The 84,749-nt window shown below is 65.4% G+C and carries 70 protein-coding genes, 1 tRNA gene and 2 pseudogenes; 44 read left to right on the forward strand and 29 right to left on the reverse strand.

The genetic code is table 11. The annotated features are described in order from the left end of the window. Nucleotides 1–1,675, reverse strand: a 1,675-nt coding sequence (locus VVR41_RS06680) for a hypothetical protein (protein WP_368524110.1), incomplete at its 3' end; no start/stop codon positions are given. 1 nt (nucleotide 1,676) lies between these two features. Continuing rightward, nucleotides 1,677–2,315, reverse strand: a complete 639-nt coding sequence (locus tag VVR41_RS06685) for an ABC transporter ATP-binding protein (protein ID WP_368524111.1) — start codon at nucleotides 2,313–2,315, stop codon at nucleotides 1,677–1,679. 215 nt (nucleotides 2,316–2,530) lie between these two features. Here VVR41_RS06685 and VVR41_RS06690 point away from each other — a divergent pair. Then, nucleotides 2,531–3,411, forward strand: a pseudogene (locus tag VVR41_RS06690) (IS481 family transposase). A gap of 138 nt (nucleotides 3,412–3,549) precedes the next feature. On the opposite strand, the pseudogene VVR41_RS06695 reads toward VVR41_RS06690, so the two are convergent. Further along, nucleotides 3,550–5,373: pseudogene (locus VVR41_RS06695) on the reverse strand (beta-ketoacyl synthase N-terminal-like domain-containing protein); the annotation flags it as partial. A 6-nt stretch (nucleotides 5,374–5,379) separates the two neighbouring features. After that, on the reverse strand, nucleotides 5,380–7,839 hold the full coding sequence (locus VVR41_RS06700; RefSeq protein ID WP_368524112.1) for a DUF262 domain-containing protein: 2,460 nt from the start codon (nucleotides 7,837–7,839) through the stop codon (nucleotides 5,380–5,382). Nucleotides 7,840–7,918: 79 nt separating this feature from the next. Between VVR41_RS06700 and VVR41_RS06705 the strand changes: the two genes are divergently transcribed. The 4 genes from VVR41_RS06705 (at nucleotide 7,919) to VVR41_RS06720 (ending at nucleotide 10,864) form a co-directional block, all read left to right on the forward strand. Beyond that, the gene (locus VVR41_RS06705) at nucleotides 7,919–8,284 is read left to right on the forward strand and encodes a hypothetical protein (protein WP_368524113.1); all 366 of its coding nucleotides are present in this window, start codon (nucleotides 7,919–7,921) and stop codon (nucleotides 8,282–8,284) included. Nucleotides 8,285–8,538: 254 nt separating this feature from the next. Further along, entirely contained in the window at nucleotides 8,539–8,748 is a 210-nt protein-coding gene (locus VVR41_RS06710; protein ID WP_321103695.1) for a type II toxin-antitoxin system Y4mF family antitoxin, read from the forward strand. Continuing rightward, on the forward strand, nucleotides 8,745–9,908 hold the full coding sequence (locus VVR41_RS06715) for a type II toxin-antitoxin system HipA family toxin (RefSeq protein ID WP_368524114.1): 1,164 nt from the start codon (nucleotides 8,745–8,747) through the stop codon (nucleotides 9,906–9,908). Before VVR41_RS06710 ends, VVR41_RS06715 begins: the two co-directional genes overlap by 4 nt. 122 nt (nucleotides 9,909–10,030) lie before the next feature. Continuing rightward, complete coding sequence (locus VVR41_RS06720) at nucleotides 10,031–10,864, forward strand: hypothetical protein (RefSeq protein WP_368524115.1); 834 nt, start codon at nucleotides 10,031–10,033, stop codon at nucleotides 10,862–10,864. A 317-nt stretch (nucleotides 10,865–11,181) separates the two neighbouring features. On the opposite strand, the gene VVR41_RS06725 is transcribed toward VVR41_RS06720, so the two are convergent. The 3 genes from VVR41_RS06725 to VVR41_RS06735 form a co-directional block, all read right to left on the reverse strand. Continuing rightward, nucleotides 11,182–11,487, reverse strand: a complete 306-nt coding sequence (locus VVR41_RS06725; RefSeq protein WP_368524116.1) for a hypothetical protein — start codon at nucleotides 11,485–11,487, stop codon at nucleotides 11,182–11,184. A gap of 398 nt (nucleotides 11,488–11,885) precedes the next feature. Beyond that, nucleotides 11,886–20,858: a fatty acid synthase subunit beta domain-containing protein gene (locus VVR41_RS06730; RefSeq protein ID WP_368524117.1), complete on the reverse strand. Its 8,973-nt coding sequence runs from the start codon at nucleotides 20,856–20,858 to the stop codon at nucleotides 11,886–11,888. A 45-nt stretch (nucleotides 20,859–20,903) separates the two neighbouring features. After that, entirely contained in the window at nucleotides 20,904–22,529 is a 1,626-nt protein-coding gene (locus VVR41_RS06735; protein ID WP_368524118.1) for an acyl-CoA carboxylase subunit beta, read from the reverse strand. A gap of 151 nt (nucleotides 22,530–22,680) precedes the next feature. Between VVR41_RS06735 and VVR41_RS06740 the strand changes: the two genes are divergently transcribed. From VVR41_RS06740 to VVR41_RS06765, 6 genes are all read left to right on the forward strand, one after another. Then, on the forward strand, nucleotides 22,681–23,055 hold the full coding sequence (locus tag VVR41_RS06740; RefSeq protein WP_368524119.1) for a holo-ACP synthase: 375 nt from the start codon (nucleotides 22,681–22,683) through the stop codon (nucleotides 23,053–23,055). A 170-nt stretch (nucleotides 23,056–23,225) separates the two neighbouring features. Then, nucleotides 23,226–23,957 carry a biotin--[acetyl-CoA-carboxylase] ligase gene (locus tag VVR41_RS06745; RefSeq protein ID WP_368524120.1) on the forward strand — a complete coding sequence of 244 codons (732 nt, stop codon included), beginning with the start codon at nucleotides 23,226–23,228 and terminating at the stop codon, nucleotides 23,955–23,957. 11 nt (nucleotides 23,958–23,968) lie between these two features. After that, the gene (locus VVR41_RS06750) at nucleotides 23,969–24,406 is read left to right on the forward strand and encodes a PH domain-containing protein (protein WP_321101958.1); all 438 of its coding nucleotides are present in this window, start codon (nucleotides 23,969–23,971) and stop codon (nucleotides 24,404–24,406) included. Between the two features lie 5 nt (nucleotides 24,407–24,411). Then, entirely contained in the window at nucleotides 24,412–25,584 is a 1,173-nt protein-coding gene (locus tag VVR41_RS06755; RefSeq protein ID WP_409338287.1) for a 5-(carboxyamino)imidazole ribonucleotide synthase, read from the forward strand. A gap of 2 nt (nucleotides 25,585–25,586) precedes the next feature. Continuing rightward, the gene (gene purE / locus VVR41_RS06760; RefSeq protein WP_321101962.1) at nucleotides 25,587–26,087 is read left to right on the forward strand and encodes a 5-(carboxyamino)imidazole ribonucleotide mutase; all 501 of its coding nucleotides are present in this window, start codon (nucleotides 25,587–25,589) and stop codon (nucleotides 26,085–26,087) included. After that, nucleotides 26,080–26,580: a YdcF family protein gene (locus VVR41_RS06765; RefSeq protein ID WP_368524122.1), complete on the forward strand. Its 501-nt coding sequence runs from the start codon at nucleotides 26,080–26,082 to the stop codon at nucleotides 26,578–26,580. Before purE ends, VVR41_RS06765 begins: the two co-directional genes overlap by 8 nt. 61 nt (nucleotides 26,581–26,641) lie before the next feature. Here the strand turns inward: VVR41_RS06765 and VVR41_RS06770 are convergent, their stop codons facing one another. The 7 genes from VVR41_RS06770 to VVR41_RS06800 all read right to left on the reverse strand — a co-directional run bounded on the left by VVR41_RS06770 (nucleotide 26,642) and on the right by VVR41_RS06800 (nucleotide 32,933). Then, nucleotides 26,642–26,872 (reverse strand): hypothetical protein, encoded by a 231-nt coding sequence (locus tag VVR41_RS06770; RefSeq protein ID WP_409338288.1) that lies wholly within the window; start codon nucleotides 26,870–26,872, stop codon nucleotides 26,642–26,644. Between the two features lie 5 nt (nucleotides 26,873–26,877). Then, nucleotides 26,878–27,273 carry a rhodanese-like domain-containing protein gene (locus tag VVR41_RS06775; RefSeq protein ID WP_321104002.1) on the reverse strand — a complete coding sequence of 132 codons (396 nt, stop codon included), beginning with the start codon at nucleotides 27,271–27,273 and terminating at the stop codon, nucleotides 26,878–26,880. Then, on the reverse strand, nucleotides 27,273–28,094 hold the full coding sequence (locus VVR41_RS06780) for a carbohydrate ABC transporter permease (RefSeq protein ID WP_368524123.1): 822 nt from the start codon (nucleotides 28,092–28,094) through the stop codon (nucleotides 27,273–27,275). Before VVR41_RS06780 ends, VVR41_RS06775 begins: the two co-directional genes overlap by 1 nt. Then, the gene (locus VVR41_RS06785; protein WP_368524124.1) at nucleotides 28,091–29,104 is read right to left on the reverse strand and encodes a carbohydrate ABC transporter permease; all 1,014 of its coding nucleotides are present in this window, start codon (nucleotides 29,102–29,104) and stop codon (nucleotides 28,091–28,093) included. The genes VVR41_RS06780 and VVR41_RS06785 overlap by 4 nt, the downstream gene beginning before the upstream one ends. Before the next feature lie 125 nt (nucleotides 29,105–29,229). Continuing rightward, nucleotides 29,230–30,519 carry an ABC transporter substrate-binding protein gene (locus VVR41_RS06790; RefSeq protein WP_368524125.1) on the reverse strand — a complete coding sequence of 430 codons (1,290 nt, stop codon included), beginning with the start codon at nucleotides 30,517–30,519 and terminating at the stop codon, nucleotides 29,230–29,232. Nucleotides 30,520–30,668: 149 nt separating this feature from the next. Next, the gene (locus VVR41_RS06795) at nucleotides 30,669–31,334 is read right to left on the reverse strand and encodes a TIGR03089 family protein (protein WP_368524126.1); all 666 of its coding nucleotides are present in this window, start codon (nucleotides 31,332–31,334) and stop codon (nucleotides 30,669–30,671) included. A gap of 42 nt (nucleotides 31,335–31,376) precedes the next feature. Next, nucleotides 31,377–32,933, reverse strand: coding sequence for an LCP family protein (locus VVR41_RS06800; RefSeq protein ID WP_368524127.1), 1,557 nt, complete (start codon nucleotides 32,931–32,933; stop codon nucleotides 31,377–31,379). 168 nt (nucleotides 32,934–33,101) lie between these two features. Between VVR41_RS06800 and VVR41_RS06805 the strand changes: the two genes are divergently transcribed. The 3 genes from VVR41_RS06805 to VVR41_RS06815 all read left to right on the forward strand — a co-directional run bounded on the left by VVR41_RS06805 (nucleotide 33,102) and on the right by VVR41_RS06815 (nucleotide 35,779). Next, entirely contained in the window at nucleotides 33,102–34,007 is a 906-nt protein-coding gene (locus VVR41_RS06805; RefSeq protein WP_368524159.1) for a glycosyltransferase family 2 protein, read from the forward strand. 65 nt (nucleotides 34,008–34,072) lie between these two features. Next, nucleotides 34,073–35,152 (forward strand): sugar phosphate nucleotidyltransferase, encoded by a 1,080-nt coding sequence (locus VVR41_RS06810; RefSeq protein ID WP_368524128.1) that lies wholly within the window; start codon nucleotides 34,073–34,075, stop codon nucleotides 35,150–35,152. Nucleotides 35,153–35,530: 378 nt separating this feature from the next. Then, on the forward strand, nucleotides 35,531–35,779 hold the full coding sequence (locus tag VVR41_RS06815) for a WhiB family transcriptional regulator (RefSeq protein ID WP_196820192.1): 249 nt from the start codon (nucleotides 35,531–35,533) through the stop codon (nucleotides 35,777–35,779). A 7-nt stretch (nucleotides 35,780–35,786) separates the two neighbouring features. Here the strand turns inward: VVR41_RS06815 and VVR41_RS06820 are convergent, their stop codons facing one another. Beyond that, the gene (locus VVR41_RS06820; RefSeq protein ID WP_321103819.1) at nucleotides 35,787–36,263 is read right to left on the reverse strand and encodes a metallopeptidase family protein; all 477 of its coding nucleotides are present in this window, start codon (nucleotides 36,261–36,263) and stop codon (nucleotides 35,787–35,789) included. Nucleotides 36,264–36,358: 95 nt separating this feature from the next. Here VVR41_RS06820 and VVR41_RS06825 point away from each other — a divergent pair, with 95 nt between their 5' ends. The 4 genes from VVR41_RS06825 to manA are packed head-to-tail and all read left to right on the forward strand — an operon-like array spanning nucleotide 36,359 to nucleotide 40,563. After that, nucleotides 36,359–36,865 carry a DUF3499 domain-containing protein gene (locus VVR41_RS06825; RefSeq protein WP_368524129.1) on the forward strand — a complete coding sequence of 169 codons (507 nt, stop codon included), beginning with the start codon at nucleotides 36,359–36,361 and terminating at the stop codon, nucleotides 36,863–36,865. A 10-nt stretch (nucleotides 36,866–36,875) separates the two neighbouring features. Next, the gene (locus VVR41_RS06830) at nucleotides 36,876–38,252 is read left to right on the forward strand and encodes a phosphomannomutase/phosphoglucomutase (RefSeq protein ID WP_368524130.1); all 1,377 of its coding nucleotides are present in this window, start codon (nucleotides 36,876–36,878) and stop codon (nucleotides 38,250–38,252) included. Nucleotides 38,253–38,287: 35 nt separating this feature from the next. Continuing rightward, nucleotides 38,288–39,325, forward strand: a complete 1,038-nt coding sequence (locus VVR41_RS06835; protein WP_368524131.1) for a hypothetical protein — start codon at nucleotides 38,288–38,290, stop codon at nucleotides 39,323–39,325. A 53-nt stretch (nucleotides 39,326–39,378) separates the two neighbouring features. After that, nucleotides 39,379–40,563, forward strand: coding sequence for a mannose-6-phosphate isomerase, class I (gene manA / locus VVR41_RS06840; RefSeq protein WP_368524160.1), 1,185 nt, complete (start codon nucleotides 39,379–39,381; stop codon nucleotides 40,561–40,563). A 56-nt stretch (nucleotides 40,564–40,619) separates the two neighbouring features. Here the strand turns inward: manA and VVR41_RS06845 are convergent, their stop codons facing one another. Next, entirely contained in the window at nucleotides 40,620–41,345 is a 726-nt protein-coding gene (locus VVR41_RS06845; protein WP_368524132.1) for a hypothetical protein, read from the reverse strand. 272 nt (nucleotides 41,346–41,617) lie between these two features. On the opposite strand from VVR41_RS06845, the gene VVR41_RS06850 reads away from it, so the two are divergent. From VVR41_RS06850 to secA, 8 genes are all read left to right on the forward strand, one after another. After that, the gene (locus VVR41_RS06850) at nucleotides 41,618–41,968 is read left to right on the forward strand and encodes a hypothetical protein (RefSeq protein ID WP_321103814.1); all 351 of its coding nucleotides are present in this window, start codon (nucleotides 41,618–41,620) and stop codon (nucleotides 41,966–41,968) included. A gap of 9 nt (nucleotides 41,969–41,977) precedes the next feature. After that, complete coding sequence (locus tag VVR41_RS06855; RefSeq protein ID WP_321103813.1) at nucleotides 41,978–42,580, forward strand: dTMP kinase; 603 nt, start codon at nucleotides 41,978–41,980, stop codon at nucleotides 42,578–42,580. Nucleotides 42,581–42,612: 32 nt separating this feature from the next. After that, nucleotides 42,613–43,296 carry an MtrAB system response regulator MtrA gene (gene mtrA / locus VVR41_RS06860; RefSeq protein WP_321103812.1) on the forward strand — a complete coding sequence of 228 codons (684 nt, stop codon included), beginning with the start codon at nucleotides 42,613–42,615 and terminating at the stop codon, nucleotides 43,294–43,296. Nucleotides 43,297–43,327: 31 nt separating this feature from the next. Next, nucleotides 43,328–44,935, forward strand: coding sequence for an MtrAB system histidine kinase MtrB (gene mtrB / locus VVR41_RS06865; RefSeq protein WP_368524133.1), 1,608 nt, complete (start codon nucleotides 43,328–43,330; stop codon nucleotides 44,933–44,935). Then, nucleotides 44,922–46,649, forward strand: a complete 1,728-nt coding sequence (locus tag VVR41_RS06870; protein WP_368524134.1) for an LpqB family beta-propeller domain-containing protein — start codon at nucleotides 44,922–44,924, stop codon at nucleotides 46,647–46,649. The genes mtrB and VVR41_RS06870 overlap by 14 nt, the downstream gene beginning before the upstream one ends. Before the next feature lie 219 nt (nucleotides 46,650–46,868). Then, on the forward strand, nucleotides 46,869–47,300 hold the full coding sequence (locus VVR41_RS06875) for a ComF family protein (protein ID WP_368524135.1): 432 nt from the start codon (nucleotides 46,869–46,871) through the stop codon (nucleotides 47,298–47,300). Nucleotides 47,301–47,404: 104 nt separating this feature from the next. Continuing rightward, a complete protein-coding gene (hpf, locus tag VVR41_RS06880) occupies nucleotides 47,405–48,097 on the forward strand; it encodes a ribosome hibernation-promoting factor, HPF/YfiA family (protein WP_368524136.1) in 693 nt (230 codons plus the stop codon). Nucleotides 48,098–48,216: 119 nt separating this feature from the next. Then, nucleotides 48,217–50,781: a preprotein translocase subunit SecA gene (secA, locus tag VVR41_RS06885; protein WP_368524137.1), complete on the forward strand. Its 2,565-nt coding sequence runs from the start codon at nucleotides 48,217–48,219 to the stop codon at nucleotides 50,779–50,781. Nucleotides 50,782–50,793: 12 nt separating this feature from the next. Here secA and VVR41_RS06890 read toward each other — a convergent pair whose 3' ends face one another. Then, the gene (locus VVR41_RS06890; protein WP_368524138.1) at nucleotides 50,794–51,159 is read right to left on the reverse strand and encodes a hypothetical protein; all 366 of its coding nucleotides are present in this window, start codon (nucleotides 51,157–51,159) and stop codon (nucleotides 50,794–50,796) included. A gap of 22 nt (nucleotides 51,160–51,181) precedes the next feature. Between VVR41_RS06890 and VVR41_RS06895 the strand changes: the two genes are divergently transcribed. Then, on the forward strand, nucleotides 51,182–51,757 hold the full coding sequence (locus tag VVR41_RS06895) for an HAD-IA family hydrolase (RefSeq protein ID WP_368524139.1): 576 nt from the start codon (nucleotides 51,182–51,184) through the stop codon (nucleotides 51,755–51,757). After that, on the forward strand, nucleotides 51,757–52,254 hold the full coding sequence (locus VVR41_RS06900; protein WP_321103870.1) for a DUF6912 family protein: 498 nt from the start codon (nucleotides 51,757–51,759) through the stop codon (nucleotides 52,252–52,254). The genes VVR41_RS06895 and VVR41_RS06900 overlap by 1 nt, the downstream gene beginning before the upstream one ends. Here VVR41_RS06900 and rsgA read toward each other — a convergent pair. Next, a complete protein-coding gene (gene rsgA / locus VVR41_RS06905; RefSeq protein WP_321103869.1) occupies nucleotides 52,228–53,256 on the reverse strand; it encodes a ribosome small subunit-dependent GTPase A in 1,029 nt (342 codons plus the stop codon). The two genes, VVR41_RS06900 and rsgA, sit on opposite strands and share 27 nt — an antisense overlap. Next, nucleotides 53,256–54,530, reverse strand: a complete 1,275-nt coding sequence (gene aroA, locus VVR41_RS06910; RefSeq protein WP_368524140.1) for a 3-phosphoshikimate 1-carboxyvinyltransferase — start codon at nucleotides 54,528–54,530, stop codon at nucleotides 53,256–53,258. Before aroA ends, rsgA begins: the two co-directional genes overlap by 1 nt. A 21-nt stretch (nucleotides 54,531–54,551) precedes the next feature. On the opposite strand from aroA, the gene VVR41_RS06915 reads away from it, so the two are divergent. After that, on the forward strand, nucleotides 54,552–55,223 hold the full coding sequence (locus VVR41_RS06915; RefSeq protein ID WP_368524141.1) for an SOS response-associated peptidase: 672 nt from the start codon (nucleotides 54,552–54,554) through the stop codon (nucleotides 55,221–55,223). Here the strand turns inward: VVR41_RS06915 and VVR41_RS06920 are convergent. Then, nucleotides 55,210–55,677 (reverse strand): aminoacyl-tRNA deacylase, encoded by a 468-nt coding sequence (locus VVR41_RS06920; RefSeq protein WP_321103866.1) that lies wholly within the window; start codon nucleotides 55,675–55,677, stop codon nucleotides 55,210–55,212. The genes VVR41_RS06915 and VVR41_RS06920 overlap by 14 nt on opposite strands. A gap of 190 nt (nucleotides 55,678–55,867) precedes the next feature. Between VVR41_RS06920 and VVR41_RS06925 the strand changes: the two genes are divergently transcribed. Beyond that, nucleotides 55,868–56,455: a sigma-70 family RNA polymerase sigma factor gene (locus VVR41_RS06925; protein WP_368524142.1), complete on the forward strand. Its 588-nt coding sequence runs from the start codon at nucleotides 55,868–55,870 to the stop codon at nucleotides 56,453–56,455. After that, a complete protein-coding gene (gene rsrA / locus VVR41_RS06930) occupies nucleotides 56,455–56,730 on the forward strand; it encodes a mycothiol system anti-sigma-R factor (RefSeq protein WP_368524143.1) in 276 nt (91 codons plus the stop codon). The genes VVR41_RS06925 and rsrA overlap by 1 nt, the downstream gene beginning before the upstream one ends. A gap of 67 nt (nucleotides 56,731–56,797) precedes the next feature. Here rsrA and VVR41_RS10740 read toward each other — a convergent pair whose 3' ends face one another. Together VVR41_RS10740 and VVR41_RS06935 are read right to left on the reverse strand one after the other, a co-directional pair. Continuing rightward, on the reverse strand, nucleotides 56,798–56,872 hold the full coding sequence (locus VVR41_RS10740) for a 50S ribosomal protein bL37 (RefSeq protein ID WP_095066802.1): 75 nt from the start codon (nucleotides 56,870–56,872) through the stop codon (nucleotides 56,798–56,800). A 121-nt stretch (nucleotides 56,873–56,993) separates the two neighbouring features. Next, on the reverse strand, nucleotides 56,994–57,257 hold the full coding sequence (locus VVR41_RS06935; RefSeq protein WP_321103863.1) for a WhiB family transcriptional regulator: 264 nt from the start codon (nucleotides 57,255–57,257) through the stop codon (nucleotides 56,994–56,996). A gap of 471 nt (nucleotides 57,258–57,728) precedes the next feature. On the opposite strand from VVR41_RS06935, the gene VVR41_RS06940 reads away from it, so the two are divergent. Then, entirely contained in the window at nucleotides 57,729–58,253 is a 525-nt protein-coding gene (locus tag VVR41_RS06940) for a hypothetical protein (RefSeq protein ID WP_368524144.1), read from the forward strand. Between the two features lie 5 nt (nucleotides 58,254–58,258). Here the strand turns inward: VVR41_RS06940 and VVR41_RS06945 are convergent, their stop codons facing one another. Together VVR41_RS06945 and VVR41_RS06950 are read right to left on the reverse strand one after the other, a co-directional pair. Continuing rightward, nucleotides 58,259–59,464, reverse strand: a complete 1,206-nt coding sequence (locus tag VVR41_RS06945; RefSeq protein WP_368524145.1) for a hypothetical protein — start codon at nucleotides 59,462–59,464, stop codon at nucleotides 58,259–58,261. Then, nucleotides 59,461–60,786, reverse strand: a complete 1,326-nt coding sequence (locus tag VVR41_RS06950) for a DEAD/DEAH box helicase (RefSeq protein ID WP_368524146.1) — start codon at nucleotides 60,784–60,786, stop codon at nucleotides 59,461–59,463. The genes VVR41_RS06945 and VVR41_RS06950 overlap by 4 nt, the downstream gene beginning before the upstream one ends. Before the next feature lie 148 nt (nucleotides 60,787–60,934). Between VVR41_RS06950 and VVR41_RS06955 the strand changes: the two genes are divergently transcribed. The 7 genes from VVR41_RS06955 to VVR41_RS06985 are packed head-to-tail and all read left to right on the forward strand — an operon-like array spanning nucleotide 60,935 to nucleotide 72,444. Next, complete coding sequence (locus VVR41_RS06955) at nucleotides 60,935–61,159, forward strand: DUF3107 domain-containing protein (protein ID WP_321103859.1); 225 nt, start codon at nucleotides 60,935–60,937, stop codon at nucleotides 61,157–61,159. Between the two features lie 21 nt (nucleotides 61,160–61,180). After that, entirely contained in the window at nucleotides 61,181–62,125 is a 945-nt protein-coding gene (locus tag VVR41_RS06960; protein ID WP_321103858.1) for a DUF3152 domain-containing protein, read from the forward strand. Between the two features lie 10 nt (nucleotides 62,126–62,135). Then, nucleotides 62,136–62,852 carry a hypothetical protein gene (locus VVR41_RS06965; RefSeq protein WP_368524147.1) on the forward strand — a complete coding sequence of 239 codons (717 nt, stop codon included), beginning with the start codon at nucleotides 62,136–62,138 and terminating at the stop codon, nucleotides 62,850–62,852. Nucleotides 62,853–62,870: 18 nt separating this feature from the next. Further along, nucleotides 62,871–65,942, forward strand: a complete 3,072-nt coding sequence (locus tag VVR41_RS06970) for a PD-(D/E)XK nuclease family protein (protein WP_368524148.1) — start codon at nucleotides 62,871–62,873, stop codon at nucleotides 65,940–65,942. Next, nucleotides 65,935–69,258, forward strand: a complete 3,324-nt coding sequence (locus VVR41_RS06975; protein ID WP_368524149.1) for an ATP-dependent helicase — start codon at nucleotides 65,935–65,937, stop codon at nucleotides 69,256–69,258. The genes VVR41_RS06970 and VVR41_RS06975 overlap by 8 nt, the downstream gene beginning before the upstream one ends. Before the next feature lie 46 nt (nucleotides 69,259–69,304). Continuing rightward, on the forward strand, nucleotides 69,305–70,390 hold the full coding sequence (locus tag VVR41_RS06980) for a potassium channel family protein (protein ID WP_321103873.1): 1,086 nt from the start codon (nucleotides 69,305–69,307) through the stop codon (nucleotides 70,388–70,390). Between the two features lie 5 nt (nucleotides 70,391–70,395). After that, complete coding sequence (locus tag VVR41_RS06985) at nucleotides 70,396–72,444, forward strand: ATP-dependent DNA helicase UvrD2 (RefSeq protein WP_368524150.1); 2,049 nt, start codon at nucleotides 70,396–70,398, stop codon at nucleotides 72,442–72,444. A 14-nt stretch (nucleotides 72,445–72,458) separates the two neighbouring features. Here VVR41_RS06985 and VVR41_RS06990 read toward each other — a convergent pair whose 3' ends face one another. Next, a complete protein-coding gene (locus tag VVR41_RS06990; protein ID WP_368524151.1) occupies nucleotides 72,459–73,277 on the reverse strand; it encodes a hypothetical protein in 819 nt (272 codons plus the stop codon). A 67-nt stretch (nucleotides 73,278–73,344) separates the two neighbouring features. Here VVR41_RS06990 and VVR41_RS06995 point away from each other — a divergent pair, with 67 nt between their 5' ends. Then, the gene (locus VVR41_RS06995; protein WP_368524152.1) at nucleotides 73,345–73,854 is read left to right on the forward strand and encodes a SprT-like domain-containing protein; all 510 of its coding nucleotides are present in this window, start codon (nucleotides 73,345–73,347) and stop codon (nucleotides 73,852–73,854) included. Between the two features lie 29 nt (nucleotides 73,855–73,883). Here VVR41_RS06995 and VVR41_RS07000 read toward each other — a convergent pair whose 3' ends face one another. Continuing rightward, complete coding sequence (locus VVR41_RS07000; protein ID WP_368524153.1) at nucleotides 73,884–75,329, reverse strand: zinc-dependent metalloprotease; 1,446 nt, start codon at nucleotides 75,327–75,329, stop codon at nucleotides 73,884–73,886. Nucleotides 75,330–75,462: 133 nt separating this feature from the next. On the opposite strand from VVR41_RS07000, the gene VVR41_RS07005 reads away from it, so the two are divergent. Next, the gene (locus tag VVR41_RS07005; RefSeq protein ID WP_368524154.1) at nucleotides 75,463–76,548 is read left to right on the forward strand and encodes a PDZ domain-containing protein; all 1,086 of its coding nucleotides are present in this window, start codon (nucleotides 75,463–75,465) and stop codon (nucleotides 76,546–76,548) included. On the opposite strand, the gene VVR41_RS07010 is transcribed toward VVR41_RS07005, so the two are convergent. Beyond that, nucleotides 76,517–77,185: a hypothetical protein gene (locus VVR41_RS07010; RefSeq protein ID WP_368524155.1), complete on the reverse strand. Its 669-nt coding sequence runs from the start codon at nucleotides 77,183–77,185 to the stop codon at nucleotides 76,517–76,519. The genes VVR41_RS07005 and VVR41_RS07010 overlap by 32 nt on opposite strands. A 39-nt stretch (nucleotides 77,186–77,224) precedes the next feature. After that, nucleotides 77,225–77,761 (reverse strand): PPA1309 family protein, encoded by a 537-nt coding sequence (locus tag VVR41_RS07015; RefSeq protein ID WP_368524156.1) that lies wholly within the window; start codon nucleotides 77,759–77,761, stop codon nucleotides 77,225–77,227. A gap of 152 nt (nucleotides 77,762–77,913) precedes the next feature. Here VVR41_RS07015 and VVR41_RS07020 point away from each other — a divergent pair, with 152 nt between their 5' ends. The 3 genes from VVR41_RS07020 to VVR41_RS07030 all read left to right on the forward strand — a co-directional run bounded on the left by VVR41_RS07020 (nucleotide 77,914) and on the right by VVR41_RS07030 (nucleotide 84,168). Then, nucleotides 77,914–80,784 carry a UPF0182 family protein gene (locus VVR41_RS07020; RefSeq protein ID WP_409338290.1) on the forward strand — a complete coding sequence of 957 codons (2,871 nt, stop codon included), beginning with the start codon at nucleotides 77,914–77,916 and terminating at the stop codon, nucleotides 80,782–80,784. A gap of 122 nt (nucleotides 80,785–80,906) precedes the next feature. Next, nucleotides 80,907–80,980 (forward strand) — tRNA-Met (locus tag VVR41_RS07025). A gap of 341 nt (nucleotides 80,981–81,321) precedes the next feature. Next, entirely contained in the window at nucleotides 81,322–84,168 is a 2,847-nt protein-coding gene (locus tag VVR41_RS07030) for a Rib/alpha-like domain-containing protein (protein ID WP_368524158.1), read from the forward strand. 188 nt (nucleotides 84,169–84,356) lie between these two features. Here VVR41_RS07030 and VVR41_RS07035 read toward each other — a convergent pair. Then, nucleotides 84,357–84,749 (reverse strand): terminase gpP N-terminus-related DNA-binding protein (locus VVR41_RS07035; protein ID WP_409338289.1); only part of this gene is annotated, 393 nt, incomplete at its 5' end.

Below are 84,749 nucleotides of genomic sequence, written 5' to 3' on the forward strand. Positions count from 1 at the left end.
CTAGGAACACAACCCCGAACAGGATCCACAGCCCCAGCGGCATGAACGGTGTCCACGCTCCAACTCTGCCCGTGGTGACGATGTGGGCAACGGTGGTCAGCCATAAGGCTGCCGTCACAGCAGCGAGAGTGGCCGTCAGGTAAGGAAACAGTACTGCCCAAAAAGCGGTGGCTTGGATACCCGATCGCGACTTGCCCAGCAGGTGAAGCGGGGAGAAGAAGCGCTGCAGGCTCGAGCGTTTGCCGATCGTGGCGACGACGAGGATGACGCAGATTGCCAACAACGTATAGGCGGCCAGGGGGATGAAACCGGCGGTGCCGTCACCACTGGGGCCGTAGAACAGTTGTGTATCCTTCCCGGATCCTTCCGCCCACTTTTTCGCCGGCATCACCGAGTAACCTTCGGGGGCCTGTGCGGAGGAGTCGGTGACAACGAGAGCCCAGTCAGGATCAACCGGGGGATTCTCCGACACCGCGGCAGAAAGCTGCATGTAGTCGAGGTGGAAGGGGTCTTCCTTGGCCGGGGCCTCGGCCTCGGAGAGGAACTCGTCGATAGCCAGAAGATTTGACCCGGTGATCGTGTAATCGTTGGCGACCTCGCGCGAGGCGGACTCGGAACCCGAATAAGTGATATCCGAGGGCTGCCAGTAGACAACCCCGTGGCAGGAGTCTCCGATCTGGGCGCACACCTTCTCCGCGTCCCCCGGAGCCAAAAGGCGAGCATCACTGGTGACGATGACGGGAGCTTCACTGACGTTTTGGGTCGTGTAATAGGCCCCGGCCTCCAGCGAGGAAATGGCCCAGCTGAACCCGGCGAGGGGGATGGCCACCAATGCAGCCGCCAACCCTGCCCTAGACAGTGTGCCCGTGGCAGCAATGGAGCGAATCCCTACCGCGGGAGCGGTCCATCCGACGGTGTGACTGAGCACCGAGGAGATGGCGCGAGATAAAAATCGACTCAACGGCCCTGCCATGACCGCAGCGAGAACCGGGGTTGTCAGCACCATGAGCGCCACCGCCATGCTCGACCCGCCCGCGGCAATCAGCCACACGCCGCAGATGATGTTGAGTGCCGCGACGACGGTACCGGCAATTCTCCCGGCTTTCTTCACTGCCGCGTTGCTTGCGCCTGCGGTGCTGGTCTGACCCACAACTCGGTCGACGCGGATCGTACCGACCCCGGTCAAGTAGATAAGGCCGAGGACGATAAGTGCCGTACCCAGCACAGGTAGGGGCGCCCCCCACACATCGGGCAGTTCTTTTCCCATGCCCAGGAACAGCAGGTTCAAGAAGGGTTGGAGGATGACACGCCCCAGCACCACCGCCGACACACTGGCCACACCCGCCAAGGCCAGCGCCTGCAGAAGGAGATGACGCTGGAAAAATCCGTTCGAAACGCCTAGGTTCTTCAGCGCTAGCACCGTGGTCCGGTGATCACTGATGAAGTTCTGGTGCGCCAGACGCACCCCGATGATGGTGGGAAAGATCGCGATCAAACTGACATTGACCATGCCTTGTTTGAGATCGGAACTGCCGCCAGAGGAAAACGCGACGTACAGGATGGTTCCGACAAGCGTTCCGACTATGACGGCGGTTACCACCAGACCGCCGATGTAGGGGCGCACAGTGGTCTTGAGCTCTCTGCGGTACGCGGCCGTGGGGTTGAGGGACTGCATGTCACATCCCCATTTCCAGCAGTGTGTGTGATGTGCCGCCGAACAGCTCCCGGTGGGAGCAATACACGACGATCGCGCCACTGTCAGCCGCGTTGCGCATAAGCGATTCAACGACGGCGATGTTGTTCTCATCGAGGGCGCTGACCGGCTCATCCATCAACAACACGTCCGGCTGGGAGGATAATGCCTGGGCAATCGCCACACGCTGACGCTGCCCTCCCGAGAGCTCACCCGGGTACACACCGGCATAATCCGCCATGCCCACATCCCCCAGCAGATCCACCTGCTGCTGCGAGTTAAGGCCGCGGCCGGCGACATTAACAGCCAGGGCCAGGTTCTCCTGACATGTCAGACTTTCAAGTAGCGTCGGTGCTTGGGGCGCGTAACCAACATGCTGAGCTCGCCAGTGTGAAGTCTTGTTACCCGACCAACGGTCAGCCCGTTGACCATCAATGACAATCTCGCCCGACTGAGGGGTGCGCAGACCCGCTAAAAGGTCCAGCACCGTCGATTTGCCGCTCCCCGACGGGCCACGGACAACGTATATCCCGGGCGTATTCAGGGTCAGGGAGACAGAATCGAGAATCAGGGGAGCGTACCTGGTGTATCTAAATGAAAGGTCTTTCCAGGTGATTTCCATCTAAGCATCCTCTAGCTTTCCGTGTTTCCAACATCTATTGGGCCTCTGGGCTACACATATCAAAGTCACCACGGCAAAAAGGCAGTTAAATCGATACCTAGATGTACTGACCGGAGTCGTTGGTCGAGTTTGTGTGAACCGGTGATATGACGAAGACCTCTGAAGTGGAATAGGAAGTGTCCTAATCCATCCGATCCACACAAGAAGTCTTCTCAATGGTTCACTCTAACGCAGCGTTGACTCCACGCCACCGTTTTAAAGTTGGCCAACTCGTCGTCGACGATGGAGTGCCCATCGCCGAGGTCACCGCCCGCTTCCAGTGCTCATGGCCGACAATCAAACGCTGGGCTGAGCGCTACCGACGCGGCGAGGCAATGCAGGATCGCTGCTGACGGCCGCACACAAGCCCGAACAAGACTGCACCTGAAGTGGTCAAACGAATCGTGTCGCTGCGCATGCGCAAACGCATCGGACCACTGCAGCTAGCTGCGCTGTGCGATGTGGAATCGTCGACGGCGTACTAGGTGCTCAAACGATGCCGCCTTCACCGACTGTCCTACACCGACCGTGGAAGTGGCGAGGTCACACGCCGCTATGAGCATGAGCACCCCGGGGATCTCATCCACATTGATGTGACGAAGTTTGGCCACATTCCCGACGGTGGTGGATGGCGTTATGTCGGTCGGCAACAAGGCCAACGCAACCGGGCTGCCACCAGGGCACACCACGCAGCCGCCACCGGGGTGCTGCACCGCGCTGCAGAATGGTTCGCGCGCAGAAACATCGACATCACGCGGGTCATCAGCGACAACGGATCATGCTACCGAGCGAAGTTGTGGCAGCAGACCTGCGCCGAACTTGGGATAAGGCCGTTATGGACATGGCCGTACAGGCCGCAGACTAACGGCAAGATCGAACGCTTCCACCGAACACTCACCGATGGGTGGGCCTGTGCCCAGTGCTACCAATCGGAGTCTAAACGTCGAAGGGCACGTGCTGGCTGGATCCACGACTACGATCACCACAGACCCACACTGCATGCGGAGGCCACCCACCAATTGCCCGGTTAACTAACCTCCCCGAGCAGTACAGCTAGCTGGGTTTCCGAGCAGCGAACTAAGAGCTAAGAAAAGAAGGCTAAGAATCCACCGGAATCCTCAGGAACCGGCGATTCTTAGCCTTCTGTTCTTAACCTATGCGGTTCGAGCACCGGGGCCACTGAGCCCCAGCGCACTTAGCCGCGCGGGTACACGCCGTCCTCTCCGAGGCGAGCCTCCGGGTTGAGCAGCAGGGCGATCTCACCGTCGTGCGTGTTGCCCTCGGCGAAGCGGCGGTTCTCCACCTGCTCGAACAGCTCGCGGCGGCCGGTCATGCCGGCCTCGAGCCAGCCGGCACCCCTGCGCAGGCGAGCGGTGGCGCGGGAGCGCCATTCCTCGACAGATGCGCCGGACGCAGCCAGCGCTGCCTCGAACACACCCGGGTGGGCCAGGACGACGATCGCGCCGACGTGGCCGAAGCCCAGGGAGGTCAGCACAGCGGCCTTCACGTTGCCTGCACCCAGTGCGAGCGGGGAGCGCAGCCAGACGAGGTTGCGTGCCTTCGCGCCCACGGCCGGGTCGACGCAGTCGAGTGCGGCATTGGCGGGCAGGGAGCCGGTGCGCAGGACGTCGATAAGCCCGCCGACCTGGAACAAAGCGGCACCTGCCTTGGCGTGACCGGTGAGCGCCTTCTGGGAGATGACGTACATCGGGGCACGCTCGTCGCGGCCGATGGCCGGCCACAGGATGGAGTGCAGCTCGGACTCGTTCGGGTCGTTGGCGTTGGTGGAGGTGTCGTGCTTGGACACAACCGTGACGTCGTCAGGCGTCAGGCCCAGCGATGCTAGCGAGCGGGCCAGGCGCGACTTCTCGCCGCCGCGCGCTGCACCGAGCACACCCAGGCCCGGGGCCGGGATGGAGGTGTGCGCACCGTCGCCGAAGGAGGAGGCGAAGGCCACGACTGCGAGCACCGGGAGGCCGAGCTTGGCGGCCACCGAGGCGCGGGCCACGAGCACGGTTCCGCCACCCTCTGCCTCGAGGAAGCCGCCGCGTCGGCGGTCGTTTGCACGGGAGATGAAGCGATCGGAAATGCCCTTGGCGCGCATCGTCTCAGTGTCAGCGGTCGCGTTCATCTGGCCGAAGCCCTCGAGGGACTCAACCTGAACGTCGTCGATACCACCGGCGACAACGAAGTCTGCCTTGCCCACGGCGATCTTGTCCACGGCCTCCTCGATGGAGACGGCTGCGGTGGCGCAGGCGCCGACCGGGTGGATCATGGAGCCGTAGCCGCCAACGAGAGACTGCATGACGTGTGCTGCGACGACGTTCGGCAGGGCCTCCTGCAGGATGTCGGACTGGCGGTCCTCATCGAGCAGGCGCGAGACGAACACCTTGTGCAGGGACTCCATGCCTCCGATACCGGTGCCCTGGGTGGAGGCGACGTCGACCGGGTGGACTGCCTGCATCAGCTCTGCCGGGGTGAAGCCGGCGGAGACGAAGGCGTCGACGGCGGTAACCAGGTTCCACACGGCGATGCGGTCCATGTTGTCGACCATCTGTGCCGGGATGCCCCACTTGGAGGGGTCGAAGTTGTCCGGCATCTGGCCCGCGACGGTGCGCGACAGCGTTGCCTTGCGCGGTACGCGTGCGGTTGCGCCGGCGAGGCGGGTGACGGTCCACTCGCCGTCGACAAGCTCCACGCGGGTCTTCGCCGGGTCGGCGGCCTCCATGTCGCGGGCGACTGCTTCGTTTTCCACGGTGAAGGAGACGTCGCGGTCGAGGAAGACCTCGGCCAGGTCGATGGAACCGCGGTCGGTGAGGAAGTACTTGTCGCTGAGCTCACGCACTCCGGCGCGGGCGACAACCTCATCGCGGAAGCGGTCGTAGATGTCGGCCTCGTCGACGCTTGCGCCGTCGGCGTCGTACCAACCCGGGTTCGGGTCCTCGTTCCAGGTGACCAGGCCGGTCATCCACGCGAGTTCCAGAACGCCGGCGGCGGTCAGCTCGACGGTGCCATCGCGTGGGGGCTAGCTGTCCTGTTCCGCATCGCCGAGCCTGCGCAGTAGCGGCCCAATCTCGCCGCCGGTGATGCGGCGGTGCAGGTAACCCCCACCCATCATCTGTGCTTCAAGGTGGAACACCTTTAGACACGCGAGAATCTCGGTTGCGTTGAGACTGGCAACAGGATGAGAAGCGAGGAACTCCTCTAGGCTCTGCTCTCCGAGGACGACCTGGTGGTTGGTGGGCAGGTGAGGGGCGAGCGCGGTGGTGAGTTGCTCTCTGAGCTCGGCCGTCTCAGCAGGGTCGAGCCCACTACCTTCTACCTCGTCGATGAGGGGAAGAAGCGCGACAATGTCGAGGTAAGGGTTGGGGGAAGCATCGGTGTCGGCGCCGTTTTCGGAGGCAGCGTCGTCGCGCTGACGCAAAGGAGCTGATGGGTTTCTGACGAATAGGACGATGTCGTCCGGGTTGAATTCAATTGCTTCGCACACGCGCCGGATAAGTGCCACCTTTTGCGGGGTAGAGCTGTTCACTCGAGCCCCTAGTGCTGGGTCAATCTCACGGATCCTCGCGTTGCCCGGCATGGTGCTCCTGTCGCCGTCTACGGCAAGCATTGCTTCGTCTTTCGCGGCGGTAAGCACGCCGTCGCGGTCGGCTTCCAACAATGCACGGAGGACGACCGATAAAACGTCAGTCCACGTCTGCACGGGTGTCTTTGCTCCGCCGATCTCGACGGCAGAGACTTCAACCCCAGCGAAATCGGTGTCCTCACCAAGTGGTTCCGATTGAAGCACCTCCCGGACTGGTGTGAAATCAGTCTGCGGCAACGGCCATAGCTCGAGGGCTCGGGAATCGAGCTCATTGGCGCGGGACGTGAGCTGGTCGAGCCCCCAGGACGTCTGTGCTTTGACGTAGTTGTTAATCACATACGGGGACTCGGAAAAGCCGCCAGGCATCTCCTTCTTGATCGCGAAGGATGAGTTCGAGTACTGCGAGTTGTATCCGGTTACGGTCAGGTTAGCGATTCTGTTTACCCACGTCCGGTGGATTTCGTCCGCCTCCGGTCCGAGATCATCCCTCCATGCGTTGCTCAACGTTTGGGGCATGATGTGCTCGATGGTGAGCTCCCCGCTTTCGATATAGGCCGCAATATCTGCGACGTCCTTCGAGTGCCCGCGCTCAAGCACGTGGAAGAGATACTGCCGGTAGGTCGATTTCATGTGGTAGGCGTCACGGGTACGAAAGGCCTGAACAAATTCCTCATCTGCCGGGAAACGGCCGCTGTGCCCTCGGCTAAGCAGCATGTAAGCGAGGATGTCGCTGTACGGTTCGTCGTTGCGGCGTTGCTTGCGCAGCTCCGAGTAGGCGGTGGCGAAGGTCTTGTTCAAAGAGTTAGATGCTACTGAGGCGATCACGCGGCGGAAAACATACGTTTCGATGATGGCAAGCATGGACGCGAAGTCCTCCTCTGAGATGATGCCCGCCTTCAAGTCGCGGTAGGTCAGCCAGAGGAATGGTTTGACGACATCACCGATCACGCGGTTGGACGTCTTGAGGCGCCGGTCCACCGCAGAATATCCCGTGGCGCAGTGCGCAAGTGCCTTGGCGTAAGTGGAGAACTGGTGTAGCTCTTCGACGATCTCGGAGGGGGTCTTCGGCGATTTCGCCACAAACACCTTGAACGCCTCGAAAACCTCGGACTCTTTCGGAGTTTTAGAGGTCTGTGCGGTCAGGAACCAGCGGATGAATGAGTCAGTGCGGAACTCAACGTTTTTCTCCATAGCGTTCCAGAACTTCTCGTAAACGAGTTCCTGCTCGCGGTGGGGAAGGCCCATGAGCACCAGGTTGCGGATCTTATCGGATTCTTTGAGCGCGAGACCGGTCGAGTTAAGCGTTTCAAAGATGCGCTGTGGGTCGTCCTTCGGTTCGAGGTCAAGGTGCATCACTTCGAGACGAGAAATTCCCTGGTTCCACAGCTGGTCTGCGTCGAGGACGGTCTCGCGGAGTCGTTCGCGGAAGTAGGAGTAGTTCGCCGTGAGGTTGGATCCTTCGTTGAAGTAGGCGGGGTCGCCGAAGAGCCGGGAGTAGGAGTCCTGGTCGTCCTTGATGGGTTTGAGCTTGAACTTCTGCTCGCCTGAATCGCTAACGAGTAGATAGTTGTTCATGAGCTTTTGCGTCAGCCCCGGCGTCGGTTCTTCCACTTCACCGTCGCGGACCGCGTGGACAAGGGCAAGGATGAGAACGCTCACCGTGGTCAGGCGCTGCTGGCCATCAATGACAACCCACGTAAAGGAATCCTCCGGGTTGCCCACCACTGAACCGAAGAAGTGACTCTCGCGATTGGTGCGCGCGACCTCTTCGATATCGTCGAAAAGTCGCGCGCACTGCTTCTTGGTCCAGTCATAATTGCGCTGGTAGACGGGGATGACCAGCTTCTTGTCCATCCCGTCAAATGGCACATGAATCCTCTTGACCTCGCCCCTCACGGCAGCCTCCTTTTGCAGCGGTATGTAGCTCAATGCGAATGTAGCGGACGTGCCGCAATCTAGGGGTAGCGTGGGGAACATGACTTTCCTGCGCAAAACTTCGTGCCTCGTCCTCGCTGTCCTCGTGGTCGGAAGCGTGTGGGCTCCCCAGGGCCGGGCTGAGGTGCCGATGTCCGGGATCGGGAACTACTCGCTCGAGGCGATCCAGCTCTACCCGTACGGTATCGCGGTCCCATTCGATACCCCTGGCTCTCCGTACCGGGAAATGAAGGAGTGCGCCAACGCGACGCGCGATCGGCTTATCAACTCCGCGCACGGCAGTGGCCTTGCCAGTCCCGGAATGTTCCAGGTGATCATGTCGGTCGCCCCAGCTAGCTGCGTTTTGTTCAACCCGGGGCTCAACGCGGCGCTTGATGCGCAGATGCGCGAGGTTGCAGGGCGGTAGCGGGTTCGCGGGGGCGTAAGCCGACGCTGGACTGCGGGGGTTGAGTGCCGGCCTGTTGGGTTGGAACCCTCATTGGGCAGGCACGTTCGTGCCGGAATGCTTATTCGAGCGAGCCCCATTTGGACCAAATGTAGAAATTCGGCACGTTCGTGCCGGAAGTGGGTAGAATCTGAGGGGCGAGAGTGCGCTAGTGACAAGAACGGCACGTTCGTGCCGGTTTGAAAGAGTCCAGTGTTAGGCAGGTGGGAGTGTTGATGGATCTTGCCACCGCTGTGCGTACGCGGCGCCGCGAATTGAAACTGACCCAGGAAGAACTTGCGGACCTTGCGCAGGTAGCGGAGCGCACGGTTCGAGCGATCGAGGCAGGCAAACAAACAGTTCAGCTTGACAAAGCATTGCAGGTGTTGAGGGCGGTCGGTCTGGAATTTGCGGTGCAGGTTCACGTTCCCGAGGCACTTCGATGACGAGGAAGACGACCGCATACGTGTGGGCGGGTGATGCCCTTGCTGCGACGATTGTGCGTGATAGGGCAGGGACCAAGTTCCAGTACTTGCCCGAATACGTGCAATCGAGTCTCCCCGCCATCGCCACTACGCTTCCTAAGAGCAGCCGAGCCATCGAACTCGCGCCGGGCCAGATCCCTCCATTCTTCGCCGGGCTTTTGCCAGAAGGGCGCCGGCTCAGCGCCCTAAGACGGTCGGTGAAAACTTCCGCGGATGATGATCTCGGTCTGTTGCTGGCGGTAGGCGGAAATACTGTCGGAAACGTTTCGGTATTACCCGAGGGGAAGCGGCCGAAGGCCCTTCAAGGGAGCGTTAACCTTGCCGGCAGCACCGTCGATTTCTCCCGCATTCTGATGGACGCTGGGGTCGGGGATCCTCACTCCCTAGCGGGAGTCCAAGACAAAGCATCTGCTCGCACCATTGCTATGCCGATCGGGGGAGAGGCGATTGTGAAGCTTTCTCCGCCTGAGTATCCCGGACTAGTGGAGAACGAATTCACTTGCCTACAGGCATATCGCACGATGCCGATGGCCAAGCAGAAGGTCGTCGATGCGTCGATCCTGCACGACATGAACGGGCTCCCCGGCTTGGTCGTTGAACGATTCGACGGAACCTTTCCGGAAAAGTACCAGGTAGAGGATGCGGCGCAACTATTGGGAATCTATCCTGCTGACAAATACAACGTTAGTTATGAAGAACTCTGCCACCGAATCCTTGCAGTGACTGCCGCTCCCATGCTTGCTGCCCGTGATCTAATGCTTCAGCTCGCCTTCGCATGGTTGAGCGGAAACGGCGACCTTCACGCCAAGAACATTTCCGTGATCAACAGGGGCATGGGATACGAGCTTTCGCCGGTCTATGACGTTCCCAGCACTGTTCCTTACGGGGATTATTCGTTAGCCCTTGAAGTTGGCGGAAGAAAAGACGGACTGAGCCGAAAGCGTTTCGCTGCTCTATGCCTCGACGTGGGATTGACCGATAAACTAGCCAGCAAGATCGCCGCGCAGGCACTCGCGGCCACCGACGGACTCGCACGCTCTCTGATCGACGCTGCATCATTCGATCCGCGCCGAGCTCGAGATCTCACCAGACATCTTCGCAGTAGGCGTCAGCACTGGTAACTCTTCTCGCAGTGCCGCGGTGTGTTCGAACGCCGCGCCGACCGTGTCGGGCCAGGATGTAACAATTCGTGCGTTACAAGCAGACGGGTGGACCCGGCACTGATTCGACACGGAGGAACACATTGCCAGTCACATACAACTTCGAGGACGCGGTCGCACCTCTGGAGATTATCGGGGGCATCGCGGCGTTCGACCCGACAACGCTCACCATCGCAGCAGAAGCCTTAGGCGAGTACGGTTACGACCTCTACGGGCAGCGCGGTTTGGCAGTGCCGCGTTCCGCGGTTTTGGAACGACTTGCTGAAGTAGAGGCAGAACCCGGCTTCGCACGAGCTGTGATCGACACCGGGCACCTCCGGTGGGATCCCAGTCTGAACACCGATGCCTCGGAGATTGACGATTACGATGGCCGCCCCATTGAAGCAGTAGCGCTAGGGGAGATGCCCGTCGCCCGCATCGACGACGTGGTGCTTACAACCGTGCCCATGGTTGTGGGCAAAGCCGACGGTGCCTCTATCGAGGTGTGGTTTGCTGAGCTTCCCGACGAGCTCGAACAGGCTGATGGGTTCGAGCTCTTCCACTTGGCCACCCGTCTGCAGGAGGCGTGGCCCGAAGCGGACACGCAGCTGACCTATGTGACTGTGCCGCGGCAGAAGCTGGAATACCGTTCTGAGATCTCTTCGGCGTTGACCTGCACCAACTCCGAACTGAAAATCACCCAGAAGTTCAAGGCTGAGCTGGACGAATCAGGTGCTCGTGTTATTGCTGAAACCGTAATTACAACCGGAGCGCCCGTGGATCTCCCGCCTTACTACGACTTTGGTTCGCGCGGTCCCGTCATCTTCTGGTTTTCGGAGGATGACGGTGGGCTCCCGTTCAGCATCATCTACACGTTGGCTGAGGCGTGGGAAGCGTTCGGAGAGAGCGACGAACTCGAGATCCTAGAGTTGGTCTAGGCAGCGCGTCAGCGCTTACGGCCGGCTCCTTGGAAGTCATCGAACCGAAAGGCTCACTAGTGGTGAACGCCCGCGATAGGTCGGGCCCACGAGGAATAGCGGTACCGCGGATCCTAGCCCTTATAGGCGGCCAGGTACCGGATCTTCGGTGTAATTTCGACGCGTCCCTTGCCCTCGCTGTCACGTTTCATGATCAACTTGGCGGCCGCTATTTGCCCACGTGTCGGAGGGACGTCGGTTTTGGGGACATACACGTCGCGGGTTTGTGGTTGTCTCACGGAGCCCTCCTGTCACTGGTCGTAGTTGTAAGTCACTTCCTAGATGACTGCATCAATGAGATGGTTCTCATTTTTGACCAAGAACGGTAGATCATCAAGAGCATCGAGGATCGCAACCCCTATGGGGACTTTGGCGGGATCCCCCGATGCGCACATTTCAGTGGCCCAGCGAAGCTCGGAGTGCCATTCTTTCAGCAGGTCTTGTTGGCGATTACTGTGCATGGTGCGCGAGACGCCTGTCCAAGCCACGCAAGCTGCACCAACCGGGGCCAGAAACGCGGTTCCTGCCGCGAGCACCGAAACTCTCTGTGTCGGTGAGTCGACGATGAGAGCAACGAAGTACACGACAGCAAGTGTGCCCAAAAAGCAGGCAGCAATATACTCCCACGACGGCTTATTCAACGGCCCCCTTACCCCGCGTTTGACATGCATAGTAGGGGGAGATGGGTTTCTGCGCAGGGGATATTTTCCTTCCGCCTAAGAACAGAAAACTAAGAATCCGCCGAAATCCTGATTCAGCGTCGATTCTTAGCCTTCCGTTCTTAACCTGAGCGCAGAGGCCCCAGCCGCAACCCGTGAACAGGCAACCGCCCTGCAGCAATAACCCCGCGTGCCCCCACAAGCCCTTCCGCCTAAGAAAAGAAGGCTAAGAATCCACCGGAATCCTCAGGAACCGGCGATTCTTAGCCTTCTTTTCTTAACCTATGCGGTTCGAGCACCGGGGCCACTGAGCCCCAGCGCACTTAGCCGCGCGGGTACACGCCGTCCTCTCCGAGGCGAGCCTCCGGGTTGAGCAGCAGGGCGATCTCACCGTCGTGCGTGTTGCCCTCGGCGAAGCGGCGGTTCTCCACCTGCTCGAACAGCTCGCGGCGACCGGTCATACCGGCCTCGAGCCAGCCGGCACCCCTGCGCAGGCGAGCGGTGGCGCGGGAGCGCCATTCCTCGACAGATGCGCCGGACGCAGCCAGCGCTGCCTCGAACACACCCGGGTGGGCCAGGACGACGATCGCGCCGACGTGGCCGAAGCCCAGGGAGGTCAGCACAGCGGCCTTCACGTTGCCTGCACCCAGTGCGAGCGGGGAGCGCAGCCAGACGAGGTTGCGTGCCTTCGCGCCCACGGCCGGGTCGACGCAGTCGAGTGCGGCATTGGCGGGCAGGGAGCCGGTGCGCAGGACGTCGATAAGCCCGCCGACCTGGAACAAAGCGGCACCTGCCTTGGCGTGACCGGTGAGCGCCTTCTGGGAGATGACGTACATCGGGGCACGCTCGTCGCGGCCGATGGCCGGCCACAGGATGGAGTGCAGCTCGGACTCGTTCGGGTCGTTGGCGTTGGTGGAGGTGTCGTGCTTGGACACAACCGTGACGTCGTCAGGCGTCAGGCCCAGCGATGCTAGCGAGCGGGCCAGGCGCGACTTCTCGCCGCCGCGCGCTGCACCGAGCACACCCAGGCCCGGGGCCGGGATGGAGGTGTGCGCACCGTCGCCGAAGGAGGAGGCGAAGGCCACGACTGCGAGCACCGGGAGGCCGAGCTTGGCGGCCACCGAGGCGCGGGCCACGAGCACGGTTCCGCCACCCTCTGCCTCGAGGAAGCCGCCGCGTCGGCGGTCGTTTGCACGGGAGATGAAGCGATCGGAAATGCCCTTGGCGCGCATCGTCTCAGTGTCAGCGGTCGCGTTCATCTGGCCGAAGCCCTCGAGGGACTCAACCTGAACGTCGTCGATACCACCGGCGACAACGAAGTCTGCCTTGCCCACGGCGATCTTGTCCACGGCCTCCTCGATGGAGACGGCTGCGGTGGCGCAGGCGCCGACCGGGTGGATCATGGAGCCGTAGCCGCCAACGAGAGACTGCATGACGTGTGCTGCGACGACGTTCGGCAGGGCCTCCTGCAGGATGTCGGACTGGCGGTCCTCATCGAGCAGGCGCGAGACGAACACCTTGTGCAGGGACTCCATGCCTCCGATACCGGTGCCCTGGGTGGAGGCGACGTCGACCGGGTGGACTGCCTGCATCAGCTCTGCCGGGGTGAAGCCGGCGGAGACGAAGGCGTCGACGGCGGTAACCAGGTTCCACACGGCGATGCGGTCCATGTTGTCGACCATCTGTGCCGGGATGCCCCACTTGGAGGGGTCGAAGTTGTCCGGCATCTGGCCCGCGACGGTGCGCGACAGCGTTGCCTTGCGCGGTACGCGTGCGGTTGCGCCGGCGAGGCGGGTGACGGTCCACTCGCCGTCGACAAGCTCCACGCGGGTCTTCGCCGGGTCGGCGGCCTCCATGTCGCGGGCGACTGCTTCGTTTTCCACGGTGAAGGAGACGTCGCGGTCGAGGAAGACCTCGGCCAGGTCGATGGAACCGCGGTCGGTGAGGAAGTACTTGTCGCTGAGCTCACGCACTCCGGCGCGGGCGACAACCTCATCGCGGAAGCGGTCGTAGATGTCGGCCTCGTCGACGCTTGCGCCGTCGGCGTCGTACCAACCCGGGTTCGGGTCCTCGTTCCAGGTGACCAGGCCGGTCATCCACGCGAGTTCCAGAACGCCGGCGGCGGTCAGCTCGACGGTGCCATCGCGCTGGATACCGTACTCAGCCTCGCGGCGGGTGCGGCCGGAGCCCCAGGAGGAAACCTCGCCCAGGCCGACGACGACGATCATGTCGTCGAGGTCGCAGGTAACGTTGCCAACTGTGGCGCCTATCGGCTGGGCGGGGTTCGCCACGTTCGGCAGTGCCTTGATCGCGCCGTCGATGGCTGCTGCGTCAGCGGCCGGTGCGGAGATTTCGGCGTTGCGCGCCAGCTCCGCGATGGACACACCAGCGGAGTCGAGGCCGCCGGTCAGGTCCAGGTCGAGCGGGGCCTCGGCGGCCTTCGCACGGGACTCGGCAGATGCCAGGCCCATGAGCTCGGTGGAGATCTCCTCCGGGCTCCACACGTGGATGCCGGCCTCCTTCGCCGCCGGGATGAGCACGTCGTTGCCACCCATCAGGGCGGTTCCGGCGACCCAACCGATGCGGGCCTGGGCGAGGGTGACACCCTCCGGCCAACCGGTCTCGGCGGACCACTTGTTCATGATCGCGTCCATGGCTGCCTTGACCTCGCCGTAAGCACCGTCGCCACCGAAGGTGCCGCGGTTCGGCGAACCCGGCAGGACCACGTGGGTGCGGGTGGACGGGAAGTCGTCGGACGCCTGTGCCAGCTTGGACAGTCCAGCGATGGTGCGCTCGACGGACCACAACAGGAGGCGGGCCTGGGTCTCGGCGTTGCCGCCGACCTCGGCGAGGGAGCCGGACACGCCCGGGGCTGCGAACGGGAAGGCCAGCGTCGGGGTGAGTGCGGGCTTGGTCACGCGGACCTCGCTGCCCACGGTCTCGCGCTGCTCGTTGCCGATCCAGTCGATGACCGCGTCGATGTCGCGGTAGCTCGACAGGTTCGCCGGGATGAGCCACAGCTGAGCGCCAGCTGCCGCGTGGTCGCGGTAGAGGGTGCGTGCGAATTCCTTGCGCGCCTGGCTGACGCGGGAGGCGGTCATGACAACGGTCGCGCCGCCGGCGAGCAGGCGCTCGACCAGGGCCGTCGCGATCGAGCCGGGGGCAGCACCGGTAACGAGGGCGACGTCGTTGGCGTACTGGAGCTCCGGCGTCTCAAGCGCGACGCGGGCGATCTCCGCCAGCGGGCCGGAGAAGCCGTTGTCTGCGTACCACTGCGCCTGCTCGGCGACAGTTGCGCCGGTGCCGGCGAAGCGGGCGACGTCGATGTCGGCGATGCCGCGGGCCACGCGGGCGAGGTCCTCGCGGGCCTGTGCCCAGCGGTCGTCGAAAAGCACGGCCTGGCGTGCGTCGAAGACCGGGGTGACCTGCTGGACCCAGCCGGAGCCGAGCTCGGCCTCGATGGTGTCGATGATCGTGGTGTCGGGTGCCTCGATCTCCACGCGCTCGTCCTCGACGCCAAGCTTGGCCAGAAGGGTGCGGGCGGTGCTGACGAGGGTGTCGGTCACCTCGGACTTGTACGCGTCGAGCGCGGCCGAGTCGACGACTCCACCGCCGGCGCCGGCGCTTGCCGACGCCTGGCTGACACTCTGCCCGTGGCGGGCGGCGACGGCCTGAACGGCGGCGTCGACAAGCGCGGTGGCGTCTGCCTTGCTGGCGACAGCCGGCAGGGTAGCGAGGCTGCCGCCACGCACGGACTCTTCGCCGCGGGAGCCGAGCAGAATCTCAGCTTCGACGTGTGGGGTCCAGGTTGCGGGCAGGCCCCAGGTGCCGGTGACCTGCTCCTCGACGAACGCCGGCTTCAGGCCAGCGGCGCCGAGCAGCTGGCGCAGACGCGCCGTGACGGACTCGCCGAGCACCGGGCCGAAAGCCGAGTAGCCCGGAGCAGCCTGGTTCACGCGCTCGCGCAGGGTGGCCACGTCGGCCTCTGCGGCACCGTCAATGGCGGGCACGCCGAGCTCGGCAGACATGTCCATGAGCAGCTGGTTGCGGCGCGAGGACACGCCACCGGTGAGCTCCTCGATGTTGTCGCTGTCGTTGATCTGCTCGAGGCGGATCTTGTTCTGGAAAGCGAACAGCACCATGATTGCGTCCGCAGCGGCGAACGGCAGGTCCGTGACCGGGGATCCGCCAGTGGCGGCCGGAGCGGCCGGGGCGGGTGCCTCAGCAGCAGCCGGGGCCGGAGCAGCAGCGGCCGGGGCAGCCGGGGCGGCTTCGGTCTCAGCAGCGGGGGTCTCCGGCTCATCGACGATCTCCGGCTCCGGAGCGGAGACGGTGTCTGCGAGCATGACGCGGTCCTGGTTGGCCTCGACGTTGAAGACCGGGACGTGGCGGCCAACGACATCCATCTCGCGCTTGGCCAGGTTGGTCAGCGTCGGGGAGGAAGCCAGGCCGACCTCGATGATCTGGTCGACGCGCTCGAGCAGGAGGTCCTGGGTCTCGATCCAGCGCACCGGGGAGGCGAACTGCCATGCCAGCAGCTCGATGATCAGGGTGCGGGCCAGGGTGTTGCGGTCGGTGTTGTCCACCGTCACGCCGGCGAGGCGCTCGGATGGCACCTCGGCGGTGACAGCGTCAATGAAGTCCTGGGTCAGCTCGAAGGGGCGGGCCACAAGGTTCGGGACGTAACGGTCAACGAGGATGTCCACGTCGATGGTGGCGGGCAGCAGCTCGTCGAGCTTCTCAGCGAAGGCGGGAACGCCGTCGCGCAGCACGCGGGAGTGGAACGGCACGTCGATGCCCGGCACGGTTACGTAGGCGCGCTCGCGCACGGAGTTGGCGGCCTTCTCCAGGGCGGCAAGGCCCTTCTTGGTGCCGGCCACGGAGTACTGCTGTCCGGAGATGTTGTAGTTAACAATCTCCAGGAATTCACCGGTCTGCTCGGCGATCGCGGCGACGTAGTCCTGAACCTCGTCCGGGCCGATGCCGATCATGTTCGGGCGCAGCGCGCCCATGCCGTACTCGGAGTTTCCGTCGGCGTCACGCGGTACGAGGGAGCCCATCGCGGAACCGCGGGAGTAGACGATGTCGATGACAGCTTCGAGGTCGAAGATGTTCGCCAGCGATGCCAGGGCGGTGTACTCGCCGAGGGAGTGGCCGGCGTACATTGCACCCTCACCCAAAGCGTCGGCAACGCGCAGGCGCTCGGTCTGTGCGTAGGCCACGACGGCCAGGGCGACCTGGGTGAACTGGGTCAGGTGGAGGACACCACCCGGGTGCTTGAACTCGGTGCCGCGAACGGTGACCGAGGTCGGGTTCTCATCCACGATGCGCTGGATAGAGAAGCCGAGCTCCGAGCGGGTGTAACGGTCGGCGCGGCGCCAGATCTCGCGGGCCGCGGGGCACGCGTCGCGGTCGCCCTTGCCCATGCCGACGGCCTGGACGCCCTGGCCCGGGTAGACGTAGGCGGTACGCGGCTGCGCCATGAGCGCCTGGCCGCGGGAAACGACCTCGCCGTCGATGCGGCAGGTTACCTCGAACGCGGGGCGGATGCCGACGCGGCCGACGCGCTCGACGGTGATCTCCACGGTGTCATCAAGCTGCACCATGCCAAACATGGAGTAGGTCCAACCGGTGACCTTGCCGTGGCGGCCGGCGAGGTGCTGCGCGGTGGCGGACAGCCACATGCCGTGCACCAGCGGGGCCTGCAGGCCGACGAGGCCGGAGGCGTTGTACGAGGAGTGGATCGGGTTGTAGTCACCAGAGACCAGCGCGAACGGGGTCATGTCGTGCGGTGCGGTGACGGTGGCGCGGTCGACGAAGGAGCGCGGGGTGGCCTCGACGGCGTCGGAAAGCGGGCCGCCGCCGTAAGCGGGGGCGATCGACGGCGGGGTGGTCGTGGTCGCGCGGCCGCGGATAGCAAAGCGGTGCATCTGAGTGGCCACCAGCTCGCCGCCGGAGGTCAGCTCGAGCTCGACGGTGACGATGCGGCCGGAGACGGACTCCTCGATGGCGGAGCAGCGCGAGGTGACGTCGATGGTGCGGCCGTCCGCAAGCTCACGCAGCGGGACGCGCAGGTCGATGACGTGGTCGAGGTGCACGGCGTTGAGCAGGCCCTCGATGACGGGGAAGCCGTCGGGCAGCATGCCGGAGCCCAGGGCGGTGTAAATCGCCGGCCAGCAGGGGCCGACCAGAGCATCCGGGGTGCCGGCGACGACGTCGGAGCCCAGGGCAGCACCGGTCACGGCGGTGTGGGCCGCGAGTAGGGAAGCCAGGAAGGTAAACGAGGACTTCGCCACACCAAACGGGGCGTCTGCGGACTGGGAGCCCTCGATGATGCGCGGCATCTCGGTGATCTTGTCACCGGTCTCGGAGGTCGAACCCACACCAGCCAGGCCGGCGAGCAGGTCGTAGACGGCCTTGGGCAGGCGCTCGTCGGAGACAACCGGGGAACCACCGGTGGCAACGCCGCTCGGCAGGTCGATCGGGATCATCACGTCGCGCACGTAGAACGGGCGCTGGTCTTCCGGCAGGTCGTCCCAGTAGGAGTCGGTGTTGATGCGGATCGACCACTCGCCGTCGGTCTCGACGATGTCGAAGGCCTCCGGGGACATGGCGTAGGCCGGGTTCTCCATGAGGTGGCCGTGCCAGACCAGGGTCGGGGCGGCACGCAGGTACTCCTCGACGCTCGTTGCATCGCTCAGGCGGGAGAAGAGGTCCTCGGGGGTCGCGCCGGCGTCGATAAGCGACTGCGTAGCGGCGGCTTCGAAGCGGGCGAGCAGGTCAGCAACCGGCTCGTTCTTCTTCGTGATGCCGGCGACCGCGACGGGGCCGGGGATGATGCGGACCTGGTCGGCGGTGTAGCGCTCGTCCTGCGCCTGCCAGAGGGTGTCCTTGCCGTACCAGACCTTCAGGTCGCCGTCGATAGCCGGAACCCACGGCATGGGCTTCGGGTAGGCGTAGTGCAGGCCGATCCACCACGCGGCGTCGCGCGGGGAGACCTTGATCTCGCGTGCCTCAGGGTAGGCGTTGAGCAGCGTTGCGAGCGCGTCGCGCGGGTCGATCTGCTCGCCCTCGGGGAAGAGGGTGGGGATCTCGCCGTGGTCGGCTGCGTTCAAGCGGCCCTCAACACGGTGCAGCACGGAGAGGAAACGCGCGTCCCAGGAGGAGTCAATGAACGGGTAGGCCAGCTCGACGAAGCGCTCGACCCACTCGGCGTAGGTCATCTCTTCGATCTCGCCGAAGAACGGCTTGGAGGTGTGCGACAGTGCCTCGATGATCTCGTCGCGGCGCTCGGAGTACTCCTCAATCGACATGCTGGTGATCAGGCGCGAAGCGCGAGCGTACGAGTTGTCGAGGTCGTGGATGTCGGCCAGGAGGTGGCTTTGCGAGGACGCCACGCCGTTGCGGCCAGTACCGCGGGCGACCCAACCGCCGTTGTCCTCCGGCGACAGGCCGGCGGTGTTGACCAGCAGGTCCTTGACGGAATCGGTGGCCTTGGCCTCCTTGGTCGCCATGGCGACGGTGCCGATGAAGACGGCGTCGACCGGCATCAGCGGCAGGTCCCAGCGGGTAGCCCAGTCACCGTTGATCAGCTCAGCAGCGCGCTCCGGGGAGTACACGCCACCGCCGACAGTAAGGATGGCGTTGTCGTACTCGCGCACCTCGGCGTAGGTGTCCACGAGCAGGTCATCCAGGTCAACCCAGGAGTGGTGGCCGCCGGCGTGGCCGTCCTCGATCATGAGGATGACCGGCACGTCCGGGTTCGCGGCCGCAATCTTGAGCGCGTCGCGGACCTGCTTGGCGGTACCGGGCTTGAAAGCGATGTAGGGGAAACCGTCGGCGCGCAGCTGCGCGAGCAGCTCGGTGGCCTCGTCGACCTCCGGGATACCGGCGGAGATGCACACACCGTTGAAGGGTGCACCGGCCGCGCGGGCCTTGGGCACCATGCGGGTCTGGCCGAACTGAAGGTTCCACAGGAAGCGGTCGAAGAACATGGTGTTGAACTGGGCGGTACGGCCCGGCTCAAGGTGCTTGACCAGGGTGTCCTTGTGAGAGGTGAAGACCTCCTCGGAGTACATGCCGCCGCCGGCGAGCTCCGTCCAGTAACCGGCGTTCGCTGCTGCGGCGACGATCTCACCGTCGGCCGAGGTCGGCGTCATGCCGCCGAGGATGATCGGGGACAGGCCGGTCAGGGTGGAGAAACGGGTCTGCGTGTAGGTCTTGCCGTTCGGCAGGCGCACCAAGCGCGGGGCGTAACGAGAGTAGTCGGCTGCCGCGGGCAGCTCCTTGCCCGGCACGGCCAGGTCGTCGCGCTTCTTTGCGGAGTCGATGGTGATGACCGGCACGCCGGAACCAGCGGTGATCTTGGTGGTGATGGCAGTCAAAGACGCGTCGAGGCTGAGGATGTGGCTCGTGCCGGCGTTCAGCAGTTCGCGAACCGTGGACGGCCACTCGTGGGTCTCAGCGAGGATCTCGTGGGCGAGCTCGCGCGCGGTGACATCACCGAGGTTGATGCCACACTGCTCGGCCCACTGTGCAGCGAGCTCAACGCTCTCGGCGTTGGTGGCGCTGTGGAACGGGTAGGCAACCTCGAGCACGTCGAAAAGGGGAACGAGCTCAGAGCCGCCGAACTCGGCGGCCTCAAGGCGCGAGTTGTACGCGGCAGCTGCGGCCTCGATGCGCTCGCGTGCGGCCTTAAGCTGTGCCGGCTCGCCGGAGAGCACCACGTGGCGCGGGCCGTTGACCACGGAGACGAGGTCGCCCGCGAACTCCTCCACCTGCGCGCGGTGCAGGCCACGCACGCTGAGCATGCGGGACGCGGAATCGGTTGCGCCGTAGGCGGTAGACGCGGCGGCGCCGAGGATCAGGGCGAAGGCCAGAGCGTGCTCCGGGTTCTTCACGGCAGCAACACCCAGGGTGCCCTGGGAGTGGCCGGCCAGGCGCACGGAGTCAGACGCCAGATCGAGGCCAAGGTCCTTGAGCTGCTGGGTGGCCGCGATCTGGGCCAGCACGATGCCGGGGACGCTCACCGCGGGGAATGCGTCGATCTCGGATGAGGTCGTGGCCTGGTCCGGGTCGATGATGGTGCGCAGGCGCTCGTTGACACCCGGCACGGCGGAGGCAAGCGGGCGGGCGACGGGACCGACCTGGCGGCGGGCGGCGTCGAGAAGCTCATTCAGGCGCGCGTAAATGAGCGGGGAGGAGGCGGCGTCGGCAAGCGCGAGCTGCCAGTTGGTGCCCTGGCCCTGGAAGATCACAGCGGGGTTCGTCAGGGACTGAAGGGGGGTGAGAGTCATGAAAGTCTTTCTATTGTTCGGGTGTTCGCGAGCGGACAGATCCGGTTACAGGGGAATGTTGCCGTGCTTACGCGCCGGGCGAGCGACGGTCTTGTCGCGGTAAAGGCGCAGGTTGGCAGCAATGGCGGTGCGGGTCTCCGAAGGGAGGATAACCGCGTCGATCAAGCCGCGCTCGGCGGCGAGATAGGGGTTGAGGATGGCATCTTCGTATTCGCGCTCGTAGCTCGCGATCAGTTCGCTCAAGGCCGCGTCGTCGAAGCCCTTGTCCTTGGCGGCCTTGATGTCCTTGCGGTTGATAAAACCGACCGCGCCAGCGGCGCCCATCACGGCGATCTGGGCAGTCGGCCACGCCAGGTTCACGTCCGCGCCGAGGCCCTTGGAACCCATGACGCAGTACGCTCCGCCGTAGGCCTTGCGCATTGTCACGGTGATCTTCGGAACGGTGGCCTCGGCGTAGGCGTAGAGCAGCTTCGCGCCGCGACGCAGGATTCCGCCGTGCTCCTGGCTTGCGCCCGGCAGGAAGCCGGGGACGTCGACAAGCAGGACCAAGGGGATGTTGAACGCATCGATGGTGCGCACGAAGCGGGCGGCCTTCTCAGAGGCGTCGATGTCGAGGCAGCCGGCGAACACGTTGGGTTGGTTCGCCAGAATTGCGACGACGTGGCCGTCGATGCGGGTCAGCGCGGTGACGACGTTCTCGGCGCGCTGCTGCATGACCTCGAAGAACTCGCCGTCGTCTCCGATTGCCGCGATGACCTCGCGGACGTCGTAAGGCCGGTTGGGCGAGTCCGGGATGATCTCGTCGAGCTCGAGGTCAGTGGCGTTGATCTCGGTATCGGGCTCGGCGTCCTCTGACTGCGGGCGGGTGCGCGAGTTGTCCGGAAGGAACCCGACAAGGTCGGTGACCCAGTCGAGGGCGTCCTCGTCGCTGGTGGCCACGTAGTGGCAGTTACCCGCCGTGGTCATGTGGGTCCACGCACCGCCGAGCTCCTCCTGCGTGATCTGCTCGCCGGTGACGGTGGAGATCACGTCAGGGCCGGTGACGAACATCTTGGAGGTCGAGTCGACCATGACGACGAAGTCGGTCAGGGCAGGCGAGTAGGCGTTGCCGCCGGCGCAGGCGCCCATGATCACGGAGATCTGCGGGACCACGCCGGAGGCCTCGACGTTCTTGCGGAACGTCTGGGCGATCCAGTCGAGCGAAACAGCGCCGTCCTGGATACGCGCGCCCGCACCTTCGTACAGTCCGATCAGCGGGCGGCCCGTGGTGATGGCGAGCTGCTGGATCTTGACCATCTTTTCGCCGTAGACCTCACCCAACGCGCCGCCGAAGACGGTGCCGTCCTGGGAAAAGACGCAGACCTCGCGGCCGTCGATCGTTCCCCAGCCGGTCACAATGCCGTCGGTGACGGGGCGACGGGAGTACATCCCGAAGTCGTGGGTGCGGTGGCGGACAAGCTGGTCGGTCTCGACGAAGGAGCCTTCGTCGAGGAGGTAGTCGAGCCGTTCACGGGCGGTGAGGCGGCCGGCTTCGCGGACCTTGTCGTGGGCGGCGGGGCCCATCGGTGCCTGGGCCTCAGCACGTCGCCGCTTCAGCGCGGCGATTTTGTCGGCAGTGGACTGTGGACCGTCCAGTGCGTCCAAATCTGGGATGTGGGAGGAAACAGTCATGCGGGCAGTTTAGGGCCCGAAACTGCTCGTTTGGGAGTGCAAACTACCATTAAGTTACGAAAGGGTAGGTTACGGGTAGGTAGGTTATTGCGTTACCGTGCTGTTATGCTCTGAATGTGATTTTGGCCACAAAGATAAGGCGGGTCGCCCCATGAATGTCGGAACTGACATAGTCCACATCCCATCTTTCGCCGACCAGCTATCGACGCCCGGTTCCCACTTCACCGCCGTCTTCACCGATCGGGAGTTGCGCGCTTGCGCCGGAAAGCCTGACCGGGCGGCTTCTTTGGCGGGCCGCTGGGCCGCGAAAGAGGCCTACATTAAGGCCTGGTCCCAGTCGCTGTACGGCACCGCACCCCTTATCGCTCCGGACACCGTCAACTTCGCAGATATAGAGGTCGTCTCCGACGCTTTCGGGAGAGTAGCCATCGCGCTGCGCGGTGAGGTTGCCCGCCTCGGTCCGCCGGCGGTGTCGCTGTCGCTGTCGCACGACGGGGACTACGCGGTGGCGGTCTGCATCGTGTGAGGGGCTGCTCGCGTGAGAATGCGGGTTTCTACTGGAAAGCTACTTGAAACGCAGCGTTTCCAGTAGGGGGCGTTAGCGCAGGTCAGCCTAGAAACCTACTGGAAAGCTACTTGAAACTGGTAGCCCCCGGCACGGCCCGCCAGGCGTCGAAAAGCAATATGCTCGAGTGCATGACTGTGCGAGACATTCAGAGCATCCATAATGAAGTCGCTGACGTGTGGCGCGATGTGCGCTGGGTTGAGTCGGTTGGCTCCACCAACGCCGAGCTGCTCGCCAACGGCGAGCCGGGCGACGTCCTGATCGCCGACGAGCAGACCGCCGGCCGCGGGCGCATGGGGCGTACGTGGGTCACGCCGAAGGGGGCCCAGTTCGCCTTCAGCGTCATGGTCTTGGCTGATGACACCAACCGCATCGGACTGATTCCGCTGGCCACGGGCCTCGCAATCGCCGACGTCATCCCCGAGGCCACCCTGAAGTGGCCCAACGACATCCTGATCCGCGGCAAAAAGGTGGCGGGTGTGCTCTCCGAGGCTGACTTTGCCGGTGAGACCCCGCGCGTGGTCATCGGCACGGGCATCAACGTGGCGTTTCGTGAGGAAGACCTGCCCGTCGAAAACGCGACCTCTCTCAACCTCGAGGGCATCGACGTCGAGTGGGACCGCTTTGCTGCGGATATTCTCAACGCCCTGGGCGCGCGACTGCAGCAGTGGCACGATGATGACCCCCGACTGATCGAGGACTACCGCGCAGCGTGCTCCACCATCGGGCAGAGTGTGCGTCTCGAGCGCTCCGGAAACGACGTGCACGGCACCGTCGAGCGCGTGACCGACACCGGCGAAATCGTCATCGACGGCACCGCCTACTCCGCCGGCGACGTGACGCACCTGCGCCCAGCCAACTAAGCTGACCCGCCATGAAGCTGAGCGAAGGCGAGGTGGTCCTCGCCGATACTTGTGGGCCACTGACCGGGCTCATCTTTCCGTTGCTTGAGCTCATCGTGGTCACCGGGTTGTGCTGGATGGCCATCGGCTGGATGGACGTCAACGGCATCGACGCGATTTTCCGCAACGCCGTCGTGGGCCTGTGGGCGCTGCTGGCCCTGCTGAGGTTCGTCATGCCCGTGGCCCGCTCGCGCCGCCGGCGCTTCACCGTGACCAACCGGCGCGTCATCGCCCGCGGCGGAGCAGGTCGGGCTGATTCGATTCCGCTGCAGCAGATCCATTCCGCCCGCACGGCGCGGGGTGGGGTGTCGCTGGCCGTCTACGGTTTCGAACGACCTCTTCACTACGCCGACGTGGGCAAAGCGAAGAAGGTCCAGCGCGTCCTCAACGCCCAGCTCGCCCGGTACTAAGGTTGATGGGCGTGAACAACCAACACGCACTGCCCACAGTTGTCATCGTCGGCGACGGCCAGTTGGCCCGCATGATGCACACCGAAGCCATTGAACTTGGCCTGACCACCCGCGTCCTCGCCGGCACGAGTGAAGCCTCCGCGCCGCAGGTGTTCCGCAACATCGAGCTTGGCGACTACACCAGCGCCGCCGACCTGGAAAAGGCGGTGCGTGGCGCCGACGCCGTTACCTTCGACCACGAGCATGTGCCCAACGAGCACGCCCAGGCGCTCATTGATTCCGGCGTGACCGTCGAGCCGCGCCCCGCGGCGTTGATTTACGCCCAGGACAAGCTTGAGCAGCGCACCAAACTCAGCGCCATCGGTGCCCCCGTCCCGGAGTTCGCACCGATCGCGTCGGCAGAGGACGCCCGCGCCTTCTGGGACCGCGTCGACGGCGCGGTGTGCCTGAAGGCGACCCGCGGTGGCTACGACGGACACGGTGTGTGGTTCCCAGACTCCGTCGAGGAGTTCGCCTCGCTCACCGACGACCTGTTGGCCAAGGGCACCCCGCTCTACGCCGAGCGCAAGGTCGCGTTCCAACGCGAGCTCTCCGCCATGGTGGCGCGCAACCGCTCCGGTGAGGTCCGCGCCTGGCCGGTGGTCGAGTCCATCCAGTCCGACGGCGTGTGCCGTGTTGCGATCTCGCCCGCACCCGGGCTTACCGACGCCCAATCGCAGCAGTACCGTGACCTCGCCGTGCGCATCGCCGAGGAGCTCGACGTCACCGGCGTCCTTGCTGTGGAGCTGTTCGAGACCGCCGACGGCGTTGTGGTCAACGAGCTGGCCATGCGCCCGCACAACACCGGCCACTGGACGCAGCAGGGCAGCGTGACCAACCAGTTCGAGCAGCACCTGCGCGCCGTCCTAGACTGGCCGCTCGGCGCGACGGACCTGCTCGCCCCAGCCACCGTCATGGTCAACACCCTCGGCGGGGAGACGGATCCGGAGATGCCGATGCGCGAGCGCGTCGCCGCGGTCATGCGCCGCTACCCGGAGGCCAAGATCCACCTCTACGGCAAGGACTGGCGTCCGGGGCGCAAGATGGGCCACGTCAACGTCACCGGCGACACCGCCGAGGCCGCGCGCGCCGTCGCCGAGGACGCGGCCCACTTCATCGTCAACGCAGAATGGAAGTAGATATGCAGCCGATTGTTGGCCTGATCATGGGCTCCGACTCCGACTGGGACACCGTCGCCCCGGCGGCTGAGGTCCTCGCCGAGTTCGGCCTGCCCTTCGAAGTAGGCGTCGTCTCCGCTCACCGCACCCCGGAGAAGATGCTGGCGTACGCCACCTCCGCCCACGAGCGCGGCCTGAAAGTCATCATCGCCTGTGCCGGCGGTGCCGCGCACCTGCCCGGTATGGTCGCCGCCGCGACGCCACTGCCGGTGATCGGTATCCCGCGCGCCCTGAAAGACCTCGACGGGCTCGACTCGCTGCTGTCCATCGTGCAGATGCCCGGTGGGGTGCCGGTGGCCACGGTCTCCATTGGCGGGGCGAAGAATGCCGGCCTGCTCGCCGCGCGCATCATCGGCTCCTCCGACACGGAAGTTCTGCAGAAGATGGCCGACTACCAGGCCGATATGGCGGCCGAGGTGGAGCGCAAGGACGAAGCCCTGCGCACCCGGTTGATGGGTGAGTAAGCAACCCATCCTCGTGCTCGGTGCCCGCGTCATCGACGGGCACCCGTCGCCCATGCTCGAGGCTCGCTTATCGACGGCACTCCACCTCTGGCACCTCAACACCACCCGCCCCCTCGTGGTCAGCGGGCGTGACGAGGCCGGCGCCATGGCCGCGTGGCTAGTCGGCCACGGCGTGCCGCGCGACTTAATCGTTGTGGAGCCCCACGCGAGCTCCACCAACGAGAACCTGGAGATGACCCGAGCTCTGTTCCCGGAGGCCGCGTACCTCACGGTGGTGACTAATGCTTTTCACGCCGCGCGCACCCGGGTGTGGGCGTGGCATCTTGGCATCCCGGTGCAGGTTGTCGGGGCGCCGACCCCGCCGCGGTCCCGACTGCGCAACTACGCGCGCGAGCTGGCGGCGCTGCCGCATTCGGTGGCGCGGGTGGCGTGGCGCCGGATTGTGCGGCGGATGCGGGGCGGCCAGCCCTTCGGGCTAAGAACACAAGACTAAGAACAGAAGGCTAAGAATCCACGAAAACCGGCCGAAAAGCCGGTTTCTTAGCCTTGCGGTCTTAACCTGAAGCGCGGGAAGCGCGGGAGGCTCCGGAACCACCAGCCCGCCACTGCCGCCACCGCCGCACCAGGTGCCAGGTAGCCAGCACCAGTGCCCCGGCGAGCAACCCCGGCCAAATCAGTGGCTCCGGCCGCGCTAGATTGATCAGGGCCTGGACCACGGCCAGCGCGGCGAAGAAACCGACGAAGCCGATCAGGGTCTGCCACATGAGGTCTTTGCGCGTGTCCACGGCGTCTACTCCCGCACGTCCGCGACGTAGTCGGCCGGCGCGACCGGCAGGCCCTCGGCGACCCAGGCTTCGAAGCCGCCGTCGACGTCGGCTACGTCGGTCAGCCCCATTTGCTGGAGGAGGTCGGTCGCTACTGCGGAGGAGAAGCCGTGCCGGCAAATGAGCACATACGGTGTGTCCCAGCTGGTGGCCTCTGGGATGCGCCAGGCGAAGGTGGGGTCGAGCCGCCAGGGCAGCACGGTTAGGTCGATGACGATGGCGCCGGGGATGTCGCCGCCGTGGGCGCGATGGGCGGCGGTGCGGACGTCGATAAGCATGGCCGAGGACTCGTACGCCTCGCGCGGGGTGAGGCGGCGGATCCGGGAGCAGGCCGCGTCGAGCAGCGCCATGGAGCCGCGCATCAGCCCTTCACACCGCCGGCAGTCAGGCCGGAGACGATGCGGCGCTGGAAGACGAGGACCATGATGATCAGCGGCACGGTGACCAGGGAGCCTGCGGCCATGATCGCGGCGTAGGGGTATTCGAAGGCGCTGGGCCCGGAAAAGCGCGCGATGGCGACGGTGACTGGCTCCGTCGCGGTGGTGGACAGCTGGCGCGCGAGCATGAACTCGTTCCACGTGGTGATGAACGCCAGGATCGCGGTGGTGAAAATCGCCGGGGCGGCCAGCGGCAGAAGGACGAGGCGGAAGGCCTGGCCCCGGGAGGCGCCGTCGACGCGCGCGGCCTCCTCGAGGTCCCACGGCAGTTGCTGGAAAAACGAGATGAGCGTGTAGATCGTCAGCGGCAGGGCGAACGAGATGTTGGGGATGACCATGGCGCGGTAGGTGCCGATCCAGCCGAGGTCGCCGAAGAGCTGGAACAGGGGAGTGACCAGCGCGATGCCTGGGAACATTGAGGCGGCGAGGATGATGCCGGTGATGAGGCCCTTGCCGGGGAAGTCCAGGCGCGCGATCGCGTAGGCGGTGAACACGCCCACGATCACGGCCAGGGCGGTGGTGGACAACGAGATAATCAGCGAGTTGCCGATGGCGCCGAGGAAGTCGTTGCCCTTGTCCGTGGCCAGCGCGTCGCGGAAGTTCTCCAGCGTGACGTGCGTGGGCCAGGGGGTGGTGTCGAAGGTGTGCGCCTTGTTGCGCAGCGCGGTGATGAGCATCCAGTAGAACGGCGCCGGGCCCCAGAACATGATGAAGATGACGCCTAGGTAGTGCGTGAGTTTTCTCATCGTGCCGCCTCCTTAGCCGAAGCCTTCGCTTGTCGACGCCCCACCAGCCACCTCTTTCTCTCCCGCTTAGTCCTACCGACGTCGGCGCCGAGGAAGCGGATCATGATGAACGCCACGGCGAAGATGAGCAGGAAGATCAGGGTGGACAGGGCGGATGCGGAGTTGAAGTTGCCCTGGCGCATGTCCTCGACCACGAGCTGGGAGATCGTGGCGGTCGGGGAGTTCGAAGAGCCGGAGATCATGATGACCGGCAGGTCGTACATGCGCAGCGCGTCGAGGGTGCGGAACAGCACGGCGACCATGAGCGCCGGGCGCACCAGCGGCAGCGTGATGCGGGTGAACTGTTGCCAGCGCGCGGCGCCGTCGACGCGCGCGGCCTCGTAGACCTCTTTCGGGATCATCTGCAGGCCGGCGAGGATGAGCAGCGCCATAAACGGAGCGGTCTTCCACACATCGGCGATGATGACAGCGGTTCGTGCCGCCCACGGGTCCGTTGTCCACGCGATGTCCGTGCCGAGCAGGGAGTTGACGATGCCCGCCGGGGCGAACATGAACTGCCACAGCTTCGCGGTCACCGCCGTGGGGATGGCCCACGGGATGAGCACGGCGGCGCGGATGAAGCCGCGCCCGCGCGACTCGGTGTTCATGATCAGCGCCATGATCATGCCCAGGATGGTCTCGAGCAGGACTGTGACAACCGTGAAGAACAAGGTGATACGCACGGCCGGCCAGAAGTCGGTGGCGAGCACCCCCGGTGGGCATTGACCCACCACCCCGGAAGGAGACATGCAGCGGTTGGTGACCCAGTACAGGTAGTTCTCTAGCCCGGCGAACCCGCCGTCGGTGAAGACGCCCGTTTGTGGGTCGAGGCGCCGGTTGCCCTGGAACGACAGCCAGATGGCGCGGATGATCGGGTAACCGATCACCGTGGCCAGGACGATGAGCGCTGGCGCGACGAGGCCGGCGGCCTTGCCGGTGTCGCGCGGGGCGCGGGGAGAGGCGTCTGTCATGTGGTTCTCACTGTGTCGAAGCGGGCGTGGGTACACGTCATTGTTAGCAGAGACGGACCCGCCGAAAGGGCAAAGCGCCCGCCCCGGGGTGGGGTGCGGGCGCTACAGGTGTACCGCTGCCTGTTTTAGGAAGCCTGCTGGATGGCGGCAGCCATGTCGCGGGTGGCGTCGTCGACGCTCTTGCCAGCTGTCAGTGCCGCGTAGGCGTTGTCCTGGATCGCCTTAGAGATGGCGGGGTAGAACGGCGACACCGGGCGCGGCTTCGCGTTCTCCAGGGAGACCTTCAGAGCCGGCAGGTAGGGGTGCTCGGCGATGAGGGCCTCGTCGTCGTAGATGGAGGCGAGCACCGGCGGGAAGGACTGGTCAGCGAACGCGCGCTGGTTCTCCTCGGAGATGATGAACTCGATGAAATCCTTCGCGGTCTGCTTGTTCTCGGAGTTGACGTTGATGCCGTTGTTGTAGCCGCCCAGGGTGGAGGCGCCAATGCCATCCTTGCCCACGAGGGGCTGGACCTCAAAGTTGATGCCGGCCTCTTCGGCGTTGGCGAACATGTACGGCCAGTTGATGGCCATCGCGGTTGTGCCTTCGGTGAAAGCGAGGTTGGTCTCTTCCTCGGTGGCGGCGGTGGAGGAGCTGGCGATGGTGCCGTCAGCGTAGGCGTCGACAAGCGCCTGCAGGCCGTCCTTGGCCTCGGCGGTCTCGACGGTCGGGCGGCCCTCGGCGTCGATGACCTCGCCGCCCCAGCCGTTGATGAAGCCGAGGGTGTTGACGGTCAGGCCCTCGTACTGCTTGAGCTGGGTGGTCAGGCAGTCGGTCTCGATGGCCTCGCAGGCAGAGGTGATGTCAGCAAACGTGTCCGGCTTGTTGGGAACCATGTCGGTGTTGCGGAACAGTAGCTGGCCGTTGGTGTTCTGCGGCAGGGCGTAGAGGGTTCCGCCGTAGGTGGCGGACTCGACCGTGGCCGGCAAGAGGCCAGAGGTGTCAACGGCGTAGTCGCCCTCGAGCGGCTCGAGCCACTGGTTCGCGGCGAAGTCGGCGGTCCAGACCACATCGAGTGCCATGACGTCGTAGTCGGAGTTACCGGCCTGGAGGGACTGCACCAGGGTGTCGCGCTGGTCGTCGGCCTCGCCCGCGAGCTCGGAGAGGGTGACAATCTCGTCCGGGTGTGCTGCGTTCCACTTCTCAATAATCGGGGTCAGCTTGTCGGTGTCGTTGCGGCCCATGGCGAAGGTGATGGGGCCGCGGCCCGCGCCGTCGGCGGTGCGGGTCTCAGTTGCGGTAGCGGTGTCCGTCGCGGTGGAGGTTGCCGTCGTGTTGTCAGTGCCGGACTCGGTAGAGCAGGCGACGAGGGAGACGGAGGTGAGAGCGGCGGCGCAGATCGCGATGCCGGACTTGCGGGAAGCCGTGAGTTTCATTAAAAACACCTTTCAATTTGTTCGGTGCCTTCAATGTAGTTACTCGTCCCATCGTCGCGGTGCACCTTGCCTAATTTACCCTCCATCGGGGGTGGAATGTCGAAATAGCAAAAACCACCGCGCTGACAAAAGTGGACGGGCGCACACGGTTAATCCGTTGTTAAGGAGTGTGTAACGTTCTCGGTTTCCGCGATGTCGTCCAAACGCTCAACAGACGCCAGGCCTGTCACCAGCACCACGGAGCCGTCCGCCGCGAGCGGGCCGAGGACGCGGTACTCGAAGTCCTCACTCGTCTCCCACGCCGCAATGCTGTAGCGGGCGGGCTCGAGATCTGGCCGGGCCCATGTGCTCAGCGCCGGGCTGGCACCTGCATAGTCGTCGCCGTAGAAGCGCACGGTTGGCCCGAAATCGATAGCACCGAGCGGCAGTGTCCCACCCGATTCGACCACACCGCGCCCGAACGGATCATCCGAGACGACCACGACGTCTGGGACGCTCACCCACTTCGCCGCGCCTTCGACCGTGGTGAACACGACGTCGGGCTCGCTCGCGGTGTCCACCCCGAAAACGGGGGTGCGCCCGGAGTTGTAGGCGCCGAGGGCGATGACGGCGGCCTGCCAGGACGGGGGGACGTCGATAAGCACGAGCGCATCGGCGTCGAGCTCGAACTCGGCGTCGAACATGTTGGCCACCTTGCTCGCCCAGTTATCGAGGGTGAGGGCGGAGAAATCCATGCGGGTGCCCGCTGCCTCGTCGTAGACGGTCAGGCGCGGGCTCGACGGGTTGGTGGCCAGCAAAGGGGAGAGCATGCTCATGCCCGCCCATCTTAGGCAGCGGGTGCGCGGTGAGGCGGTTAGCTAGTTGACGCAGCGCGGGCCCGAGCCGCCCGCGTCGATGGGCGGTCCAACCTGGGTGGCGCCGAAGTCCTCGCCCGGGGTGCCCACGACGGCGCTTGCCTCTGGCTCGTCGGAGACCCTGTCGGCGCCCGGGCCGGTGTAGTCGTCGGCGACGACGACGATCAGGCTCGTGGAGTCCAACCCCTCGTTGGAGGTGATGGGCAACCCGCCCAACTTCGTAGCCAGATCCCGCGCCGCTGGGTCCTGGGGGTTGAGTGCGACGACCTGCGAGTAGCTGTAGATGCCGGGGGCGGCGTTGGAGACCTCCGCGACGTTTCCCCCGAGATCCCCGAGGACATTGCCCACGGCAAGCGCCAGACCTGCACTGGTGCCGGCGTTGAGCATGTAGATCTCGGAGCCGCTGAGCAGGGAATCCACCGGTGCCTCAGCAGAACCCGGCATCGTGTCCTCCGGTGCGGGCGCGACAGCGTCTTCCATGAAACGCTGCACCTGCGCCACGTCGACGGTGACGATGGACTCGCCGTAGTCACCCACGCCGTTGACGGAGGTGACCGGGATGGTGGTGAAGGTGACGTTTCCCCCGGCCAGGCCCGACATCTGCTGTGCGAAACCGACGATGTCCCAGCCCTGGTCGAGAGTGACCGAGCGGCCCGCCGCATTAGCTAGGTCGCGCAGCTTGGCCGGGTTGGTCAGCGTGCCAGCAGACAGGGTCTTTTGCACCAGGGAGGCCATATACGCCTGCTGGCGCACGATGCGGTCGAGGTCGCCGCGGGGCAGGTCGTGGCGCTGGCGCACGAACGACAGGGCCTGCGCGCCGTCGAGGGTCTGCTCACCCGCGGGGAAGCGTGCGCCGGAAAGGGGCTCGTCCACAGGCTCGTTGAGGCAGACGTCGACGCCGCCGACGGCGTCGGTAAGCAAGGCGAAGCCGAGCAGGCCCACCTGCGCAAAGTGGTCGACCTCCACGCCGGTCAAATCTGCGATGGCCTGGATGAGGCCCTCCTGCCCGGCGCGCGCGACCTGCTGTTCCATGCTCGGGCCTGCGGCCATCCCGCGCTCGACGAGCTCCTGGCGTTTCTCCCCGGCGTAGGTCGCGTACACGCCGTTGATCTTCATGTTGCCGTACTGGTCGTCGTGGATATAGGTGTCGCGCGGGATCGACACCGCGGTGGCGCGGGAGCCGTCCGCAGGAACACGGATAACCATGAGGGTGTCGGTGTTGATCTCCCCATCGGACACGCCCGCGTTGAGGCGCGCGAGCTCCGCCTCGCTCAGCGGGTTGCCCTGCGCATCGGTGCGGGAGTCGGATCCGACGAGCAGGATATCCACGGCGCCGTCCCGGGTGGCTTCCCGCTTTGTCCTGTCAATGCTCAGCTCAGAGGCGGAGAGGTTGCCGCCGAGCGAACCCACCGAAAAGTAGCCGATGCCGGAGATAGCAAGGATCGTCGCAGACGACATCGCGAGGATGCCCTTGACTACAGGGTGGCCCGATTGGCGCACGTCCCGGGTGCGCACGGGAGCCGGCTCGATGTGGCGGGCTCTCCTGTAGGTGTTGGTCACGCGAGGGATTATACGGCTCCACCCGCCGTCACTCGAGCCACGTGCCGCCGGGGGTTTCGCGCGCGGGTTCTGTCGCCGTCGATGGTTAGACTGACGTGCCATAAAGTTTCGGCACCTCAGTAATACGTCAGTAACACTTCAACCACCTCGGGAGAGACAGTGACAGCGATGGACAACAGTGCGACGGACTCGGCATCTCAGCCGCGCCCGCTGGCGGTCGTCACGGTGACGTACTCGCCCGGCGACCACTTGCGTGCGCTCGTTGAGTCGCTCGAGGGCGCAACAGAAGGCTCGACCCTCTTGGTGTGCGCCGACAACGGTTCCACCGACGCAGTGCCGCAGACCATGGCGGCCGAGCGCGAGGACGTCGAGTTCTTCGGCACCGGCGGCAACATCGGCTACGGCGCGGCGATCAACGCGGCCGCGCGCATGCTGCGCCCGCGCCGGGAGTCCGGGGAGATCGATCCGGACTACTTCTTGATCACGAACCCGGATGTGAGCTTCACACCGGGAAGCGTCGACAAGCTTCGTGCCGTGATGGGCGCAACCGCGGGAGCGGGAGCGGTCGGCCCCCGCATCGAGGAGGCGGACGGGTCTGCCTACCCCAGCGCCCGCGAGGTCCCCGGCCTGGTCACGGGCATCGGGCACGCAGTGCTTTACGACGTCTGGCCGAACAACCCGTTCTCCGCCGCCTACCGCGCCGGGGAGAACATGGACACCCAACGCGCAGCGGGGTGGCTGTCCGGGGCGTGCCTGCTGGTCAGGTGGGAGGCATTTAACGAGATCGGCGGGTTCGACGAGCGCTACTTCATGTATATGGAGGACATCGATTTCGGCGACCGGCTCACGCGCGCCGGGTGGGACAACGTGTACTGCCCCGATGCGGTGATCTTGCATGACCAAGGTCACGTCGCGGGTGCCTTCCCGCGTGTCACGGTGCCCGCGCACCACGCGTCCGCGTACCGTTTCCAGGCGGACCGCCACCCCGCCGCGTGGCAGGCGCCGCTGCGCTGGGCGCTGTGGGCGGGGTTGAAGGTACGCGGCGCGCTCCACGAGTGGCGCAGCGCCAGGTGATCACCCGGCGCGTGATCACGGCCGGGATCCGGCGGAAACAATGCACGAAAGGGCTTTGCGAGTAGATGGCTGATGCACGTAACACCGATGCGGTGGTCCTTGTCGGCGGTCGCGGCACGAGGCTGCGCCCGCTGACGTTGTCGACGCCGAAGCCGATGCTGCCCACGGCGGGATACCCGTTTCTTAGCCATCTCCTCGCACGCATCCGCAAGGCTGGAATGACGCACGTGGTGATGGGCACCTCCTATCGCGCCGAGGTATTTGAGGAGTACTTCGGCGACGGCTCCGACTTCGGGCTCGAGATCGAGTACGTCGTCGAAGAGGAAGCACTCGGGACGGGTGGGGCGATCCGCAACGTCGCTGACCGCCTGCGCTACGACAACGCGATGGTGTTCAACGGCGACGTTCTCTCTGGCGCCGACTTGGGCGAGATCCTGGCCACCCACGACGCCGAGGACGCGGATGTCACCCTGCACCTCGTGCGGGTTCCGGATCCGCGGGCCTTCGGCTCCGTACCGACCGACCCCGACGGCAACGTCCTCGCGTTTTTGGAGAAGACCGAGGATCCGCCCACCGATCAGATCAACGCGGGTTGCTACGTGTTCGCACGCTCTGTCATCGAATCGATCCCGGCAGGCCGTGTCGTCTCCGTCGAGCGCGAGACCTTCCCTGGCCTGTTGGCTGCGGGCGCGAAGGTGGTCGGCCACGTGGACACGTCGTACTGGCGCGACATGGGCCGGCCGAGCGACTTCGTCCAGGGCTCGTCCGACCTCGTGCGCGGGATCGCGTACTCGCCCCTGCTTGAGTCGAAAACGGGCGAGGCGTTTGTCGACGACTCCGCAGGCGTTGCCGCCGGAGTCATCCTCATGGGCGGAACGGCAGTGGGCCGCGGCTCCGACATCGGCGCCGGCTCGCGCGTGGACGACTCCGTCATCTTTGACGGGGTGACCATCGAGCCTGGCGCGGTGATCCGCAACTCCATCATTGCGGCCGGCGCGCGCATCGGGGCGAACGCCCGCATTACGGACTGCGTGATCGGTGAGGGGGCGCGTATCGGAGCGCGCTGCGAACTGCAGGGCGGCATGCGCGTGTGGCCGGGAGTGGAGATCCCGGATTCGGGAGTGCGCTTTTCGCCTGACGCGTAATACGGAGGCCGACGTGTGCGGCCCAGCGCGGCCGACATGGCGGTTAGTTGCTTACCCTAAGGGGTGCCACTATATGTAGTACCCCCGCCTCATACCCCCGGGGCGGGCCGTCTGGTGCGCGTGTGACGCATGTTGCGAATGACGTTCATTTTGCGTGCAAACGCTCACGTGTCCGCGAAATCGTGTTGCGGCTATTTAGGGCTTCGGTGTGTAATCGGTAGGGAAATAACAGGGATGTAACCCCTCTTTGGCGGCGGCAACCGCATCGACCGCGGTGCCGCCGTATTGACCGACACACGACCATCTACAGCGGAGGAAGGAGACGGCGTGGAAGAATCAGCTGGTAACGCCATTCTCCGTGGCGCGGCGGCGGGCGGAATGACCCTCGACGAACTGTTTGGCACCGTCGAGCAGGAGTGGCAGGACCAGGCGCTGTGTGCCCAGACTGACCCTGAGGCATTCTTCCCCGAGAAGGGCGGCTCGACCCGCGAGGCGAAGCGCATCTGCCAGGCGTGCCCCGTCCGTGACGAATGCCTCGAGTACGCGCTCGAGCACGACGAGCGCTTCGGCATCTGGGGTGGACTGTCCGACCGTGAGCGGCGCCGTCTGAAAAAGCAGATCGGCTAAACGCCCATCACCACGGAAAGTCGGGGTCCATCTCCCTCGGATCGAGGTTGAGGTAGTTCGCGACCAGAGCGGTCAGAATCCATGTCAGGAGTTCTGCCCGCTCCATTTTTGTCTTCGCCCGCTTTTCCACGGGCATCCGGAAAATGACAAAACGCGCCCGCGTTGGATTGCCGTCGCGGTCGACGCCGGCCTGGAGAACACGTCCAAGGGGAACCGGGCCGTCGGCGACGATTTCGTCGGGAAGCACCTGGCTGTCCGCGCGCAGACGCATACGCGGAATAGTGTCAACGGCCAGATCAACCCCGGAAAGCTGGTCGTAGTAGGCATTGTGCAGCGGGGCGTAGGCCTCGAGGACCAGCTGATCGAATGCCATGGTGCGGGTGCGATAGCGCGGCACGCCCACGGGCAAAAGTGGTCCGCGCGCGCCGCGGCCGCGGCGGTCCCGCGCGGGGCGCAGGTGCAACGGGGTCGCTGGCTGGTCCATGGTTGACCATCTTAAATCCGGGCGTGGGCAGGTGGTGGGGGCCACGCCGCGTGTCCAGTCCCGGAATCTAGAGCCGAGGTTTAGACTTGGCCCCCGTGAGTACCTTCCGTCGATGCTGCCGTCCGGGCTGCGGCAGGCCTGCCGTGGCTACGTTGATCTACGCATACGCGGAATCGACAGCGGTGATCGGGCCCCTGTCGCCAGCCCAGGACCCCCACGCCTGGGACCTGTGCGAGCACCACGCCTCGCACATCACCGCCCCCGTCGGCTGGGACCTGGTGCGCGTCGAGGCGGTGGAGATTGACGACGACGAGCTCGAGAATATGGACGAGTCCGAGCTCACCGCGCTCGCCGCGGCCGTGCGTGAGGCGGGCCGGGTGACCACTGGGCTCGTGGAGTCGGGGGAGGACCCGATCGAATACGAGGCAACGCGCGACTTCAATGACCCGAGCACCTCCAACCATCCCGTGCATCGCACCAAGCGCATCGAGGAACACGTCGCCCATGCGAAAGCCGCGCGCCGTTCGCATCTGCGCGTCGTGCCCGACCCGGAGGTCACGCAAGGACAGGCACGCGACGGGGAGTCATCAGCGGACAACTAAGATATCCCGCATGTCTAACAACCGTGAGCGGGCCACCGCAGACATCGACAAGGTGATCAAGGCGTACGACATCCGCGGGCTCGTCGGCGAGCAGATCGACGAGGACTTCGTCTACGACGTCGGCGCCGCCTTCGCCACCATCCTGACAAGCGAGGGTGAAACGCGCATCGCAGTCGGCCACGACATGCGCCCCTCCTCACCGGACTTCGCCGCCGCATTCGCCCGCGGCGCGAGTGAGCACGGCCTCGACGTCGTCGAGCTCGGCCTGACCTCCACCGACGAGCTCTATTTCGCGGCTGGCACCCTGCGCTGCGCCGGTGCCATGTTCACCGCCTCGCACAACCCGGCCCAATACAACGGCATCAAGCTGTGCCGCGCTGGCGCGACGCCGGTGAGCACCAACACGGGGCTGGGCCAGATCGCGAGCATGCTTGTCGACGGCATCCCGGCCTACAACGGGGAGAAGGGGAGCGTCGAGAAGCGCGACGTGCTTGCTGACTACGCCGCGTACCTGCGCGACCTGGTCGAGGTCCCGTCGCGGCGCACCCTGACGGTGGCCGTCGACGCCGCCAACGGCATGGCAGGCCACACCGTGCCCGCCGCGCTGGGTGACATGGATATTCGCCCGCTGTACTTCGAGCTCGACGGGACGTTCCCCAACCACGAGGCGAACCCGCTCGACCCGAAGAACCTGGAAGACCTGCAGAAGTTCGTTGTCGAGGAGGGCGCGGACATCGGGCTCGCTTTCGACGGTGACGCCGACCGCTGCTTCGTCGTCGACGAGCGTGGCACCCCTGTGTCGCCGTCCGCAATTACCGCACTCGTGGCCGCCCGGACCTTGCAGGACAACCCCGGCGCGACAATCATTCACAACCTGATCACCTCCCGCGCGGTCCCGGAGATCATCGAAGAACTCGGCGGCACCGCCGTGCGCACGCGCGTGGGGCACTCCTACATCAAGGCGCAGATGGCCGAATCCGGCGCGCTGTTCGGCGGCGAGCACTCCGCGCACTACTACTTCGCGGACTTCTTCAACGCGGACTCCGGCCTCCTCGCCGCGCTGCACGTTTTGGCGGCGCTTGCCGAGCAGGACGCGCCTTTGTCCGAGCTGATGGCCGACTACGAGCGCTACGTCGCCTCCGGGGAGATCAATTCCGAGGTCGAGGACCAGCAGGCCGCCACCCAGCGCGTCCTCGACGCCTTCGCGGACCGCACGGCGGGCATCGATAACCTCGACGGAGTGACAGTGACGTTGAACGGGACGAAGGCGTGGTTCAACGTTCGCGCCTCCAACACCGAACCGCTGCTGCGCCTCAACGTGGAGGCTCCCACCCGCGAGGAGGTCGACGCCTTGAGCGCCGAGATCCTCTCGATCATCCGCGCCTGAGCCTACGTGTCCGGGCCACCCCGTACCCTGGGGCCATGGACAACTACGAGCCTGTACGTGACGCAGACGCCGCAGACGCCGCAGACACGGTGGAGGACTACTACGCGGGCGCGGCCAGCTACGACCGCGAGACGGTGCGGTTCTTCGACGTCGCCCATGAAGGCGCCCAGATTCGCGCCGTGGCGAACGCGGTCGGCGACCTGGCGCGGCTGCGCGGGCTTGCGCCCCGCAGCGTCGTCGCGGTGGCCAAGGACCAGGTCTCGCGGGCAGCTGCTGAGGCGGCGCTGAGACTGCGCGAGCCGCTACCCCTGCCGGTTGTCGTGACGACGGTTCTGCCGGACTACGTCGGGCCGCTCGACGTCGTCGCGGTGATTGGCGAATGCACCTCGGACCCGTACACGGGCCAGGACACGCGCTCGCTGCTCACGGCGGTGCGCCGCGGGGCCGAGACGATCCTGGCGGGGCCGCATCGTGGCGCGATCCTCGATGATGCGCCGGAGGGCGTGATCACTGTGCCCGCACTGCCCAGTGCGGCAGGGGCCTCGCCACTGCGCGCCATGGCGCTTGTGTGGGCGATTTTGGACTGCCTGGACCAGCCCGAAGAGCTCACGCGCGAGTTCCTCGACGCTGTGGCGAACGACGTCGACGAAGAGTTGGAGGCTTTGTCCCCGCAACGCGATACGACCGTCAACGCCGCGCGCCAGCTGCGCGAGTTCGCCTCCGGCGCGCGCGTTCTCCACACAGGGTTCAGCCCGGCTGGCGACGCGGTCGCCTCGCTCGCGGCGCAGATCTGGACCGCACGAGGTATCGCCTCCGGGTATGCCACGCGGGCTGAAGCGGGCAGGGCGCTGGAAGATGCCCAAGCAGAGCAGGCGGTAACGGACATCTTTCACGATCCTTTCCTCGACTCGGAGCCAGGGCTGGTACCGTTGAAGGCTGTTGTGTGGGCGGAACCAGAGACGGTTCTGCCCGCTTCGCGTGCCGAGGCGGCCCCATCCACGAGTCTCGGCGATGCAGCGTCGGCGGCCCGACTTGTGGCCCGCGCTTTCGCCGCAACGGCCATGAGCGATTAATGCGCTCATCCAGCGGCAGGAATGTCTCTAATCAGAGGGGAGAAACTGTGCCAATTGAGCGATTGGAACCGACCTTGCGGTCGTACCCGTGGGGTTCGCGTTCGTTGCTCGCGCGCCTTCGCGGGCGCCCCGTGCCCGCCGAGCAGCCTGAAGCTGAGCTCTGGTTCGGCGCGCACGCTGCGGCGCCGTCGACCGTGCGCGGCGAAGCTCTCGACGCCGTGATCGCCGCCGATCCCGTTGCCTCCCTCGGCGCGCGAGTCGCCGCAGAGTTCGATGGCAAGCTGCCGTTCCTGCTCAAACTGCTTGCGGCCGGTGAGCCGCTGAGCATCCAGGCGCACCCCTCGAAGCAGCAGGCTGAAGAGGGCTACGCGCGCGAAGATGAGCTCGGGATTCCCCTGAACAGCCCCGAGCGTGACTACCGGGACAGAAACCACAAACCCGAGCTCATCGTGGCCCTGACACCATTCCACGCCATCGCGGGATTCCGGCCGCCCGAACGCACACGCGAGCTTTTCGACGCCCTCGAGTGCCCCGCACTCGACCGCTACGTGTCACTGCTCGGCCCCGCGGGCGACCCGTCCGCCTACCGCGCATTGTTCACCACATGGATCGCGCTGCCTCCGGGGACCCGCGATGAGCTCATCCTCGACCTCGCCGAAAGCGCACAACGTCTCATTGGCGAGGACACCTGGATTAGCCGCACGGCGGAGAACTTCCTCGCACTGGCGGAGCAGTACCCGAACGACACGGGCACCCTCGCGTCGCTGTTGCTCAACCACGTTGAGCTTCAACCGGGTGAAGCGCTCTACCTCGGCGCCGGGCAGCTCCACGCCTACCTGCGCGGCATGGGCGTGGAGATCATGGCGAACTCCGACAATGTCCTGCGCGGTGGGCTGACCACCAAGCACGTCGACGTGCCGGAGCTTGTCCGGATCGTCAGCTTCGAGGACCTCGAGTCGCCCTTCGCCAGCACGGAAGAGCGTGGCGCCGAGACCGTCTACGGCGTTCCGTGCGAGGACTTCGCCTTAAGCCGGATGCGCCTCTCGGCAGGTGACTGCGTGGACCTGAGCCACGACGGCCCGTCCATCGCGCTGTGTACCGAGGGGACTGCGCGGGTGTCGTCCGCGGAAACGGAGATCGACCTCGCTCCCGGCGAGGCCGCATGGATCCCGGCGGGCGAAAGCGCCACGGCGGGTGTCGGCGACGGCGCGGGAGAGCTGTTCATCGCCAGGGTCTAAGCGGCCTCACCGCCGCATGGGTGCCCTCTCTGGGGGGAGTGCCCTGAGAAGGGGAGTTAGACGCCCCACGCCTGGCGGAGGCGCTCCCACCACGGCAGGGGGCTGGGGGCGGGCGGAGCCTGCTCCTGCACCGGCGCCTCAACCGGCGGCTGCGGTGCGGCAGGCTCGTTTTCGGGTGCTGGTGCCAGGGGCTGCTGGACCTCGGGTTGTTGCTGCTGCTGAGCCGGCGCGGGTGTTGACGGCTGCTGCTCGGGTTGGCCTGTGGAGGATCCGGGGCCTTGCGGCAGCGGCGGGAACGGGGTGTCCTCCGCGCCAGTGGGGGCGGCTGGTGTCGGCTCCGCGGGGGTGGTGGCCGTCGGCGATGCCTCGGGCGTGGTGGTCTCCCGGACAGCCGACGGAGGCAACACGTTGGAGGGGCGGTAGACCTGTGTCGGGGCCGCTGCTTGGGGAGCAGCGTTGACAACCGCATTGGGCGGCAAAAGGGGATCGCGCGTGGGCGCCGCCGGGCGAGGTGCAGCAGCGTTGAGCTCCTGGTCGGCGTCGGCGGGCTCCTCCACCGGAGTCGCGGAGGTGCGCGTCGAGGTCGGCGACGACGGCAGCGTCGACGTCGTCTCCGGAGCTGCCGCGACCGCAGTCGTGGTTTCTTCCTGGAAGCCTGCTGCCTCGGGGGCGGTGGGAATGGACAGCTTCCAGACCGCGACTCCTGCCAGCACGGCGCCGACGACGCCGAGGGTCATGAACGACGCAACGCGACGGCGCGATTGATCCCGCGATTCATCCATTGCGTGCTCCTTTCCTCGTGTGACCGCCATGATCGACCATAACGCACGCCAATGTAACAGGTTTATAACATTACGTCTGCATTTATATCATAGTTCCCGGTCCGCGGTATCGGCCCGGGCGACGGGGGTAGGCGTTGATGCCGGCGTCACAGACGGTGGACAACACGTGCCGTATCCGGCTAGTCATGTACGTGTACACCGTCTGCACCGTGTTCACGCGCCCGCCCGGGCGATCAGTGTGAGCCGCAGGCACTTTTCAAAGGAGTCCTTCCATGACCACGTGGGACAGCGAGATTTTCTCCACCGAGGCGAACGTCGAGTTCCTTGATGAGCTCACTGAACTCGACCGTGATGGCATCGTCGACGCGGTGCGCGACGCCGTCTTGCTCGCCTCGGGCGAGTCCGCAACCGAGGATGAGCTCGACAATGGGCGCGCCGCCGCAACCATCGCGGCAATCTGGGCGGGCGCGCCGTTTAGCGCGGGGGAGATCGCCGATTCCTACGAGTTCATTCGCGGCGGCGTGGCTGACGTCGACGAGCAGCTCAGCTCGGCCGCCGCCGCAGTGCTGGAAGGGGTTGACACCGAGGAGGATGTCGACCAGTTCATTGAGGCCCTCTCCTAGGCCGCGCCGGTGATCATCGCAGTAGAAGGCATCGACGGGGCAGGCAAGAACACTCTCGTGACCGCGGTGCGTGACGCACTTGGTGCCGAGACGCTGGCGTTTCCCCGCTACGGCGCATCCATCCACGCAGACATCGCTCACGACGCTCTCCACGGTCGCATGGGTGACCTCTCGGACTCGGCGTACGGCATGGCGACCATTTTCGCGCTCGACAGGGCGGGGGCCAAAGAGCTTCTCGACGCCTACGTGGACACCAGCGAGCGCATCATCATCCTCGACCGTTTTGTCGCTTCCAACGCCGCGTACACCGCCGCGCGCACCGGCGACCCGGGTGCCATTGAGTGGGTCCGCGAGCTCGAGTTTGGCCGGTTGGGCCTGCCCGTCCCCGACCTCCACGTCCTCGTGGATACCCCTCCGGAGGAGGCGCGCCGGCGCGCGAAGCACCGGGAGGGAGAAGACGCCTCGCGTGCCCGTGACCAGTACGAGCGTAACGCGCAGTTGCAGGCGGACACTTTCGCCGCGTACGAGCAGCTCGCCGCGCAGTCCTGGGTGAGTCGGTGGGTGCGTGCGACCGAACCGGGCACTATCATTCAAGCAGTACACGAGTTCTAAAGAAACTGGTCCAGGCGGACCGAGGAGCGAAGATGACCCCGAAGATTCTGGTTGTGGACGACGATCCGGCGATCAACGAGATGTTGACGATCGTCCTGGAGTCCGAGGGATTCGAGACACAGTCGGTGATGGACGGTGCCGCCGCAGTGCCGACGTTCCACGACTTCGCTCCGGACCTCATCCTGCTTGACCTGATGTTGCCGGGGATGAACGGCATCGATATCTGCCGCGAGATCCGCAAGGGGTCCGCGGTCCCGATCGTCATGCTGACGGCGAAGACTGACACCGTCGACGTTGTCCTCGGCCTGGAATCGGGCGCGGACGATTACATCACCAAGCCCTTCAAGCCGAAGGAGCTCATCGCCCGCATCCGCGCCCGGTTGCGTCGTACGGAGGAAGAGCCGTCGGAAGTTCTCCAGATCGGCGATCTGACTATCGACGTGCCGCAGCACATGGTCACGCGCGAGGGTGCAGAGATCGCGCTGACCCCGCTGGAATTCGACCTGCTGCTCGAGATGGCCCGCAAGCCGAACCAGGTCCACACCCGCGAGGAACTGCTTGAATCCGTCTGGGGCTACCGAAACGCCTCCGACACCCGCCTGGTCAATGTCCACGTGCAGCGTCTGCGCTCCAAGATCGAGCGCGACCCGGAGAACCCGGAGATCATCCTGACGGTGCGCGGTGTCGGGTACAAGACCGGCAAGACAGGGGCGTAAACCGCTGAAGACGTACCTCTCGTTACGCGCTGTGCGCGAGCGAATCTCCGAAAACTGGCGGACCTCCTTGCAGGTCCGCTTCGTCGGCACGGTCCTCATTGTCTCAGCGATCGTGATGAGCGTGCTCGGGTTCGCGCTGGCGTCGGTCGTGACGCAACGCATCACCGCGACGAAGATCGACCTTGCGAGCAGCGAGGTGGAGCGCGCCCGCGTGGTGGTGGAGAGCCAGATCGATAGCTCTGGCCCGTCGAGCTCGATGCAGACGCGTCTGAACTCGGCACGCACCGCCGTGACGCAGCGTTCCCAGCAAAACTCCGACGTCGCTTCTGTCTACGACCCAGTCATCCTCGTGCAGGGCACCAACGGGCCTGAAATGGCTTCGCCGGAGGGATTCAGTATCCCCCGGAGGTTGCAGACGTTCGTGTCCGAAGGCAACGTCGCCTACCAGTTCGCCTCTGTCGAGCGCGCCGACGGGTCGTCCTACAACGCGCTTATCGTGGGTACACCGACGAGTGCCGAAATCCCAGACCTGCAGCTCTACCTGGTTATGAACATGGAGAGTGAGACGGCCACGCTCGCCCTGCTGCAGGGGTTGCTCGCCACCGCCTCCATCGTGGTGGTCGTGCTGCTCGTCGGCATCGCGTGGCTGGCGTCGCAGCAGATCGTCTCCCCGGTGCGCTCCGCCTCGCGGACCGCAGAGCGTTTTGCGGCCGGGCACCTGCGCGAGCGCATGCCCGTCGATGGAGAAGACGAGATGGCGCGCCTAGCGCTGTCCTTTAACAACATGGCCGACAAGATCTCGCGCCAGATCAACCAGTTAGAGGAGTACGGCGACCTGCAGCGCCAATTCACCTCAGATGTGTCGCACGAGTTGCGCACCCCGCTGACCACGGTGCGTATGGCTGCCGACATGATTGCCGCCGAGGAAGACTCGCTGGAGGGACACACCCGACGCGCGTCCCAGCTGATGACGAGGGAGCTGGACCGCTTCGAAGAACTACTCGGGGATCTGCTGGAGATTTCGCGTCACGACGCCGGCGTGGCGGATCTCTCCGCCGTGAGCATAGACGCGCAGGCACCCGTGCTCTCCGCGTGGGAACAGACCCGCCACCTAGCCGAAGAACTCGACGTCGAGGTGGAGTTCCGTTTGCCGGATGAACCGCAGACCATCGAGGGGGATTCGCGCCGCATCGAGCGCATCGTGCGCAACCTGTTGGCCAACGCCATCGACCACTCTGAGGGCAATCCCGTCGTCGTCGAGCTCACGGGCAACGACGAGGCAGTGGCGATCACCGTGACCGACCACGGCGTGGGGCTGAAACCCGGCCAAGAAGAGTTGGTGTTCAACCGGTTCTGGCGCGCCGACAAGTCGCGCAAACGCCACTCGGGCGGGACAGGCCTCGGCCTGGCCATCGCCCGCGAGGACGCGTTGCTACACCGCGGACAGCTCGACGCGGCGGGAACGCCGAATGTTGGGTCGCAGTTCCGACTCGTTTTGCCCCGCGACCCACAGGTTGGGTTTACCCAGGCGCCAGTGGGGCTGACCCCGCCGCGCCCGCTGCCCACCACAACAATGGCTCCGATTGTCGAGGCTGCTGAACCTGCTGAGGAGGACCGCGCCGGTGATGCCAATGAATAAGAACTCCAAGCCCGCTGTCGCCGCTGGCGTCGCCGCGTCGCTGGCGGCTGTGGTCGCGCTCTCCGCGTGCGCGACGCTGCCGTCGAACACCGCGCCTCACGTGATCCGCGCCTACGAGTCGCAGGAGACTGCGGATCCGAAGATCGCACCGCAGGCGGGAAGCGAGCCCGACCTGTTGTTGCGCGACTTCTTTGCCGCATCGGCTATCCCGACGTCGAACTACGAGGCGGCGCGTAGCTTCCTCACGGCGCCGGCGCAGGCAGCATGGCAGCCGAGCGAGACCATCCTTGTCGTCGACAGGCTGAGCCTGAGCACCGTCGCAGGGGGGACGGACGGCAGGCGCAGTTTCAGCGTCCAAGGCGGCGTCATCGGCGAGATCCACCCCGGTGGAGTGTTCAGGCCAAACCGGGCGCTGTACGACTCCACAATGGAGCTCGAGCAAGTCAACGGGGAGTGGCGTATTTCCTCACTGCCCAGCGGGGTGGTCATCGAGCGTGCAGATCTACGCGACAAGTACCAGCCTCACAACCTGTACTTCTTTGACAACACGGGCACGGAGCTCGTCGCGGACAGACGATGGCTCTACAACAGTCGCGGTTCGCTTGATAGTGAGTTGCTGACAGTTCTGATGGACGGTCCTGCCGAGCGTCTCAAGCCCGCGGTGCGTTTCGACCTGGCTGAGGTGGGCTCCTACGTCGGTTACGACGATGGAGCATACAACTTCAGCGGATTCGGCTCCGTGAGTGAAGAACGGCGCTTCCGTTTCGCCGCGCAGGTGGTGTGGGTGCTCGCCGAGGCGGGGGTGACGGGTCCGATCGCGATTACCGCGGACGGGGACCCACTGGTCCCCGGCTTCGAGACGTTTAGCACCGAGGACTTCCCCGATCTCGCCCCGGTCGCTACCGCACCCGGTGATGTGAGCACCTTCGCCCTGTCTAACGGCAACCTCTACAGCGTCAGCGAGGGGGAGACCGAGCCGGTCCAGGGGGCACTCGGCGGGAGCGGGACGATCGCGAGCGCGGACTTAGCCCGCGGCGGCAATTACGCTGTCGTCACCGGATCAGAAGGCGGGCAGCGGTTTGAGATCGGTTCGCTGGGCGGATTCCGCGACGTGGTTGTCGAAGGAGAAAGCTTTACCCGCCCCTCGTTCGAGCCCGATGCCTCTGCTGTGTGGGTCGTTGCCGACGGTGAACGTGTGCTGCGTACCGTGCGCTCAGCGGCGTCTGGCGCTGTGTCCACCACGGAGATTCCGATGCAATTCCCTGATGGGGTGGAGGGCAACATTTCGGTGCTGAGGCTATCGCGCACTGGGACGCGTGCGGTGCTTGTCATCGAAGGCCGACTGTTTACCGGAATCGTGGAGCAAAACGGGCTGGGTGAGCAGTCCATCGTCAACATCTTGGAGTATGTCCCCGACCTCGGCGGCAGCGTTATCGCGGCGGATTGGAACCCCGACGGCTCGCTGCTTGTGGGAACGAGCGTCCCAGAGACGCCCATTGTGCGCGTAGAACAAGACGGTTCCTCGATGACAGTCTTACCGGGCGGCAACCTTACGGCGCCTGTCGTAGCAGTAGCGTCCACGCCGACGATGAACTACGCCACGGACGCGAACGGAACGTTGCAGCTCCCGGCGATCGGCGTGGACGAGCGGCCAAACTGGCGCGAGGTGCCCGGGCTGCAGGGTATTCGCGCGGTGCCGATTATTGCCCGGTAGCGGTAACCAAGCAGGCTAGGGGGGAAGCGGGTTGTGGTTGTTGAGCTAGTGCTGCCGCGACGTTGCGCCGGGTGTGGCGCCGCCGGGTTCGACCTGTGCCCGCGCTGCAGGAAGGTGCTCGCACGGGCGCCTTACCGCGTCAGTACCACCACGAGCCCGCATGTTCCGGTGTTCACCTTTGGCCCCTATTCCGACGCGCACCGCGGGGTTGTATTAGCCATGAAGGAGCGCCGCAACTTTGCCGCGCGCCGCTTGGTCGGCGCGGTCCTCGCGGCCGGTCTCGAGCACCTCGCGGTGCGCGGGGAGATACCCGATGCCGTGACGCTGGTGCCTGCACCGACGCGGGCGCGGGCTGCACGAAGTAGGGGAGGCGACCCGGTGGAGGCGGTGTGCCGCGCCTCGGGGTATCCCACGTGGGCGGGGCTTAGCTTGGATCCGCGCACGGCGGATCAAGCGTCGCTGTCGGCGGAGGAGCGCCGGGCGAACCTGGCTGGCAGCGTGCGGCTGTCGCGCGGGGCGCAGCTGCCGGACGGGGCGCTGGTCGTGGTCGACGATGTTGTGACGACGGGTGCGACGCTTCAGGTGAGCGTCGAGAAGCTTTTGGCGCACGGAGCAGATATGGTGGCGTGTGTCACACTGTGTGCCGCGTAGTGATCTAATGGGGGCCTTCGGCCTCATTGGTTATGACCAGTTGTATACTTGCGGTAGTTGCAGTAGCGACGACCCTAGTTCCATCAACTCGAGGGAGGAAGCAGATGACCTCTGCAGAGAACAACGAAGTCCTGAGCCCGGCCGCCCAGGTCACCCTTACCGGACGAAACGTTGAGGTCCCTGAACACTTCCAGGACCGCGTTAACGCAAAGCTGGCCAAGATCGAGAAGCTCGATCCGACCCTGACCTTCTTCCACGTGGAGCTGCTGCACGAGCCGAACCCCCGCCGCGAGGCGCAGGCGCAGCGCATCCAGATCACCGCAACCGGCAAGGGCCACCTCGCCCGTGCCGAGGCGAAGGAGGACAGCTTCTACGCTGCGCTCGAGTCTGCCGTCGGCAAGCTGGAGCGTTCGCTGCGCAAGGTGAAGGTGCGCCGTGAGATCGCGCGCTCCGGACACCGCGCCCCGAAGTCCACCGGTGAGATTGCCGCCGAGCTCGCTGCCGAGGCAAGCGAGGCCCGCGCCAAGAGCGCCGAGGCTGAGAACGCGGATCCGTACGCGAACCTCGTCGACGACTTCGAGCCCGGCCAGATCGTGCGCCGCAAGGAGCACCCCGCCACCCCGATGAGCGTCGATGACGCGTTGTCGGAGATGGAGCTCGTGGGCCACGACTTCTACCTCTTCATCGACGAGGAGACGTCGCGCCCCTCGGTGGTGTACCGCCGCCACGCTTTCGACTACGGTCTGATCGCGCTGACCGAGGACGCCGAAGGCACGGACGTCGACAGCGTTCGCTAACCCGCTAACCACGCACACCCGCCCCCTTAAGCAGATGAGGGGGCGGGTGTGTTTGCATCCCTGCGTACAATGACTGGTTGATACGCAATCGATTCAATCGAACGAAGGACTAAACGTACGTGTTTGGACTGTCTAAGCTGCTCCGCGCCGGTGAAGGCCGCACCGTCAAGCGTTTGAGCAAAATCGCCGACCAGGTTATCGACCTCGAGGACGAGTACGCCTCCCTGAGCGACGAAGAACTGAAGGCGAAAACGGCGGAGTTCAAGCAGCAGCTTGCCGACGGAGCAACGCTCGACGACATCCTCCTCGACGCATTCGCGGTCGCGCGCGAGGCAGCTTGGCGAGTGCTGGGCCAGAAGCACTACAAGGTCCAGATCATGGGTGGCGCCGCGCTGCACTTCGGCTCCGTCGCCGAGATGAAAACCGGTGAGGGCAAGACCCTGACCTCCGTGCTGCCGGCTTACCTCAACGGCCTCAGCGGCAAGGGCGTCCACATCGTCACGGTCAACGACTACCTTGCAAAGCGCGACGCCGAGATGATGGGTCGCGTGCACCACTTCCTCGGCCTCGAAGTGGGTGTCATCCTCTCCGAGCTGCGTCCGCCGGAGCGCAAAAAGGCGTACGCGGCCGACATCACCTACGGCACGAACAACGAGCTCGGCTTCGACTACCTGCGCGACAACATGACCCGCTCCGTGGCGGACATGGTCCAGCGCGGCCACAACTACGCCATCGTGGACGAGGTCGACTCGATTCTTATCGACGAAGCCCGCACCCCGCTGATCATCTCCGGTCCCGTCGATGGGTCCAGCCAGTTCTACTCGGTGTTCGCGCAGCTCGCCCCGCGCATGCGCGAGGGCATCCACTACGAGGTGGACCGCCGCAAACGCACCGTTGGTGTCAGCGAGGACGGTGTGGAGTTCGTCGAGGACCAGCTCGGCATTGACAACCTGTATGCGCCCGAACACTCCCAGCTGGTCAGCTACCTCAACAACGCGCTGAAGGCGAAGGAGCTCTTTGAGCGTGACAAGGACTACATCATCCGTCAGGGTGAGGTCCTCATCGTCGATGGCTTTACCGGTCGCGTGCTTGCCGGGCGCCGCTACAACGAAGGCATGCACCAGGCCATCGAGGCCAAGGAAAACGTCGAGATCAAAAACGAGAACCAGACTCTCGCAACGGTCACACTGCAGAACTACTTCCGCCTCTACGACAAGCTCGCCGGCATGACCGGTACCGCCGAGACCGAGGCGGCCGAGCTGCACCAGATCTACGGCCTCGATGTCGTGGCGATCCCGTCGAACCGCCCGAACCAGCGCACCGACCGCGACGACCTCGTGTACAAGACGCAGGAAGCGAAGTTCGCGGCCGTGGCCGAGGACATCGCCGAGCACGTGGAGAAGGGCCAGCCCGTCCTCGTGGGTACCACCTCCGTGGAGCGCTCCGAGTACCTCTCCCAGCTTTTGACCCGCAAGGGTGTCAAGCACAACGTGCTCAACGCCAAGCACCACGAGGAAGAAGGCCGCATCATCGCCGAGGCGGGCCTGCCGGGCAAGGTCACTGTGTCGACGAACATGGCCGGCCGAGGCACCGACATCGTGCTCGGCGGCAACCCCGAGGTCCTGCTCGACGCCAAGCTGCAGGCCCAGGGCCTCGACCCGTTCGAGGACGAGGAGCGCTACCAAGAGGCGTGGGACGAGCAGCTTCCGGCCGCGAAGGAGCGCTCCAAGCAGCTCGGCGACCAGGTGCGCGAGAGCGGCGGCCTCTACGTCATCGGTACCGAGCGCCACGAGTCGCGCCGCATCGACAACCAGCTGCGCGGCCGCTCCGGCCGCCAGGGTGACCCGGGCGAGACCCGCTTCTACCTCTCCATGCGCGACGAGCTCATGGTGCGCTTCGTGGGCCAGTCCATGGAGAACATGATGAACCGCCTCAACGTCCCGGACGACGTCCCGATCGAGGCAAAGATGGTCTCCAACGCCATCAAGGGCGCGCAGGCCCAGGTGGAGAACCAGAACTTCGAGATGCGCAAGAACGTGCTCAAGTACGACGAGGTGCTCAACGAGCAGCGCAAAGTGGTCTACCGCGAGCGCCGCGAGATCCTCGACTCCAAGGACATCAAGGACCAGGTCCGCCGCATGATCTCGGATACCGTCGGCGCGTACGTCGACGGCGCCACCCGGGTCGGCTACGTCGAGGATTGGGACCTCGACGAGCTGTGGAGCGCCCTCGAGGCCCTCTACGGCCCCTCCATCACCGCCGCCGAGCTTATCGACGGCGACCAGTACGGCACCCCGGGCGAGCTCTCCGCTAGCGAGCTGCGCGAGGCGCTTATCGACGACGCCCAGCGCCAGTACGATCGCCTCGAAGAAAACGTCTCCGCTATCGGCGGCGAGGCCCAGATGCGCAACCTCGAGCGCATGGTCATCCTGCCGGTGATCGACACGAAGTGGCGCGAGCACCTCTACGAGATGGACTACCTCAAGGAAGGAATTGGCCTGCGCGCCATGGCGCAGCGCGACCCGCTGGTCGAGTACCAGAAGGAGGGCGGCGACATGTTCCACGCGATGAACGAGGCCGTCCAGGAGGAGACGGTGCGCCAGCTGTTCATGATGCGCCGCCAGTTCGAGCAGCAGCAGGAGCAGGCAGCGCAGGCTGAGCAGGGTGGTTCCACCCTGGTCTAGAGCCTCAGCGGCTCACAACACCTTGAACGAGACGAGCCGGCCCCCGGCGATGCGCGCGGCGAACGCGTAGCGCCGGGGGCCGGCCTGCACCGTTCCGAAGAACTCTCCGCCCTCGCGGGCGTGGCAGGTGACAATGTGCACCGGCCCCGCGGGGGCGTTCGTCTTGCGGCGGGCTGAGATGTGGCCGCGCACGCCGGGCGCGTACTGGTGCGTTGCGAGCGCACCCAGCCCGCGGACACCGAACGCGGCGTCGAGCGCGACTTTCAGCTGAGGTGCGGGCCGCGCGGCAGGTGGGGGTCGCCGGACGTGGGCGGGCTGCACAGGTGGCTGCTGCACCAAGACTTTGACGTGCTGGTGCCCGGGAACGGGGTAGTACATGGTGCGGGTCTCCTCCAAAAACATGGGCCACGGGGCATGGGTGGCGGGGCTTAAGCTGCGTGGAGGGGGCGGACGCGAAGTGGGGTTAGGTAGTATTGTGGCACGCGCGCGAGCCCTCGCGCCCGAAAAGCGCCACACTAAAGTGGGCATTGACCATGAGCACGGAAGAGACGGAATACAGCTGATGCAGGGACTGATTATCGACTACGCGGGGGTGCTGGACCTCGACGCCGAAGACCAGAGACGGTGGACCGCGCTGATTGAGGCCGTCAAGGCCAGCGGCACCGGCGTCGCAATCCTCTCCAACGAGGAGGCCGAGGGCGAAACCGCCGAGAAGATCCGCGAGTGGGAGTTCCGTGGCGTGGTCGACGCCGTCGTCCTGTCCGGCGAGATCGGGTGGGAGAAGCCGGAGCGCGCCGCGTTCCAGGGCGCGGCAAACGCCCTCGACGTCTCCCTCAACGACTGCGTCATGGTCGATGACGACATCATGAATGTCCGCGCCGCTGTTGAGCACGGCATGATCGGCATCCTCCACACCGCGTTTGAGCGCACCTCGGTGGAAATCCAGTCCCTGTTCGACATCCCCGGGGAGTTCTAGTGCGCGTCTACGTTCCGGCGACCTTCGCCATGCTGAAAACCCTCCAGGAGGAGGGGCTCATGCACGCGCGCGGCGGCTGGGCGTTCGCGGTGACCCCGGAGCTGACGGAGTTTTACACCTCGGGCGACCAGGAGGAGCTGGAGGAGGTCGCGTTCGATGAGGCATCGCGCACCTCTATCCGCCTGCTCACCGTTGGCGACGAGCCCGACTTTCCGCACCGTCGTGTGGTCGTCTCTGCCGACGTGGAGGGGGCAACTGGCCACCCGGACATGGGCGAGTCGGTGGTGAAGCTCGGCGCTCCCGTGGAGCTGCGCAACGTCGCCGCGATTCACGTCGACGTCAAGGAAGCCGAAGAGGCCACTGCGCGCGCGATTGACAACATCGATGCCGCAGAGCTCGGCGACGAGGATGCCGAGTTGGCTGTCGGCGACGCCCAGGACAACTACATGGCGTTTTTTGACCCGAGCGAGCTACCGTTCCTCATCGAGCTGCTTTAGCTCCCACTCGTTGTTGGAGCGCAGTGCCTCCAACAACCCGCGGGTCGCTTGCGCCCGCCTGAAGGTGACCGTCTCGGGATCGAGGCGGTCCCACGCACATTCGGGGTCGGCCGGGGGGCCGAGGTGGGTGCAGTTGCGCGGGCAACCCTCCGCAACTTCTGCGAGGTCCGGGAAGACCTGCACGATCTGGTCGGGGGAGACGTGCGCCAAGCCGAAGGAGCGAATGCCGGGGGTATCGATCATCCACCCGCCGCCCGGCAGCTCAAGCGCCACCGATTGGGTGGAGGTGTGGCGTCCCTTGCCCACCCCAGAGACCCTGCCGGTCTCACGCTGGGCGTCGGGGACCACGCGGTTGACCAGGGTGGACTTGCCCACGCCAGAGTGGCCGATGAGCGCGGAGAGACGCCCGGTGACAGCGGCGACGAGATCGTCGATCGGATCGTCGACACCCACCTCGTAAACGTCGACGTCGAGATCCTCGAGCTCGGCGCGGAAGCGCGCCGGGTCGGCGAGGTCGGACTTGGTCAAGCAGACCACGGGGGTCACTCCGCCCACGAAAGCGGCGATGAGGGCGCGTTCGACGAACCCGGTGCGCGGCGGGGGATCGGCCACGGCAACCACGATCAGTAAAAGCTCGGCGTTGGCGACGATGATGCGCTCGTAGGGGTCCGTGTCGTCGGCGGTGCGCCGCAGGACCGACACGCGGTCCTCGCGCTTCACGATGCGCGCCAGGGTGTCTTTGGCACCGGAGGTGTCACCGACGATGCCCACGCGGTCACCGACCTCGATGGAGACGCGCTTGAGTTCTCGGGCCCGCATGCACTGGACCACGGTGTCGGAGTCGTCGAGGACCACACCCCAGCGGCCGCGGTCTTTGGTCACCACCATCCCGGACACGGCGTCGGCGTGGCGCGGCCGGTCCTTGGAGCGCGGACGCGACCCCTTGCCGGGGCGGACGCGGACGTCGGATTCGTCGTAGTCCGTGATGCTGCGACGCGCCATTAGTGCTCCACCATGGTGGTCCACATGTCCGCGAACCCGGGCAGCGTCTTGGCGGTCGTGCCGATGTCGTCGACCTCGACGCCCGGTGTGGTCAGGCCGATGATTGCACCGGCGGTGGCCATGCGGTGGTCGGCGTAGGAGCGCCACGTTCCGCCGTGGAGGGGAGCGGGTTCGATCCGCAGGCCGTCGGCAAGCTCCTCGCACCGCCCGCCGAGGCCGTTGATCTCTTCCGTCAGCGCTTTGAGGCGGTCGGTTTCGTGGCCGCGCAGGTGCGCGATGCCGGTCAACTCCGTCGGCGTGGAGGCCTGGGTGGCCATCGCAGCGACGGTGGGCGTGAGCTCGCCGATGTCACCCATGTCGATACTCAGACCGCGCAGCGTGCCGTGCTCGGGGCCACGCACCTTGAGTGTGCGCGAGTCCCCGTCGGATTCGAAGGTCACGGCACACCCCATCTGCTCGAGGATGTCGCGGATTGCATCCCCCGGCTGTGTGGTCGTCTCCGGCCATTCGGGCACGCGCACGGTGCCTCCGGTGACGGCTGCCGCTGCGAGGAATGGCGTGGCGTTGGACAGGTCGGGCTCGACGCGCCAGGCGCGCCCGGCAATGGGCTGGGGCTCCACGTGCCACTCGTTGTCGCCGGTATCGACGTGAACACCGGCCTCGCGCAGCATCTCCACGGTCATCTCGATGTGCGGCATGGATGGCAAGAAGCTGCCGGTGTGGCGCACCGTCAGGCCGTTGTCGAAGTGGGCCCCGGCCAGCAACAGGCCGGAGACGAACTGGGACGAGCCGGACGCGTCGATCTCCACCTCGCCGCCGGTGGCGGATCCGGTTCCGCGGACAGTGAACGGCAGCGCATCACCCGAGAGGTCCACGCCGAGGTCGCGCAGGGCGTCGAGGATCGTTCCCATCGGGCGCGTGCGCGCTTGGGCGTCACCGTTGAAGGTGACTTCACCGTGGGCGAAGGCGGCGACTGAAGGCAGGAAGCGCATGATCGTTCCAGCTAGGCCGCAGTCCACGTCGGCGCCGCTCAGCGCGCCGGGGCGGACCTCCACCGTGTCCGCGTCGACGTCGGTAAAGCCCACGCCCATGCGCTGCAGAGCCGCGCGCATGAGGTCGGTGTCGCGCGAGCGCAGGGCACCGGTGATGGTGGAGGGGGCGTCGGCAAGCGCCGCAAGGATGAAGGCACGGTTGGTCACGGACTTCGATCCCGGCACGACCTGGGTGTGCGTCACTGGGGAGGAGACGGTCGGCGCTGGCCACAATTCAGTCATGCGTGCCATCATAATGGAGCCATGTGTGGACGATTTGTACTCTTCACCACCGGCAAGGACCTCATCGAGCAGATTGGTCAGTTGCCGGGGGCCGCGCCCGTGGCCGCCCCGGACGGCACGCCGCCGCCGCGCTACAACGTTGCCCCGACACATCAAGTTCCCCTGATCCGTTTCCACGAGTCCGGATCCCAGGTCGATTCGGCCCGCTGGGGCCTGCTGCCGGGGTGGAAAAAGGACGACTCGGGCCCGCCGCTGTTCAACGCACGCGGGGAGACAGTGGCGGACAAACCCTCGTTCCGCTCTGCGTTCAAGGCCAAGCGCGGCCTGATGGTGCTCGACGGCTACTACGAGTGGAAAAAAGAGGGTGCGGCAAAGCAACCGTACTTTGTCACCCCGCGCGAGGGGCTGCTCTTTGCGGCGGCCCTGTGGGAGACCGGCTGCGACCGCTTGTCCACCACCATGGTCACCACCGATGCCACTCAGAACATGCAGTGGCTCCACCACCGCCTGCCGCTGTTCCTTCTGCCGGAGGAGATCGAGCAGTGGGTCAACGGCAGCCCGGAGGACGCGCTCGAGCTCGTTCAGCCGTCGCGGGTGGCCGCGCAGCTCGAATGGAGTGAGGCTGCCCCTGAGGTCGGCAACGTGCGCAACGACTACCCGGGGCTAATCGGCGCGCCTTCTACTCCGCGCTAAGGGCCACGAAGCGTGCACCGGCGAGGCGGGCCAGCTCCTGCGGGTCGAGGCGGGCGGACAGGCCGCGCTGGCCGGCGGAGACGGTGACGGTGGGGAAGTCGGTCGCTGAGGCGTCGATAAGCGTCGGCAGCTTCGTGAGCGTGCCGAGCGGGGAGATGCCGCCAACGACGTAGCCGGTGGCACGCTGGGCGCGGGCGGGATCCGCCATCCGGGCGCGCTTCCAGCCCAGCGCCTTGGCGGCGAGCTTGAGGCTGAGGTGCGCGGAGACGGGAACACAGCACAGCGCGAGGGTCCCGCTGCCGTCGTCGACCACGAGCGTCTTGAGCACCGCGTCCGCGTCGAGACCCAGCTCGTCGACGGAGTGCTGGCCGAAGTGATCCTGGCTGGGGGAATACTCGAGAACCTCGTGCTCGGTGCTTTCTAGCGCCTGCAGGGCGCGCGTGCGTGCAGCCATCGGTCAGTACTCCTTGCTGATGAGCGAGTTCATACGCTCCATATTCTCAAACGCGCCGGGGCTTCCGGCAACTGCCGGTAGGTTGACCTCACCGAGGACGTGGCTGCGAAGCGACGTCACGGCGGCGGGCGCGGGCCGCTGCGGGATCGCGGGTAAAAGTGGCGCGTGGCCCTGCCCTACAATGGCCCATATGGCCGACACTGATCTGCAACAGCGCTTCAGCGAAGAAGCGATGCCGCTGCTGGACCAGCTCTACGGCGGCGCGCTGCGGATGACGCGCAACCCCCAGGACGCCGAGGATCTGGTCCAGGAGACCTATCTCAAGGCGTTCAAGGCGTTCGGCAGCTTCACGCCGGGCACCAACCTCAAGGCGTGGTTGTACCGCATCATGACGAACACCTACATCAACTCCTACCGCAAGAAGCAGCGCCGTCCGCTCGAGACGTCCGCGGACGAGATCACGGACCACCAGCTCTACTCGTCCAGCTCGCACGACTCCACAGGGCTGGAATCCGCGGAGCTTGAGGCGCTGAAGAACATGCCGAACTCGCGCATTTCCGACGCGCTCAACCAGCTCAACGAGGACTACCGCATGGTCGTCTACTACGCCGACGTGGAGGGGCTGGCCTACAAGGACATCGCCGAGGTGATGGATATTCCGCTGGGCACGGTCATGTCGCGGTTGCACCGGGGAAGAAAAAAGCTGCGCGAGATGTTGAAAGACGTAGCAAACGAACAGGGCATCGGTCTCGAGCGTGACGAGAAGGAGAACGTCTGATGGCTTCGGCACAAGGCACACCCGGTAGCTGCGAGGAAGCCCGACAGCTTCTGCGGGAGCTTCTCGACGACAACCCCACCCCCGAACGCGCCACAACGATCACCCAGAAGTTATCCGCGTGCCCGCAGTGCGACGCGATGCTCAAGGCTGAGCTGGAGATCCGCGGGCTCGTGCGGCGCTGCTGCGGCGAGGCGCACGCCCCAGAGCCGCTGCGCGAGCGGATCATGACCTCGATTACCACCGTTACCGTCACTCAGTTCCACATCGAGCGATAGCAATAGGAAACTCCCCCTGCGCGCCGGGAATGGCGTTCAGGGGGAGTTGTACGTCTCTGGCAGCTGCTTAGCTGTTCGGACGCTTGCCGCGGTTGGCGCTCTTCTTGCGGCGATCCTTGCGCTTGCGACCACGCTTGCTCATGTGGGGCCTCCTCTTCGCTGGTGAATTGGGTTACAGACTCTCCACTTTATCGCCCGGGAGCAAGGGGAAAGAAATTGGGGTGAGTGGGCTGTGTAGGCAGGGCGGCGTTGAGCCTGCGCAGTTAGGCCGACAAGCGGGCACGGTTGCGGGCGCGCTGCTTGTTGCGGCGCTTCAGCGCGCGGCGCTCCTCCTCGGACAGTCCACCCCAGACGCCGGCGTCCTGGCCGGTCTCAAGTGCCCACTTCAGGCACTGGGAGGTCACCGGGCAACGGTTGCAGACCAGCTTGGCCTGTGCGATCTGGGACAGGGCAGGGCCGGAGTTGCCCACCGGGAAGAAGAGCTCGGGGTCTTCGTCGCGGCAAATTGCTTCGTGGCGCCAATCCATGGTGAATGCTCCTTCAAGTCGTGTGTCGTGTTGCGGCCGCGCATGCCGGATGCAGTCCCACGGGGCAATGTAGTGCCCGGAGGTGTGAATCGGTGTGCGCTTGTTGGGTGGGGCGGAGTGTTGGAGAGTCTCCGCCATCCGTTTCCCTGATGTTTGCCCGGAATTGTCCGGGGGTTCAGGTCCGAGTAACCGGACCGTCGTTTTCGCTACCCGAGAATGATGGCACGCAATCGAATTTCGCGCTAGGGGAAAGCGTGAGAAAGTGGCGTATATCATAGTTCTGGCCCTACGTTTCAGTTTTCTCAATGGTTGCCTCCGTCGGGTGCGCGGCGCTTCCGGTCTCTCTGAACAGTGCAAACGTTGAGGGTGCTCAAGATACGTGGGGGTGTGAAATGCAAATCGTTACCAACTGGCGGAACATGGGGCGGGAGAGAAGATTGTGCGGATCCCACGGTTTAGACTGAACGAGTGATGACGCGACGAAACTGCCACCAGCCAGACCCCCAGGTTGATCCGCGGGTTAACCCGGAAGTAACGTCCGGGCCCGATCGGGAGGCGGATGCGATGATCGCAGGGCAGCCGCCGGCGCCGCTGAAGTTCGGCGCCGCCGTCGTCCTCCTGCAGTGCGTCGTCCTGTTCGGCTACGCGGCGTGGCTCGCGGTGACGAACCTGCGTGGCGTGGCCGATTCCAGTGTGCAGTCAGAGTCGGCGGCCGCGAACTACGTCGGCGTCGGCACTGCGGTATTCATCACGATCATTTTCGGCTTCGTCGCCTACTCCGCCGTGCGCATCTTCTCCGGGCGCGCGACCGGAACGGGAGCAATCGTGCTTATCGAGGCAATCCTCATCGGTGTTGCGTTCTACATGTTCACCGGGGGAGCGGTTCTCCTCGGCGCGGCCACGTTGCTTTCCGCCGTCGCCGCCCTGGGCGGGATCTTCCACCCCGCCTCCTGGGGCTTCGCTCAGGCAAACTACGCGCGGCGCGCCGCCGGGTAGGACGGCTAGTCCGCAGCGAGGTACACGACGTCGGAGCCGCGCTTCTCGACGACCCCCGCGCCCGCGCTGTCCACAAACACCGCACCGGTGTATCCGCCGCGGTCGACGGGGATGACCTGCTCGATGGTGGACGCGTCCCATTGCGCGACGGCAATGCCCTCGGCGGTGGCGAAGAGCAACGTCTCGCCGGCGCCAACTCCTGTGCCTGCGGCGTTGTCGAACACGTCGGTGACACTCAATGTCTCCGGTGCGAACAAGACCAACAAGGCGCCGTCGAAGTAGCTCATGTGGTGCGGCAGGTCCGCGGTGGGCAGGACGTGGAAGGTGTCGTCGATACGCCTGTCTCCCCGCAGGGCGGGCACGGTGGATGTCGTCGTGCGCAGCCCCTCGGTGGAATAGGTGGACACCTCGGAGGTCGCAGGGTCATAAACCGCCGCCGCATCCTGGCCAATGGCGACCAGGTACGCGCCCTCGGGGATGGCAATATCAGCCTCGATCTCGGGCTTGCGGGAGTCCTCAGGGGTCGTGTCCTGCAGACGCAGGAACGTCCCGTCCTCGCAGACCTCTGTGACCGCGAGCAGCTCTGTCCGAGTCAGCGCGGAGGTCTGCTGGCACTGGTGTGGCTGCATGTCGTCTTCCTGCGGAGCCTCAACCGCACCGTACTCAACGGTGCGCACCAGGTCGGAGCGCCACAGTTCGGTGCGGGTGGGGGAGGCATAACCGACCCTGTCATTGGAGGAGATTCCAGTGACGGTGTCGGGGGCGGGTGCGGAGCGGGTGTCGGCGTACTGGCCAGTCAGTGCGTCGATGGAGACGACATCGCCGCAGCCGGCGGGACCACGGTAGGTGGCCACCACGTTGCCCCACGCCTGGTCGAGCGCACACAGGTCATCCTCGCGCGTGTAGGTCCACGCGGACTCGCCGGCGGGCGTCGTCGCGGTGAGCGTGCCGTCCGCGTAGGTGACGATCATGCCTTCGGCGATAAGCGGGCGCAGGCGCGGCGACTCGTCGCGCAGCCGGAACGACTCGCGGAGCTGCGTGGGGGCAGCCGCCAGCTTGCCCGGGTTGTCCACCTCCGCGGTCGCGGGCTCAAGATGCGCTGAGCGCACCGGAGCGGTCAGTACCGCGGTGCCCACAAGGGCGGCGCTGACGACAGCGATAACACCGGTGGCGATAAGGTCGCCGCGAGTGCGCCGAAGCGGAGGCATCATGAACGCTTCCTCCTGCCACCGGATGCCGCGCCGCGGGGCTTGGTGTCACGGCGCTTGGTGTCGCGGTGCTTCGAGTCGCGCGGCTTGGAGCCGCGGACGGTGCGCGCCGGGCCGACGGAGGTGCTGGCGTCGTCGGGGATCGAGAGGGCGTCGTAAAGCTCGGGCGAGGTGGAGAACCACTGCGGCAGATCCTTCATGCCGAGTCCCAGCTCCGAGTCGATGAGTGCCCACTTGTGAGCCTCGTCGTAGCCGACCAGGGTGACCGCGGTGCCGGAGTGGTTGGCGCGCCCCGTGCGCCCGATGCGGTGCACGTACGTCATGGGGTCGTCGGGGGTCTGGTAGTTGATCACGTGCGTGACGTCGTCGACGTCGATGCCGCGCGCCGCGACATCGGTTGCGACGAGGATCTCGACCTCCCCCGAGCGGAAGTCCTTCAGCGCACGCTCGCGCGCCTCCTGGCCCATGTCGCCGTGGACCGCTCCGACGGCGAAGCCCCGGCCGGCCAGGTCGTCTGCGACGTCCGCCGCGGTACGTTTCGTGCGCGCGAAGATGATGGTCCTGCCACGCCCCGACGCCTGGAGGATCTTCGCAGCGACCTCAGGTTTGTCCATGCGGTGGGACAAAAACGCGATCTGGTTGGTTGTGGCGTGGGTGGGGGCGGCGTCGTTCGACTCCGCACGGATGTGCAGCGGGGTGCTCATCATTGAGCGCGCCAGCGTGAGGATCGGGCCCGGCATGGTGGCCGAAAACAGCATGGTCTGCAACGGAGTGTTGAGCGCCGCCCACAGCTTCTGGATGTCGGGCAAAAAACCCATGTCGAGCATCTCGTCGGCCTCGTCGAGGACGAGGATCGCAACCCGGTCGAGGCGCAGATCGCCGCGTGAATGCAGGTCGATGAGGCGTCCCGGCGTGCCGACGACGACGTCGACGCCGTCAGTCAAGGCAGCAATCTGCTCGTCGTAGGAGCGACCGCCGTAAATCGCCATGACACGGACGAGTGTGTGGCGGGCGGCGTTAGTCAGATCCGATGCCACCTGGACGGCGAGCTCGCGGGTGGGCACGATGACCAAGGCGCGCGGGGTGCCGTCGAGCTCGGGAATGCCCGCGTCGTCGAAGACGCGGTCCAATAGCGGAACGCCGAAGCCGTACGTCTTTCCCATGCCCGTGCGCGCCTGGCCGATGATGTCGCGGCCGGCCAAAGCAAGGGGGAGAGCGAGCTCCTGAATGGAGAATGTGCGGGTGATACCAAGTTCGGAGAGTGCGTCCACGATTTCCGCGGCGACTCCGAGCTCGGCGAACGTGGGCTCGGCAGGTTGGGACACGGGCCTTATCTTAGCGCCCGGTCGTTACAATGGGGCCACCGCTGCGCAGACCGCAGCACCAGGAGCGCTGACTCCGGTACGAAACGCCGAGCAGTTGTGCTCCTCAACAACGCGCTACATCGCACTTGACGCAAAGGACACGTGATTAATGGACATCAAGATTGGTCTCGCTGAAAGCCCCCGTGAACTCGTGGTCTCCACCGGCGGCAAGCAGGACGAGGTCCTCGCGCAGGTGACTCGGGCTATTGAGAACAACGAGCCCACGGTCAGCCTGAGCGACGACCGCGGCCGCACCTTCCTCGTGCGCACCGAGCGCATTATCTACGTCGAGGCCGGCGCCGGAACCGCCCGCACGGTTGGCTTCACCTCCTAAGCCCGCGCTACCTTTGACTCCATGACAGACCACCCTGCTCATGCCGAACCTCGGGGCGACGAGACGTCACAGGAGCCATTCCTCGTGCGTTTTGCCCGTGAGTACGGCTGGCGTGCCTACGCCATCCCGGTGCTCGGGGTCGTAACAGCGTTTGTGCTTGTCAACGTCGCCCAGAACCCGGGGGAGCAGGCAGTCGCGACGGCATCTGGAACCACGGCGGCAGTCGCGGGCACAGGTCATGCAGATCACGCCGAGCCGCACCACGATTCCGAGCCGCGCACCTTGGCTGAGATGCCGGAGGCCAACCTCGACTTGGGTGATCTGCCCCCGGGCGGACCCTTCACCGCAGCCGGTGAGGGAACATACCGTGAGGTCGGCCAGCCCGGAGCGGCCGCGGGTCAGGGCGAAGAGCTGACCGTGCGCTACGTCGTCGAGATCGAGGATGGACTCAACCCGGACACTTACGGTGGTGCGGACGCGTTCGCCGCGCTTATCGACGCCACATTCGCCGACCCGCGCGGTTGGACCAACGATCCGCGCTTCCGCTTCGAGCACGTTGCTGCCTCGGACAAGCCGGACCTGCGCATTCAGCTCACGTCGGTGGGCACCGCGCGTGAGCGGTGCGACGGCCAACTCGGCTTGGAGGTCAGCTGCCGTACGACGGCCACGGGTGAGAGCACCGTAGTGATCAACGAGGCGCGCTGGGTGCGGGGCGCCCCCGCCTTCGAGGGCGACCTCGGGCGCTACCGCCAGTACCTCATCAACCACGAGGTCGGCCACGCGATTGGTTTCGCGGCCCACGAGGCCTGTCCCGCCGACGGGGAACTGGCGCCGGTGATGATGCAGCAGACTCTCAGCTTGAGCAACGCGGAGCTGCACTCCCTCAACCCGGATGAGGTCTACCCGGACTCGCCCGAGACCTGCCTGCCAAACCCGTGGCCGTACCCGCGCCCCGCAGTTTTGTAAGCTCGCAGGCGTGAACATCCCCGACCACGTCCTCGCTACGTTTCAATTAGACAACGACGCACCCGTCCCGGTGGGCGCGGCGTGGGACAACGGCCTGCGCTTCGGGCGCATCGTCGTCTCCCGGGCGAACCCCACCGCCGCGTGGTCGGCCAAGTTGCGCTACCGCCTCAGTATCGATGGCCTGTTAGTCGCGCGCCCGGTGCGTTCCACCGATGGACGGTTCGTCGTCAGCGGATTCAAAGCGAATGAGTTCGCGGAAGGGGCGGTCACCTCTCGCGTGGATGAAGTGATGGCCGCCGCCATGGCGTTCGACCGGGCAATGGTGGGTGTTGCGACACCGGCGTTGGAGCGGACCGACCGGTGGGCCGAGGCAGAGAACATTGCGTGGCGCGACGTGGAGCACGCCTCATTCCCGGGGCCGTGGCAGGTCGGGCACGCGGATTTCTTCCACTCGTGCGTCTTTGCCGGGTCGCTGCCGCCTCTCATGACTGACATCGTCCCGACCTCGCAGCCGCGCCCGGTGGGGTACACCGCGGCGTTGGCGATGGTCGATGGCCTTCTTTCGCGCAGCGTGGACGAGGCTGTCGTTCAGCGCTGGGCCCACATATCGGCCCTGCCGGAGCTCGCCTTGCGCGCTCTCGACTACCGGGAAGCCCTGGCCCCGGCAGGGGATTCGAACATGCATTCGGAAGTGTCGCGGGTGCGGACGCTTCTCGTGTCGGCATAGGCTGACACAATAGGTGGCATGGTTGCCGCCTCATCTTCGACAGGTTCCCCGCTCCCGCCCACTCCCACTGCGTACCTTGTGCCCCGCCAGCGTGCGGACCACACACGCACGTGGCCGGTGGAGATTCCCCGCCGCGGAACCTACAAGGTCACGGGAGAAGCCGGATCCGGCGTCTCCAGCTTCCTTGTGGACACCGTGTTGGACACGCTCGCCGCTGGTCGCGACCCGCAGGGCGTGGTTGTCCTGACTGCGTCCAAGGAGTCTGCCTCCCGGTTGCGCGTGGAGTTGTCCGACCGGCTCGCCGGCTCAGGTTACGTGGCGGATGCGCCGCTGGTTCGCTCCGTTCATTCCTTTGCCTTCGCACTCGTGCGCCAGGAGCGTGACACTTCTGTCCGGTTGATCTCGGGTGCCGAACAGGACTCCGTCATCCGCCAGTTGCTCCAGGGCCACGCGGAGGACGGCCGCGGCACCTGGCCGGCAGACCTGCGTCCGGCCCTTCCGCTCCTCGGTTTCGCACGTCAGCTGCGCGACTTCCTCCTGCGCGCCGTGGAACGCGAGCTCGACGCGGCAGACCTGAGAGAGTTGGGTCGCCGCCACGGACGCCCCGTGTGGAGCGCGTCCGGGGACTTCCTCGAAGAATACAAGCAGGTCATGGCGCTGTCCGGCACATCCTACCTGTCTGCCTCCGAGCTCGTCGCTACCGCGGCGCGCCTCCCGTTCGAACCCTCGTGGCACACCGTCATCGTCGACGACGCGCAACACCTCGACCCGGCATCGGCGCACCTGGTGCGCCGTTTGATCGAGCGCGCCGAGCTCGGCGTGGTCGGGGGAGATGAGAACCAGAGCGTCTTCCACTTCCGCGGCGCGTCGCCCGAGTTCTTCCGCACGCTCGGCGGGGTGGAGCACGAACTGATTGATCTCGGTGCCACCCGCCGCACGCCGGAGCGTGCAGTCGTCGTGGCCGACGCCGCCACGACCCAAGACGCGGTGGTCGTGGACACCCTACGGCGCGCCCACCTCGAAGGCGGCGTCGACTACCGCGACATGGCGGTGGTGGTCCGCTCCTCCGGAATGCTTGAGCCCGTCCGCCGTGCCCTGTTGCACGCCGGCGTTCCGGCCTCGCTCAACCCCACCGACGTGGTGCTCAGCGAGCAGCGCATTGTCGCCTCCCTGCTGCTCGGCCTGCGGGCCCTCGACGAGCAGTTGACCGCTGCCGAATGGCGCGATCTCCTCCTCGGCCCCGTCGGCGGCACGGACCCGGTGACGCTGCGTCGCCTGCTGCGCGGGCTGCGCCGGTGGGCCCCGGAGGCACGCGCCGAAGAAACGCTAAGGGAGCTTCTGCTCACACGCGGCGAGCTGCCCGACTTCGGCACGATGCTCACCGAGCGCGAGCTGGACATCCTCACCCACATCCGCAGCGTCCTCGACGCCGGCCGCACGGCGCTGGCGGAGGACGGCAGCGTTGAAGAAGTGCTGTGGGCGGTATGGAACGCCACGGGACTTGCCAACCGACTCCTCGCCATCGCGCTGCGCGGAGGCGCGAGCGGCTCCCAGGCCGACCGCGACCTCGATGCAGCCATGGCGCTTTTCGACGCCGCCGGCGACTTCACCGAACGCCGCGCGTCCGCAGGTGTGGCGCTGTTTATCGCTTACATTCGCGAGCAGGAGTTGCCGACGGGCGTGCGCGACCGCCGCACGGCCACACCCGACGCGGTCTCCTTGCTTACCGCCCACGGCGTGGCCGGGCGAGAGTTCCGGCGCGTGGTGGTCTGTGGCGTCCAGGAGCAGTCCTGGCCGTCACTCGGAGAAACCGGCACGATGTTCGGGCAAGAGGAATTGATCGACCTCGTCGACCACGACATTGACCCGTCCATTCCCGTTTCCCACACTGTGGAGCGCCTGAAGGAGGAACGCAGGCTTTTCGACGTCGCCACCAGCCGCGCCACCGAACACCTCCTCGTTACCGCGATCGACGGAATGGACGGCGATGAGGCAATCGAGCCGTCGCGCTTCCTCGCGGAGTTCGAGAAGGCCTACGAGGTGGCGCACACAACAGTCACAGCCGACGACTTCACGCTCGTGGCGAGTTCCGGAGATGGGGAGGTCTCCACCCTGCGCGTTCTAGCCCATGATGAGCTCATCGCGGAGCTGCGTCGCGCTCTGACCGCGGACACCAGCGACGAGGCAACCACGCACCAGGCGGCGCGCCAGCTTGCTCGCCTCGCCGCGGCCGGCGTGCCTGGGGCGGAGCCGGGGCAGTGGTGGACGGTGACGGAACCGTCAGCTCTTGAGGCACTGCCGAAGCGCACGCGCCTGTCACCCTCGCGCATTGAGTCGCTGCTGCAGTGCCCGATGCGCTCGGTGATCGAGCGCATGCTGGGAATGGATAGCACGCTCAAAACCGTGTGGGGCCAGATTGCCCACGCCTATCTTGAAGCGATCGCGGGTGGGGTCGACGAGGAGCTGGCGCGCCGGCTTGCCCTCGAAGCGCGGGCGGCGGCCAGTGATGTTCCGCCGTGGAAGACGCAGCGCGACCTCGCCGACTTCGAGGCCATGCTCGACCGAATTCACCGCTGGATGATCGCGTCTCGTTCGGCGTTCGAGTTGGTCGCCGTCGAGGCCGACGTCGACGTCGAGGTCGCGCCGGGCCTGCGGGTCGTGGGCCGCGTCGACCGCCTGGAGCGCGAAGCCGACGGTTCCTATCACGTCGTCGACCTCAAGACCGGCAAGACCACCCCGACCGCGGAGAAGGTCCAAGACAACCCCCAGCTCGAGGCCTACCAGCTCGCGCTGTCATGCGGCGTCGTCACAGACGGCGGCGTCGTCACCGCCACAGCAGGGGAGGACACCGCAGCAGTCGGCGGGGCCAGCCTGCTCTACCCCGCGGCAGGAACGGCGAGCGCCAAGGTTCTCGTCCAGGCCGCAAAGGACTCGGACGCTCTGGAGGCGTTCACGGAGCTGATCATGCCCCTGCCCGACACCATGGCCGGCCCCGATCTGCTCGCCCGCACCGGCGACCACTGTGAGCATTGCAAAGTGCGCGCCCTGTGCCCGGTCCAGCCCGAAGGAGAGGTAATCACACATGGTTAACCAGCACGACCGAAACCACGAGCACGCCCGCGAGACGATGACTCCCACCGTGCTCTCTCGCTACCTCGGGCAAAAGCACGCGCCGACGGATCAGCAGGCCGCCATCATCGGCGCCGAGCCAGGACCGCTCCTGGTCGTCGCCGGCGCGGGGGCCGGCAAAACAGAGACGATGGCCGCGCGCGTCGTGTGGCTCGTCGCCAACGGCTTCGCCGCACCCGACGAAGTGCTCGGCCTAACGTTTACCCGCAAGGCAGCGCGCGAGCTGGGCAAGCGCATCCGGGACCGGCTCACGGTCCTCGCGGAGAACACAGAGCTGGTGCGTCGTCTTGACCCTACCGGCAAGCTTGCCGACTCGTTGACGGTGATCGCCCCGCACGTGTCCACTTACGACGCCTACGCCGGAGAGCTGGTCAAGGAGTACGGCCTGCTCGTCCCCGCAGAACCGGACTCGCGCATCATCACTGACGCAGAGCTGTACTCGATCGCGCACGACGTCGTCACGTCCTACTCCGGCAACCTCCTGCCTGAGGGAGGGAGGAACTACGACATCGACTCCATCGTCGCTGACCTGCTGGGCCTTGTCGGCTCTCTCGGCAACGAACTCGTCGAACCTGCCACGGTGCGCGAGCATGCCGCGGACTTCCTCAAAGAGACGGAGGATCTGCCGAAGGGCCCGAGGTCGAAGACGAAGGGCGAGTTCACCACAACTATGGCCGGGTGGAGGGCGCGCCAAGTCCAGAGAGTCGAGTTCCTGGACCTCGTAGAGGAACTCGTGGCCGAGCTGCGCCGCCGCGGCGTGGTGACCTTCAACGAGCAGATGTCGGTGGCGGCGAAGCTTGTGCGCTCACACCCGACCGTGGGCGAGTCGCAGCGGCGCCGGTACCGGGTGGTCATGCTCGACGAGTACCAGGACACCTCCCACGCGCAGCGCGTGCTGCTGCGCAGCCTGTTCGGCGAGGGCAGGACGGAGAGCGACCCGTTCGCGCACCCGCTGACGGTCACCGCGGTGGGCGACCCGATGCAGGCGATCTACGGCTGGCGCGGTGCGACCTCGGCGAACCTGGCTGCCTTTGTGGAGGATTTCCCGCTGCCCGGCGGCGGTAATGCCCCGAAGATGCAGCTCACCACCTCGTGGCGCAACCCGGCAGACGTGCTGACCCTGGCCAACACTGTCTCCGACGCGTTGCTGGGCACCGGAGACGACCGCGCGGTCGCCCCACTGGAACCGCGCGACGGCGCCGGGGACGGGGACGTGACCCTCGGGTACTTCGAAACCCGCCAGGAGGAGATCGATTTCGTCGCCGACCGGATGGCTCAGGCGCACGCTAAGTCTCAGGAGACATCCTCGGCGCTGTCGGCTGCTGTCCTCGTCCGCGCGAACGCGGCCTCGGCAGGCATCGCCGAGGCACTGGAAAAGCGCGGGGTGCCGTACGAGATTTCCGGCCTCGCCGGGCTTCTCGACGTCCCCGAGGTCGCCGACACCGTCGCCGTTGCCTCGATGCTCGTGCGCCCGCACGATTCCGCCTCGGCGCTGCGCATCCTCGCCGGCCCCGCTGTCGGTCTGGGGCTTGCGGACCTCGACGCGCTGGCCAGGCGGGTGGCGAACCTGCAAGGGGCGCACCGCGCAGATGACGCGGAGCCTGTCGCCGAGGCGACGGACCCAGAGACGCGGCTGCGCGAGCAGCTCGCGAAAATGATTGAGGAGGCTGAGAACATCACCGCGGCGGGCGACCGCCCCGCGGGGTTGGCCGACGCGGTGGCCGATCTGGGTGAGACCGACCGGTACTCCGACGAGGGGTTGGCGCGGCTCAAAGACCTGGCTTCGAAGCTGCGCTCGCTGCGCACCGGCAGCCTGGGCAAGCGCTTGCCCGATGTGTTCGCGGACATCATCTCGACCTTCGGCATCCGCACCGAGGTGCTCGCCCGGCGCACTGCCGCAGGCACAGTCCACCTCGACCGCTTGTTGGACGAGGTAGCCAAGTTCCCCGGCACCAGCGTCGAGGCACTGCTCGACTACTTCGCCCTCGCACGCAAGCATGAGGACGGTCTCACCCCAGGCGATGTGCCTGTGCGCACCGACCGCGTCCAGATCCTCACCGCGCACAAGGCTAAGGGTTTGGAGTGGGACACCGTGGCGCTGTTGCACGCCGACGAAAAGACGTTTAGCACGGACGCCGAGTCGTTTCTGAGCAAGCTCAAGCTGCTTCCCGATGACGAGTTCGCCGCCCCGGACGCGGAGAACCGGACCGAATTCGAGAGCGCAGCCAAGGAGTACATCGCGCAGCGCAAGGCAAAGCTCAACGAGGAACTCGCGCGCCTGTTCTACGTCGCCATCACCCGCACGGAGCGCGCGTTGATCGTCACCGGCTCGCTGCTCAAACCGGGCACAAAGACCCAGCGGGCACCGTATGAACACTTCGCGGCAATTCGCGATCGTGTCGCGGACGACCGCGTCGCCTCGTGGGCGCTCAGCGCAGCCGAACCGGAGAACGGCGACTACGCGGTCCCGCCGCGCGAGGGGGTGTGGCCCCACTACGCGGCCTCAGCCGCGGACCTTGACGCCGCGAACCTCGTGCGCGACGCAATCACGCACACCCCGGAGGCTGCCGAAGGTGAGCTGTTCCACCTGTGGGAGCGCGACACCACCGCGCTGATCGACGAGCACGCCGCGCTGAGCAGCGCGGAGGTGCCCGTTGTCATCCCCGGTGAGCTGACGGCATCCGACATCGTGGCGCTCAAGGCGGACCCCGCCCAGTTCGCGCGCCGGGCCCGGCGCCCCGTGCCGTTCAAACCCAACACCTACGCCAAGCGCGGCACCGCCTTCCACGAATGGGTGGAGGAGTTCTACGGGGCGCGGCCGCTGTTGAGCGAGGATGACTTGCCGGGAAGTGACGAGTCGGACGTCGATAAGCGAGTGCTTGAGCAACTGCAGGCGAACTTCGAGGCGAGCCGGTGGGCACAATTGACGCCGGCGTTCGTGGAGCACCCGTTCGAGCTGGCGCTGGGCGAATCCGTCGTGCGCGGACGCATGGACGCGGTCTTCGAGGACGGCGACGACTGGGTTGTCGTGGACTGGAAGACCGGCTCGAAGCCGGGGGCCGGCGACATGGAATCCGTGAAACTCCAGCTCGCCGTGTATGCGGAGGCATGGCGCCGGATCGCCGGTGATGGCCGGAACGTGCGCGCGGTGTTCTTCTACGTCCGCACCGGCGAGGACTACAGCCCGGCGGATCTCCCCGGTCACGATGAGCTCGCGCAGTTGCTTCGGGATTCCTCCCGCGAGGGGCTAAAGTTCGTGGGCAGTAGCGAGCAATGAGGGGACGGACTCTGTGAAGTGGATCAGTGACGCGCTTCCGCAGGCGATGTGGCGCGCGCGTTTCCGCGGCGACAGCTCAATGCTGTCCACCCCGGTGCACACGCTGCTCGACACCGTCCATATCCCGGCCGCCCAGCGGCTGGCGCCGTGGCGGCTGATCACCCGGCGATTCGTGTACGCGATCGCGCTGGTGATGATCATCTCGCTCGTTGTCTACCTGGACAAGGACGGCTACAGCGAGCCGCTGACGTTCATCGATGCGGTCTACTACTCCGCGGTCTCGCTCTCGACCACCGGCTATGGCGACATCACGCCGGTGACGCAGGGCGCAAGGCTGATGAACATCCTGGTGGTCACCCCGATCCGCATCGCCTTCCTGATGCTGCTCGTCGGCACGACCCTGTCGGTGCTCACCGAAGATTCCCGAAAGATGCTCCTGATCCAGCAATGGAGGAACACCGTGCGCAACCACACCATCATCATCGGCTACGGAACGAAGGGCCGCTCCGCCGTCGATGCGCTGCTCGCCGACGGCATCGCACCGTCGAACATTGTCGTCATCGACTCCGACCCGTCCGTCCTCGCCCGCGCGGAGCAGCGCGGCCTGGTCACGGTGTGCGGCAACGCCACCAAGTCGGAGATCCTCACCACCGCCGGTGTGGCCCGGGCCCGCTCAGTGGTCGTCGCGCCCTCCTCGGACGACACAGCCGTCCTGGTCACCCTGTCCGTGCGCGAGCTTGCGCCCAGCGCGATGATCGTGGCCAGCGTGCGCGAGAGCGAAAACCAGCACCTGCTCGTCCAATCCGGAGCCGACTCGGTCGTGGTCTCCGCCGAGACCGCGGGGCGCCTGCTGGGGCTTGCCACCGTCACTCCGCCCGTGGTGGCGATGATGGAGGACCTGCTCAGCCCCGACGAGGGCTTCGCCGTGGCGGAGCGCCCGATCGGTGACGACGAGGTCGGCGCCAACCCGCGTCACCTCGCCGATGTCGTGCTCGGCGTGGTGCGCTCCGGCGAGCTGTACCGCATCGACTCCCTGGAGGCTGAGACCGTCGAGCCCGGTGACCGCCTGCTCTACGTGAGACACACGCGCGATTTCCACCATCCCTCCGAGCCGATCTTCCCCGCGGAGTAGGGCGCATGGCGATCGATCTTTCGCTTCTCGACGCCGACCAGCGCGTTGCCGCCACGGCTCCGCGCGGCCCTGTGTGCATTCTCGCCGGTGCGGGAACAGGCAAGACTCGCACGATCACCTACCGGATCGCGCACCTGATTGACCAAGGCATGGTCTCGCCGAACAAGGTGCTCGCGGTGACGTTCACCCAGCGCGCCGCCGGCGAGATGCGCGACCGCCTGCGCGCCATGGGCATCGGCGGGGTGCAGGCGCGCACGTTCCACGCCGCGGCGATGCGCCAGCTGCGCTACTTCTGGCCGCAGATCGCCGGCGACCTGCCGTGGCGCCTGCTGGAGAACAAGTTCCCCCTGGTGGCGCGTGCAACCCGCGCGGCAGGGTTGGACTCGAGCAAAGAAATGGTGCGCGACCTGCTCAGCGAGATCGAGTGGGCGAAGTCCTGCGTCATCGGCGCGGACGACTACGTCACCCGCATCGAGCAGTCGCACCGCACCCCGCCGGCGGACGCGGCGACGGTCGCCCAGGTCTACCGCCTCTACGAAGAGTCGAAGACGAGCCCGGAGGGCATGCTCATCGACTTCGACGACCTGCTCCTGCACGTCGCGGGGGCACTGGAGAACGCCCCAGCGATTGCGGAGGAGTTCCGCTCCCAGTACCAGAGCTTCGTCGTCGACGAGTACCAGGACGTCACCCCCTTGCAGCAGCGCGTGCTGGAGGGCTGGCTCGGCCAGCGAGACGACCTCACCGTTGTTGGGGACGCGAACCAGACCATCTATTCGTTTACGGGCGCCACACCCGATTACCTGCTCAACTTCTCCAGGACCTACGAGCACGCCACCGTGGTGAAGCTGCAGCGCGACTACCGTTCGACCCCGCAAATCACGGACCTGGCCAACACGGTGATCTCTAAGGCGACCGGGCGCGTCGCGGGGACCCGGCTCGAGCTCGAGGGCATGCGCGAGCCGGGGCCCGCTCCGACGTTTACGTCGTACGACGACGAACCGACGGAGGCGCGCCAGGTCGCGGCAGCGATTCGCACACTGCTCAACAACGGCGTCGCCGCCCGCGAGATCGCCGTGCTCTACCGTATTAACGCACAATCCGCCGCCTTCGAAGCGGCGCTGGCGGAGGCAGGAATTAACTACCAGGTCAGGGGAGGGGAGGGCTTCTTCCAGCGCCCAGAGGTCCGCGACGCGATCAACGCACTCGTGGCTGCCGCGCGCCGCACCGATCTGCCCGACGACCCGGTCGCGGTCTCCCGCGCGGCCCTCGCGCCGGTCGGGCTGACCCCCACAGAACCGGAGGGCACGCAGGCACGCGAGCGGTGGCAGTCCCTGTCCGCCCTGGTGGATCTCATCGAGGAAATCGTCCGCCACGGCGAGGCCGCCACGCTTGTCGACGTCCTCCGGTCGCTGCGCCAGCGCGCCGAAGCGAAGCAGCCGCCGGCCGTGGACGGTGTGACGCTCGCCAGCCTCCACGCCGCCAAGGGCCTGGAGTGGGACGCTGTGTTCCTGGTTGGGTTGGTGGAGAACACCCTACCGATCTCGCACGCCATCAAGGCCGGCGACGAGCAGATCGAGGAGGAACGCCGACTGTTCTACGTCGGAGTTACCCGCGCCCGCGAGCACCTGCACCTGTCGTGGTCGCTGGCGCGCCAGGAAGGCGGGCGCAAGAGCCGCACCCGCTCGCGCTTCCTCGACGGTATCGCTCCCGAGCTTGAGGTGGAGAAGAGCCCGCAGCGGCTGAAGCGGGCGCGTGCCTGCCGCGTGTGCGCCAACCCCCTGGACACACCTGCGGAGAAGTCCCTGGGCCGTCACGCGGAGTGCGACCCGGACTACAATGAGGAGGCATTCCAGGCATTAAAGGCGTGGCGCCTCGGCGTCGCGCGGGAGGCGAACGTTCCGCCTTTCATGGTGTTCTCGGACGCGACGCTGCTGTCGATCGTCGAGAGCATGCCGGCCGACCCACGCGAGCTGCTGGATGTCTCCGGGGTCGGGCCGATGAAGGTGAAAAGCTTCGGCGAGGGAGTGTTCGAAACGCTGGCGCAGTTCCGCTGAGCACCCCAAACACGCTAGAAGCATGCCGGGCAGCGCGGGTGGGACCTGAGCACCTCGACGCTCTCCGTAGCGGGGGCGAACGGGTCGACAACGATCCGCGTGCCGCGCAGCAATGGCGGGGCGGAGACTCCCGGGGGATCGGGCACCGCGCACAGCCGGCGCATGACGCGCGCGGCGGCGGCCGCGCCTGCGGCCACGACGAGCGGGTCGGGAGTGGTGGGGCTCTCCCGCAGCACGCGCTGCACATGCGGCCAGTTCGCGTCGCGGTCGACATGGTAGAGGTGGGCGCAGTGCAGGCACGGGCCGATGGGGCCGATGATCACGCGGGCGTCGACAAGCGTGGCGGGAACAACCGCGCCCACCCGGCGGCGCGTGAGGTGCGCCAGGTGGGAGGCGCTCAGTGGCTGGTCGACCACGAGCAGGGGTGCAGTCTCGTCTGCGGCGGCGAGGAAGCGCTCCGAGCTTTCGCCGGGCAGCGGGGAGCGCACCTCGATGTGGGCTCCGCGAAGCAGCGGCTTGACCGCGCTGCTCAAGGCGCTACGCCCAATCACCAACGCGCAGTGCTCCGGTGAATCGACAAGGACGCGGTAGGCGACAAGGTCCGCGATGATGCTGGCGGCCTCGTGTTCGGGCATCGCACACTCGCTGCACGCACGGGCCACCAGGTCATCAACACTGGTTGGCTCGCGCGCCTCGCGCAGCAGCGCGACAAGCTCTGCAGCGTGTGGTGTCTCGACGATGCCGCTGCGCGTGGCGTCGGCGCCGAACTGGATGCTCGTCGGACCGCGCAGGATCACGGCTACGCCGGGCGCGAGCCGAACAGTCGTAAACATGGACGTGCCTTCCCCCCGAACAATGCATGTTTCACCGGCTATTGCAGCACACCTAGACTGTCGTGTCATGCGTAGCGAGCACAGCAACGACCCGGAGGTGAAGGTCATCCGCTCACCGCGGCGCCGGCGCACGGTCCAGGCCCGGGTGGTCAACGGTGTGGTGGAGATACGCATCCCGGCGGCGTTCTCGCGGCGCCAGGAGGGCGACGCGGTGGCCGACATGCTGGCGCGGATGCGTGCGAAGTCGACCTCGCAGGGTGTGGGCGACGCCGAGCTGGAGGCACGCGCGCACCAGCTCAACGCGAGCGTGCTCGCCGGTCGGGCGGAGTTCACATCAATTCGCTGGGTGAGCAACCAGAACACTCGCTGGGGCTCGTGCACGCCCTCGACGGGTCAGATCCGCATTTCTGACCGGCTCAAAGACGTGCCGGCGTACGTGCTCGACGCCGTGGTCGTCCACGAACTGACCCACACGTTCATCCCCGGCCACGGCCCCGAGTTCTGGGAGTGGGCCGACCGGGCGCCGCGGGCGGAGCGGGCGAAAGGCTACCTCGAGGCGCTGCAGCGCCACGGATAGTGCCGGATCAGCGCCGGTGGAGCACCTGCCTACAGCTCGGTGCCGTCCTCGCGCCCGTCGTCCTTGCCGTCGCCCTCTTCGCGCTTCAGCTCCGGGTTGTTGCGCAGCTCTTCCTCGAGCTTTGCAAACTCGGCGTCGAGGTCGGTGTCGGTGGAGTCGTCGAGAAGCGTGTCGATGAACGCGGCCGGGTTGTCCAGATGCTCTGCGGCGGGGAGGAAATCCGGGTGATCCCACACAGCGTCGCGGCGCTCGTGGCCGACCGCGTTGTCCGCGCGGCGCCACAGCTCGGCGGCCTCGCGGATCTTCGGTGCGGCGAGCTCAATGCCGACAATGTTGGCAAAGGCCTGCTCCGCGGATCCGCCCGTCGCGCGGCGGCGCGCCCACGCCTCCGCGAGCTGCGTTGCCGACGGGATGCGGTTTTCCAGCGCCTCGCCGACGACGACGTCGACCCAGCCCTCCACGAGCGCGAGCAGCGTCTCCAACCGTGACGTGGCAGCCGCGTTGCGCGAGGTCACGCGCGGAGAGAGGTCCTGGCCTTGGAGCTCGTTGAGCTTCTCCTGGATCTGCTGGGGGTCGCCGCCTTCAAGGTTGAGGGAGCGGGCGATCTCCTCCAGGTGGGACGTGTCGAGCTCGAGGCCTGCTGCGTATTCCTCGACGGAGGACACGAGCCTCTCGACGAGCCACGGCACGTGCTTGAACAGGCGCTGGCGTGCGGCCTCGCGCGCGGCGAGGTACATCAGTGCCTCCTGCTGTGGCACCGAGAGCTCTGACGCCATCGCGCTGGCGTTGGCGGGCAGGATGGCGGCGACGCCTGCGGGTGCGATAGGCAGGCCGAAATCGGTGCCGGTGAGCGCCTGCTGGGCGAGGTCGCCGAGCGCGTGGCCCAGCTTCATGCCGAAGTTCATGGCGTTCATCTGGTTGATCATGCCCGTCATTGGGCCCATCATCTCGCGGGCCTCGGCGGGCATAGCCTCGATCTGGGCGCGGTTCATGTGCTCAGAAACTGGGTTGACCAGCCGCTTCCAGGTCGGCATGGTGTTGGTCAGCCAGTCGCCGGCGTTCCATGCCTCGGCGCGCGCGTCGGAAGCAGGTAGTTGTGTTGTGTCGTCGATCCAGAGATCGGCCAGGCGCAGCGCCTCGCTAATGGCCCGCGCCTCACCCTCCGGGACGGGGGCCTGTTCGCCGACTCGTTGGCGCGCCATGCGCAGTGCGAGGTCGAAGTTGACGGCGTCGCGCTCGTTCTGGTCATTCATCGTCGAGCCCATGCCGGACAGCATCTGGCCGAACTGGTTCAAGATATCGCCCAGGTTTCCGGACGGTGCACCGGAGTGCCCACCGGCGCCGAAGAACGCGCCGAAGGGGTCGCCGCCGCTCGGGTTGTTGCGGTCGTTGCCGTCACCGTTTCCGTCCCGACCATTGTCGCGGTCGTCGTCGCGGCCGTTGAAAGGGAAAGAGAACCCGAATGCGTTGTTCATACGGACAACCCTACCTATCCGTGTTTGGGCCCCGCCGTGAATAACGTGGCTTGTCGCTGACAGCGAACAATCAGCGACCAGTTCCGCGATCGACTGCCGGGCGGGTGTGCCGCGGTGGTCTAGGATGTTCTGCGTGCTCCAGACAAAAAGCGGGGCTCGCCGCGCAACAGTCGCACTCGGCGCTCTCCCGGTTGCTCTGTTGACGCTCGCGTTGTCCCTCGACCACATCCCGTTCACCGACGTCGCCTTGACCGTCCCTTACGCCGCCGAAGGCCCCGGCCCGACGTTCAACACCCTTGGTGAGGTCGACGGCACTCCCGTCGTCGAGATCGACGGCACGCCCACCGATTCCACCGCGGGCAACCTCAACATGACCACGGTGTCCGTGCGTACCAACATGACGCTCGCGCAGGCGCTGGGCAGGTGGCTCGGTGCCGGTGACACGATCGTGCCCATTGAGCAGATCATTCCGCCAGAGGTGTCCGAAGACGACCTGAGGCAATTCAACGAGCAGGCGTTCGTCGGTTCGGAAGCTTCAGCGACCGTCGCGGCGATGCGCTACCTCGGCCTTCCCACCACCGTGGTGGTGTACGACGCGCTCGAATCCTCCGCCGCGCACGGCGTGCTCGAGCCGGGCGACGTCATCACGACAGTCGGAGACACCGAGGTCACCGAACCCGGCCAGGTCCAGCGCATGGTGCGCGAGATGCAACCGGGCGACGAGCTGCGCTTGGGAATCCAGCGCGGTGACGAAGCGAAAGAGCTCACGGTCACGCTGGGGGAGAGCTCGGAGGAGGCCGGACAGCCGCAGCTGGGCATCCTCATGACCTCGGAGCCGGCGGGTGACGTTGACGTCACCTACAACCTCAACGACGTCGGCGGCCCGAGCGCGGGCATGATGTTCGCCCTCGCCGTGATTGACAAGCTTTCCCCAGGCGAGCTCAACGGCGGGCGCTTCGTTGCGGGAACGGGCACGATCCACGACGACGGAACGGTCGGCCCGATCGGCGGGATCGCGCACAAGATCGAGGCGTCGCGTCAGGAGGGCGCAGAGCTGTTTCTCGCCCCATCCGGCAATTGCGATGAGGCGTCGCGAGCCGAGTCCGGGGAGATGGTCGTCGCCCGCGTCGACACGCTTGACGACGCCGTCGCGGCGATGGAGGATTTCAGCGCCGGCCGAGAGGTTGCTAGCTGTTCGCCGGAGTCGTCGTCTCAGTAGCCGTCGCGGTCTCAGTTGCCGACTCAACTGTCGACGTTTCCGCGGGGCGCTGCGCGAGGCCAAGTTTGTAGATGCGCTCGCGCGGTTCCTCCTGATCCGAGGAGACGAGCTGCTGCAGCACCTGGCCCTTGTCGTTGTCAACGACAGTGATGATCGCCGAGGTACCGAGGGTGGACCAGCCGACGACGATGCTGCCGTCGTCCTCCACGATGCGCGAGCTGCGCAGCTCCGTCAGCAGCTGAGTGGTCGAAGCTGCCTTCGCATCGGAATCGAACAGCTGGAACTGGCCGATCTCGGGGCCAGAGCAATCGAATGAGCCGGCGATGTCGGTTTCGCTGCACGTCTCAATGCGCTCCCACAGCGATGCGGGGGCGAGGGTGGAGAAGCGCTGCGCGACCTCGGTCAGGTCCGCACCGTCGCGGCGCTCCCGAGAAGTGGTGGTCGCACTACTCGCGGCCGCAGTGCTGCTCTGCGTCGACGTCGTGGTGCTGGTCGGCGTATCCGCTGCCACGCTTGTCGACGCCTCTCCCGTCCGCCCCGGCTGCTCCGAGTCAGACGGTCCGGAGCAACCAGCGAGGGCAAGCGCCGTGCTCACGGCTGCGATCGCGGTGAGGCGGGCTGGGGTCAAACGGTGCACGCGGGGCTCCTTAAGTGCGGGATAGTACTGCAATAGCGGTTAGTCTAATTCAAACTCGTCGGGATCCTGCTCGAGGCCGAAGCGCAGCGCCGCGAGCACGTGCGGGGCGACGTCCGGCCCGCCGCGTAGTTCGATGTTGTCCTGAGCGAAGGGGCCTTTCTCTGCAAGCTCCTCCTCGCTCGGGCGCAGCTGCAGAAGCGTCAGCTCAACGTCCTCGTCGCGCAGCACGCCGGAGAACAACCGGGCAGCCCGGGGCTCGGTCTCAGCTGGGGCAGAGGAGTCCCGGAACGAAATCTCCTGGGCGAGTACCACACCCTCGACCTGGCGCGGCCACGCGAGGCGGGCGACGTACTCCGCCAACTCAGCTGAGCCCGGCAGAATCGACGGCGGGAGGGTGTCCTGGACGACCAACGTCAGCGGCGAGGACGCCTGCTCATCTTCGAGGTTGTCCACGTGGTCGACGAGCAACTCGGTGGGTACCAGAGCGAACAGGGTGGGCCCGGCGTCCCAGCCTTCGGCGTGGACAAACTCCACGGCTTCTGTCATTGCTTTGTTAAGCGCTTGCTGATTCAGCATGGGAACCCTTCTGGCACCTCGGGCGTTGGTCAATTTAAGGTAGGACTTTAGTACGAGTCCACGAAAACTATATTTAAGGAGCAGGATTGGCTACTCGCCTAACCCAGCCTCGACCACGCTCGCGGAAGCAGAACACAGGCTTGGCCACTCTGATGGTCATTCTTGGTGCGCTGTTTTTCCTCGTCCCCCTTCTGATCGGCTTCTACACCGACTGGCTGTGGTTCGGTGAGTTGGACTACCGGGGCGTGTTCACCAAAGTCATCATCGCCCGGATTATCCTGTTCGTCATTTTCGCTGCCCTCGGCGCCGGTGTGAGCCTTCTGGCCGCGCAGGTGGCGTGGCGCAACCGCCCCAAGCAAGACCCCACTGTCGACCCGTTCTCCCAGCAGGGTGCGAACGCGGCATCGGTGGAGGCCGGCGTGCGCTCGTTGACTCGATGGGTTCCGCTCGCCATCGCGCTGTTTACCGGTTTCGCGGGCGAGCGCATGTGGCGCACCTACCTGCTGTGGTTTAACGGCCAAGAGTTCGGGGTGCAAGATCCCGAATTTGGCCGCGACCTCGGGTTCTACGCGTTCACTTTGCCGGCGCTCAACGCGCTCGTGTCGATGCTGTCGATGCTCCTGATCGTGGCGTTTTTGGTGGGACTTGTCACGCACTACCTGCTCGGTGGCATTCGCGTGGGCAACAACCTCAACGGAGTAAAGGGCAACATCACGCGCGCTGCGCGTATCCAGCTCGCAGTCACGGCTGGTTTATGGATGCTGCTCAAGGCGTTCGGCTACTGGCTGGAGCGCTACGCGCTCTTGTCCCAGCAGAACGACATCTTTACTGGTGCGTCCTACACCGCGATCAACGCCTCGCTTCCGGCGAAGATCATTCTGACCGTCATCGCCGTGATTGTCGCCGCCGCGTTCTTCGCGTCGATCGTCTACAAGGACTTCCGCATCCCCGTGCTGGCGACGGTGCTCATGCTCGTCTCCGCGATCGTTGTCGGCGGCGTGTGGCCCGCGCTTCTCGAGCAGTTCTCCGTCAAGCCGAACCGCCAGGCCAAGGAGTACGAGTACATCGGGCGCAACATTGAGGCGACCCGCCACGCTTACGGGCTGACGGACGACGTGGTCACCTACGACAACAACTGGGGTACCGATTCCGCCACCAACGCCGAGGTGGCAAGGGACGCCGCAACGATTGGCAGCATCCGCCTGCTCGACCCGGACATTATCGCGCCGACGTTCACCCAGAACCAGCAGCTGCGTAACTTCTACGGCTTCCCGGACACCCTGGCGATGGACCGCTACGAGGTGGACGGTGAGCTGCGCGACTTCGTCGTCGCCGCGCGTGAGCTCGATCCGAACGCCCTGCGCGAGAACCAGCGCGACTGGATCAACCGCCACACTGTCTACACCCACGGCAACGGTTTCGTCGCAGCACCGGCGAACACTGTCGACGAGGCGGCGCAGGACGCGGGTTCGACCCGCGGCGGCCTGCCGATCTTCACGGTGTCCGACCTGCAGTCCAACGCGCAGCCCGACGCCAGCGTCGAGGCCGAGCGCCTGGGCATTCGCGTCGACGAGCCGCGCATCTACTACGGACCGGTGATCGCCAGCGCAGACGACGGCCTCGACTACGCCATCGTCGGCGACAACGGCCAGGGCCCGGTCGAGTACGACACCGACACCTCCTCCTACACCTACGAAGGTGACGGCGGAGTCAACGTGGGCAACTGGATCAACCGCGTCGCGTACGCGGCGAAGTACCAGGAGCTTAACCTCGTGCTCTCCGATCGAGTCGGTTCAGATTCCCGGATCCTCTACGACCGTGACCCGCGCCAGCGCGTGGAGAAGGTTGCCCCGTGGCTCACCACCGATTCGAAGACCTACCCGGCGGTTGTCGACGGCCGCGTGAAGTGGATCGTGGACGGCTACACGACGCTGTCCTCACTGCCGTACTCCACCCGCACCTCGCTGACGGACACCACCCAGGACGCGCTGAACCCGGATGGAACCACCCAGCGTCTGGTGAACAACAACCTTGGCTACATCCGTAACTCCGTCAAGGCGACGGTGGACGCGTACGACGGCACCGTGGACCTCTACGCCTTCGACGAGTCTGACCCAGTGCTCAACGCCTGGATGGGCGCGTTCCCGGACACAGTGCGACCCAACGCAGACATTAGCGACAGCCTGCGTGAGCACCTGCGCTACCCGGAAGACCTGTTCAAGGTGCAGCGCGAGCTGCTCGCCCGCTACCACGTGAGTGATCCGGGTGTGTTCTTCAACAACGACGCGTTCTGGTCCGTCCCGAACGACCCCACCGCGCCGGAAGGACGCCAGGAGCTCAACCAGCCGCCGTACTACGTCGTCGCTGCCGACCCCCAGACCAACGAGCCGTCCTTCCAGCTCATCACCCCGTACCGCGGCCTGAACCGAGAGTTCCTCTCTGCTCACATGACCGTGTCGTCCGACCCGGAGACCTACGGCCAGATCACGGTGCGTGTCCTGCCCACCAACACGCAGACCCCGGGCCCGAAGCAGGCCCAGGACGCGCTGATGTCGTCCGACCAGGTGGCGCGCGACCGCACGCTGTGGGAGGGCTCCAACGACCTGAAGAACGGCAACCTGCTGACCCTTCCGGTCGGCGGCAGCGACATCCTTTATGTCGAGCCGATCTACTCGCAGCGCAAGGACCAGGCTTCGGCCTTCCCGAAGCTGCTGCGTGTGCTGGTGTTCTACCGCGGCCAGGTCGGTTACGCACCAACTGTTTCTCAGGCGCTGAACCAGGTGGGCATTAACTCCGAAGCCGCTCAGGAAATTGACGTCGTGGATGACGACACTCCTGACGCACAGCCCATCGTCTCTCCCGAAGGAGACCAGCCGGCGCCGGGTAACCGCGACGACGCATTGCGGAAGATTGATGAGGAACTTCGCAACCTCGAATCCGCCCGCGACGGCTCCTTCGAGGAGTACGGGCGCGCCCTTGATGCCCTCGACCGGGCAGTAGCGGAGTACCGCAACGCCCAGTAATGGGTGAATGGTGGCCGGGCGCAATAGCCCGGTCACCTGCGGGTTTGGTTTCTTGTGGCAACCCCGTTATAGTCATATCTCGTTGCCAGGTGATGGCAGCAGGTGAATTAAATATCACCCGTCGCGGGGTGGAGCAGCTCGGTAGCTCGCTGGGCTCATAACCCAGAGGTCGTAGGTTCGAATCCTGCCCCCGCTACTAATCTGAAGCCCCCGGTTCGTTTATCGAACCGGGGGGCATCGTGGATCTGTGGATCTTGCGGGGGAGGGGTTCGTTACCTTTCCTGCACTTTCGCCCATCGGGAACGTGCTCTGGCCGTGACTAGCGACTGACCTTGGATGAACACCCGCTTGCTGAACGCGGTCCCACTCAACTTTCTCCTGGATCGGGGCTGGAGCCGCTGACATTGACAGGTCCAGGTGGTATATTTCGCAGCAACAGCTATCGATGCCCCATCTTGCTCATCGACATGTATGCCACCCACTTCACCTAGCGGGCCACTTCTAAACTTCCGGCCTGCGTTCCCGTAAAGGATTTAGATGTTTAAAAAGCGAATTATCGTGGCCTCAGCTGTCGCCATGCTCGGGCTTTCGTCTCTGGTTGTTCCTGTCGCATCTGCGCAAGCTCAAGGAGGCGCGGTTGTAGCTCAGAACCCTGACCTCGACTTCGGTGTGGACATGACAGAAGTCATTCCCGCTGACACGCAAGGCGTGGTTCGTGATGGGGGAAACGATAATCAAATTCCTCTGGAGGAGGAAACTCCGGTTGCTGGGTTGCCTAAGTACAAGACGTACGAGTACGAGGGTGAAACGTTCCTGATGGAGTTGCGCCCGAGGAACCCCTTTGGCGACAAGACGAACACCACTAGTGACGGAGAGACCGTTTGGGGCTACTACATCGTTACCAAGAATGGTGACCGTTCCGATGAGTGCCGCATCGATCTTTTGAGTAGAGCAGTCAACGATCCCAGCTTGATCGACAGCTCCCGAAACGGATTTCTCTACAGCTTGGGTCAATCCGGCGGCGCGGCGAATCCGAACACGCAATACCTCCATAACAGTGTCCAGCACTGGGGCGGAACGTGGCGGTTCCCGTTCGCCTTTGCCGAGGCGATGTACAATGTAAAGTTCGATGTCAATATGCCTACAGACTGGGGTGTGCCGAAGCTTTCCGATGGGGCGCTTTACACAACGGGCTCCCAAGGTCCCAAAGCCTATCCCACCAGGTCCGGTGGCATGATGGACGTATCGGAATTCTTGACCGTGCAGCCTTACGATAGTGCGGCAAATGATGCGAAGGCTGCGAAAGAAAAAGCAGATGGCAAAGGTGAGTATCCAAACCAGCGCGTCCACCACAGTCCTGACAATTGGGTGGATCCCACGATCATTGATACTGCAGATCCCTACCACAAGCAGGTCGCCGTTGCCTATGCACCTGAGGGCTCTCGCTTTGTTGTGCAGTGGGAACAGGCTAAAACTGGTGCCGCCGCGAACGCGGTGACGGACTCGACCATCCATCTGACTGCCGACACGTGCTACACCGAGGGGATCGTCCAGCAGGGGTCAGAGACGACGATTCCTTCGCCGGGCAGCAATGACGGCGAACCAACCCTTGAGTTTCAGTCCGCTCCCACCACTCCTGAGTGGGTCGAGGTGAAGTCAGATGGGGTCCTTGTTGCTCGCCCGGGCTTTGGTATCCCAACAGGCATCTATAAATTCCCAGTGCTGGCTGGAACGTCGGATACTGGTTTCAGAGAATATCAAGCTTCCATCACCGTCACTCCGGCGTTCTTTGTGGACGGTTACGATGATGCCTACACGGGCCCGGGAAGCGAGACCGTCATCTTCCCGCAGGCATTGCGCAGCATTCCAGAAGATGCGAAATTCGCGCTCGGGAATATCCCAGGAGGCTGGACCGCACGTATTGATGAGAACACCGGCAAGTTGACGGTAACTCCGCCAACGGATGCTGCTCCTGGCCGCACACAGATTCCGGTGACGGTCACCTACACCGCTGCCGACGGCACTACGAAGACCGATAACCTCACCGCTGGTGTGCAGGTGGATCGTCGAGTTACTCAGTTTGAAGTCAACGAAGATGGTCAACTCGTAGTGACCTACAACGACGGAACCACCCAGAACATCGGCAGTGTCGTTGGTCCGCAAGGGGAACAAGGCGCCACGGGCGAATCTGTTCGCATCAAGGAAACTGGAACTGACTCAAACGGCAATACCACCATCACTTTCGTGACAGTTGACAGCGATGGTTCGGAAGTAGCCGGGTCCGACCAGACCATCACCGTCTCCAAGGGTGATAAGGGCGATCAGGGTGATCCGGGCACCTCCATCGAGGTCACCGACTCGACAGTTAACGAGAACGGTCAGACCGTGGTGGAATTTTCTGACGGAAGCACCGTAGTTATTCCTGCTCCGCAGTCCATCACGATTACTGGAACATCTACTGACCCCGTTACCGGTGATATCATCATAACTTTCTCTGATGGTGAGAAAATCACGATTCCGGCGGGCCGAGATGGCCGCGATGGTGCTGATGGCAAGTCACTAACCATTGTTGGACAGACTGTGGATTCACAAACTGGCGTGACGACCATTACCTTCTCTGATGGGAACAAGGTTGAACTAGAGCCGGTTAAGGCGCCAAGGATTGTCGACCAGAAGGTTGTGACAGGCGACAATGGTCAGAGCGTACTGGAGTTGACCTACGATAATGGCGACGTGGTGCGTATTCCTTTTCCAGCGGATGGGCAATCTGTAGCTATTCTCGAGCAACGCACTCACGAAGATGGTTCCGTCGAGATTGTCTTCTCTGATGGCTCGACGGTGAAGGTTGATGCACCTGCCGCACCAACGATCGTGTCACAGGAGAAGAATGCGGACGGGGATTTGGTTGTCACCTGGTCCAATGGTCAAACCATTACCGTGCCGCAGGGCCCAGCAGGCCAGGACGGCGCGGATGGCCAGGACGGCCGGGATGGTTCCCCAGGAGATTCTTCACAGTCAAGCGAGGATGCCTCCTCCGATGTTCCTGCTACCTGTATCCCTGCGGGCCTGAGCGTTGGTCTGCCACTGTTGCTGCTAATTCCGGTGGGACTGGCAGCTCAGGTGAGTATCCCTGGCCTTACCCCAATGGTCTCGCAGATTAGCGGAGAGATTGCGAACTTCAACTCCCGGATCCAACAGCAATTGGGCGTCTTTGACGGCAACCAGGCGGGCTTTGCCTCCCAATTCAATGCCATCGCTGGCCAGACCGGTCAGGTCGGTGGAGCCGTGATCGGTGGCGCGGTGATTCTCGCACTGGGACTTCTCGCTGCGGATTACTTGGCAACGAACTGCTCACCGGAAGGTGAAGGCTTCCTGTCTTCGTAGCAGCAGCAATAGGCTTGTCGCTCTAACTTGGGTTGTCCCGGGTTAGAGCGATTTTCTTTTCATCTGCCAAGTCAGTTGTGAAGTTGATAGTAGAAACTCGACGCTGCACAACCGATGGAATCCCACAGCAAACGGAGTGGAAACGTGGCGCGTAGCGCGTCAACCACATCGGTCTTTGTGACTGTTACTCAGCTGACCTGGGACGTGCCTGGCGTCTTTTTTATTAATTCCAGCTCCTTTTTCAGCACGGCTTTGTCAACGAGAAGCTTCGCCATCTGCTTCTTTAACTGGGTGGGATCATCAGGCAGCGATGTTTCAAACGCTGCTGTGGTGGGTGTGCGTGCGTGTTCTGCGCGTTGTTTTGTGCTCATCAATGCCCATTGTCCCTTGTCGCGGAATCGTTGAGCCCATGAATACACGCTCATTTTTGACGCGAGACCACATCCAAGGGCGGTATCGGCTGGGTGCCATCCATCGTTGAGTAGGTTGACTGCGCGCATTTTCACGTCGAAGGGGTAGTGCGTCGGCGTGCGGGTCTGCATGGGTGTGCGGCCAGGTTTGGTGGGTTTACGAAGCCACGT

This window comes from Corynebacterium sp. LK2510 (assembly GCF_040946405.1).
Taxonomy (GTDB): Bacteria; Actinomycetota; Actinomycetes; order Mycobacteriales; family Mycobacteriaceae; genus Corynebacterium.

Coding starts and splice junctions, on each gene's coding strand:
- VVR41_RS06945 (WP_368524145.1), bottom strand. CDS start 59,464: ATGATGCCTCCGCTTCGGCGCACTCGCGGCGACCTTATCGCCACCGGT.
- VVR41_RS06785 (WP_368524124.1), bottom strand. CDS start 29,104: ATGACAGACGCCTCTCCCCGCGCCCCGCGCGACACCGGCAAGGCCGCC.
- VVR41_RS06915 (WP_368524141.1), top strand. CDS start 54,552: ATGTGTGGACGATTTGTACTCTTCACCACCGGCAAGGACCTCATCGAG.
- VVR41_RS06990 (WP_368524151.1), bottom strand. CDS start 73,277: ATGTTTACGACTGTTCGGCTCGCGCCCGGCGTAGCCGTGATCCTGCGC.
- VVR41_RS06755 (WP_409338287.1), top strand. CDS start 24,412: ATGGGCGTGAACAACCAACACGCACTGCCCACAGTTGTCATCGTCGGC.
- VVR41_RS06995 (WP_368524152.1), top strand. CDS start 73,345: ATGCGTAGCGAGCACAGCAACGACCCGGAGGTGAAGGTCATCCGCTCA.
- VVR41_RS06970 (WP_368524148.1), top strand. CDS start 62,871: ATGGTTGCCGCCTCATCTTCGACAGGTTCCCCGCTCCCGCCCACTCCC.
- VVR41_RS06975 (WP_368524149.1), top strand. CDS start 65,935: ATGGTTAACCAGCACGACCGAAACCACGAGCACGCCCGCGAGACGATG.
- VVR41_RS06730 (WP_368524117.1), bottom strand. CDS start 20,858: ATGACTCTCACCCCCCTTCAGTCCCTGACGAACCCCGCTGTGATCTTC.
- VVR41_RS06805 (WP_368524159.1), top strand. CDS start 33,102: ATGGACAACAGTGCGACGGACTCGGCATCTCAGCCGCGCCCGCTGGCG.
- VVR41_RS06980 (WP_321103873.1), top strand. CDS start 69,305: ATGTGGCGCGCGCGTTTCCGCGGCGACAGCTCAATGCTGTCCACCCCG.
- VVR41_RS06710 (WP_321103695.1), top strand. CDS start 8,539: ATGGATCTTGCCACCGCTGTGCGTACGCGGCGCCGCGAATTGAAACTG.
- VVR41_RS06850 (WP_321103814.1), top strand. CDS start 41,618: ATGACCACGTGGGACAGCGAGATTTTCTCCACCGAGGCGAACGTCGAG.
- VVR41_RS06830 (WP_368524130.1), top strand. CDS start 36,876: ATGTCTAACAACCGTGAGCGGGCCACCGCAGACATCGACAAGGTGATC.
- VVR41_RS06740 (WP_368524119.1), top strand. CDS start 22,681: ATGAATGTCGGAACTGACATAGTCCACATCCCATCTTTCGCCGACCAG.
- VVR41_RS06775 (WP_321104002.1), bottom strand. CDS start 27,273: ATGCGCGGCTCCATGGCGCTGCTCGACGCGGCCTGCTCCCGGATCCGC.
- VVR41_RS06745 (WP_368524120.1), top strand. CDS start 23,226: ATGACTGTGCGAGACATTCAGAGCATCCATAATGAAGTCGCTGACGTG.
- VVR41_RS06940 (WP_368524144.1), top strand. CDS start 57,729: ATGACGCGACGAAACTGCCACCAGCCAGACCCCCAGGTTGATCCGCGG.
- VVR41_RS06735 (WP_368524118.1), bottom strand. CDS start 22,529: ATGACTGTTTCCTCCCACATCCCAGATTTGGACGCACTGGACGGTCCA.
- VVR41_RS06925 (WP_368524142.1), top strand. CDS start 55,868: ATGGCCGACACTGATCTGCAACAGCGCTTCAGCGAAGAAGCGATGCCG.
- VVR41_RS06935 (WP_321103863.1), bottom strand. CDS start 57,257: ATGGATTGGCGCCACGAAGCAATTTGCCGCGACGAAGACCCCGAGCTC.
- VVR41_RS06795 (WP_368524126.1), bottom strand. CDS start 31,334: ATGAGCATGCTCTCCCCTTTGCTGGCCACCAACCCGTCGAGCCCGCGC.
- VVR41_RS06815 (WP_196820192.1), top strand. CDS start 35,531: ATGACCCTCGACGAACTGTTTGGCACCGTCGAGCAGGAGTGGCAGGAC.
- VVR41_RS06790 (WP_368524125.1), bottom strand. CDS start 30,519: ATGAAACTCACGGCTTCCCGCAAGTCCGGCATCGCGATCTGCGCCGCC.
- VVR41_RS06955 (WP_321103859.1), top strand. CDS start 60,935: ATGGACATCAAGATTGGTCTCGCTGAAAGCCCCCGTGAACTCGTGGTC.
- VVR41_RS06685 (WP_368524111.1), bottom strand. CDS start 2,315: ATGGAAATCACCTGGAAAGACCTTTCATTTAGATACACCAGGTACGCT.
- VVR41_RS06960 (WP_321103858.1), top strand. CDS start 61,181: ATGACAGACCACCCTGCTCATGCCGAACCTCGGGGCGACGAGACGTCA.
- VVR41_RS06820 (WP_321103819.1), bottom strand. CDS start 36,263: ATGGACCAGCCAGCGACCCCGTTGCACCTGCGCCCCGCGCGGGACCGC.
- VVR41_RS07030 (WP_368524158.1), top strand. CDS start 81,322: ATGTTTAAAAAGCGAATTATCGTGGCCTCAGCTGTCGCCATGCTCGGG.
- VVR41_RS06845 (WP_368524132.1), bottom strand. CDS start 41,345: ATGGATGAATCGCGGGATCAATCGCGCCGTCGCGTTGCGTCGTTCATG.
- VVR41_RS06780 (WP_368524123.1), bottom strand. CDS start 28,094: ATGAGAAAACTCACGCACTACCTAGGCGTCATCTTCATCATGTTCTGG.
- VVR41_RS07015 (WP_368524156.1), bottom strand. CDS start 77,761: ATGCTGAATCAGCAAGCGCTTAACAAAGCAATGACAGAAGCCGTGGAG.
- VVR41_RS06870 (WP_368524134.1), top strand. CDS start 44,922: ATGCCAATGAATAAGAACTCCAAGCCCGCTGTCGCCGCTGGCGTCGCC.
- VVR41_RS06895 (WP_368524139.1), top strand. CDS start 51,182: ATGGGCCACGGGGCATGGGTGGCGGGGCTTAAGCTGCGTGGAGGGGGC.
- VVR41_RS06835 (WP_368524131.1), top strand. CDS start 38,288: ATGGACAACTACGAGCCTGTACGTGACGCAGACGCCGCAGACGCCGCA.
- aroA (WP_368524140.1), bottom strand. CDS start 54,530: ATGACTGAATTGTGGCCAGCGCCGACCGTCTCCTCCCCAGTGACGCAC.
- VVR41_RS07000 (WP_368524153.1), bottom strand. CDS start 75,329: ATGAACAACGCATTCGGGTTCTCTTTCCCTTTCAACGGCCGCGACGAC.
- VVR41_RS06890 (WP_368524138.1), bottom strand. CDS start 51,159: ATGTACTACCCCGTTCCCGGGCACCAGCACGTCAAAGTCTTGGTGCAG.
- VVR41_RS06715 (WP_368524114.1), top strand. CDS start 8,745: ATGACGAGGAAGACGACCGCATACGTGTGGGCGGGTGATGCCCTTGCT.
- VVR41_RS06985 (WP_368524150.1), top strand. CDS start 70,396: ATGGCGATCGATCTTTCGCTTCTCGACGCCGACCAGCGCGTTGCCGCC.
- VVR41_RS06810 (WP_368524128.1), top strand. CDS start 34,073: ATGGCTGATGCACGTAACACCGATGCGGTGGTCCTTGTCGGCGGTCGC.
- VVR41_RS06920 (WP_321103866.1), bottom strand. CDS start 55,677: ATGGCTGCACGCACGCGCGCCCTGCAGGCGCTAGAAAGCACCGAGCAC.
- mtrA (WP_321103812.1), top strand. CDS start 42,613: ATGACCCCGAAGATTCTGGTTGTGGACGACGATCCGGCGATCAACGAG.
- hpf (WP_368524136.1), top strand. CDS start 47,405: ATGACCTCTGCAGAGAACAACGAAGTCCTGAGCCCGGCCGCCCAGGTC.
- VVR41_RS07020 (WP_409338290.1), top strand. CDS start 77,914: ATGGTCATTCTTGGTGCGCTGTTTTTCCTCGTCCCCCTTCTGATCGGC.
- VVR41_RS06750 (WP_321101958.1), top strand. CDS start 23,969: ATGAAGCTGAGCGAAGGCGAGGTGGTCCTCGCCGATACTTGTGGGCCA.
- VVR41_RS06705 (WP_368524113.1), top strand. CDS start 7,919: ATGACTTTCCTGCGCAAAACTTCGTGCCTCGTCCTCGCTGTCCTCGTG.
- VVR41_RS06875 (WP_368524135.1), top strand. CDS start 46,869: ATGAAGGAGCGCCGCAACTTTGCCGCGCGCCGCTTGGTCGGCGCGGTC.
- rsgA (WP_321103869.1), bottom strand. CDS start 53,256: ATGGCGCGTCGCAGCATCACGGACTACGACGAATCCGACGTCCGCGTC.
- purE (WP_321101962.1), top strand. CDS start 25,587: ATGCAGCCGATTGTTGGCCTGATCATGGGCTCCGACTCCGACTGGGAC.
- rsrA (WP_368524143.1), top strand. CDS start 56,455: ATGGCTTCGGCACAAGGCACACCCGGTAGCTGCGAGGAAGCCCGACAG.